At 42.1% G+C, this 115,343-nt stretch carries 93 protein-coding genes, 1 tRNA gene and 4 pseudogenes (2 of these 98 cut by a window edge); 41 read left to right on the forward strand and 57 right to left on the reverse strand.

Features of this window, described 5'->3' with window-relative positions:
* Together oxyR and AC4MCD_RS10500 are read left to right on the forward strand one after the other, a co-directional pair.
* Nucleotides 1-537, forward strand: partial view of a LysR family transcriptional regulator OxyR gene (gene oxyR / locus AC4MCD_RS10495; RefSeq protein WP_005234587.1) — the 3' portion only. The gene continues 372 nt to the left of window position 1, outside the view; only the last 537 of its 909 coding nucleotides appear in the window; the start codon falls outside the window, past its left edge; it ends in the stop codon at nucleotides 535-537.
* 232 nt (nucleotides 538-769) lie between these two features.
* The gene (locus AC4MCD_RS10500; protein WP_491876047.1) at nucleotides 770-1,366 is read left to right on the forward strand and encodes a helix-turn-helix transcriptional regulator; all 597 of its coding nucleotides are present in this window, start codon (nucleotides 770-772) and stop codon (nucleotides 1,364-1,366) included.
* A 48-nt stretch (nucleotides 1,367-1,414) separates the two neighbouring features.
* Here AC4MCD_RS10500 and ppk1 read toward each other — a convergent pair whose 3' ends face one another.
* On the reverse strand, nucleotides 1,415-3,496 hold the full coding sequence (gene ppk1, locus AC4MCD_RS10505; protein ID WP_491876048.1) for a polyphosphate kinase 1: 2,082 nt from the start codon (nucleotides 3,494-3,496) through the stop codon (nucleotides 1,415-1,417).
* Between the two features lie 111 nt (nucleotides 3,497-3,607).
* Complete coding sequence (gene mtgA, locus AC4MCD_RS10510; RefSeq protein ID WP_491876049.1) at nucleotides 3,608-4,282, reverse strand: monofunctional biosynthetic peptidoglycan transglycosylase; 675 nt, start codon at nucleotides 4,280-4,282, stop codon at nucleotides 3,608-3,610.
* Nucleotides 4,283-4,358: 76 nt separating this feature from the next.
* On the opposite strand from mtgA, the gene AC4MCD_RS10515 reads away from it, so the two are divergent.
* On the forward strand, nucleotides 4,359-5,189 hold the full coding sequence (locus tag AC4MCD_RS10515; RefSeq protein ID WP_491876050.1) for a rhomboid family intramembrane serine protease: 831 nt from the start codon (nucleotides 4,359-4,361) through the stop codon (nucleotides 5,187-5,189).
* 3 nt (nucleotides 5,190-5,192) lie between these two features.
* Here the strand turns inward: AC4MCD_RS10515 and AC4MCD_RS10520 are convergent, their stop codons facing one another.
* Nucleotides 5,193-7,688: an ABC transporter permease gene (locus tag AC4MCD_RS10520; protein ID WP_491876051.1), complete on the reverse strand. Its 2,496-nt coding sequence runs from the start codon at nucleotides 7,686-7,688 to the stop codon at nucleotides 5,193-5,195.
* A gap of 1 nt (nucleotide 7,689) precedes the next feature.
* Nucleotides 7,690-8,415: an ABC transporter ATP-binding protein gene (locus tag AC4MCD_RS10525; RefSeq protein ID WP_419374358.1), complete on the reverse strand. Its 726-nt coding sequence runs from the start codon at nucleotides 8,413-8,415 to the stop codon at nucleotides 7,690-7,692.
* An 11-nt stretch (nucleotides 8,416-8,426) separates the two neighbouring features.
* On the opposite strand from AC4MCD_RS10525, the gene AC4MCD_RS10530 reads away from it, so the two are divergent.
* Complete coding sequence (locus AC4MCD_RS10530) at nucleotides 8,427-9,056, forward strand: arylesterase (RefSeq protein WP_302699890.1); 630 nt, start codon at nucleotides 8,427-8,429, stop codon at nucleotides 9,054-9,056.
* 34 nt (nucleotides 9,057-9,090) lie between these two features.
* Here the strand turns inward: AC4MCD_RS10530 and AC4MCD_RS10535 are convergent, their stop codons facing one another.
* Nucleotides 9,091-9,705, reverse strand: a complete 615-nt coding sequence (locus tag AC4MCD_RS10535) for a carbonic anhydrase (protein WP_004783034.1) — start codon at nucleotides 9,703-9,705, stop codon at nucleotides 9,091-9,093.
* 307 nt (nucleotides 9,706-10,012) lie between these two features.
* Here AC4MCD_RS10535 and AC4MCD_RS10540 point away from each other — a divergent pair, with 307 nt between their 5' ends.
* The gene (locus AC4MCD_RS10540) at nucleotides 10,013-11,050 is read left to right on the forward strand and encodes an alpha/beta fold hydrolase (protein ID WP_419374356.1); all 1,038 of its coding nucleotides are present in this window, start codon (nucleotides 10,013-10,015) and stop codon (nucleotides 11,048-11,050) included.
* 14 nt (nucleotides 11,051-11,064) lie between these two features.
* Nucleotides 11,065-12,072 (forward strand): hypothetical protein, encoded by a 1,008-nt coding sequence (locus AC4MCD_RS10545; RefSeq protein WP_491876052.1) that lies wholly within the window; start codon nucleotides 11,065-11,067, stop codon nucleotides 12,070-12,072.
* Nucleotides 12,073-12,110: 38 nt separating this feature from the next.
* On the opposite strand, the gene AC4MCD_RS10550 is transcribed toward AC4MCD_RS10545, so the two are convergent.
* A complete protein-coding gene (locus tag AC4MCD_RS10550) occupies nucleotides 12,111-14,297 on the reverse strand; it encodes a TonB-dependent receptor domain-containing protein (protein WP_491876053.1) in 2,187 nt (728 codons plus the stop codon).
* A gap of 176 nt (nucleotides 14,298-14,473) precedes the next feature.
* A complete protein-coding gene (gene nfuA / locus AC4MCD_RS10555; protein WP_004783039.1) occupies nucleotides 14,474-15,112 on the reverse strand; it encodes a Fe-S biogenesis protein NfuA in 639 nt (212 codons plus the stop codon).
* A gap of 158 nt (nucleotides 15,113-15,270) precedes the next feature.
* Here nfuA and AC4MCD_RS10560 point away from each other — a divergent pair, with 158 nt between their 5' ends.
* From AC4MCD_RS10560 to AC4MCD_RS10570, 3 genes are all read left to right on the forward strand, one after another.
* Complete coding sequence (locus tag AC4MCD_RS10560) at nucleotides 15,271-15,888, forward strand: rhomboid family intramembrane serine protease (RefSeq protein ID WP_491876054.1); 618 nt, start codon at nucleotides 15,271-15,273, stop codon at nucleotides 15,886-15,888.
* 114 nt (nucleotides 15,889-16,002) lie between these two features.
* Nucleotides 16,003-16,947: an ABC transporter substrate-binding protein gene (locus AC4MCD_RS10565; RefSeq protein WP_491876055.1), complete on the forward strand. Its 945-nt coding sequence runs from the start codon at nucleotides 16,003-16,005 to the stop codon at nucleotides 16,945-16,947.
* A 167-nt stretch (nucleotides 16,948-17,114) separates the two neighbouring features.
* Entirely contained in the window at nucleotides 17,115-18,656 is a 1,542-nt protein-coding gene (locus tag AC4MCD_RS10570) for a hypothetical protein (RefSeq protein WP_491876056.1), read from the forward strand.
* A 419-nt stretch (nucleotides 18,657-19,075) separates the two neighbouring features.
* On the opposite strand, the gene AC4MCD_RS10575 is transcribed toward AC4MCD_RS10570, so the two are convergent.
* The gene (locus tag AC4MCD_RS10575) at nucleotides 19,076-20,695 is read right to left on the reverse strand and encodes an inorganic phosphate transporter (RefSeq protein WP_491876057.1); all 1,620 of its coding nucleotides are present in this window, start codon (nucleotides 20,693-20,695) and stop codon (nucleotides 19,076-19,078) included.
* A 516-nt stretch (nucleotides 20,696-21,211) separates the two neighbouring features.
* On the opposite strand from AC4MCD_RS10575, the gene metH reads away from it, so the two are divergent.
* Nucleotides 21,212-24,898 (forward strand): methionine synthase, encoded by a 3,687-nt coding sequence (gene metH, locus AC4MCD_RS10580; protein WP_491876058.1) that lies wholly within the window; start codon nucleotides 21,212-21,214, stop codon nucleotides 24,896-24,898.
* A gap of 254 nt (nucleotides 24,899-25,152) precedes the next feature.
* Nucleotides 25,153-25,983 (forward strand): TIGR02391 family protein, encoded by an 831-nt coding sequence (locus AC4MCD_RS10585; protein WP_419363214.1) that lies wholly within the window; start codon nucleotides 25,153-25,155, stop codon nucleotides 25,981-25,983.
* 93 nt (nucleotides 25,984-26,076) lie between these two features.
* Here AC4MCD_RS10585 and AC4MCD_RS10590 read toward each other — a convergent pair whose 3' ends face one another.
* On the reverse strand, nucleotides 26,077-26,451 hold the full coding sequence (locus AC4MCD_RS10590) for an endonuclease domain-containing protein (RefSeq protein ID WP_419363212.1): 375 nt from the start codon (nucleotides 26,449-26,451) through the stop codon (nucleotides 26,077-26,079).
* 258 nt (nucleotides 26,452-26,709) lie between these two features.
* Between AC4MCD_RS10590 and dhaK the strand changes: the two genes are divergently transcribed.
* Nucleotides 26,710-28,440, forward strand: a complete 1,731-nt coding sequence (gene dhaK, locus AC4MCD_RS10595) for a dihydroxyacetone kinase subunit DhaK (RefSeq protein ID WP_491876059.1) — start codon at nucleotides 26,710-26,712, stop codon at nucleotides 28,438-28,440.
* A gap of 77 nt (nucleotides 28,441-28,517) precedes the next feature.
* Here dhaK and AC4MCD_RS10600 read toward each other — a convergent pair.
* From AC4MCD_RS10600 to AC4MCD_RS10615, 4 genes and pseudogenes are all read right to left on the reverse strand, one after another.
* A pseudogene (locus AC4MCD_RS10600) lies at nucleotides 28,518-28,921 on the reverse strand (endonuclease domain-containing protein).
* A gap of 151 nt (nucleotides 28,922-29,072) precedes the next feature.
* Nucleotides 29,073-30,347 carry a glutaminase gene (locus AC4MCD_RS10605; protein ID WP_491876060.1) on the reverse strand — a complete coding sequence of 425 codons (1,275 nt, stop codon included), beginning with the start codon at nucleotides 30,345-30,347 and terminating at the stop codon, nucleotides 29,073-29,075.
* A 266-nt stretch (nucleotides 30,348-30,613) separates the two neighbouring features.
* Nucleotides 30,614-31,420, reverse strand: coding sequence for an SDR family oxidoreductase (locus AC4MCD_RS10610; protein ID WP_125279215.1), 807 nt, complete (start codon nucleotides 31,418-31,420; stop codon nucleotides 30,614-30,616).
* Nucleotides 31,420-32,115 (reverse strand): hypothetical protein, encoded by a 696-nt coding sequence (locus tag AC4MCD_RS10615; protein ID WP_491876061.1) that lies wholly within the window; start codon nucleotides 32,113-32,115, stop codon nucleotides 31,420-31,422. The genes AC4MCD_RS10610 and AC4MCD_RS10615 overlap by 1 nt, the downstream gene beginning before the upstream one ends.
* A gap of 174 nt (nucleotides 32,116-32,289) precedes the next feature.
* Between AC4MCD_RS10615 and AC4MCD_RS10620 the strand changes: the two genes are divergently transcribed.
* The 4 genes from AC4MCD_RS10620 to AC4MCD_RS10635 are packed head-to-tail and all read left to right on the forward strand — an operon-like array spanning nucleotide 32,290 to nucleotide 37,170.
* The gene (locus AC4MCD_RS10620) at nucleotides 32,290-35,184 is read left to right on the forward strand and encodes a valine--tRNA ligase (RefSeq protein WP_491876062.1); all 2,895 of its coding nucleotides are present in this window, start codon (nucleotides 32,290-32,292) and stop codon (nucleotides 35,182-35,184) included.
* 60 nt (nucleotides 35,185-35,244) lie between these two features.
* Nucleotides 35,245-35,856 carry a GTPase domain-containing protein gene (locus AC4MCD_RS10625; RefSeq protein WP_303113352.1) on the forward strand — a complete coding sequence of 204 codons (612 nt, stop codon included), beginning with the start codon at nucleotides 35,245-35,247 and terminating at the stop codon, nucleotides 35,854-35,856.
* Nucleotides 35,853-36,332: a hypothetical protein gene (locus AC4MCD_RS10630; RefSeq protein WP_491876063.1), complete on the forward strand. Its 480-nt coding sequence runs from the start codon at nucleotides 35,853-35,855 to the stop codon at nucleotides 36,330-36,332. The genes AC4MCD_RS10625 and AC4MCD_RS10630 overlap by 4 nt, the downstream gene beginning before the upstream one ends.
* Nucleotides 36,333-36,336: 4 nt before the next feature.
* Nucleotides 36,337-37,170 carry a hypothetical protein gene (locus AC4MCD_RS10635; RefSeq protein WP_491876064.1) on the forward strand — a complete coding sequence of 278 codons (834 nt, stop codon included), beginning with the start codon at nucleotides 36,337-36,339 and terminating at the stop codon, nucleotides 37,168-37,170.
* A gap of 124 nt (nucleotides 37,171-37,294) precedes the next feature.
* On the opposite strand, the pseudogene AC4MCD_RS10640 reads toward AC4MCD_RS10635, so the two are convergent.
* From AC4MCD_RS10640 to AC4MCD_RS10650, 3 genes and pseudogenes are all read right to left on the reverse strand, one after another.
* Nucleotides 37,295-37,660, reverse strand: a pseudogene (locus AC4MCD_RS10640) (endonuclease domain-containing protein); the annotation flags it as partial.
* A 127-nt stretch (nucleotides 37,661-37,787) separates the two neighbouring features.
* Nucleotides 37,788-38,831, reverse strand: a complete 1,044-nt coding sequence (locus AC4MCD_RS10645) for a molecular chaperone DnaJ (RefSeq protein ID WP_491876859.1) — start codon at nucleotides 38,829-38,831, stop codon at nucleotides 37,788-37,790.
* A gap of 143 nt (nucleotides 38,832-38,974) precedes the next feature.
* Nucleotides 38,975-39,661, reverse strand: a complete 687-nt coding sequence (locus AC4MCD_RS10650; protein WP_491876860.1) for a carbonic anhydrase — start codon at nucleotides 39,659-39,661, stop codon at nucleotides 38,975-38,977.
* Between the two features lie 479 nt (nucleotides 39,662-40,140).
* Between AC4MCD_RS10650 and AC4MCD_RS10655 the strand changes: the two genes are divergently transcribed.
* Complete coding sequence (locus AC4MCD_RS10655) at nucleotides 40,141-40,818, forward strand: DUF421 domain-containing protein (RefSeq protein ID WP_491876065.1); 678 nt, start codon at nucleotides 40,141-40,143, stop codon at nucleotides 40,816-40,818.
* Here AC4MCD_RS10655 and AC4MCD_RS10660 read toward each other — a convergent pair.
* From AC4MCD_RS10660 to AC4MCD_RS10670, 3 genes are all read right to left on the reverse strand, one after another.
* Nucleotides 40,815-41,516, reverse strand: a complete 702-nt coding sequence (locus tag AC4MCD_RS10660) for an HAD family hydrolase (RefSeq protein WP_491876066.1) — start codon at nucleotides 41,514-41,516, stop codon at nucleotides 40,815-40,817. The genes AC4MCD_RS10655 and AC4MCD_RS10660 overlap by 4 nt on opposite strands.
* Before the next feature lie 137 nt (nucleotides 41,517-41,653).
* Nucleotides 41,654-42,820 carry a porin gene (locus tag AC4MCD_RS10665; protein WP_491876067.1) on the reverse strand — a complete coding sequence of 389 codons (1,167 nt, stop codon included), beginning with the start codon at nucleotides 42,818-42,820 and terminating at the stop codon, nucleotides 41,654-41,656.
* A 136-nt stretch (nucleotides 42,821-42,956) separates the two neighbouring features.
* On the reverse strand, nucleotides 42,957-44,198 hold the full coding sequence (locus AC4MCD_RS10670; protein WP_491876068.1) for an MFS transporter: 1,242 nt from the start codon (nucleotides 44,196-44,198) through the stop codon (nucleotides 42,957-42,959).
* Between the two features lie 133 nt (nucleotides 44,199-44,331).
* Here AC4MCD_RS10670 and AC4MCD_RS10675 point away from each other — a divergent pair, with 133 nt between their 5' ends.
* The 5 genes from AC4MCD_RS10675 (at nucleotide 44,332) to putP (ending at nucleotide 49,107) form a co-directional block, all read left to right on the forward strand.
* Nucleotides 44,332-44,961 (forward strand): 1-acyl-sn-glycerol-3-phosphate acyltransferase, encoded by a 630-nt coding sequence (locus AC4MCD_RS10675; RefSeq protein WP_180131566.1) that lies wholly within the window; start codon nucleotides 44,332-44,334, stop codon nucleotides 44,959-44,961.
* Between the two features lie 64 nt (nucleotides 44,962-45,025).
* Nucleotides 45,026-45,943: a patatin-like phospholipase family protein gene (locus AC4MCD_RS10680; RefSeq protein ID WP_491876069.1), complete on the forward strand. Its 918-nt coding sequence runs from the start codon at nucleotides 45,026-45,028 to the stop codon at nucleotides 45,941-45,943.
* A gap of 101 nt (nucleotides 45,944-46,044) precedes the next feature.
* Complete coding sequence (locus AC4MCD_RS10685) at nucleotides 46,045-46,527, forward strand: NfeD family protein (protein ID WP_004783073.1); 483 nt, start codon at nucleotides 46,045-46,047, stop codon at nucleotides 46,525-46,527.
* A 3-nt stretch (nucleotides 46,528-46,530) separates the two neighbouring features.
* Nucleotides 46,531-47,382, forward strand: coding sequence for an SPFH domain-containing protein (locus AC4MCD_RS10690; protein WP_005234507.1), 852 nt, complete (start codon nucleotides 46,531-46,533; stop codon nucleotides 47,380-47,382).
* 213 nt (nucleotides 47,383-47,595) lie between these two features.
* Nucleotides 47,596-49,107: a sodium/proline symporter PutP gene (gene putP / locus AC4MCD_RS10695; protein WP_180033981.1), complete on the forward strand. Its 1,512-nt coding sequence runs from the start codon at nucleotides 47,596-47,598 to the stop codon at nucleotides 49,105-49,107.
* Nucleotides 49,108-49,190: 83 nt separating this feature from the next.
* On the opposite strand, the gene AC4MCD_RS10700 is transcribed toward putP, so the two are convergent.
* Both AC4MCD_RS10700 and prpF read right to left on the reverse strand, forming a co-directional pair.
* Nucleotides 49,191-50,099: a polyprenyl synthetase family protein gene (locus AC4MCD_RS10700; RefSeq protein ID WP_491876070.1), complete on the reverse strand. Its 909-nt coding sequence runs from the start codon at nucleotides 50,097-50,099 to the stop codon at nucleotides 49,191-49,193.
* Nucleotides 50,100-50,323: 224 nt separating this feature from the next.
* Nucleotides 50,324-51,514 carry a 2-methylaconitate cis-trans isomerase PrpF gene (gene prpF, locus AC4MCD_RS10705; protein ID WP_491876071.1) on the reverse strand — a complete coding sequence of 397 codons (1,191 nt, stop codon included), beginning with the start codon at nucleotides 51,512-51,514 and terminating at the stop codon, nucleotides 50,324-50,326.
* 332 nt (nucleotides 51,515-51,846) lie between these two features.
* Here prpF and AC4MCD_RS10710 point away from each other — a divergent pair, with 332 nt between their 5' ends.
* The 4 genes from AC4MCD_RS10710 to AC4MCD_RS10725 all read left to right on the forward strand — a co-directional run bounded on the left by AC4MCD_RS10710 (nucleotide 51,847) and on the right by AC4MCD_RS10725 (nucleotide 56,494).
* Entirely contained in the window at nucleotides 51,847-53,199 is a 1,353-nt protein-coding gene (locus AC4MCD_RS10710; RefSeq protein WP_004783078.1) for an amino acid permease, read from the forward strand.
* A 91-nt stretch (nucleotides 53,200-53,290) separates the two neighbouring features.
* Nucleotides 53,291-53,366, forward strand: a tRNA-Arg gene (locus tag AC4MCD_RS10715).
* Nucleotides 53,367-53,703: 337 nt separating this feature from the next.
* Nucleotides 53,704-54,972: an OmpP1/FadL family transporter gene (locus AC4MCD_RS10720; protein WP_286410774.1), complete on the forward strand. Its 1,269-nt coding sequence runs from the start codon at nucleotides 53,704-53,706 to the stop codon at nucleotides 54,970-54,972.
* 322 nt (nucleotides 54,973-55,294) lie between these two features.
* Complete coding sequence (locus AC4MCD_RS10725) at nucleotides 55,295-56,494, forward strand: OmpP1/FadL family transporter (protein WP_491876072.1); 1,200 nt, start codon at nucleotides 55,295-55,297, stop codon at nucleotides 56,492-56,494.
* A 69-nt stretch (nucleotides 56,495-56,563) separates the two neighbouring features.
* Here the strand turns inward: AC4MCD_RS10725 and thrH are convergent, their stop codons facing one another.
* Nucleotides 56,564-57,181 carry a bifunctional phosphoserine phosphatase/homoserine phosphotransferase ThrH gene (gene thrH, locus AC4MCD_RS10730; protein ID WP_125279669.1) on the reverse strand — a complete coding sequence of 206 codons (618 nt, stop codon included), beginning with the start codon at nucleotides 57,179-57,181 and terminating at the stop codon, nucleotides 56,564-56,566.
* 208 nt (nucleotides 57,182-57,389) lie between these two features.
* On the opposite strand from thrH, the gene AC4MCD_RS10735 reads away from it, so the two are divergent.
* Both AC4MCD_RS10735 and AC4MCD_RS10740 read left to right on the forward strand, forming a co-directional pair.
* Complete coding sequence (locus tag AC4MCD_RS10735) at nucleotides 57,390-58,124, forward strand: phosphoadenylyl-sulfate reductase (protein WP_491876073.1); 735 nt, start codon at nucleotides 57,390-57,392, stop codon at nucleotides 58,122-58,124.
* Nucleotides 58,125-58,296: 172 nt separating this feature from the next.
* Complete coding sequence (locus tag AC4MCD_RS10740; protein WP_491876074.1) at nucleotides 58,297-59,679, forward strand: WS/DGAT/MGAT family O-acyltransferase; 1,383 nt, start codon at nucleotides 58,297-58,299, stop codon at nucleotides 59,677-59,679.
* Nucleotides 59,680-59,836: 157 nt separating this feature from the next.
* Here the strand turns inward: AC4MCD_RS10740 and AC4MCD_RS10745 are convergent, their stop codons facing one another.
* From AC4MCD_RS10745 to AC4MCD_RS10770, 6 genes are all read right to left on the reverse strand, one after another.
* Complete coding sequence (locus AC4MCD_RS10745) at nucleotides 59,837-60,010, reverse strand: PA1571 family protein (RefSeq protein WP_004783090.1); 174 nt, start codon at nucleotides 60,008-60,010, stop codon at nucleotides 59,837-59,839.
* Between the two features lie 132 nt (nucleotides 60,011-60,142).
* Nucleotides 60,143-61,597: a ribonuclease G gene (gene rng / locus AC4MCD_RS10750; RefSeq protein ID WP_005234484.1), complete on the reverse strand. Its 1,455-nt coding sequence runs from the start codon at nucleotides 61,595-61,597 to the stop codon at nucleotides 60,143-60,145.
* A gap of 39 nt (nucleotides 61,598-61,636) precedes the next feature.
* Complete coding sequence (locus AC4MCD_RS10755) at nucleotides 61,637-62,203, reverse strand: Maf family nucleotide pyrophosphatase (protein WP_491876075.1); 567 nt, start codon at nucleotides 62,201-62,203, stop codon at nucleotides 61,637-61,639.
* A complete protein-coding gene (gene mreD / locus AC4MCD_RS10760; protein ID WP_491876076.1) occupies nucleotides 62,191-62,682 on the reverse strand; it encodes a rod shape-determining protein MreD in 492 nt (163 codons plus the stop codon). Before mreD ends, AC4MCD_RS10755 begins: the two co-directional genes overlap by 13 nt.
* On the reverse strand, nucleotides 62,669-63,526 hold the full coding sequence (gene mreC, locus AC4MCD_RS10765; protein ID WP_004783097.1) for a rod shape-determining protein MreC: 858 nt from the start codon (nucleotides 63,524-63,526) through the stop codon (nucleotides 62,669-62,671). Before mreC ends, mreD begins: the two co-directional genes overlap by 14 nt.
* Before the next feature lie 16 nt (nucleotides 63,527-63,542).
* Nucleotides 63,543-64,589: a rod shape-determining protein gene (locus tag AC4MCD_RS10770; protein ID WP_005234480.1), complete on the reverse strand. Its 1,047-nt coding sequence runs from the start codon at nucleotides 64,587-64,589 to the stop codon at nucleotides 63,543-63,545.
* A 132-nt stretch (nucleotides 64,590-64,721) separates the two neighbouring features.
* On the opposite strand from AC4MCD_RS10770, the gene gatC reads away from it, so the two are divergent.
* The 6 genes from gatC to yddG all read left to right on the forward strand — a co-directional run bounded on the left by gatC (nucleotide 64,722) and on the right by yddG (nucleotide 71,164).
* Entirely contained in the window at nucleotides 64,722-65,036 is a 315-nt protein-coding gene (gatC, locus tag AC4MCD_RS10775) for an Asp-tRNA(Asn)/Glu-tRNA(Gln) amidotransferase subunit GatC (protein WP_005234479.1), read from the forward strand.
* Nucleotides 65,037-65,088: 52 nt separating this feature from the next.
* Nucleotides 65,089-66,567, forward strand: a complete 1,479-nt coding sequence (gene gatA / locus AC4MCD_RS10780; protein ID WP_180053691.1) for an Asp-tRNA(Asn)/Glu-tRNA(Gln) amidotransferase subunit GatA — start codon at nucleotides 65,089-65,091, stop codon at nucleotides 66,565-66,567.
* Nucleotides 66,567-68,042: an Asp-tRNA(Asn)/Glu-tRNA(Gln) amidotransferase subunit GatB gene (gene gatB, locus AC4MCD_RS10785; protein WP_034703392.1), complete on the forward strand. Its 1,476-nt coding sequence runs from the start codon at nucleotides 66,567-66,569 to the stop codon at nucleotides 68,040-68,042. Before gatA ends, gatB begins: the two co-directional genes overlap by 1 nt.
* A 96-nt stretch (nucleotides 68,043-68,138) precedes the next feature.
* Nucleotides 68,139-68,978, forward strand: coding sequence for a DUF6236 family protein (locus AC4MCD_RS10790; RefSeq protein WP_491876077.1), 840 nt, complete (start codon nucleotides 68,139-68,141; stop codon nucleotides 68,976-68,978).
* A 14-nt stretch (nucleotides 68,979-68,992) separates the two neighbouring features.
* Nucleotides 68,993-69,598, forward strand: a complete 606-nt coding sequence (locus AC4MCD_RS10795) for a hypothetical protein (RefSeq protein ID WP_491876078.1) — start codon at nucleotides 68,993-68,995, stop codon at nucleotides 69,596-69,598.
* Nucleotides 69,599-70,228: 630 nt separating this feature from the next.
* The gene (gene yddG, locus AC4MCD_RS10800; RefSeq protein ID WP_491876079.1) at nucleotides 70,229-71,164 is read left to right on the forward strand and encodes an aromatic amino acid DMT transporter YddG; all 936 of its coding nucleotides are present in this window, start codon (nucleotides 70,229-70,231) and stop codon (nucleotides 71,162-71,164) included.
* Nucleotides 71,165-71,206: 42 nt separating this feature from the next.
* On the opposite strand, the gene AC4MCD_RS10805 is transcribed toward yddG, so the two are convergent.
* From AC4MCD_RS10805 to sbmA, 5 genes are all read right to left on the reverse strand, one after another.
* A complete protein-coding gene (locus tag AC4MCD_RS10805; RefSeq protein ID WP_180002467.1) occupies nucleotides 71,207-71,701 on the reverse strand; it encodes a hypothetical protein in 495 nt (164 codons plus the stop codon).
* Nucleotides 71,702-71,857: 156 nt separating this feature from the next.
* A complete protein-coding gene (locus tag AC4MCD_RS10810; protein ID WP_491876080.1) occupies nucleotides 71,858-73,906 on the reverse strand; it encodes a M13 family metallopeptidase in 2,049 nt (682 codons plus the stop codon).
* Between the two features lie 195 nt (nucleotides 73,907-74,101).
* Nucleotides 74,102-76,141 carry a M13 family metallopeptidase gene (locus AC4MCD_RS10815; RefSeq protein WP_419363164.1) on the reverse strand — a complete coding sequence of 680 codons (2,040 nt, stop codon included), beginning with the start codon at nucleotides 76,139-76,141 and terminating at the stop codon, nucleotides 74,102-74,104.
* A 412-nt stretch (nucleotides 76,142-76,553) separates the two neighbouring features.
* Complete coding sequence (locus tag AC4MCD_RS10820) at nucleotides 76,554-77,537, reverse strand: hypothetical protein (protein ID WP_419363162.1); 984 nt, start codon at nucleotides 77,535-77,537, stop codon at nucleotides 76,554-76,556.
* A 457-nt stretch (nucleotides 77,538-77,994) separates the two neighbouring features.
* On the reverse strand, nucleotides 77,995-79,188 hold the full coding sequence (gene sbmA / locus AC4MCD_RS10825) for a peptide antibiotic transporter SbmA (protein ID WP_419363160.1): 1,194 nt from the start codon (nucleotides 79,186-79,188) through the stop codon (nucleotides 77,995-77,997).
* A gap of 513 nt (nucleotides 79,189-79,701) precedes the next feature.
* Between sbmA and AC4MCD_RS10830 the strand changes: the two genes are divergently transcribed.
* From AC4MCD_RS10830 to AC4MCD_RS10840, 3 genes are all read left to right on the forward strand, one after another.
* Nucleotides 79,702-79,896: a hypothetical protein gene (locus AC4MCD_RS10830; protein WP_004783113.1), complete on the forward strand. Its 195-nt coding sequence runs from the start codon at nucleotides 79,702-79,704 to the stop codon at nucleotides 79,894-79,896.
* Between the two features lie 567 nt (nucleotides 79,897-80,463).
* On the forward strand, nucleotides 80,464-81,309 hold the full coding sequence (gene otsB, locus AC4MCD_RS10835; protein ID WP_491876081.1) for a trehalose-phosphatase: 846 nt from the start codon (nucleotides 80,464-80,466) through the stop codon (nucleotides 81,307-81,309).
* On the forward strand, nucleotides 81,302-82,735 hold the full coding sequence (locus tag AC4MCD_RS10840) for an alpha,alpha-trehalose-phosphate synthase (UDP-forming) (protein ID WP_491876082.1): 1,434 nt from the start codon (nucleotides 81,302-81,304) through the stop codon (nucleotides 82,733-82,735). The genes otsB and AC4MCD_RS10840 overlap by 8 nt, the downstream gene beginning before the upstream one ends.
* 30 nt (nucleotides 82,736-82,765) lie before the next feature.
* On the opposite strand, the gene AC4MCD_RS10845 is transcribed toward AC4MCD_RS10840, so the two are convergent.
* The 7 genes and pseudogenes from AC4MCD_RS10845 to katE form a co-directional block, all read right to left on the reverse strand.
* Entirely contained in the window at nucleotides 82,766-84,013 is a 1,248-nt protein-coding gene (locus tag AC4MCD_RS10845) for an MFS transporter (RefSeq protein ID WP_491876083.1), read from the reverse strand.
* A gap of 204 nt (nucleotides 84,014-84,217) precedes the next feature.
* A complete protein-coding gene (locus AC4MCD_RS10850; RefSeq protein WP_491876084.1) occupies nucleotides 84,218-84,931 on the reverse strand; it encodes a glycosyltransferase family 2 protein in 714 nt (237 codons plus the stop codon).
* Complete coding sequence (locus AC4MCD_RS10855) at nucleotides 84,928-85,542, reverse strand: class I SAM-dependent DNA methyltransferase (protein ID WP_491876085.1); 615 nt, start codon at nucleotides 85,540-85,542, stop codon at nucleotides 84,928-84,930. Before AC4MCD_RS10855 ends, AC4MCD_RS10850 begins: the two co-directional genes overlap by 4 nt.
* Complete coding sequence (locus AC4MCD_RS10860) at nucleotides 85,532-86,317, reverse strand: PIG-L deacetylase family protein (protein ID WP_491876086.1); 786 nt, start codon at nucleotides 86,315-86,317, stop codon at nucleotides 85,532-85,534. The genes AC4MCD_RS10855 and AC4MCD_RS10860 overlap by 11 nt, the downstream gene beginning before the upstream one ends.
* A complete protein-coding gene (locus AC4MCD_RS10865; protein ID WP_419363145.1) occupies nucleotides 86,305-87,288 on the reverse strand; it encodes an acyl-CoA dehydrogenase in 984 nt (327 codons plus the stop codon). The genes AC4MCD_RS10860 and AC4MCD_RS10865 overlap by 13 nt, the downstream gene beginning before the upstream one ends.
* Nucleotides 87,289-87,339: 51 nt before the next feature.
* On the reverse strand, nucleotides 87,340-87,549 hold the full coding sequence (locus AC4MCD_RS10870; RefSeq protein WP_419363143.1) for a hypothetical protein: 210 nt from the start codon (nucleotides 87,547-87,549) through the stop codon (nucleotides 87,340-87,342).
* Between the two features lie 57 nt (nucleotides 87,550-87,606).
* A pseudogene (gene katE / locus AC4MCD_RS10875) lies at nucleotides 87,607-89,729 on the reverse strand (catalase HPII).
* A gap of 667 nt (nucleotides 89,730-90,396) precedes the next feature.
* Between katE and AC4MCD_RS10880 the strand changes: the two are divergent.
* The 3 genes from AC4MCD_RS10880 (at nucleotide 90,397) to AC4MCD_RS10890 (ending at nucleotide 95,691) form a co-directional block, all read left to right on the forward strand.
* Entirely contained in the window at nucleotides 90,397-90,894 is a 498-nt protein-coding gene (locus AC4MCD_RS10880) for a Dps family protein (RefSeq protein WP_486688939.1), read from the forward strand.
* Nucleotides 90,895-91,401: 507 nt separating this feature from the next.
* Entirely contained in the window at nucleotides 91,402-92,988 is a 1,587-nt protein-coding gene (locus AC4MCD_RS10885; protein ID WP_491876087.1) for a sensor domain-containing diguanylate cyclase, read from the forward strand.
* 150 nt (nucleotides 92,989-93,138) lie between these two features.
* The gene (locus tag AC4MCD_RS10890) at nucleotides 93,139-95,691 is read left to right on the forward strand and encodes a bifunctional diguanylate cyclase/phosphodiesterase (RefSeq protein ID WP_491876088.1); all 2,553 of its coding nucleotides are present in this window, start codon (nucleotides 93,139-93,141) and stop codon (nucleotides 95,689-95,691) included.
* Here AC4MCD_RS10890 and AC4MCD_RS10895 read toward each other — a convergent pair.
* From AC4MCD_RS10895 to AC4MCD_RS10975, 17 genes and pseudogenes are all read right to left on the reverse strand, one after another.
* Nucleotides 95,681-96,322, reverse strand: coding sequence for an ATP-binding cassette domain-containing protein (locus AC4MCD_RS10895; RefSeq protein ID WP_491876089.1), 642 nt, complete (start codon nucleotides 96,320-96,322; stop codon nucleotides 95,681-95,683). The two genes, AC4MCD_RS10890 and AC4MCD_RS10895, sit on opposite strands and share 11 nt — an antisense overlap.
* Nucleotide 96,323: 1 nt before the next feature.
* Complete coding sequence (gene modB / locus AC4MCD_RS10900; protein WP_491876090.1) at nucleotides 96,324-97,007, reverse strand: molybdate ABC transporter permease subunit; 684 nt, start codon at nucleotides 97,005-97,007, stop codon at nucleotides 96,324-96,326.
* Between the two features lie 26 nt (nucleotides 97,008-97,033).
* Nucleotides 97,034-97,795: a molybdate ABC transporter substrate-binding protein gene (gene modA / locus AC4MCD_RS10905; protein WP_419374317.1), complete on the reverse strand. Its 762-nt coding sequence runs from the start codon at nucleotides 97,793-97,795 to the stop codon at nucleotides 97,034-97,036.
* A 15-nt stretch (nucleotides 97,796-97,810) separates the two neighbouring features.
* The gene (locus AC4MCD_RS10910) at nucleotides 97,811-99,040 is read right to left on the reverse strand and encodes a molybdopterin molybdotransferase MoeA (protein ID WP_491876091.1); all 1,230 of its coding nucleotides are present in this window, start codon (nucleotides 99,038-99,040) and stop codon (nucleotides 97,811-97,813) included.
* Nucleotides 99,040-99,963: a bifunctional molybdenum cofactor biosynthesis protein MoaC/MoaB gene (moaCB, locus tag AC4MCD_RS10915; protein WP_491876092.1), complete on the reverse strand. Its 924-nt coding sequence runs from the start codon at nucleotides 99,961-99,963 to the stop codon at nucleotides 99,040-99,042. The genes AC4MCD_RS10910 and moaCB overlap by 1 nt, the downstream gene beginning before the upstream one ends.
* Before the next feature lie 49 nt (nucleotides 99,964-100,012).
* Nucleotides 100,013-100,561: a molybdenum cofactor biosynthesis protein MoaE gene (locus tag AC4MCD_RS10920; RefSeq protein ID WP_491876093.1), complete on the reverse strand. Its 549-nt coding sequence runs from the start codon at nucleotides 100,559-100,561 to the stop codon at nucleotides 100,013-100,015.
* 1 nt (nucleotide 100,562) lies between these two features.
* The gene (locus AC4MCD_RS10925) at nucleotides 100,563-100,814 is read right to left on the reverse strand and encodes a MoaD/ThiS family protein (RefSeq protein WP_034170381.1); all 252 of its coding nucleotides are present in this window, start codon (nucleotides 100,812-100,814) and stop codon (nucleotides 100,563-100,565) included.
* A gap of 1 nt (nucleotide 100,815) precedes the next feature.
* A complete protein-coding gene (moaA, locus tag AC4MCD_RS10930; protein ID WP_491876094.1) occupies nucleotides 100,816-101,868 on the reverse strand; it encodes a GTP 3',8-cyclase MoaA in 1,053 nt (350 codons plus the stop codon).
* 135 nt (nucleotides 101,869-102,003) lie between these two features.
* Nucleotides 102,004-102,642 (reverse strand): molybdenum cofactor guanylyltransferase, encoded by a 639-nt coding sequence (gene mobA, locus AC4MCD_RS10935; RefSeq protein ID WP_180131675.1) that lies wholly within the window; start codon nucleotides 102,640-102,642, stop codon nucleotides 102,004-102,006.
* Nucleotides 102,639-105,419 (reverse strand): molybdopterin-dependent oxidoreductase, encoded by a 2,781-nt coding sequence (locus AC4MCD_RS10940; RefSeq protein WP_491876095.1) that lies wholly within the window; start codon nucleotides 105,417-105,419, stop codon nucleotides 102,639-102,641. The genes mobA and AC4MCD_RS10940 overlap by 4 nt, the downstream gene beginning before the upstream one ends.
* Nucleotides 105,420-105,604: 185 nt before the next feature.
* Nucleotides 105,605-107,215: a nitrite reductase small subunit NirD gene (gene nirD / locus AC4MCD_RS10945; protein WP_491876096.1), complete on the reverse strand. Its 1,611-nt coding sequence runs from the start codon at nucleotides 107,213-107,215 to the stop codon at nucleotides 105,605-105,607.
* 24 nt (nucleotides 107,216-107,239) lie between these two features.
* Nucleotides 107,240-109,786 (reverse strand): nitrite reductase large subunit NirB, encoded by a 2,547-nt coding sequence (nirB, locus tag AC4MCD_RS10950; protein ID WP_491876097.1) that lies wholly within the window; start codon nucleotides 109,784-109,786, stop codon nucleotides 107,240-107,242.
* A gap of 40 nt (nucleotides 109,787-109,826) precedes the next feature.
* A complete protein-coding gene (locus AC4MCD_RS10955) occupies nucleotides 109,827-111,167 on the reverse strand; it encodes an MFS transporter (protein WP_491876098.1) in 1,341 nt (446 codons plus the stop codon).
* 531 nt (nucleotides 111,168-111,698) lie between these two features.
* Nucleotides 111,699-112,400, reverse strand: a complete 702-nt coding sequence (locus tag AC4MCD_RS10960) for a VIT1/CCC1 transporter family protein (RefSeq protein WP_491876099.1) — start codon at nucleotides 112,398-112,400, stop codon at nucleotides 111,699-111,701.
* 331 nt (nucleotides 112,401-112,731) lie between these two features.
* Nucleotides 112,732-113,214, reverse strand: coding sequence for a VOC family protein (locus tag AC4MCD_RS10965; RefSeq protein ID WP_491876100.1), 483 nt, complete (start codon nucleotides 113,212-113,214; stop codon nucleotides 112,732-112,734).
* 205 nt (nucleotides 113,215-113,419) lie between these two features.
* Nucleotides 113,420-114,337, reverse strand: coding sequence for a LysR family transcriptional regulator (locus AC4MCD_RS10970; protein ID WP_491876101.1), 918 nt, complete (start codon nucleotides 114,335-114,337; stop codon nucleotides 113,420-113,422).
* Between the two features lie 273 nt (nucleotides 114,338-114,610).
* A pseudogene (locus AC4MCD_RS10975) lies at nucleotides 114,611-114,889 on the reverse strand (serine hydrolase); the annotation flags it as partial.
* A gap of 441 nt (nucleotides 114,890-115,330) precedes the next feature.
* Between AC4MCD_RS10975 and AC4MCD_RS10980 the strand changes: the two are divergent.
* Nucleotides 115,331-115,343 carry the 5' portion of a helix-turn-helix transcriptional regulator gene (locus AC4MCD_RS10980; RefSeq protein ID WP_436906324.1) on the forward strand. The gene runs 1,145 nt beyond the window's last position, so only the first 13 of its 1,158 coding nucleotides appear in the window; it begins with the start codon at nucleotides 115,331-115,333; its stop codon lies beyond the right edge, outside the window.

The following is a 115,343-nucleotide window of genomic DNA, read 5'->3' on the forward strand; positions in this document are numbered from 1 at the left end:
CAGCTACATTTACATGAAGCTCAAAGTGAGAAAATTGTAGAGAAACTGGAACATGGTAATCTGGATATGGTGGTGCTAGCGCTGCCTTTCGATACCCGTAGCCTGAAAGTTGCTGAAATTGCTAAAGAGAATCTGTATCTGGTACATCACAAATCTGACCAGAATGCGGCTCAAGCCAAATCTCTGGAAGATCTGGACCTGTCTCGCCTGATGCTTCTGGAAGAAGGCCACTGCTTGCGTGATCATGCATTGAGTGCCTGTCCGATTGGTGAGCGCAAAAATGATCATCGCCTGAAAGCAAGTTCATTACCAACGTTAATTGAAATGGTTTCTGCTGATCTTGGTTTTACCCTGTTGCCAGAAATTGCACTACATACCAATATGATCAAAGCCAATCCGGATCTGCGCATTAATCCAATCAATGCTGCACCAAGCCGTACTCTGGCGCTGGTCACTCGTAAGAGCACACCGCTACAAAGCGAATTCGATGTGTTATTACAAATTTTGCAAAAAATTACTGCCCACGATGCAGCTTAATTAAGCCCTAAGAAAAAAGGAGCACTTAGATTGCTCCTTTTTTATTGCCTGTGTCTTCTGATAAAGTAAATTTTTATAAATTCAGTCAATTAAAATGATCCAAAAACCAGTTTTTCAAACTTTAACTATTTATAATATATAAAAGTTAAATCCATATTTCTGGGGATTGGCATTGAAACCAATTTAAGCCAAAATACATCTGTATATTAATTACTCTCAGGATAAGATTTCTTTGGCCCCATTTTTGCCCGCACCCGTATTATTGGTGCAACCTTATCCACCACCGCTCTCTTCCAATCTTGATCTTGCATTGCTACAGCTCGGTTATCAACCAGATATGCTGTCCTATACCGATCATCTGTCTGCTCAATCCCATATTGAACAGTATCTTCCCAATCTCGTGTTATATGAGATTCATGAGAAAGCACAACTTAAGAATCTTAATGTAATTCAAGCACGAATCCAGATTCCTCATCTGATTGCAGTTTTAGCTGACGATTCACCTGAAATGATCGATTTATTCTTGTCATCTGGCGTGGATCGATATCTGATTGCTTCGCATCCTGTTTCAAAAATAGTAGCAGGCTTGAAAATTATCCTACGTGGTGGTGCCGATTTACATCCTGAATTAGCCCGTTATTTAGTGAGGCAGGAAACAAAGATACATCTTTTAAATCAGACTGAAGTACAGATTTTAAAGTATTTTAGTCAAGACCTGACTTTGGCCGAAATTCAAAATAGATTAAGTCTGCACGATTACCAGATTTATGCTGCTATTCGCAAAATCTATCAAAAACTCGCGAATCCATTTATCCATTCTCAAAATTAACAAAATATAAAAAAGGCTGAATTATCAGCCTTTTTAGTTTGCATAGAGTTATTTAAAGGTTTCCAGCAAGGTACGCTGTGCATTATGCGGTTGTTCACCTTCTGCAACTTGGGCACGCACCCAGGTTCCATCTCCTTGTAACAACCAGGCCTGCTGATTGTCTTTCAGGTAATTTAATAAACCTTGCTGGTAAATGCGTTTCTTCAATGCTTCATCTTCAATCGGGAAACAGGCTTCTACACGATTAAACAGGTTGCGATCCATCCAGTCTGCGCTTGAGCAATAAATGCGGGAATTGCCATTATTGCTAAAATAAAATACGCGCGTATGTTCCAGGAAACGGCCGACGATTGAACGTACCCGGATATTCTCTGAAAGTCCCGGCAAGCCTGGACGCAGACAGCAAATCGAGCGGATAATCAGATCAATCTGCACACCTGCTTGAGAAGCTTCATAAAGTTTATTGATCAGTTGCAGCTCAGTTAAAGCATTCACCTTCACGATGATCTGGGCTTTCTTGCCCGCTTTGGCATTGGCAATTTCATTATCAATATAGTTAATCAGCTGGGCATGCAAGGTAAATGGTGCATGGAGCAGCTTTTTCAGCTTGGCCATTTTCCCCATTCCGGTCAATTCCTGGAAGATACGATGCACATCTTCACATAGATCCTTGTCTGTGGTTAACAAGCCATAGTCGGTATAAATCCGTGCATTGCCCGCATGATAATTCCCGGTTCCTAAATGCACATAACGCACCAGCTTGTTATTTTCTCGGCGTACCACCAGAATCATTTTGGCATGGGTTTTATAGCCGACAATGCCATAGACCACAACAGCACCCGCTTCTTGCAGCACATTAGCGACTGCAATATTGGATTCTTCATCAAAACGAGCACGTAATTCGATGACTGCAGTCACTTCTTTACCGTTACGGGCCGCCTCTGCCAGCACCTGCACGATCTCGGAATCTGGACCACTACGGTACAAAGTTTGCTTGATTGCCAGTACCTGAGGGTCGCGTGCCGCTTCACGTAACAGCGTAATCACGGGTGCAAAAGATTCAAATGGATGATGTAGCAAAATATCCTGCTTCTGCATGGCACTGAAAACATTTTCAGATTTCTTCAGTACTTTAGGCAGAATCGGTGTATGTGAATCATAACGTAGATGTGGACGCTTAAAGTTGGACAGTAACCGCGCCAGATTAACCGGTCCTGCCACTTTATAGAGCTGTTCTTCATCCAGATCAAATTCTTCCAGCAAATATTCATAAATATGCTGCGGACAATTTTCGGTGACTTCCAGACGGACTGCACGACCAAAACGGCGTGAACTCAGTTCACCTTTTAAGGCTTTGGCCAAGTCTTCAACATCTTCATTTAAGGCCAGATCAGCATTCCGGGTGACACGGAATTGGTAACATCCGGTCGCAGTCATGCCCGGGAACAGGTCAGACACATGTTCATGGATAATCGCGGATAACATCACATGATGTTCTTTACCATCAGTGAGTTCATCCGGTAAACGTACCACACGCGGCAATGAACGTGGCGCAGGAACAACCGCAAGATCGATCTGACGGCCAAAGGCATCTTTCCCTTCGAGCGTCACAATAAAATTCAGGGATTTATTCACCAGACGTGGGAATGGATGGGCCGGATCAAGGCTAATAGGCGTAAGCACTGGAGCAACCTGTTCCTGAAAATATTTTTTCACCCAAGCCGATTGTGCCGGTGTTAGCTCTCCACGACGCAGAAAACAAATATCTTCCTCACGCAGTTTCGGCAAAATCTCTTCATTTAAAATACGGTACTGACGTTCAATGGCGGCATGCGCAGTTTCGGCAATCTGTTCTAATACTTGTTTTGGCGTCAAACCATCCGGACTGCGGCTTTCATTGCCCAAATCCAGTTGTTCCATGACGCCAGCCACACGAATTTCAAAAAACTCATCCAGATTACGTGAAAAGATCAGTAGAAAATTCATGCGTTCCAGCAAAGGATGCAATGGATCGACCGCCTGTTCCAGCACACGCAAATGGAAATCTAGAATAGACAGTTCACGATTAATGTAACGATCATTATAAGTATATTCGGTTGGTGCCGAAGTCGAACTGGCTGCCGTATTCATATCAAACCTACGCTATTTTCAAGTCTTGCTTATTGCTTTTAGTATGCTTCAAATTAATGACATTTTCATAAAAAAAGCCCAAATATTTGGGCTTTATCTTGATATTTTTATTTAAGGGATTTCAGCATAGCGCATATAACGTTGAATCATACGTTTACGTGCTTTTAGTGCGGATGCATTACGATGATCTTCAAAATATTTTGGATTGGTGAGAATCGCTGCCAGGAAGATGACCTGATCACGGGTCAGGCTCTCTGCGGTCTTACCGAAATAATGTTTGGCTGCTGCTTCTGCTCCATAGATATTGTCTCCAAACTCAATCGAGTTAAGATACACTTCCAGAATACGCTCTTTAGACCACATGCGCTCCATCATCCAAGTCGCGACAGCTTCCTGACCTTTACGCAGGAATGAACGCTTGTTAACGAGGAACAGGTTTTTAGCCAGCTGCTGGGAAATGGTTGACCCCCCTGCCACGACACGACCTTCATTCTTGTTACGGCTGAGTGCAGTCTGAATACCATCCCAGTCAAAGCCATGATGGTGCATGAATTTTCCATCTTCTGCCGTAACAACTGCCCGTTTCAGATTGGTACTGATTTCATCATAAGGACGCCACTGATGTTGAATGGGCTTGGAGGGTTCAGTCCAGTAGTCAATTCGCATCATCATGGTGGTATTCACCGGATTGGTTCGCCACCAGGCTAAACTTGCAAAAATCCACAGTTGAACAAGTAGAATCACACTGACAATCACGAGAAGGGCGCGGGTCAGAAAGGCTTTCATGTCAGTGCGTTACTCCTGAAAATTCAATTTTTCGTGTTAAGCTTATTCGAAATATACAATCACAGCAAAAAATAGCATGCCTGAATATTCTCCCCCAACAACACATCGCAAACTTGAAATGCAGCTCTGGTGGATGACCGCACTCCTGATCTGTATCAATGTCGGCCTGTTTGGCTGGCAAGTGCTGAATGGAATGGACATCACACAGCCAAGTTCTCCAGATGCAATTCGCTGGGGAGCAGATTATGCACCTTTAACGTATTTAGCGGAACCCATACGCCTGTTTAGTAGCATGTTTTTTCATTTTGGCTTAATTCACCTGATGTTGAATATGTGGGCACTGTATATTTTTGGTAGTGTCGCTGAACAAATTTTTGGCCGGGTCTATTTTACAGGTCTTTATATTTGTGCCGGTCTGATGGGTAGTTTACTCAGTGGATATATGAGTATCCAGGACAGTTATGCCTTAATCGAAGGCGGTGTAGCCAATCCTGGCTTATTACCAGGTGTTAGTGCAGGTGCTTCGGGTGCAGTCATGGGTCTTGGTGCCTCTCTGACTGTTCTATCTTTACTGCCAATGTTGCCCCGTCAGCCTTTTATTCTGGATAAAAAGACACTGGTAATGATCATGGGTCTTAACCTGGCGATGGGCTTTATGATCAGCGGAATTAACAATGCCGCACATATTGGCGGCATGATCATGGGGGCCGGACTAACAGCGCTCTGGTATCTCGGTCAGAAAATGCAGCGTAGCCATTTGGTCAGCCTGGTTGCCTTGCTGCTCGGCATCGCTGCCTGTGTCGTGCTGTATCAACATAACCTGGCCCTGCTTGAACCGATCCGCCCACTCTGGCAAGAAATTTTACAGATGCTACAACAGCAGTTGGCGGATCAACCTGCAAGATAAATCTTATTGATTCATCTGACGCAGGCTTTGCAAGGGTGGAATCTCGGAAAGATAACTCAGACGATAGCGCCCAATCAAGGTACATAACACAGTCATAAACACAGGCAGGATAATCCAGATTTCCCAATGGGGCTGAATGATCAGATCCATCTTATAGCTGGCAATGGCGCTGATCACTTCTGCAAACAGACATGAAACAATACCTGCGAATAGTCCGATAAAACCGATTTCCAGACTCATCATGGTTTTCAGCTTCTGTTTGGAACTGCCAAAAGACCGAAGCAAAGCCACTTCACGTTTACGTTCATCCATGAGCAAGTTTAAGCAAGCCATCAGTACCAGAAAACCGGATACGCTGACCAGCACAGCCAGAATGGTAATGATCTGCACCAGTACATTCACAATTCGTTTGATTTCTTCCAGGATCAGGCTGACATCAATGAATACCGTATTGGAAAAACGCTGAACCAGATTCACCAGTTTATCTTTATCTGTTTCCGGTACATAGAAGCTGCCCAGATAGCTGCCAGCATTGGCATCCATAGTATTCGGTGCAAAGATAAAGAAGAAGTTTGGACTAAAACTTTCCCACTCTACCGTTCTGAGATTCACCACTTTGGCTTCGAGTATGCCTTCAGGCAAGCTAAAGCTCAGCTTGTCCCCCAGTTTGATCCCGAGTTCCTGTGCAGTATTGGCTTCGACCGAAACTTCACCCGGCTGTTTCAATCCTGCCTCCCCCTGAACAATCACATTATCCTGAGGATAACGGTCCGACTGAGTCAGATTCAGTTCACGTCTTAAGGTATTACTCTGCTTGACCAGTTCAGCAGCAAAAGGATGATCATTTTTCGCCACCAGACGCCCGCGAATATTGGGATACAAGGGTGTACTTTTCCAGCCATTCTGTTCTAACTGACTTTTTAAGTCAGGCATGTCAAAAGGCGGTAGACCATAGACAAACTGGTTGGGTGTCCCTTCCGGTAACTGTTGCTGCCAGCGATCGAGCAGATCGGTACGTAGCACAGCCAGCACACTGATCAAGCTGAGTCCAAGGGCTAAAGCAGTAATTTGTAAAGCGGTCTGATACGGTGTCCGCACATAGGCAGATAGATTGAATTTCAGATTACGCAGCAGTTTTAAAATACTCCAGACCGTAAAATACAGAACAGCACAAAGCAGAATAATGGCCCCAATCACCCAAGCTGTCAGCACGATATTTTCCGTTAAAATCATACTGAAAAGAATCAGACTTAAGGTTCCGGTCAGTAACATCCACAACATCGAATGGACGGATTTTTCCTGCTGACGAATGACCCGAATCGGAGGAGTATTTAAGAGTTGAAACAGACTCGGCATGACAAAGCCCAGTAACACCACTGCACTGGTCAGCATGGCAATTGGCAAGGGCCCCAGCAGCATCGCCGTAGCAGAAAACTCAAGCTGCAAGTTTGGAATCAGCTGTAGCATGAGTTGCAGCAAGCCATAACCCAATGCAACACCTATCACACTACCAATCAGCATGGCGATTAAAAGCACCAAACCCAGCAAAGCCAGATAAGCGGCCAGAATCTGATTTTTAGTCGCGCCAATACAGCGCATCAGGGCAATATGATCTTGGTTCTGCTGTACATAGCGTTGTGCGGTTAAAGCAATGGCAATCCCGCATAACAAAATGGTGAGAATATTGGCCAGTTGCAGAAAAGTATCCAGATTGGCAATTGGTTTCATTAAACGGGTATTGCCTTCGCTGGCATTACGCAAGCGTAGACTGCCCTGCTGTTCCAGTTCTTGTCCCTCAACCTCAGCATCTGCTTCATCTGAAGTCCCATTTTCAGATTTTATCTTCTGCTTGAACCAAGCTTCATATTGCCGGGTATCGGCTGGATTACCCGCTATTAATAAACGGTAATCAATCCGGCTACCGACCTGAATCGCATTGGTGCGTGCCACTTCTGACTGAGCAATAATCACAGTCGGTGAAAAGCCAGAAAAACCGAGTTCCTGATTCGAATCTTGCTCGATTTTTGCAGCAACCTTAAATTTGGCATCGGCAATATTCAGTTCATCACCCAGTTTGACCTTGAGTAGATCCATGGCCCGTGAACTCAGCCAGATTTCCCCCGCTTGGATTTTGTCTGCTGCAGGTTGAACCCGTAGCTCTCCTCGTAAAGGAAAGGATTGATCAATGGCCTTAACATTCACCATGACAAACTGATCATTGGTATAAGCCATCGTACTGAAAAATGTGACTTCAGATTGCTGTAAATCGAGCTGCCTGGCCTGATCACGCCATCCCTGAGCTAGCGGCTCATTATCAGAAAGTACCAAATCTCCAGCCAGCATTTCGGCTGCCTGTAAAGCAACGGCGTTCTGAATCTGTTCATTACTAAACTTCAGCGCCGTAGTGGCACTAATGGCTAAGGTCAGCGCGATGATTAGCAGATAAATCCCTGTCGTATTAAAACTTTGTCTGAGTAAAGGACGAAACAGATGCTGCATATCAGCCTCCACTCGCATGTTCAATCAGCTGACCATTGACCAGTTCAAAATGACGCTGGCATTGTCGGGCCAGATCAGGATCATGAGTAACCAGAACCAGCGTGGTGCCTAATTCACGATTTAACTGAAAGAGCAACTGTTCGATTTCTTGAGCAGTTTCCCCATCCAGATTACCTGTCGGTTCATCAGCAAAAATGATTTTAGGTTCACTGACCAGTGCACGGGCAATGGCGACACGTTGCTGCTCCCCACCCGAGAGCACTTTCGGTGTTTGCTGAGCCTGACGGTCTAATCCGACTTTTTGTAGCAATGCCAGCGCCTTTTGTTCGGCATGGCTATACTTAAAATCTGGCTGTAAACGTAAAGGCAGCATGACATTTTCAAGCGCAGTAAGATGAGGCAAAAGCTGGAAAGACTGAAATACAAAGCCAATATTTTTTAGCCGGACTAAAGCACGCTGTTCTTCATTCAAGCTCGATACCAGCTCCCCACAAACGGTTAACTGCCCGGAACTGGCCTGATCCAAAGTGGCCAAAATGCCCAGTAAAGTCGACTTTCCTGAACCGGAACGTCCGGTAATGGCGACCTGTTCTCCAGTCAAAATTTCCAGCGAAAGATCTTCAAAAATAGTCAGTTGTTTTTGTGAAAGTTGTATCTTTTGTGTCAATTTCTGGGCAGAAATAATCGCTTGTGGCATGATGGTCGAATCGTTGCTGCTTTGAATCATACGTGTCCTATATGAAAGATCTAAATCAGAAAAATCGTGTATTGCCTTGCCTGGTATTCTTTGGACTGTGCCTGATTCCTTTTAGTCTGTCGGCAAAGACCATTATGATTGTGGGTGACAGTATAAGTGCTGGTTATGGCATGCAACCACAGCAAGGTTGGGTACATTTATTACAAAAGCGTTTGGACCAACACTATCCGAAACAGCATAAAGTGGTCAATGCAAGTGTGAGCGGTGAAACCACCAGTGGTGCCTTGGCAAGGCTGCCGAAACTGCTACAGACGCACCGTCCAGATATTGTGGTGATTGAGCTTGGTGGGAATGATGGCCTGCGTGGACAGCCACCCCAAATGATTCAAAAAAATTTAGCTGCTCTGGTACAACAAAGCCAGAAAGCCAAAGCGAATGTGGTTGTTTTTGGAATGAAAATGCCGCCAAATTATGGCCAGGCATATAGTAAGGCTTTTGAAAATAACTATAAGGTGGTCAGTCAACAGTATAAGGTCAAACTACTACCCTTCTTTATGCAAGGTGTCGCTGGCAATAAAAGTCTGATGCAACAGGATCAGATCCACCCTAATGCCAAAGCCCAGACTATTTTATTAAATAATGCTTATCCTTATATTAAAGGCGCCCTCTAAGGCACCTTTAACTAAATCAAATCTTAAAATTTTCTTAGAAGTCAAAGAAAGTTACTTCACCGGTTTCAAGTGAATATTCTGCACCAATCACCTGTAGCTTACCTTTAGCAATCAGGCTTTCCAGAACTGCAGAACCATGACGTAACTGGTTTACTGAAGCAAATACATTGGAACGGACTGCATGTTTAGACAGTTTATTCAGGTCATCTTTCAGTTCAGTCTGCATTAGAATTTCAACTGATGGACGTACACGGTTCACAATGGACATCAGATTTGCAGATGGCGGTGTTGCCGGATTGGTTAATGCTTCAATTGTTGAATGAATAGCGCCACAATGCGTATGCCCCAAGACAATTACAATCGGACAGCCAAAACTTTCTGCTGCGAATTCGACACTGCCGACTTGAGACGGTGCAACAATATTACCTGCTACCCGAATGACAAACAGATCACCTAACCCTTGGTCAAAAACCATTTCTGCGGGTACACGTGAATCTGAACATCCTAAAACAATAGCAAATGGTTCCTGACTTTCTGCCATTTCAGCACGTTGCTGATGCGATAATAATTTTAAATGCTGCGTTTCACCATTGACAAAGCGCTGGTTACCCTTTTTAAGACGATCTATAGCTTCCTGAGCTGTGAGCATTCTTTTTTACCATCGATGTTTTTAGTGGGAATATCTTACTGCTAGATTTTTTGAATGTCACTTGCAAAAAAATTAGCTGTAAAATTTTTAGCGCTTTGATGATTTCTTGTTCTGGGAAATTTTCTGTGAAGTTCATCACATTTTTAGAGCAGTTTTTCTGCTTCAGCTAATAATTAACAGATGTACAATATTAAGGAATGCTTTAAAATAAGTGAAAGATTACGATTTGATTCATCTATAAATTGCAAATCGATAACACGGAAGTATTTTGAGCGTTTTTGCTCAGTTTTTTCAGGGGACAGTGCTAATGAAGAAAATAATAAAATTGCGCTCAAAAATTATCTATTCCACTTTAGTCGCTCTGGGTCTTAGCCTATCTAGCCTGAGCCATAGCCAATATCTGTTTACGCCGCCGAAAGCCAAGTCTGCCGAAGTTTTACAGCTTTATCTGAGCCAGCAACGCATTCAGGCGGGTCTACAATCTAAAACCTTAAAAGTTGGTGAGGTGACCTGGAGTTATAGTGAAGGCGGGGCAAAAAACAAACCCTCGATTATCCTGATTCATGGTCTGGCAGGCACACGCGACAACTGGAACCGCGTCGCCCAGTTTTTGACCCCGTATTATCATGTCATCATTCCAGATTTGCCGAGCAATGGCGATACCCGGATTCCAGCAGATTTTGACTTGTCTGTACCCAATGTCACTTCGCAATTACGTACCTTTGTCGAAACTCTGAAGATTGAAAAAAATCTGCATGTCGCTGGCCATTCTCTAGGCGGTTCAATTGCGACAGTTTATGCATCCCAATACCCTTTTGATACCCAAAGCCTGTTTTTGGTGAATAGTGCCGGCATCTATAAAATGGGCAATACGCCTTATACCAAAGACCCGCATGCACTCAAAGACCTGATTGTCAGTAAACCGGGCGATCTGGAAGATGTCTCCAAACAGCTGATGCAGAATCCACCAGCGTTGCCTTACCAGTTAAGACATGCACAAGAAAAATTGCTGATTGCCCGTTCTGAGCAAACCAGCAAATCGATTGATCAGGTGGTGATGCTTAACCGGCTGTATACTCCTGATACATTTGCCCGTCTGACTCGTACAGTGGAAGCACCTACCTTGATTCTATGGGGAAAACAGGATCGAATTATTAATGTCGAAGTGGTGAAAGAGCTCTATTCACTGCTGAAACGTGCCGAAACTCCGGTAATTTTAAATAATGTCGGTCATATGCCGATTCTGGAAGCAGAAAAACAGGTTGCCCAACATTATTTACCTTTCCTGGCCAAGACACAGACCCTAAAAAATCCACTAGCTGATAAACTCATTCCTTTCAATTAAGTTTCAGAGAAGTTATGCAGAAACACCCGATGATTGAGCAGTTGATTGATGCTCAACTTGATTTTCTTGATCAGGTATTTTCTCAATCTGAAACCATTCAAAGCGAGTTTCATGAGTTTTATCTCTGGTTGCGCAAGCAGACGCTTAAAGATTTGTGGAGCTGTGAACTGATCAATCAGCTACTACAAAAGCAGATTCTGGATACTGCTGCCAGTTCTTTTCTGATTGAGCAGATTGCCGAACATATCCGGTTCGCATTGGTTCATCCAGCCAATGATACAACCAAAATTGCAGATGTCATTCCGGTACTGACCATTGATAAAATTGCACAATATGTGGCCAGCAAAAGTGGTCACCGTCAGCGCCTGATCAAAGCGGTGGTGAATAACCCTGCTTTTTCAGCGATGATTACGCAACTGATCCAGCATTCGATTCAGGATTATCTGGATAATTCTGTGATTGCCAAGAGTGTACCGGGCGTTTCCCGTTTTATGAAAATGGGAAAATCTGTTCTGGAAAATGTTACGGATACCAGTCTGGACAATACAGTTGCCCGTTATCTGCAAAAAAATATTTTAAAACTCAGCCAGATGAGTGAGCATGTGCTGAACCAGCACTTTGATGATGACAAGCTGTACCATTTTCAGGCCAATCTCTGGCATAAGATCAAAGACATGCCACTGTCCGTGCTTAAAAACTATATTGAAACCCAGGATCTGAACCAGACGGTGAGTTTAGGGCACGAGATCTGGGATCATATGCGCCAGACGGAATATATGCAGCAGCAACTGCATGACGGGATTTATACCTGGTATGTACGCAATCAGGAACATACTTTTGATCAATTATTACGAGATCTGAATATTGATGAATCGCTGATCCAGACTGAACTGAATGAATTGCTGACACCGATTATTCAGCAGATGATTCATCAGGGCTATTTGCGTGAACGTGCCCGTGCCTATCTGGAAAAATTCTATTATGCTGAAAATACCTTAAAAATTTTAAAGATTGAAGACTAAAAAAAGCCGCTTCAAAGCGGCTTTTTTTACTTATAAAATTAGAATCGTGTCGTTAAACCAACGAAATAAGTACGACCTTGAATTGAATAATAATCTTCAGAACTATCGGTAGTTTCCATGGATTCATCAAATAAATTTGATATACCAGCACGCACAGTGACATTATCATTCAAAGTGTAGTTCGCATTCACACCATATAAGGTATAGGCTTTTGCCCACGCATTTGCATCTGTTGTTTCTGTTGTATATTGCTTACCAATATATTGCAGGTTCATTTGCAAAGCGAGTGCATCAGAAGCTTGTAAATCTAGTGCTGAATGAACTGACAGCTCAGGTGTACTGATTAATGCCGCACCAGTATCTAGATTTTTAGATTCAAAGAAATAAGTTGCATTTGTTGACCAGCGTGCATAATCAGTCAGATTAACTGCAAAGGTGCCTTCTAGGCCACGAATACGAGCTTTTTCAGCATTATCAGGTGCGATATACCATACGCCTTTCGGATAACGCGGGTCATTAATTTGTTCAGCAGGAATATGCTTAACAGGCATGTTCACCAGTTTGTTATCAAAATCGGTATGGAAATAAGTTAAACCACCTGAATATTTTTCGTCATCATATTGGAAGCCTAATTCATAGTTTGTTGATTCTTCTGCTTCCAGATTAGGATTACCAGTATTATAGCAGTTTACAAACGGATTAGTATTTGCATCATAGCTACTTTGGAAACCGGTAGGATTAGTTACAGGATCATATGTTCCAAATTGAGAAGTACAACCTTTACCACGTGAACCTGTACTGAAACCTGGCGCAGTTTGAACAAGATCAGGAGCACGGAAAGCCGTAGAAACGCCGCCTTTGAATGTTAATGCGTCATTGAAATGATATACACCGTATACACGTGGGCTGAAGTTCGCATCATAGCGTTCATCTTTATCCAGACGACCACCAATTGTCACATCGAAATTAGGTGTAATACTTAAAATATCTTCAAAGAATAGCGCCCAAACATCAGCCGCTACTGTTGAATCACCTGTGTAATCATTACCATCAATCGAAGGTGCACCATTTGAATCAATACCTAAAGTACGATCATTAGTTAATTCTTCAGAACGGAATTGACCACCTACAGTTAATTTATGCGGCACAACAAAATCAAACGGTAAATTCACTTTAGCATCAACAACGGTTAATTCTGTCTTTTGAACAGTTGGGCTAAATACCCCATCAACTTCTGTTGTAGTACTGCGATCATATTTATTTTGATAAACACTTAGATTTGAACTTCCCCAAGAATATATTCCATCCCAAGCCAGACCAAGACGTTGAGATTCTGTTTCATTTTTATCACCAGCTGAACCTAACCAGAATTCCCCATCAGAAACATTTGGTGCATAGGTCGGATTCGTATTGGTTTGACTACCATAACTACCAAAAAGCTCAAACTGATGATTATCTGTTGGGCGGTAAACAAGACTTCCTTCAACCGTATCATTACGCATACCAGTTGTTGAACTTTCAAGATCTTTAACATTCTGGTCAGCTTCACGTTCAGTACGACCTGCTGTAATACGAGCACTCACTGTATCTGTGATTGCACCACTCGCAGTTGCTGATATTTGAAGAGTATCGCCTTCTGTACTATCTGCAGGTTTTTCTAAATTGATAGTCGCTGAGCCACCCCATTCTTGAGCTGTCTTTTTGGTAATAATATTAATTACACCGCCCATCGCATCTGAACCATATAAAGACGACATTGGGCCTTTTACAACTTCAATTCGCTCAATATTCTCTGGATTAATCCAGTTTAAATCCTGGCGTTGTAAGTCTGTACGATACGCTGTACGTGATGAATTACCAATACGGCGTCCATCAACCAAAATCAAAGAGTATTCAGAAGGTAAACCACGAAGTTTAATTTTCGCACCTTCACCATTTAGACCCATACCACCTGATACACCAGGTACTTTTGCCAGAAGCTCAGAAATACTTTTTACTGGTTGCTTGGCAATTTCTTCTGCGGTGATGACTGTAATAGAAGCAGGAGCATCTTTTACATTTACTTCAGAACCACTTGCCGTTACAACAATAGTCTGCAGTTTTGTAGCTTCAGACTGCGCGACTGGTTGTTGCTCTTCAACTGATTTATTTTGTGCTTGTACTGAAGCAGCCAATGTTGAAAGTACAGCAAAAGCTATAGTCGATTTTATGAATGGCTTAGTCATGCTTTATACGCCCCAAAGTCATTTTGATGAAGAAATCATGTTGAAATTGTCACGCATTGTATCAAATGTAACTATAAATACAATTAGTATTGATAATTATTATCATTATTAAATTTGAATAAAAAAATACCCCGATCATTCGAGGTATTTCTTACAAGCTAAATTTTATTAGAGACTTATTTGAAATAAGCACCTTCAGCTTGGGTATGGTCAGTCTGGTCAACGACACGTGCCAACTCAGGAATGTGCTGTTTCAAGGTCGTTTCAACGCCTTGTTTTAAAGTCACATCAATTGCTGAACAACCCTGGCAACCACCACCAAATTTAAGAACCGCAGTTAAGCCATGCTCAGGATCTTCAACCACTTCGACCAGTGCACAGTTACCACCATGACCTGCAAGACCCGGGTTAATTTCTGACTGAAGCACATAGGTAATACGTTCTTCTACAGAGGCATCAGGACCGACACGTGGCACTTTAGAGTTTGGTGCACGGAAAGTCAGCTGACCACCAAAACGGTCTTTATTGTAGTCAATAACTGCATCTAGCAAGTATGGAATTGACGGAGAGTCAATATAGGCCGGAAAATCTGGATATTCCTGCTTATAGTCTGTAGGTACAACCTCATCAGGTGCACTATAAGCCATGCAACATTCAGCGCGCGGTGTACCCGGATTTTCTACAAACACACGTACGCCAATACCTGGTGTATTCTGTTTGTCCAATAGATCCTTTAAATACTCTTGTGCTGTCGGTGTAATCAAAAGATTTGGAATTTCTTCTGCAACCGGAGTGTTGCTGTTCTCAGTCGACATAACAATAATTTCCTCAAGCTGAAGCTGCTATTTTAACTGAAGATGCGGGGTAATTATAAAAATTCAACCAAAATTGTCGGATTTATTATAAAAGTCGCACTTTAGATTTGTTTTAATGGCATGATCATTGTCAAATAGATAGAACCAGAATTACTTATATGCTTGATTTACCTTTTAATCATACTGTCACTATTATTCTGATCACCTGTATTGTTTCTTTTATTGCCTTTTCCAAAGAACAGGTGATGAACCGCCTGATCTTCTGGCCGCCTGCCATTCAACGTGGTCAATATGACCGCTTTATTGCGCATGGTTTTATTCATGCCGATGGTACCCATCTACTGTTCAATATGATCACGCTGTTTTTCTTTGGCAGCATTATTGAGAGCTTTTACCGCCAGTACCTGTACGATCTGGGCTTTGTATTGTTTTATCTGGGTGGTCTGATTGCTGCGATTCTGCCAAGTTATCTGCAAAATAAAAATAATCCACGCTGGGCCAGCTTAGGTGCTTCCGGTGCAGTATCCGCGGTTCTGTTCGCTTACATTCTGTTTGAACCATGGAAACTGATTTTCGTGTTCTTTATTCCCGTACCTGCGATTATTTTTGCTGTTTTATATGTGGCCTATAGTATCTGGTCTGGCAAGCGCGGCAACAGCAATATCAATCACAGTGCCCATCTTTGGGGTGCAGCGTATGGTGTGGTGATGACGATTATTCTAGAACCACGACTTATTCCGCATTTCCTGAATAAACTAACCCAAATCCCTTTCTAAAGTTTTGAGTGATTAAGGGATAGCAATTATCCCTTTTTTTAATAATTCACATATGAAAATGATTTTCATTTCCAAAAATTATGCTAATCTTGTCGCGAATTTAGAGGAATAAACATGAAATTTAAGACTTTAGCACTTGCCACAATATTAGGACTGACAACTTCCTTTACAGTTTCTGCACAGGTCACTTTCGACTATAAAAACCAAAATATTCAACTTAAAAAAGCGCCAAAAAAGATCGCAGTGTATGACCTGTCTGCATTGGATACCTTGAATGCATTGGGACTCGAAGCACAACTGGTACCTTCTGCAAGTTTCGCAGGTGTTTTAAGCAAGTATCAGCAGGACAAATTTACCAAAGCTGGATCCTTGTTCGAACCAGATCTCAATGTATTAAAAGCTGCGAAACCTGATCTGATTATTGTCGGTGGTCGATCGGCTTCCAAAGCAGAGGCTGTTAAAGGTATTGCTCCGACTTTAGATCTTTCTCCAGATACTAGCCAATATATTGCCAATCTGACGGAACGTGCCCATGTCTTGGCTCGTGCATTTGGTAAAGAGAAAATTGCTACTGAAAAGCTCGGTAAAATCGCAACGCTGCAGCAACAACTGAAAAAGCAGACTGAAGGCAAAACTGCACTGATGCTGTTTGCAGTCGGTGAAAATTTTATGCCACATGCAGAAAATGACCGTTTTGGCTTTGTTTATGAATTAGCAGGTTTTAAACCGGTATTGGATCCATCTGAACAGTCTGATGCACCCCGTCCAGAAGTCGGCTCTCCAGAAGCATTGAAAGCAGCTGAGAAAAATGTTCAGCGTATTACAGCAGCCGTTGAGAAGAATCCAGATTACATCATCGTACTGGATCGTGGTGCGGTGAATACCCAGAAATACACCGCTCAGGATAATATTCAAAAACACCCTGCCCTAAAAAATGCCAAAGCCTTGGCAGAGAAAAAAGTGATCTATGTGAATGCTGATGCCTGGTACATCACTGGTGCGGGTTTGGACAATACCGCTTTCATGCTGGAAGAACTGATCAAAAGCACAGCGAATTAATTTTTAACCCGTTAATAAAAATGAAGCTTCAAGCTTCCTTTTTATTTGAAACATCTCGTAATAAATTAAGACCCAAGACTGGAATTTAATGCCAACCCAGGAAGCAACTTAGCAGCGATAATGTATACATCTGTATATTAATTGCTGTAAGTTGCGAGATATTTTGCATGTCCACTTCCCTAGACGGTCTTCAATTTCCCATTTCTGCTTCACAACAAAAACCAAGCACATCGAAAATCGGCCGTAACATTATTTCTGAAGCCTTAGGCGCAGTCGATCCTGTACATGCTACTGCAGCACAACAGGAAAAGAACTGGCGTAAGCAATATCCAGTACACTTTAAACATCTGGTTGAAGATGGATTACGCTCCGCAGGTGCAGCACTAAGTATTGCCAAGCAAGGTCTAGAAACTGCACATGCCAGTTTTGAGTTTTATCGTGATGGTCAGAAGCATCTACTGAAAGATGTGATGTCCTTGCCTGCGCAGAACCTGAATACCTTCCAGCTGAAAGGCCAGTCTGAAAAAGCCCCAGAATGGTATGTGCCTTATCATGGCAAAAAACTGCAAGGACAAGAACTACTAGATCAGATTCAATCTTGGGAAGATCGTGGTATCGTCGAACCGAGTCATGTCAATGCCTTGCGTGAATGTATTGCCCATCCGGAATGGTTTGACCTATCCGATCGTACCACTGTTCTATTTGGAGCCGCTTCTGAAGCAGGTCCACTGACTTGGTTGTCGAAATGGAAAGCCAATATCGTCGCGATCGATCTGCCAAATACGCGTGTCTGGGGCAAAATTCTAGATACAGTGAGTCAAGGCAACGCCAATTTATATGCACCATCAGCTGAAGCGCTTCCTGCTGATACGTCCCTAGAAGTTTTAAAAGAAAAACTGGGGGCTAACCTGCTCACCCAGATTCCTGAAATTGTCCAATGGCTGATTCAGTTCAAGCAGGATCTGGATCTCGCGGCGATTGCTTATCTGGATGGTGAAAAGCACGTACGTGTTTCCATGGCGATGGATGCCATTATGAAATATGTCAGTGAGCAGAAAGCCAATACTAGCCTGATGTATATGTGCACGCCAACGGATGTGTACGCAGTTCCTGAAGAAGTGGTTCAGGCTTCACAAAGCAAATACCAACAGCTGTCAAAACTGGAAAGTACGTTAACCAAAGGCATTTCACTGATTTCACGCAAGCATTTTTTCCAGAAGAATGAGCAGGATCTGTTTAAGGTTGGCGACAAGTCCTATGGTGTTTGCGACTGTCTGGTCGTTGAGCAAGGTCCAAACTATGCACTGGCTAAACGCATCCAGCAATGGCGTGCAACATTGGCTCGTGCCAACGGGCAGCAAGTGAGCATCAATATCGCTCCTTCAACAACGACTTATTCAGTGACCAAAAATCCACTGCTGAAAGCTGCCTTTAATGGTGCCAGCCTGTTTGATGTGGAAGCGTTTTCCCCTGAAACCACCAATGCGATTATGGCTGCGCTCTGGATTCACGACCTGCGTAATCCAGAATCTGTGGCCAATCCTGATGTACAACTTAATCATCCACTTGAGTTAATGATGTCTGGCGCGAATCATGGCGGTTTATGGCGTGTGGCTTATCTGGCACGTACTGCTCTGCCTTTTGCTGCGTTATATGGTTTTGCAATGGATAAACTGCCGAAAGGATTGTTGGGTAAGTTGAAGAAGTAATTTTTTCTGAAATAAAGATGAAATCAATTTTATTGGTCAGGCGACATGGATGTCGCCGTTAGGCTGTGATATAGGGACATATCATCAGCCTAACAAAAGATTTTTGTTACCTTGCGAAGTGCACTTCTCATCTTTCAAAAGTAAGACTAAGAAATACTCATTTTTTACATTTAGTTGAAATTAGCTATTAATCCTTCTATTGAAAATACTTTTAGCCTTCTGATTACCCTCCCCCCCTTGCGCAGCAATGCTACTCATCCCATAGGGAGAGGGAGCATCATCCCTTATATTTCTAAAAGCCATGAGATAATAAAAAGTCTCTTATTTTCAGAAAGAAAATCGCTATTTCTTAAGGCTAAAACTTTTCTAGCACCCATAAAAAAACGCTGCATCAGCAGCGTTTTTTACATCGAATCTTCTTAGAAAACTTTCAGAAGAATCCAGTACAAACCACCAGATAAACAGATCGTTGCAGGTAGTGTAAACACCCAAGCCGATAGGATCGATTTCACCATCTTAAAGTTTAGGCCAGACTTGTTCGCCACCATGGTACCTGCAACTGCAGAGTTTAGAACGTGAGTCGTAGAGACTGGCATACCGAAACCATCCGCAGCGGCAATGGTCGACATCGCTACCAATTCAGCAGACATGCCCTGACCATAAGTCATATGTTCTTTACCGATCCGCTCACCCACAGTCACGACAATTCGTTTCCAGCCGACCATCGTTCCCAGACCAAGTGCCAAAGCTGTTGCCACTTTTACCCAGGTCGGAATGTATTGCAGGAATGAATCCAGATTGTCGCGATACTCATCAACGGTTTGTTCCTGAACCTCGCTCATTGCCGGTAAAGCTTGTGCTTTATCCAGACGTTTAAACGCTGTGGTGCTCAGGTACATGTCATTACGGAATTCTGAAACTTGTGCTTCTGGAACATCCTTGATGTTGCTGTAGCTACCAACTTTATCACCCAAATGATCGGTCAGACTTGCCAGTGCAGGAATAACCTCAGCATTCAATTCTTTGGTTTGAATGTATGTGGTAATGATGGCACGTGCTTTTTCGTCCGGAATATCTTCATGCTGCGGATAAATCGCATCAGCCGTTTGCGCAGACAACTGGCCAAAAGACTGGATATGAGCTGCATCCAGATTTTTGTTTAATGAATATGCCAAAGGTACACAGCCGATCAGGATCAGCATGATCAGGCCCATACCTTTTTGACCATCGTTTGAACCATGCGCGAAGCTTACACCAGTACAGGTAAAGATCAGAATGGCACGAATCAGCGGTGGTGGTGGCTTGTTGCCTTCAGGTGACTTAAACAGTTCAAGCTGCTTTCTGAAGATCTTTTTCACCAGCAGAAATAGTACCCCAGCAAAAGCAAAACCGATCAGAGGTGAAAACAGCAATGCTTTACCAACTTTCAGCACCTGTTCCATATCCACACCAGAAGCACCACCACCAGAATTCAGCAGGTAGTTCATGATACCTACCCCCAGAATCGAACCGATCAGGGTATGTGAACTTGAAGCGGGAATACCAAGGAACCAGGTACCCAGATTCCAGAGAATCGCAGCGATCAGCATGGCAAAGACCATAGCGAAACCGGCACCTGTGCCGACATTCATAATCAGCTCGACAGGCAATAATGCAATGATTCCGTATGCAACAGCACCACTGGCCACCATTACCCCGAGGAAATTACAAAAACCTGCCCACATGACTGCAACCGGTGCAGACAATGCATTGGTATAAATCACGGTCGCAACCGCATTGGCCGTGTCGTGGAAACCGTTGACGAATTCAAAGCCCAGCGCAATGAATAACGCCGTGCCTAAAAGAATCATTGAATACAGACCGATCGGTGGGACATGAGCTAAATCTGAAGTCAATTGGAAGCCGATATAGATCAGCGTGGAGATAATTAGAGTCAGAAACACCGGCATAAAAAATTTCGGTGTTGGCACATGAACATTGGCCGGCTTATCAGAAGGCGACTGTTGTGCTGAACCTAAGGGAGTTTGATTAGAATTCATGCAAGCAGGAATAGAGGATTCAAGAATCCCCATATTGTTCAGTTAAATTGTGACAATTATATGACAAAGTGCTGTCATATAAACCAGTTTTTTAGACTTTCTCGTTGCCGTTTATCCTGTAACCACATGCTCTAAATTTTAAAAATATACAAATATAATCAATTATTTATTAAAAATAAAACGCTTGAATCGCCCGGCTTTATTCATGTTTTGCAATATATCTGGTCATTCCTACCCGGCTGTCATATTTCCGAGCCTGTCATATTTGATTAAAGATTAGCTTTGTTATATGACACTCTGATGAAAGCTGCTTACATTTTATTTTCCAGTCGCACGCTTTTATCAAGAACTTTAATTTCCAGATTTCCATCTGTTTTCAGCTTTCTATACCGGCTTGAGTTTCTTTATCAAATTTTCATATCAAGCATATCCAGCATTCTGTATAAGCGTTACAGAAAACTGCGCACTAATCTGTTAAGATTATTGCCGTTTTTGATGCTTACTGAGAAAGTTTGAATGTCCACACTTGCCACCCTAAAAGAACTTCTTGCCAAGAGAATTTTAATTATCGATGGTGCGATGGGTACCATGATCCAACGCCATAAATTGGAAGAAGCCGATTATCGTGGTGAGCGTTTTGCTGATTGGGCATACGACCTTAAAGGCAATAACGACTTACTTGTGCTGACTCAGCCACAGATTATTCAAGGCATTCACGAAGCTTATCTTGAAGCTGGTGCCGATATTATTGAAACCAATACCTTTAACGGCACCCGTGTTTCAATGTCTGATTATCACATGGAAGATCTGGTTCCGGAAATCAACCGTGAAGCAGCACGTCTGGCTAAAGAAGCCTGTGCAAAATATTCAACGCCTGAAAAACCACGTTTTGTGGCAGGTGTAATTGGTCCGACATCACGTACTACGTCGATTTCACCAAATGTAAATGACCCTGCCTTCCGTAATATCACTTTTGACGAATTGAAAGTGAATTACATCGAATCAACCAAGGCCTTGATTGAAGGCGGTGTCGATATCATCCTGATCGAAACCGTATTCGATACTTTAAACGCCAAAGCTGCGATCTTTGCAGTGAAGGAAGTATTTAAAGAACTAGGCACTGAATTGCCAATTATGATTTCTGGTACGATTACCGATGCGTCTGGTCGTACCCTGACTGGTCAAACTGCAGAAGCGTTCTGGAACTCAATGCGTCATGCAGAACCAATTTCGATTGGTTTTAACTGTGCCCTAGGTGCAGATGCCATGCGCCCACACGTAAAAACTGTATCTGACGTGGCTGATACTTTTGTGTCCGCCCATCCTAACGCAGGCTTACCAAATGCCTTCGGTGGTTATGATGAAACTCCGGAAGAGACCGCAGCATTCATTAAAGAATTTGCAGAAAGTGGTCTGATCAATATTACTGGTGGTTGTTGTGGTACGACGCCTGATCACATCCGTGCCATTGCTCAAGCAGTTGAAGGTATTGCCCCACGTCAAGTGCCAGAAATTGAGCCTGCATGTCGTTTAAGTGGTTTGGAACCATTTAACATTACCAAAGATTCATTGTTCGTGAACGTCGGTGAACGTACTAACGTTACCGGTTCGAAAAAATTCCTGCGTCTGATCAAAGAAGAAAACTTCGCCGAAGCGCTAGATGTTGCCCGTCAACAGGTTGAAGCCGGTGCACAGATCATCGACATTAACATGGATGAAGGCATGCTTGATTCGGAAGGCGCGATGGTGCACTTCCTGAATCTGGTGGCATCTGAACCTGATATTTCACGCGTGCCAATCATGATTGACTCATCAAAATGGGAAATCATTGAAGCTGGTCTGAAATGCGTCCAAGGTAAAGCGGTTGTTAACTCGATTTCCCTCAAAGAAGGTTATGACGAGTTTGTAGAACGTGCCCGCCTCTGCCGTCAGTACGGTGCAGCGGTGATTGTGATGGCATTCGATGAGAATGGTCAGGCCGATACTGCTGAACGTAAAAAACAAATTTGTAAGCGTTCTTATGACGTGTTGGTGAATGAAGTAGGCTTCCCGTCTGAAGACATCATCTTTGACCCGAACGTGTTCGCGGTAGCAACCGGTATCGAAGAACACAACAACTATGCTGTAGATTTCATTGAAGCTACTGGCTGGATTAAACAGAACCTGCCAAATGCGATGATCTCTGGTGGTATCTCGAACGTATCCTTCTCATTCCGTGGCAATGAACCGGTGCGTGAAGCGATCCATGCGGTATTCCTGTACTACGGTATCCAGCAAGGTTTAACCATGGGTATCGTGAATGCCGGTCAATTGGCGATTTATGATGACATCGACAAAGAGCTGAAAGATGCGGTTGAAGATGTGATTCTGAACCGTAACCAGGGTGAAAGTGGCAACGAAGCAACTGAAAAATTGCTTGAAATTGCTGAGAAATATCGTGGTCAAGGCGGCGCGCAAAAAGCTGAAGAAAACCTGGAATGGCGTAATGACCCGGTTGAAAAGCGTCTTGAATATGCGCTGGTTAAAGGTATCACCACTTATATCGATCAGGATACTGAAGAAGCTCGCCTGAAAGCCGTTCGTCCACTCGACGTAATCGAAGGTCCATTGATGGCCGGTATGAATGTGGTCGGTGACTTGTTCGGTGCCGGTAAAATGTTCCTGCCACAGGTGGTGAAATCTGCACGTGTGATGAAACAGGCCGTGGCCTGGTTGAACCCGTACATTGAAGCGGAAAAAACCCAAGGTGAAGCCAAAGGTAAAATCCTGATGGCCACCGTAAAAGGCGACGTACATGACATCGGTAAGAATATCGTTGGTGTGGTACTGGGCTGTAACGGTTATGACGTGGTCGATCTTGGTGTCATGGTGCCATGTGAAAAGATTCTGCAAACTGCGATTGATGAGAAAGTTGACATCATCGGTTTGTCTGGTCTGATCACCCCTTCTCTGGATGAAATGGTATTCGTTGCCAAAGAAATGCAGCGTAAAGGCTTTAACATTCCATTGATGATTGGTGGTGCGACGACTTCTAAGGCACATACGGCTGTGAAGATTGCCCCTCAATACCAGAATGATGGCGTGTACTACACAGCTGATGCCTCTCGTGCTGTAGGTGTAGCGACTCAATTGCTTTCTGCCGAGATGAAGCCAAAACTGGCAGCAGACTATGCAGCGGATTATGAAAAAATCCGTACCCGTCTTGCCAACAAACAGCCGAAAGCAGCGAAACTGTCTTATGCTGAATCGGTTGAAAATGGTTTCAAAATCGACTTCGACAAGAATGCGCCATTTAAACCAAACTTCATCGGTTCACAGACTTTCACCAACTATCCTTTAGAAACCTTAGTGGAATACTTTGACTGGACACCGTTCTTTATCTCTTGGAGCCTTGCGGGTAAATTCCCGAAAATCCTTGAAGATGAAGTCGTTGGTGAAGCAGCACGTGATCTGTATGCACAAGCACAAGCAATGTTGAAAGACATTATCGACAATAAACGTTTCGATGCACGTGCAACGTTCAGCATCTACCCTGCAAATCGTACCGGTTCAGATACGGTTGCTGTGACGGATGAAGCTGGTAACGTAACGCATACCTTCGAGCACCTACGTCAGCAGTCTGACAAAGTCACTGGTAAAGCGAACTACTCATTGGCTGATTTTATTGCGCCTAAAGATGTAGCTCAGGATTATCTGGGTGGCTTTACTGTTTCGATCTTCGGTGCGGAAGAGTTATCTCAGGAATATAAAGCCAAAGGTGATGACTATAATGCGATTATGGTTCAAGCCTTGGGTGACCGTTTTGCGGAAGCCTTTGCAGAGCATCTGCACCAGCGGATCCGTAAAGAGTTCTGGGGCTATCAGACTGACGAAACTCTGGACAATGATGAATTGATCAAAGAAAAGTATGTCGGCATCCGTCCTGCGCCGGGCTACCCTGCTTGTCCTGAACATTCTGAAAAAGCGCCATTGTTTGACTGGTTAGGTACGACTGAGAAGATGGGTACTTACCTGACTTCTAGCTTTGCAATGTGGCCACCTTCATCAGTGAGCGGTTTCTACTATGCAAACCCTGAAACTGAATACTTTAACGTGGGCAAAATTTCTGCCGATCAGCTGGAAGATTATGCGAAGCGTAAAGGCTGGACACTGGATGAAGCGAAACGCTGGTTAGCGCCAAATCTGGATGATTCAGTGGTTTAATCCCCCCTCGATCCCCCTTTGATAAAGGGAGAAGAATCCATTCTTATCGAATATAAAAAATCCCCTCGAGTGAGGGGATTTTTTTGTTTTTAATCTCCCCTAACCCCTCTTTTTCAAAGAGGGGGATTTCACGTATCAAATTTATTACATGACAGCTCCTCCCTTTTTTAAAGGGAGGTTGGGAGGGATTAAATTGCTATAAATAAAATGAATATTTAGAATGCTTAAATCCATGAAAAATTTAAGATTGACAAATGGCAATAATAAAAAGTTTAGATCTTGGAAGCTTAGAAAGCATCTGTAAAACTTTAGGTGAAACTAATAATGGGCTTTCAGGAACAGAAATTACCAAGTATCTGGCTGAATGTAATATCAAAGATCTTCAATTAAATTCAACAAAATGGAAACGCTTATATGATGCTCTATACTCAAAACAAACTGAAGATCGCTGCTCCAATAATGTCTTAGCTTTTATTAAGTATGTTATGCGTCCTTCACGGCATATCCATAGAAAAGAATGGTTTGAAAATATACGAACTGAATTGAATTATATTTTGTCATTTGAAGGTTTTGAACTCACTGAAAGTGGCGAACTCAAGCAAGCAGACAAAGTTCAAACTTTTGATGAAGCTGAAGCACGAGCACAAAATTTAAGAAAAACTTTATTAGATAGAAAAATACATCCTGATGTCTTAGCCTTCTGTAGAGCAGAACTACTCGTAGATAATTATTTTCATGCGGTTTTTGAAGCTACTAAAAGTATTGCTGAAAAAATTAGAATTAAAACAAATTTAACTACTGATGGTGCAGAACTTGTTGATCAAGCCTTTTCTTATAAAGGTAAAATCCCTTATTTAGCATTAAATAAACTTACCACTGAAAGTGAGGAGAGCGAGCAGAAGGGTTTCATGAATTTACTTAAAGGTGTCTTTGGAACTTTTCGAAATACGACTGCTCATGCTCCCAAAATCACATGGAATATTGATGAACAAGATGCCTTAGATATTCTATCAACAGTATCATTAATTCATAGAAAATTAGATAAAGCCGCTGAAGCAAGAAAGATATATGAAAGTAGTTTTTAATCCCTCCTAACCTCCCTTTGAAAAAGGGAGGAACTACGTGATTCCATAACCGCCATCAAATTCGCGTGAAGTCCCCCTTTATAAAAGGGGGATTTAGGGAGATTCTTTAGGAAGTTCATTCAAACAATATTTATAAATTACATTTGCCACATCATCAATCTGCCCCATCACCTGCCTATTATCAAATCTCAATACTTTTAAACCTAGCTGAGCCAAGGCTTTATCACGAACCCGATCTGCCTCTAAACCACCATCTGTAAAATGCTGACTACCATCACATTCAATGACCAAATTCGCTGCTGGGCAATAAAAGTCCACTATGTAATTTAAAATTGGTTTCTGTCTATAAAACTGCAAACCTAAAATTTGCTTATTCCGAAGTCGTGACCATAATAATTTTTCAGCATCGGTCAGGTTGTTACGTAAGTCACGCGAGGCTTGTTTTAAGTTTTTATTGTAAGGTTTCATTTTTATTCTCTTTTTTTAGAATCTCCCTTAACCCCTCTGTTCCAAAGAGGGGGACGCCATGTAAATAAATTACGTGACAGCTCCTCCCTTTTTCAAAGGGAGGTTGGGAGGGATTTAATTTATCAAATATACGCCCCTTTTCTAACCCATCATTCCAAAATTGTTCGTTATTACATTTTTAAGTCTGCAAAAATCATCACTTTCATGAATAATAGACCAATAAATTTATCTCCCAAATCAATGACTATTGGTGTTCCAATGAAGAAACTCATGAACGGTGCTGAAAACATCGTTGTCGAAATGTGCAAAGGCTTTGTCCTGGCACATCCAGAACTGGCATTTAATGAATCTTATAAAATCATTTCCCGAAAGGAAAAACACCAAAATGTCGCGCTGATCAGTGGTGGGGGTAGCGGTCATGAACCTGCTCATGCCGGTTTTGTCGGTCAAGGCATGCTGGACGCTGCCGTATGTGGTGACGTGTTTGCCTCACCTTCACAGATTCAGGTTTATAAAGCCTTGCAGCAAGTGGCGACTGACAAAGGCGTGTTGATGATCATCAAAAACTATTCTGGCGATATGATGAATTTTCAAAATGCCGCTGTATTAGCAACTGAAGATGGCATCAAGGTTGATTACGTAAAAGTCGCAGATGACATCGCAGTAAAAGACAGCCTATATACAGTTGGTCGTCGCGGTGTTGCTGGTACAATCTTCGTGCATAAGATTGCCGGTGCTGCTGCCTCTAAAGGTTATGAGCTGGCACGTGTTAAAGAACTGGCACAAAAAGCGGCAGACAATGTAATGAGCCTTGGTTTTGCCTTTACCTCTTGTACCGTTCCAGCCAAAGGCACACCAACGTTCATTTTAGCTGAAGATGAAATGGAATACGGCGTCGGTATCCACGGTGAACCGGGGATCCGTCGTGAAAAGATTCTGCCTTCTAAAGAACTAGCTCAGCGCATTGTCGATGACCTGTTCCTGGATCGTCCAAACCTGACTGAAGTTGCAGTTCTAGTAAATGGCTTTGGTACAACACCACTGCAAGAATTGTATGTGTTCAATAATGATGTATGTGAACATCTGGCAAGTAAAGGCATCAAAATTTACCGTACCTTTGTCGGCAACTACATGACCAGTATCGACATGGCAGGTGCATCAGTTTCGCTACTAGCTGTGGATGATGAACTGAAAACTTATCTGGATGCAGAAGCCAATACCCCCGCATTTAAAATGGATGGTTCACCTGCACTGCCATTTGAGTTTGCTGCCAAAGACCAAGCTGCTGTACGCACAGTAAATACAGATGTTGAAACACATCCTGAACATGCTGTGATTGCCAATGAACAATTCACCATTGAAAACATGCGCTATGTGGTGGATGTGATGAGTGCCTGTATCATTAAAAATGAAGTGCCTTTCTGTGAGCTGGATGCCCATGCAGGCGATGGCGACTTCGGTATGAGTGTTGCCAAAGGCTTTAAACAACTCAAACGCCAGTGGCATGAACTGGTTCAGGCTGAACAGATGGATGATTTCCTGCTGAACTGCTCCATGATCATCATGGAACATTGTGGTGGCGCTTCAGGTCCAATCTGGGGATCTGCTTTCCGTGCAGCCAGTAAATCCATTAAAGGCAAAACCACATTAACTGTGGCAGATTTTGCTGACATGCTGCAAGCAGCAGTCAAAGGCATTCAGATTACAGGCGAACGTTCATTTGGTCGTGGTGCAGTCGTTGGTGACAAAACCCTGATTGATGCTCTGGTTCCATGTGCAGATTCTTGGTCTGCCAATACTGACAAGACTTTTAAAGAAAACTTTGTTCTAGGTGCTCAAGCGGCAGTTCAAGGTGCAGAATCCACCAAAGACATCGTGGCGCGTATGGGTCGTGCCGGTACGGTCGGTGATCGAAGTCTGGGATATCCAGATGCCGGTGCATATGGTTTAGGTGTGATCTTTAGCGATATTGCTGAGCATATTAAATAATTAAAAATCCCTCCCTTGCGAAGCGGTGCTTCTCACCCTTTTATAAAGGGAGGGACTACACGGATTTTATGCTGTCATTAAATTTGAGAGTAGTCTCCCCCTTTTCTAAAGGGGGATTCTCTTAAGGAATCATTCAAACAATACTGATAAATCATTTCCACCATACCATCAATCTTCCCTATCACCTCTCTATTATCAAATCTTAATACTTCAGTCCCAAGTGAGCCAAAGCTTCATCTCTTATTCGATCTGCGTCCAAACCCTTTTCAGTAAAATGTTGATCACCATTGCACTCAATCATCAGATTCACTGCTGGGCAATAAAAATCTACGATGTAATTCAAAATCGGTTTCTGTCGGTAGAATTGCAAACCTAATGATTGTTTTCCACGTAATCTAGACCAGAGCAGTTTTTCAGCTTCAGTCATGTTGTTCCGTAGATTGCGTGATACTTGTTTTAAGTTTTTATTGTAGGGTTTCATTATTATTCTTATTAAATTAGTTTAATCCCTCCTAACCTCCCTTTAAGAAAGGGAGGAACTACGCGAATTTTATGCTGTCATTAAATTCGAGGGAAGTCCCCCTTTGTAAAAGGTGAGAGGCATTACTTCGCAAGAGGGGGATTCCATTCCTTTATTTAAATCTCTCCAAAAACTTCTCCAACTCCTCCGTCACCACGACTCTTTTTCTACCCTTTAATTGATCTTTATCCAGCAAACCTTCTGAGTCTATAATCAATACTTTATGCCCATCCTGTTTTAAGCGATCCACGCCTTCAAACAGCATTCGGGCACCGACATCATGCATCAGAGTGAGATTGGTTAAATCGAGGATAATGGTACTTTTACCTTCCGGTTCATCCTGCAAGATTCGTAGCAGCATTTCAGACTCAGTAAATTGCAGCACTCCACGCAGTTCATAAACCACGACGTTATTCTTTTTACCCACCGTATAACGGCTTTGCAGAATGGTCTGTGCTGACGGCGTACCTTCCATAAGGTGCAGCCCCATATCGTGCGACAGATTTTCAAAGATTCTGACCCCACGTACACTATTACCATGCTCATCGATTTTCGGTGAAAAGACCGCAATCCCCACTTGCCCTGGCAGTACTCCAATAATGCCACCTGCCACACCACTCTTGGCCGGAATACCGACTGTGGTCAGCCAGTCACCTGCAGCATCGTACATACCGCAGGTTAGCATCACACTGAGTAATTGCCGGACTAAAGCCCGATCCAGCAGCCGTTTTCCTGTCTTGGGATGCACACCACCATTGGCCAAGATACTGGTGATCACTGCCAGATCTTTGACTGTGACCTTAATTGCGCACTGCTTGATATAGCCATGCACGATTTCTTTGGGATCTTCATCCAGCACACCGACAGTACGTAACATGTAGCCAATCGACATATTCCGAAAAGCCGTTTTAATCTCGGAGTTATACACCTGCTCATCAAAGGACAATTCACGTCCAGCCAGTCCACTTAAAAAACGGCGTAACTGTTCAGCACGTGATACTGTTTTCTTGGCAGGAATCAGAGAATGCGTGGTAATCGCACCAGAATTAATCATCGGGTTTTTTGGAATATTGCGTTCTTTTTCCAACGAAATCTGGTTAAAGGCCTCTCCCGAAGGTTCTACACCCACTTTTTCCAGTACCTGTTTTAGCCCTAGTTCCTTGATTGCTAGCGCATAGGCAAAAGGCTTGGAAAGAGACTGCATGGTAAATTCAACGTCATCATCCCCGGCAGAATAGATGGTTCCATCTACTGTCGATAGTGCAAGTCCGAGCTTGTCAGGATTAACCGACGCGAGTTCAGGAATATAATCCGCCAGCGCGCCTTTTTTATTATCATGGCAAGCAGAAAGCACATGATTCAAATAATCCGGTACCGGCGTTTTCATGGCAAATGCTCCCATCTCAATCTTTTATATCATTTTTATTAAAACTGAATACTGAAGACGGTTTTGCTACTTTTATGCAGTTTTATGTTGTGAAAATGGGAGATGGGCAAAAGAGATAGGAGAAATAAATGAATTCCTTGGGCAAGATCAGAAAGCTTAAAATAGATAAATCATAAAGATGAGCACATTATTTTCAGATTACAGGTCTATTTCTATGGAGCAATAAACCTGTAACCGATAACAACCAGCTTGATGTTCCAGGCAGATTATTTCACTTTCGTTTTGCGAATCATCTTATACAACACTTTTGGCGATAGACGTGAAACTAAAACACCTAGTTTTTCTTTAGAGCCACCCACCACGATATATTCTTCGCCACGTTTCAATGCTTCTACAGTCTGACGGGCAAAATCAGCCGGTTCCAGGCCATTTTCAATCGCTTCATCCTGCTTGGCCTGAGGTTTGCCTTCCCCATTTAAGGCATTAAAAGACACATTGGTTTTAATAAAGCCCGGGAAAATCACGGATACCTGAATACCCTGATCTGCCATTTCAGCACGTAAGCTGTTCGCCCACATATGAATCGCGCCTTTGGCTGCTGAATAAGACGCCCGATATTGAGTTCCAAGTAGACCGGCTACACTGGAAATAAAGGCAATCCGGCCAGATTTCTGTTTTAAAAACGTCGGTAAAACCGTTTTGGTCAAAAACACCTGAGAGAAATAATCGACTTCCATAATGGCGCGTTCAGTCTGCATGGTGGTTTCCTGAATCAGGGCACGCTGACTGAGTCCAGCATTATTGATCAGCCAGTCAATGCGGCCTTTCTCACTTAGCACCTGTTCATAAGCCGTGCGTACCTGACTTTCATCAGTAATATCGGCCACGACTGAGATGTGTTGATCAGGATTCACCAGTCCTGAACGGACTTTTTCCAGTTCTTCCAAACGTCGTGCGGTCAATACTATCTGTGCACCTTGGGCAGCACATTCTTCAGCCAGTGCCTTACCAATTCCTGAAGATGCTCCAGTAATCCAGACTACTTTTCCCTGTAAATTTTCTAGTTTTGCCATTAAATCCTGTCACCCTCTTTATATGAATGTGTTCCTGGCGGTATTTCATCTTCCAGAAATGCCAGCAACTGCTCAAAATAATAACTCATGGTATCCGCATCATAGAGGCTACCGAGTTTATCAAAACGTTTATAACCCAGTTGTGTGGTCAGGTGAATCACACCATTCAATGTTTTATCCACCACCACATTAAATTTCAGCATCTTTTTTGGTTCACGCACCAGATGCGTCACACCCTGATCCACCACCTGAATAAAAGCTTTCAATGCCGGTGAGACATACTGGTTATTGCCACTTTTCATCTGCTCCACGCAGCCCAGCAGTTCCGTGATCAGCATGCGTTCTACCGGATAGCGAACAAAGTATCCATCTTCATTTTCATGGGTCATCTTGTACAGATAGTTCACCATAGGAATCAGCCGATCATTACCAAAGAAAGAAACCGACCACGGCATATATTTGCGAGTCGTTTCTAAAATCTGTTGAATGACTTTTTCAGATTCCTGATCTGGGGAGCTAGAGAGCTGCACCACACGACCAAAAATCTGGTCAATAATTTCACAGGCAATATCGGCCAGATTTTCACCGAGCAGTTTGGCCAGACTTTCCTGCTCGCCAGCATTAAATCGGGAATGCAGGTCTTTAAAGCGTTGATGGGTATCGGGGTGAATCTTGAGAGAAATGCTATAGCTCATCTAGTTATCCTTTTTTTAATCGTCTGCGATGAGTCGCGTTTTATCAATCTATCATACGTTGAGTTCAGGCAACTGCCAATTGGCGAAAGTTTGCTTTTGGTTAAGCTGCCGCATGCCTTGATTTTTTTGCTACAATAGATGCAATTTTTTATCCACTTTTGATCTGTTTAGACTATGACTGATTCAGCGCAAAATATTGCTACGACCTACGATCCGACCGAGATCGAGAAAAAATGGTACCAAACCTGGGAAGAGCGCGGTTACTTCAAGCCGTCTCAAAAAGGTGAATCATTCTGTATCATGATTCCGCCGCCAAACGTCACTGGTAGCTTGCACATGGGTCATGGTTTTAATAATGCCATCATGGATGCGTTGACCCGTTATAACCGTATGTCAGGCAGAAATACCTTATGGCAGCCAGGTACTGACCATGCGGGGATCGCAACCCAGATGGTTGTTGAGCGTCAGTTAGGTGCTCAAGGCGTAAGCCGTCATGATCTGGGCCGTGAAAAGTTCATCGAAAAAGTCTGGGAATGGAAAGAGCAATCTGGCGGTAATATTACCCGTCAAATCCGTCGTTTGGGTTCTTCTGTAGACTGGTCACGTGAACGCTTCACCATGGATGAAGGTTTATCCAACGCCGTTAAAGAAGTATTCGTGAAACTGCATGAAGAAGGCCTGATTTACCGCGGCAAACGTCTGGTGAACTGGGATCCTAAACTGCAAACCGCCCTGTCTGACCTTGAAGTAGAATCTGATAAAGAAGAACAAAGCTCACTGTGGCACTTCAAATATTTCTTTGAAGATAAATCACTGCGCACTCAAGATGGTAAAGACCATATTGTCGTTGCAACCACTCGTCCAGAAACATTACTCGGTGATACTGCGGTTGCGGTCAACCCTGAAGATGAACGTTATGCGCATCTTGTCGGCAAAAATATTGTATTGCCAATTACTGGCCGTACCGTTGCCATCGTTGCTGATGAATATGTTGAAAAAGAATTCGGTACAGGCTGTGTGAAAATTACGCCTGCGCACGACTTTAATGACTATGAAGTGGGTAAACGCTGTGGTCTGGCACTGATCAACATTTTCAACAAAAATGCTGAAGTTCTGGCTGAGTTTGAATACATCGCGAAAGCCGGCGAACAGATTTCTAAAACCATCCCAGCACCAGCAGACTACATTGGCTTAGAACGTTTTGAAGCACGTAAAAAACTGGTTGCTCAAGCCGAAGCTGAAGGCTGGTTAGATCAAATCCAACCATACACCCTGAAACCACCTCGCGGTGACCGTTCAGGCGTGATCGTTGAGCCATTACTGACTGACCAGTGGTATGTAAAAATCGCGCCACTGGCGAAACCAGCGATTGAAGCGGTTCAAGACGGTCGCATCAAGTTCGTTCCTGAACAGTACAGCAATATGTACATGGCTTGGATGAACAATATCCAGGACTGGTGTATCTCACGTCAATTGTGGTGGGGTCACCGTATTCCAGCCTGGTACGATGCAGAAGGCAATGTCTATGTAGGCCGTAACGAAGAAGAAGTTCGTGCGAAACACAATATCGCTGCTGACGTTGAACTGAACCAGGACGAAGACGTACTGGATACCTGGTTCTCTTCTGGTCTGTGGACATTCTCAACTTTAGGTTGGACTGGTGACGAAGCGAAAGACAAAGAAAACTATTTCTTAAATACTTTCCACCCAACTGACGTACTGGTGACTGGTTTCGACATCATCTTCTTCTGGGTTGCCCGTATGATCATGATGACCATGCACTTCATGAAGAATGAAGATGGCACACCACAAGTACCGTTCAAGACTGTATATGTACACGGTCTGGTACGTGATGGCGAAGGTCAGAAGATGTCTAAATCTAAGGGTAACGTGCTTGACCCACTTGACCTGATTGACGGTGTTGATCTCGAGACTCTGGTTCAGAAACGTACTTACGGTCTGATGAACCCTAAACAGGCTGCGAAGATTGAAAAATCGACCCGTAAAGAATTCCCAGAAGGTATTCAGGCTTACGGTACTGACGCGGTTCGTTTCACCTTCTGTGCACTAGCTAACACTGGTCGTGACATCAAGTTCGACATGAAACGTGTGGAAGGTTACCGTAACTTTGCTAACAAAATCTGGAACGCAACTCGTTTCGTATTGATGAACATTGAAGGTCAAACCATCGGCCAAGAAGTTCGTCAAGACCTTTGGGAACTGCCAGAACAATGGATCGTAAGCCGTCTGCAAAAAGCAGAACAAGCGGTTCAGCAAGCCTTCTCAACTTACCGTCTGGACTTGGCTGCTCAAGCGATCTACGAGTTCATCTGGAATGAATACTGTGACTGGTATGTCGAGCTGACAAAACCAGTTCTGAACGATGTGAACGTTTCTGAAGAGCGTAAAGCTGAAGTTCGTCGTGTACTGTTGGCTGTAATGGAAGCATCTTTACGTCTGGCTCACCCAATCATGCCGTACCTGACCGAAGAAATTTGGCAAACCCTTGCACCTAAACTGGGGATCACTGGTGAAACCATCATGCTGGCTCAGTACCCTGTTGCTAATGAAGCGCTGATTAATGAACAGGCTGAAGCGGATATGCAATGGCTACAAGGTCTGATCGGTGCGGTACGTAACATCCGTGGTGAAATGGGCTTAGGTAATGCGCGTCTGTTACCAGTTCTGCTGCAAAATACGACTGACGCTGAAAAAGCACAAATCACGCGTATTGAAGCACTGTTCAAAGCATTGGCGAAAGTTGAAAGCATCACCTTCCTGGCTGATAGCGAGCAACCTCCGCTATCTTCATCTTCTGTTGTTGGTCACGTCTCTGTATTCGTTCCAATGAAAGGTTTGATTGATCCTAAAGCAGAATTAGGTCGTCTACAAAAAGACTTGGACAAAGTTCAGAAACAGCATGACCAAATCGCGAATAAACTTGCCAATGAAGGTTTTGTGGCGAAAGCACCTGCTGCTGTGGTTGAAGGCGAGAAAGTAAAACTTGCTGAGTTTGCGGATCAGTTAGCGAAGATTAAAGCGAATATGGAGCAAATTGCAGCGCTTTAATTTATTGCTAAGACGTTAAAAACTAATATAAAATCCCTTCATTATTGAGGGGATTTTTTTATGGATTTTATTGATAAAATAAAAATTAAACTGCTAGGTCTAAATCCTGCCATTCTTGGACTTAGAGGCTCTGGAAAAAGTACACTATTAAACTATATGCAAACAGGAGAGATTTTAAAACACTATGCCCCCACGAATAGTGAAATGCTGACTAGAAAAACTATAATCTTTAATACTAAATCACCTATAAAACTCAGAAAGAACGTGAAGGATTTAGGAGGTTCAGAGGATTTTTATGATAGATGGAGAGAACAGATTCAAAAAGCTCAATTAATAATCTACATGATCGATTCTGAACAATGGCTAAGTCCATCTCAGGATGAAATAGCAAACAAAATTGAAAAAGATCTACAAGTAATTTCTCAAAGCCTAGACACTAAGAAGGGTGTATTTTCTACTATCCTTTTAATAAATAAATTCGATCTAATTAAAGACAAATTCGACTTTACTGACTATCAGCTTAAAGAAAAATTACAACAGATCAACTTTATACAGGGATGTAAATTAACACTTACTAAACCATCGCACCCATGTAAAGTGTTAATAAGTAATTTGGACACTTCTGAAAATGCTAATCAACTTGTGAATGAGATTGCCGAGGTAATTACATGAATCTTTTTTATTGGAAGCAGTCTCTAGACAATGCTTCACAAGATACCATTTTAATCTATGACCATAAGCAAAAATGCTTCAACAATCCCGATACTGACATACAGAGAAAGGCTATTGTTCACAAAATGACTGAAGACTTCTATACTGTAAAAGAGAATACTCAATATATTCTTAAAAAAAACAGTAAAAATAATAATATCATAGTTCAATTTTTACTTAATGAGTTTGATAGTTTCCAAAGACCTGTTACTTCCATTGTTTTGATAGAGGAATATGAGCATAAAATTTTTGAGTATCAATATAAGGAATTTCTAATTAGTGATGAATTTTTATCCAAAACATCACTACATAAATCTCAAATTAATGATTTTATTAGAAATCTAACAACTATTGAAAAAATAAAACTGAAAAAAAAATTTTTTATTTGCGTTTTTAGCATCTTAGTAATATTAGTATTATTTTATTTGGTAGCTTAATAATATGGCAAAATTTAAATTTCCAAGTCAAAAAGATGAGAAACAAACTATTATTTGCTTAAATCCATCTGACTTATACTCAGCTACCCAAAGAAAAATTTTTTCTGAAATTTTACAGGCAGAAGATACATATATTATTTCGCCTGATAAAAATGAATTAGAAATGATGTTCAATCATGAAATTGGAAATTTTCTAACACAATACAAGCCTAATAATGGAGATATATACATTGTAGAGGGTCAAAATTATGTAAATATAAATACTTTAAATTATTATCAATCTGATTTAGAACTTATAAGGCATCTGACAGATTTTTGTCAAATATTGGGGGCTACTTACTTAAATTATAAATCTACCTCATACCTAGATTTTTCAAAAACTTTAGGATTAGATATAAATACTACTGGGCTAATAAAAAAATTGATTGATCCATCCTTGAATATCGACCTATCAAGAGAGAATGCAATCAAGCAAAATTTTGAGAAGACCAATTCATGGCAAGGTCATGAAAAAGAAAAAATCAATTTCCAAAAAGCATCTATGCTTATTAACACACTTCCATTCAAAGATCAGAGCTTATTTAAACACATATTAAATCAAAGAATCCAAGACAATTCTATTGAATCTATGAAAGAGAAAATCGTAATAAAAAGAAATCATAAAAATAATTTCAAAATTCTAGCTGAATTAGCCATTAAAATACCTATCAATAATACTAATACTGATACTGATACTGATACTGATACTGATACTAATATTTTAAAACTAAAAAACTCTATTATAGCCAATTTAACAAATATTTTTGAGCATACTATTGAACTAGAAATTAGGTTTTAGATTTTTCGTCACATTATAATAAAGTATAAATATTAGAGGTTTTATTATAAAAATTACAGTTTAAATATGCTATGTAATGGATTCCCCCTCTCCTTCCAGGAGATGAGCAGCACTGCTGCGCAAGAGGAGAGGTTCTTTTTAATTCAAAACATAATTTCCTCAAATCCCCCAACACCACATCCGTCCGACCCAACACATCATTATTCCAATAACGCACAACAGTTAAACCCAAAGCCTCTAAAAACTTGGTTCGTGCAGCATCATATTCAATAGCATCATCTATTCCATGCTGTCCACCATCTACCTCAATCACCAAGCCAATTTCATGACAGTAAAAATCTAGAATATAAGGTTTGATCACATGCTGACGACGAAATTTAAGATTCATAAATCGCTTGGCGCGTAGAAGTTGCCACATTAAATGTTCTGCATCGGTGGCAGTGTGACGCATGGATTTAGCGAATTCTAATAATTGAGAATCTATTTTCATTTTATTTCTTCTTAATATAATTCTTATCATATGATACACAATGGAATTCCCTCTCCTGAGCAAGTTTTAAAGCACTGCTTTAAAACGAAGCGCAAGTGAGGGTTAGGGAGAGGTAGTTCTAATTAAGTTAAAGCATCCCATGCCTTAAAAACATCTCTAATCCACTTACCTTTTTGATATACATCAGGCGTTCTTTTTCGACTTTAATCTGCTGCTTGATAGTAGAAGTATCTTCATCAATCTGCTTATACAGATCAGCAATTTGAACCTTACCCTTTGCCTTTTTGACTGCAATTCTGGTTTTCGATGACCAGACCAATCTATGAATTAAGGTATCAATCTGTTCTTGTAACTTCTGGCTCTGCGCATCCAAAGCCAGTTGATACAACTTCACTTGCTCTGCACTTAAACTCTTTTGCGAAGGATCTCGATCTTGCTCAATCTGAAGCTGCATTTTCAGTAAGGCAAACAAATCCTGTTCTGCATAAGCCTCATTGGCACGTTGCAACAATTCAGTCTTTTTAATCTTCTTTACGTCATTTGCTTCACGATCCGGATGAATCGCTGCAGCAATCTTTAAATATACCGATTTCACTGATTGCTCTGCCATTGCGGCTGCCTGTTCCTGCTTTTCCTGCCGGCGTTTTAGTTTGGCCTGCTCGCGGACTTGCTGAAAATGATCAGAAGCCCATTCTTCAAATCCCTCAGCATCTGCCGGATCTGGGACATTTTCATTCTTAAAAAACCTTTCAAGTTCATTGGTCTTTTTTTGGCTTTTCCTGAATTGGGCATGTTCGGCACGCTGCTGATAATAGGTGAAGATTTCATTTACCTTATTGGCTTCTTGCGCTGACATCGCCTGAGAATCTTGCAGATAATCTGCCAGGTATTGAATCTTCTCATCCAGTACTACCAACTCGACCTTGGTAAAATCTGTTTCCTGCAAGTGCTTCCAGAGCTGTTCGAGCTGCTCAAACAGCACACCATGTAATTCATGATAGACCGGCATGAAAGTTTTATGCGTATATTGCTGTAGGTCTTCTTCAGCCTGTTGCCATTGTTTTAACTCCAGCTTCTGCTGTTCGATTTTATCAATCAGACGATCCAGCTTCTTCTGCTGTGGCGAAAGCGCTGTGAATGGCTGGATCATGGTTTTTAAGTCAAAGAGCATGGCAGCAGAAAGACCCAAGGAAATCTTATCTATATTAATTCTTTCAGCTTTCGCTACAAAGTTCTTTTCACCTTAGGCTATTGAAATTTGTATCAGAATTAAAAAAAGCAGAACTATGTCTGCTTTTTCCATGCAGATCTTTGTTATTCCAGTACCACACGGCCATTTAAGGATTGCACCGGGCGGTTATTTGGATGTCCCATTAGCTTGGAAAATTCTGAAATCTGTTGCTTTGAGGCCTGCTGGATTTCTTTCAGAATTAACCAGCGCACACCTTCAGAACATGGTGGTGTCGTCAGCGAACCACTAAAGCGGTAATAATCCAGATTCTTAGGCAACATCTCATTTACAGGTTGCGGGTTCTTCAAGACGACTTTTTCACCTTGCTTTTTCGGCAAGCGATTCCACATACGTTTTAGCATCGGATTTTCTGTACCCTGCTCAAACATCATCGCCACTACAGCAAGTTCACCTTGAGCATTGGCATGGACAAAATGAATCTCTAGAGGATAGCTCTTGCCTTTAATCAGGTTTTCACTTGGGCTATGCAGATGAAACTGTTTCAGCACAAAAGTTTCACCATCCAGCTGCAATTCTCCGCCTTGAGCAAAGTCTACCTGAACGGTATGACCTTTATTTTCAATCGCGTGAATCATGGTGTTATAGCTAAACTTGAGCGGTTCCAGTTCGGCTTTGACTGTTCGTTCAATATTGATCGGTGACTGGTTCAGCCCACTACAGGCTGAATATTTCTGGTTTAGAGTCGACCATTGTTCAGGCTGCGTATAGTTCCAGTCTGCATCTGCAAATACTGCTGTACTTAAGCCCATAACCGTTAAAAGCGTGAATATCTTTTTCACAACACATCCTTTCTTGGAAGTCAAAATCAATATTTTTAATTTAAAAAACAGATTTTTAGCTTGATCTAATCGCTATATTTTTCAGGGCACAACATACAGAAATTTATAAGTTCCAAGTTATTTGATTACAAATCATTAAATAGTTCTTATTATTCCTAGGAAATTGCTCAGATTTTATCTTGATATATTTCAGCAGGATATTATTTGTACTGCTTAAAAGTTACACAGAGTAAAATGTGAACTGGTTCAAATTTAGTCTATTGAATAATCAATCAATATTTACATGAAATATCTATCTTATTTTCTCAAAATCGCTATATCCTTTACTCAATAGCGATCACATTCAAAAAATATAATTTATTTTTATTCAAAAACTTACACAATTACAGCAGCAGGTTAACAGCCGAGATTGCTAGACTCGGAACAAAGAGTGATCTGGAATAATAACAATGGACTGGGCCACCATATTTATAAATGATACGACCTGGGAATTTGCCACAGAGATTTTGCTGCGCTGTGTAGTCATGTACGCGATGATTATCCTGTTTCTACGGCTGACAGGTAAGCGCGGAGTACGACAACTTTCGATCTTTGAAGTCACTATCATTCTTGCTTTGGGTTCTATTGCCGGCGATCCGATGTTTACAGAAGATCTTCCCCTGATTCAGGCGGCGCTGATCATGTCGGTGATCATTTTCCTGTATCGTCTGACTACTTGGCTCATGATGAAATTTCAATGGTTTGAAGACCTGCTCGAAGGCAAACCGATTCATATTGTGGAAGATGGTTTACTGGTCATTGATGAAATTAAAAAAGGCAAAATGTCTCATGATGAATTCTTTGCTGAGATGCGTCAGCAAGGCATTGAACATTTGGGTCAGGTACGCTTGGGTTTACTGGAAACTGACGGTAAGTTCAGCATTTTGTATTTCCATCCAGATGATGTTCGGCATGGGCTCCCGCTTTTTCCTAAATCCTGTTGTATTGTCAAAGAAGTCAGACCAGAAGAGCTTTATGCCTGTATTTATTGCGGTCAAGTCCAGCATTTAAAAGAAGCAAAACAAACTTGTCCACGCTGCCATTCTCACCAATGGGCAAAAGCCATGAATAGCCACCGGATTACTTAGAGCTGCTTAAGTCGTTGCAAATGGTCAAAGATTTCTGGCAGTTGCTGAATTTTGTATTGAATATGCCCGGCATCCGGATGGAAACCTTGCATCCATAAAGCATGCATACCCGCGGCTGTTGCGCCTTGAACATCATTAACAGGATGATCACCAATATAAAGACACTGCTTTGGTTGTACACCTAAACGCTCTGCGGTAATCTGGAAAATTTCCGGCTGCGGTTTATTAAAGCCGACCAATCCTGAACTGACAATCTCATCAAAATAATCTGCAATACCTAAACCGCGAAGGGTATTTAATCGGGTCTCATGTCCTCCATTGGATACAATGGCCAAGCGATAACCTTCAGTTTTAAGCCGTTTTAATACTTGTCCTGCTTGCGGCATCTCTACGGCAAAACGGCCAAACTGGTTGAACCAGAACTGCGCTAGCTCATCTAGATCTGGTGGAGTTAACCAGGATAATTCCTGCAACAATGCATATGCGGCTGAAGCGCCAATACTGCCATGAGTCAGCAATTCCTTTTGGGGATAACCGCCATTATCAATGCGTCGCACAATCTCGATAATTTTCTCAAGTTCAACCTGTGCAAATGTTGAAGCATAATATTCTGCCAGATAACGGCTATAGGCCTGTGTCGTCAGGTCACGGTGCGTCAAAGTATTGTCGAGATCGAATAGAACAGCTTGAATGGTCATAATTAAAAAAGGAATAGAAGGTTTTCTGTCATGGTAACAGTTGGGAACTTTCAGGGTTAGACCTAAAATTGCTAAGTTTTGTTGTTTCAGGCATAAAAAAAGCGATGCCGAAGCACCGCTTTTATTTTGTTCTAAAATTAGAACTTGTATTCGAAGCCTGTACCAACAAGTAACTGCTTGTCTTCGTCAGAACCTTGTTCAATAGTTAAGTAACCTGCTGTACCGTACACTTTCACTTGTTTAGAGAATGCATAATCTACGCCAGCAAGAATCTGCTTAGCCTCAAAGTCCGGAGTAGCATCATTAAATGCAACGCTATTTTGGCTATACTGCCCCTTTACGGTCCAGTTTTTTGCATTTGGAAGATTATATTCTGCACCAATTAACCATGCTTGTGCATCGTCAATATTTTCAACTGTTTCTACTTGAGCTGCAGCACTCGCATTTGCGTTAGCAATTTCAGATACTTGGTATAGTGCACGTAAAGACAAACCATTATCTAAATTGATACGGCCAATCGCACGAACTGTATCTGTTTCTGCAAGAATATTACGTGCTTCCTCGACAGCCTGTCCATCATTGACTGTATCATTTGCATCATAATCTGAATTCAGGAAACCTCGGCTTAATAAACGAGATGGAATTGCTTTGTCATAACCCAGACCTGCGACAAAAGTTTTGTCTGAGTAAACGACTGAAGAAGACCAAGAATCACCTAAACCACGACCAGCAACAGTAGAGCCGCCCTTAGTTGCTTTAATAGTGTCGTTACCTTCACCAGTTGCAAGCTGAAGTTTTGCCTCAACCTTACCTTCACCCACATTGAATGCAGGAGTTTCATAAACCAATACGTTATCGATACGGTTTTCACCCGCCATGATGCCGTGTACGTCAGCATTGTTTGCTACATAGTTGTTGAAAGTATCTACTACAGCTGAAAGCTGTTTTACAGGCGTATCAATCTTACCGACTTTTAACGCACCTAATTTCTCATCTTTTAAACCAATGAGAATATTACGCGGTACGAATACGTCATTGCTGCTATTTGAACCTTCATCACTATAAAATGTGAATTCAGCTTGGTACAACGCACTTAAACGGTCGGTTAATTTTTCGTCCCCTTTTAAACCCAAGAATGAGTTATTAGAGTTCAGGTCAGTAATATGACGATCTTCTACGCCATTTTTATTATCTGCTTGTACATGATCTAGAGAAAGATCGATTTCACCATAGAAAGTTGGTGCTGCAAATGTAGTTCCCGCTAAAAGGCTGAGTGCGATTGCTGTTGCTAACTTAGTTTTCATTAAAAAATCCTTTAACTTATTTTGTTACAAATAATACACACGGCGCCTATATTACAAAATTATTAAAAAAATATTTATATATTCTTTTTAATACTTTAGGTGGGGAGTCAATTAACCTATTTATTCATAAGAGATTTTAAATATTTTTTGCTACTTTCATCCATCGGAAAATAGGAATCAGGCAAAAAATCGCGATGATTACGATCAAATTTAGATAGTTTTGGTAACCCAAAGCGTCCCCTAGTAGCCCGCTCAGGCTATAAAGCCCCCCGCTTATAGTAGCCATCAAGGCGACCTGAAAGGTGAAATCGGTCCCTGCCAGATGCTTGCGACTGTATTGCATCACCAAGGTCAGCATAACGACTAAGAGCATGGCCGATATCATATCCTCGGCAGCATTAATAAGATAAATGATCCAGTTTGCTACTTTGTTTTGGGCTTCATACTGTGCGGCCAGCCAGGCATAAGCGATTAGACTAAATATTTTCAGAATAGAGAAAATCATTAAACTCCAGCTGCGCGACCAGTATTTCAAACACCAGCCTGCTAGCCCTGCGCCAATTAACGCTGCAAAAGCACCGAGCATGGTGACATAAATACCAATCTGACTAAAACTCAGTCCCAAATCGACCATCAAAGGCTTTAATAAGGGCCCAGACAGACCATCCGCCACTTTAAGGGTCAGTAAAACCAGCAGCCATGTCGCCAAGGTAGAATCAGCTAAGAAATATTGAAAATAAGCTTTGATTCTAGTCCGAGCAGGTAATTTTTCAGATGATGAAGAAATCATCTTTTGATGATCTGGTTCTTTAAACCATAACACCGGTAAAGTATTCAGAAAGACCAGAGCTGCCAGTAGCAAAAAGGTCATCTGCCATTGCAAAAAGTCGAGTAACCACAGGATTGCCCCGCCTCCAACAATAAAGCCCAAGCGTGAGCCAATCACCTGAAAGGTATTACCCCATTGTTGCTGTTCATTTTTCAGAATATTGACTGCCAGTCCATCCGTAGCAATATCCTGAGTAGCACCGATCCCATTCATCACTAACAACGTGATAAAAAAGATCACCAGATACAGGGGCTGGTTTAAGGCTTGGATCGGCAAGAAGGACAGCCCAATCAGTACAGCGACAGAAAGCCATTGCAAAGGAATAATCCAGCTTCGATAATGACCTCTAGCTTTTGATCCATGTCGATCAACTAAAGGTGCCCAGAAGATTTTTATCGACCATGGCAGCATGAGTAGGCCAAAGCCACCAATATGTGCCAGAGATACGCCTTCAGCCCGCAGAATGACCGGCAAGGCATGGGTCATAAACCCGACCGGAAGCCCCTGTGCCCAATATAGGGAAAACAATAAAATATAAGTATTCCGCATATTCAGCGCAGGTCCTTAAGGTAAAAATGCTAAAAGCATCCATCATCGCTATACATTTTGCCAATGATCCGGATTTTACAACAGTCTAATATGATAAAAAATAAAGAAAAATAAGTTTCAGGATGAGACATCGATGAGTACAACACGTTTCCCCAAACTTCCTCCCCTAGTTCCTTCTCGCGGAGGTAAATTGAGCCAAACCCTGTTTAAACAGCTATTTCTGGCTCAGGGCTGGCAGCTCAAAGGCGAGTTCCCTAACCTGCCTAAAGCAGTAGCGATTATTTCTCCGCATACCTCGAATATCGATGCCTGGCTAGGTTTTAATGCCCTACTTGGTTTGGGTATTCAGATTACGATTTTTGGTAAAGACAGCCTGTTTCGTACTCCACTTAAACCCATTCTGGAATGGATCGGTGTAGTTCCTGTAGTACGCGATACACCGCAAGGTCACACCCGACAAATTGTTGACGTGATTAATAAGACAGACCGGATCTGGGTAGGTATGGCACCGGAAGGTTCTCGCAAGGCGCCAGAAAAAATCCGCAGTGGTTTTTATCATATTGCCAAGGCAGCCAATTTGCCGATTGTGATGTTTTCCTTTGACTATGACATCAAGACCATTCATATCCTCGGTGTATATCACCTGACAGGTGATTATGAATATGATCTGGAACAGATCTATAAGCATTATGAAGGTAAATTTTCGGCCAAAAATCCGGATTGGGTCGCCAAGCCGTTACAAAAGCTTTTGAAAAAAGACTAGGCAAAACTGGCTTTTTTTGATGTGATAGCCTGAATTTTGTTGATTTAATCGCCAGTTTTTTATAATGAAATTAGCTCGTTATGCTCTGATTGGCTGCTTAGGTTTAAGCCTTGCAGCATGTGATAAAGCTACTAAAACACCGACTACACCTACTCCTCTCCAGGCTCGTGAACCTGTGGTGGCTATTGCGCTCGGTGGTGGTGGTGCCAAAGGCTTTGCCCATATCGGGGTACTCAAAGTTCTCGAATCGCATGGCATCAAACCGAAGATTGTTACTGGAACCAGTGCCGGAAGCTTCGTGGGTAGCCTGTATGCCAGCGGCAAATCTCCTTATCAGTTGCAGCAAATTGCCCTGAACTTTAAGGAATCTGATATTCGTGATTTAACCTTGAACCGTCAAGGGATTATTGCCGGACAAAAACTTCAGGATTTCGTCAATAAAAATGTAGCAAATAAACCGATTGAACAGTTCCCGATTCGCTTCGCGGCAGTGGCAACCCGCCTGGACAATGGCCGTAAAGCTGACTTTATCAAAGGCAATGCCGGACAAGCCGTGCGTGCCTCTTGCAGTATTCCGAATGTCTTTGTACCCGCTGTAATTGGCGGTACAAAATATGTCGATGGCGGTCTGGTTAGTCCAATTCCAGTAAAAACGGCCAAAGATATGGGAGCTGATATTGTTATTGCCGTAGATATATCTGCACGTCCGGGCAGCAATAAAGCGCTCAACATGTGGGGCGTATTGGACCAGACGATTAATATCATGGGTCAGCAAAGCATCAATGAAGAACTCAGTCAGGCCAATATTGTAATCCAGCCTAAAGTAGGCCATATCGGTACGCTAGATTTAAAAGCCAGCAATGAGACCATTCTTGAAGGTGAAAAAGCTGCGCAACTGAAAATCCGCTCAATTGAAAAAGCCATCAGTGATTTTAGGCAGTCTCCGGCTGCATTCAAGCCTGCACGACCGGCAAAATTTTAATCAGAAATTTTTTATATTCATCTGCTGCAGCATCTGCTACATTGGAAGTAAATCATATAAAGATGATGATTAATTAAATACTTAGCAATATAGGTCACGATATGGAATTAGTTCTTGAACCTTGGCACTGGTTTGTATTGGGAATACTTCTTATTCTGTCAGAATTACTCCTGCCCGCTTTTGCTGCCCTCTGGTTCGGGATTGGTGCCATTATGGTCGGCATTCTGTACTGGATGTTCCCGATGATGGGACTGACCACCCAGATCCTGACCTGGATCATCCTGTCTGTTCTTTGTACCTTGCTCTGGTTCAAGTTTATCAAGCCGCTTTCTATCGACAAGACCAAAGCCGGCTTGTCGCGTGAGGCCACTATTGGCCAAATTGGCATGGTGATTCAGACCGATCTTGAACAGGATCAGATTCGGGTTCGTTTTCCGCTACCGGTTCTAGGCTCGGATGAATGGGATTGCCGTGCTCTGGATAAAGTCCAAGTCGGAGATCGTGTCCGTGTTGTCGATATTCTGGGAAATGACCTGGTTGTACAGCCCCACAGCACTCAATATCAAAACGAAAAAGGTGAATAAATTATGTCTGCTGGCACTATCATTGTTATTGCGTTCTTGGCCTTTGTTGCGATTACCATTTTTAAAGGTGTACGAATTGTTCCACAAGGCTATAAGTGGATCGTGCAACGTCTGGGTAAATACCACACCACACTCAATCCTGGCCTGAATTTTGTCATTCCTTATGTAGATGAAGTGGCTTATAAAGTCACCACTAAAGATATCGTCCTGGATATTCCTTCGCAGGAAGTAATTACCCGTGATAACGCCGTCTTGCTGATGAATGCGGTAGCTTATATCAACCTGACAACTCCTGAAAAAGCGGTGTACGGGATTGAGAACTACTCATGGGCAATTCAGAACCTGGTACAAACTTCGCTACGTTCAATCGTGGGTGAAATGGATCTGGATGATGCCTTATCTTCGCGTGATCATATCAAGGCACGTTTAAAGTCCAGCATTTCTGATGATATTTCAGACTGGGGAATCACCTTAAAGACGGTTGAAATCCAGGATATCAAACCTTCTGTAACCATGCAGACGGCGATGGAAGAACAGGCAGCGGCAGAGCGTCAACGTCGTGCAACCGTCACTAAAGCGGATGGTGAAAAACAGGCCGCTATTCTGGAAGCTGATGGTCGTCTGGAAGCGTCACGTCGTGATGCAGAAGCACAAGTCGTACTGGCAGAATCTTCACAGCGTGCGATTGATATGGTGAGTCAGGCAATTGGCGATAAGGAAATTCCTGTGGCTTATCTGTTGGGTGAACAATATGTCAAAGCCATGCAGGATATGGCCAAGTCTCCAAATGCCAAGACTGTGGTCTTGCCTGCCGATGTGCTGAATACCATCCGCGGTGTGATGGGACGTCACTAAATTTCAGAGATACTTCACAATAGGCAGCCAATTGGTTGCCTATTTTCTTTCAAAATAAGAAAATCTCAGCAAAGATTGTGAATTTATGGTTAAATTTCGCGTTTATTTTTGAAATCCTCTGGATTCGATGTTGCCTGGCTTTCGGGTTAAAGTCTTTCGCATCTGTCATAATCCTTGTTTCGATCTACTGTCCAACTTAAAAATGGATACCGTATGAGCTCCCTAAATCCAACCTTAATTACCTTTCTTTTTTATATTGTCGGCATGGTCATGATTGGCCTGATGGCATACCGTGCGACAAACAACTTTTCTGATTACATCTTAGGGGGCCGACGTTTAGGTAGTTTCGTAACTGCACTTTCTGCAGGGGCTTCCGACATGAGTGGTTGGCTGCTGATGGGCTTGCCGGGTGCAATTTATCTTTCAGGCCTGTCTGAAATGTGGATTGCGATTGGTCTGATTATCGGTGCCTGGCTGAACTGGCTGCTGGTTGCGGGCCGTTTACGGGTCCATACCGAAGTCCAGCACAATGCCCTGACCCTACCGGACTATTTCTCGAACCGCTTTAACGATCAGAAAAAAGTGCTGCGTGTGGTTTCTGCATTTGTCATTCTGATTTTCTTTGCGATTTACTGTGCGTCGGGCATGGTGGCAGGTGCGCGTCTATTCGAAAGCATGTTCGACATGTCTTATAGTACGGCACTCTGGATCAGTGCGATTGCAACCATCAGTTACGTGTTTATTGGTGGCTTTCTGGCAGTCAGCTGGACGGATACCATTCAGGCCACCCTGATGATCTTCGCCCTACTCCTTACGCCAATCGTAACCATTCTGACTTTTTCAGATATGTCCCAAGTTACGCTCGCTTTGGAAGCGGCACGTCCACAGGCCATGAACTTGGTCGGTGATCTGAGTACCATCGCAATCCTGTCCCTAATGGCATGGGGTTTGGGTTATTTTGGTCAGCCGCATATTTTAGTGCGTTTCATGGCAGCCGATTCAGTGAAGTCGATTCCGAATGCACGCCGTATCGGGATGACCTGGATGACACTTTGTTTGGGTGGTGCAGTGGCCGCAGGTTTCTTTGGTATTGCCTATTTTCAGCAACATCCGGAACTCGCTGCTGTGGTGAATGCCAATCCTGAAACCGTGTTTATGGAACTGACTAAAATCCTGTTCAATCCATGGATTGCCGGTGTGGTTCTGGCGGCAATTTTGGCCGCGGTGATGAGTACGCTTAGCTGTCAGTTACTGGTGTGTTCAAGTACCTTGACTGAAGATTTTTATAAATCCTTCCTGCGTAAAAATGCCTCACAAAAAGAGCTGGTTTGGGTCGGTCGTTTGATGGTACTTCTCATTGCTTTACTGGCGATCTGGATGGCTGGTAATCCTGAATCTAAAGTACTGGGGCTGGTGGCGTATGCCTGGGCTGGTTTTGGCGCTGCTTTTGGTCCACTGATTATTCTGTCTCTGTTCTGGAAACGTATGACCTTGAATGGCGCTTTGGCAGGCATGATCGTTGGTGCATGTATGGTGATTCTGTGGAAGAATACTATTGGCGGAACAGGTCTTGGCTTTATTCCAGCCGGCATCTATGAAATTATTCCAGGCTTTATCTGTTCATGGATTGCGATTGTGGTTGTGAGTCTATTAGGCAAAGCGCCAACAGCTGAAATTACGACACGCTTTGAACAGGCAGAACGTCTGTATAACGAAAGCAAATAATTCAATTAAAACAAAAAGAGGACTTTAAGTCCTCTTTTTTATGCTCGTTTTAAGCTAATTTCAGGAAGATTAGTTTATTCAAATCAGCTTTTACGTGTTAGCAGAAACTGGGTAATCTGCATCAGTTCATCAGCTTGACCTTCAAAATGATTCAGTGCAGTCATCGCCTGATCATGTAACTGCTGTGCATAGGCCTGGGCTTTCTCTAAACCCATTAATGCCGGATAAGTTGACTTCTCCACCTGTTCGTCTTTGCCCGCGGTTTTACCCAGCACTTCAGTATCAGAAATAATATCCAGAATATCGTCCTGTACCTGGAAAGCCAGGCCAATGGCTTGACCGAATTCACGCAGTTTTGGAATGGCCAGATCAGTCCCTTCAAAAATGGTTACCGCTGCCATCATAATCGCTGCACTGATCAAGGCACCGGTTTTATTTCGGTGAATCGTCTCCAGTGCTTCCTGATCAATTTTTTTCCCTTCGGCCTGTAAATCCAGTACCTGACCATTGACCATTTTCGAGGAAGCAGTCGCCAGAATCTGCATCTGCTTCAAGACAATCGCTGGCTCTACTGCAGGCCCCTGATCAAACAGACGACTTCCCAGAATTTCAAATGCCATAGATTGCAAAATATCACCCGCCAAAAGAGCCGTATCTTCACCAAAAGCAGCATGACAGGTTGGCTGACCACGACGTAACAAGTCATTGTCCATACATGGCAGGTCATCATGGGCTAGCGAATAGCAATGAATAAACTCGATCGCAACTGCGGCACGGCGTACCGCAGCATTATTCTGATTTGGTTTTAATGCGGCAGTGGCATAACAGAGTGCTGGACGTATCCGCTTTCCTCCTAGCATTACGGCATGATGTACTGCCGACTTTAACGGTTCCGGAATGGAAAAGGCTTCCAAAGCAGTCAGTAAATCGTGTTGAATCCGTTGTTGTGCTTGAGTTAGTGCATGGGTTGATACGTCAGTGATAGATGACACATTCGCCTCGAATACGTAGCCAGAATAATAAAATGACAGTTTATAAGTGCCTGTCTGTTATCAGGCATTGTACCTAGAATTGCTTTGAATTTTCAGTCTTAAATCCAAATGTTGTTTCATAATTCTGTATTGAGACTGAAAATTTGAGGTAGAAAATCTGCATCAATAAAAAACCACCAGAGAACTGATGGTTTTACTTAGGCTAATTTTCTCAAGTAATAATTTTAAGAGAAAACATCTTCAGGAACACGTACCCAACCTTCCATTAGCACACGAGCACTACGACTCATAATGGCTTTTTTCACTTTCCATTCCCCATTTTCCTGCACTGCTTGCGCACCCACTCTTAAGGTACCGGAAGGATGACCAAAGCGAACTGATTCACGCTCCCCGCCACCTGCAACACGATTGACCAAGGTTCCCGGAATCGCTGCCGCTGTCCCAATCGCTACAGCCGCTGTCCCCATCATGGCATGATGCAACTTACCCATCGATAAGGCACGGACCAGAATATCGCTATCTGCTTCAGTGACTTCCTTACCACTAGAGGATGTATAAGTCTTTGGCTGAGCCACAAAGGCGATCTTTGGCGTATGCTGACGTGTAACAGCTTCACTAATGTCCTGAATCAGACCCATCTGTTGAGCAGCATAGGCTCGGATAGTTTCAAACTTCACCAAGGCAGCTGCATCATTATTGATATGGTCCTGTAACTCGGTACCGTTATAGCCTAGATCTTCTGCCTTTAAGAAAACTGTCGGGATCCCGGCATTAATCATCGTCACTTCAAAGCTGCCAATATTCGGTACTTCCAGCGTATCGGTTAAATTTCCGGTCGGAAACATTGAACCGCCCTCGGCATCATCATCGGCAGGATCCAGAAATTCAATCTGTACTTCGGCTGCTGGGAAAGTTACGCCATCCAGCTCAAAATCGCCTAGTTCCTGAACCTGACCATTCTGCATCGGTACATGGGCAATAATGGTTTTCTGAATATTCGCCTGCCAGATTCGCACCGTACACAACCCATTTTCAGGAATACGTGCAGGATTGACCAGACCATTGGAAATCGCAAATGCCCCAACTGCAGCAGTCAGATTGCCACAATTACCACTCCAGTCTACAAAAGGTCGATCAATAGATACCTGTCCAAACAGATAATCCACATCATGATTTTCCTGCTGGCTTTTAGACAAAATCACGGTTTTGCTGGTACTTGAACTGGCACCGCCCATACCATCAATCTGTTTGCCATATGGATCCGGGCTGCCGATCACTCTTAATAATAGCTGATCCCGAATTCGACCTGCCTGCTGTGCAGCAACAGGTAAATCGTCCAGTTTAAAGAACACCCCTTTACTGGTGCCTCCGCGCATGTAAGTGGCTGGGATTTTGATTTGGGCAGCGAAACTCATGAATACTTTCTTCCTCTGGCTTGTCTTTATTCTGATCAAAATTATTGAATATTTGTGAGACGAGTATAATCGGTTTAAAGCCAAGTAGCTGCCTTGCCCGACCTAAGTATAAAAAAACAGCATTTGTGTCGAGTTAAAAAAACAGCAAACTCATCAGTTACATTTTCAATAAAATTAATATATTGATTCACATATCTTTTATTCTATTTATTTTTATAATTTTTTTTTATAAATACGATAATAATATTTCATCCAGACGGGCGCTCTAGGCTTCTTATCTTTGTTCCATTACAATCTTTATACCTATTTCTTACATTGTCGGGCTGAACACTTTGAATAACGAGTCTTCACAACTTCAGCGTGGCTTAAAGAACCGTCATATTCAGTTGATCGCCATGGGCGGTGCAATTGGCACAGGCTTATTCTTAGGTTCCGCACAGGTGATCCAATCTGCGGGTCCTTCTATTATTCTTGGCTATGCCATTGGTGGCTTAATTGCATTCTTAATCATGCGTCAATTGGGTGAGATGATTGTTCATGAACCTGTAGCAGGTTCATTCAGCCATTTTGCTTATAAATATTGGGGTAAATTCCCTGGTTTCCTTGCGGGTTGGAACTACTGGATCTTATATATCCTGGTAGCCATGACCGAGCTCACCGCCGTTGCAAAATATATTAATTACTGGTGGCCTCATATTCCTGCCTGGACCTCAGTCCTGTTTTTCTTCATCGTAATTACGCTGGTCAATCTCGGCAATGTGAAATTTTACGGTGAATCAGAATTCTGGCTATCCATTGTAAAAGTGACTGCAGTCATTTCCATGATTGTCTTTGGTCTCTATCTGATCCTGACCGCTGATGCATCTTCAGGGGCTTCTTTCAGTAACCTTTGGACAGCGGGCGGCTTCTTCCCGAATGGTTTCGAAGGTCTATTCTATATGCTGGCCTTCCTGATGTTTGCCTTCGGTGGGATTGAACTGATCGGGATGGCAGCAGCAGAAGCTGAAAATCCAGAAAAAACCATTCCAAAAGCGATTAATCAGGTCGTATTCCGTATTCTAGTGTTCTATGTAGGTGCATTGACGATTCTGTTGTCTTTGGTACCTTGGAACCAGTTAGAGCTTGGCGGTCTGGATAAAAGCCCGTTTGTAATGATCTTTAGCCAATTGGGGATTGACTGGGCAGCACATCTGCTGAACTTCATCATCCTGACAGCTGCACTTTCTGTTTATAACAGTGGTATGTATGCCAATAGCCGTATGCTCTATGGTCTGGCACAGCAAGGTAATGCCCCTAAAATCTTTAAGACTGTGAACAAACAAGGCGTTCCAATTCCTGCAGTTCTGTTCTCTGCCCTGCTGATTTTCGGCTGTGTACTTCTAAACTACTTTGTTCCTGAAGATGCCTTAAGTCACCTGATTTATGTAGTGGTAGGTGCACTGGTACTGAACTGGGCCATGATTAGCTTGACCCACTTCAAGTTTATGCAAAGCATGAAGCAGTTAGGACAAAAGACCAGTTTCCCTGCATTGTGGTCACCTGCAAGTAATATTCTGGTTTTAGCTTTCATTGCAACCATTCTTTACATCATGTGGACACAAGGCTTTAAAGAATCAGTACTGATGCTTCCGATCTGGGTAGTGATCATGTTTATTCTGTTTAAGGCACTGCGCCCTAAGAATTAATCAAAAAATCTTTTAATCGATGATTTTTAAAGTTATTGCTTCGGCAATAACTTTTTTTTTGCGTTTTTTACAGTACAATAGCCTTCTTTTCGCGCCCTTAGCTTAACTGGATAGAGCAGTTGCCTCCTAAGCGACCGACGTGGGTTCGAGTCCCGCAGGGCGCACCATCCTTTCAAAATGTGATCTATACTTCAAAAAATTAGCGTTAATCTTCATATTTTTAGAATATTTTTTATACAAAAAATCATTTTTTCTCCATTATTTTATTTCTTTTACTTTCAAATACTTATTTTAAAATACAGCTATTTTTTGGTGTAAAAACTCTATTTTGATGCTTTTTTAGACTAATTAGTTTTTTCTAGAGCATTTACTCTTATTTTAATTGTGCTATTTTTGTCACATGGAGTAACAAATGATTGCGGATAAATACCCGAAATCTCCAAGAATTTAATAAGTGCAAACAACAACGCTAGATATAAATTTGTACCTCAAGGAAAGACGTAAATGAAATTAAAAACATTAACTACTGCAATGATTCTTGCAACTGTGCCTATGACAGGTGCATTTGCTGCGGCAATGGACCGTTCAGGCCAATCTATTGCAGCCTTCCTGCAACCGGGTAATTACTTTGAAGCAGGTATCTCTGTATTAGATCCTTCTGTATCAGGTACTACAGCTAATACCCCACTAACATTAGGCCCTGGTGCAAATCAGGCTACAGGTGACATGGCTAGTGATTATTACTTCCCATCAGCTGCATTAAAATTCCAAGTTACTGATAATTTTTCTTTTGGTCTTCTGTATGATCGCCCTTTTGGTGCTGAGGCAGAGTATTCAGCACCTAATGCTGGTCTCACAGCATTTTCTTATTTAGGTGAAGGTACTTCAGCAGAAGTTAAAACAGAGAACTTAACCTTCTTATTGGGTTTCCAACCAAATGAAAACTGGAATTTTTATGCTGGCCCAGTTTATCAAGAAGCTCAAGGTGAAGTACATTTAAGAGGAACAGCTTATAGTGCTTTAGGTGGTGTCCCCCTCGCCACGTTCCCAGGCATGGTTTATGATGCCAACATGAAAAAAGACTCTGAAATTGGTTGGATTGCAGGTTTAGCTTATCAAATTCCAGAAATTGCTCTTAAAGCATCTTTAACTTATCGTTCGGAAATTGAGCATCAATTAACTTCTACAGAAACTCTAGGTGGAAATCCAGTTGGTGCTGTAACAGGTATGTTAGGTGGCACCCCTACTACTGGTAAAACTGATGTAACTACTCCCCAGTCTGTTAACCTTGATCTTCAGTCAGGTATCATGGCTGATACAGTCGCATTCTTAAATGTCCGTTGGGTAGACTGGTCTGACTTTGCAATTCGTCCTCATGATTTTGGACAACTTCTTGATACCTTAGGAGCTTCTGGTATTCCTGGTACTTCTCCAGCTCTTATTGGTGGTAATTTAGTTGAATATAATGAAGAACAATGGTCAGCTACCGCAGGGGTAGGTCGTAAGTTTAACGAAAAATGGGCTGGTAACGTTTCTGTAGGTTGGGACTCAGGCGCGGGTAATCCTGTAACTACGCTTGGCCCAACTGAAGGTTACTGGAACGTTGGCCTAGGTCTTCAATTCTCTCCAGCTCCAAATTACTTTATTGCTGGCGGTGTGAAATACTTCTGGTTGGGTGATGCAACAGCTTTAACAGTAGCTAATCCAAATGTTGGTGAATTTGAAGATAACCACGCTATTGGTTATGGTCTAAAAATGGGTTATCGCTTCTAAGTTATAACTTCATATAAAAAACCACCTTCGGGTGGTTTTTTATTGTCTCATTCTATTTTTATACACTTGCATATTATTCGATTATTTTACCATCAATTAAAATTGATAATTTTTTAGTTCTTTTACACTATTTTAAATATTTTAAAATCCATATTTTTCAAAAACTTAAATTCAAAAATATAGTATAAATACTCTAAGCAAGCCCTTTCCTTAACCGCTTTAGTTCATTTCTTCGGCAAAGCTGAGCATTTACTCTTTTTAAAATTGTGTTACTTTTCCACAACTTTTATTAATATTTATGCAACATTGTCAAGGATGAGCCATGAAGCTTAAGCCAATTTCTATCGCTATTCTTCTTTCTAGCCTGCCGACTTCTCTCGTATTCGCCGCTGGTTTAGATCGTTCAGGTCAGTCTATTCAGGCTTTTTTACAACCTGGAAACTATGCAGAAGCAGGAATTTCTGTTCTTGATCCAACTGTGAAAGGGAAATCTAAAGTATCTGATTTTGAAGGTGAAAAAATTAGCGACATGGGGGAAGACTACTATTTCCCCTCTGCTGCAATTAAAGTTCAAGCAACAGACAAAATTTCTTTAGGCTTGATCTATGATCAACCTTTTGGTGCTGATGCAGCCTACGGTACTGAAACCCAAAGTTTTTCTGAAACTCATCCTTTAAACAAGATCACAGAAGGCACTTCCGTAGAAGTAGATACGCACAATGTAACTGCTTTAATTGGTTACCAGCCAACAGAAAACTGGAATATTTATGCAGGCCCAGTATGGCAAACTGTGGAAGCGAATATCAAATTGCGCGGTGCAGCGTATAAAAATACAGGTTACAACATTAAAGTAGACACTGAAGAGGCTTATGGTTGGCTCGCTGGTTTTGCCTATCAAATTCCAGAAATTGCGTTAAAAGCATCGATTACCTATCGTTCTGAAATTTCACATGATGCTAAATCTACTGAAACATCTAACTTGGCGCTTGCAGCAATGCAAATGCCTGATGAAGATCCACTTAAAGCAATATATGCAACTAAAGGCTTTAGACAAAGCACGGTTAATGCTACAACCCCTCAATCTGTAAATTTAGACTTACAAACAGGTATCGCAGCCAATACCGTTGCATTTGCCAATGTCCGTTGGGTTCACTGGGATCAATTTACAGTCAGCCCAGAGATGTTAGGTGAACTAGGACAAGACTTAATCAGTTATAGCGATGATCAATGGTCAGCAACTGTAGGCATTGGTCGTAAACTTAATGCAAAATGGTCTGGCTCAGCTTCTGTGGGTTATGATTCTGGTGCCGGAAACCCTGTCACGACTCTTGGCCCAACTGAAGGCTACTGGAATATTGGTTTAGGTGCACAATTTAGCCCTGCGGAAAACTACTTCATTCAAGGTGGGGTGAAATATTTCTGGTTAGGCGATGCAACAGCACGTACAGGAATAACCGATGTTGCTGATTTTAAAGACAACCATGCACTCGGTTATGGCATGAAAATCGGTTACCGTTTCTAAGCAATAAAGAGTTTTACTCTAATAAAAAAAGGCACCCTTTGGTGCCTTTTTTTATTTCAAACTTAAAAATTAAGCTGGAATATTACGTACTGATGCATTACGGATTGCTTCTTTCAATGCATCATAACCATGAATTGGCGGGAATTGCGGGAATTCTGCAATCACATTCTCTGGCGCATCGAACAGGAAGCCATGATCTGCTTCACCCAGCATTGTGGTATCGTTATATGAATCACCGGCTGCAATCACACGGAAATTCAGACCATGTAATGCTTTTACTGCCTGACGTTTCTGATCTGGCTGGCGAAGTTTATAAGCAGTGATCATGCCCTCTTCATCAGTTTCCAGCTTATGACAGAAAATCGTTGGCCAGCCTAGTTGCTTCATTAGAGGATGAGCAAATTCATAGAAAGTATCAGATAGAATAATCAGCTGAAAATGAGTACTTACCCATTCTACAAATTCTTTGGCGCCTTCAAATGGTCCCATATCCGCAATCACGGCCTGGATATCATTTAGACCCAAACCATGCTGTTTTAAAATATTCAAACGCTGGGTCATCAACACATCATAGTCAGGAATATCACGTGTCGTTGCTTCGAGCTCTTTAATACCTGTTTTTTTAGCAAAATTGATCCAGATTTCTGGAACCAAAACGCCTTCTAGATCTAGACATACGACTTCCATGAAGCATCCCCTCAGTTGTATTGAAAAAATTTTGCCCTATCATAGCTGAAGAAAAAGATTTTGCACTGTTCTTTTTTAAATCTGTTTTTTTCATAAGTATTTATTTTTTAGTGATAAGTAGCTTTGGGCATTTCTATTAAAATAGAATAAATCTGAAATAAATTCATATAGGCCACGTCATTTCCAAGCCTATGCCGCCAGGACTCATATGACCAAAATCCCCACTATTGCTATGGTAGATGCGCTCGCATCTGAATATGCAGATAAATCACCAAGTGAAATTTTAGCGCTTGCTCTCGACCAGGAAGGCGAAGTTGCCATTTCATTTTCTGGTGCAGAAGATGTTGTACTGATTGATATGGCATCTAATTTAGGTAAACCTTTCCGGGTATTTAGCCTGGATACAGGGCGTCTGCATGCTGAGACTTATCAATTTATTGAAAAAGTTCGCCAGCACTATAATATTGATATCGAAATCTGCTTCCCGGAAACAGAGGCTATTCAACAACTGACGACTGAAAAAGGCCTGTTCAGTTTCTACCGTGACGGCCATCAGGAATGTTGCGGAATCCGCAAGGTGCAACCTTTACGCAAAAAACTGGCAACTTTAGATGGCTGGATTACCGGTCAGCGTAAAGACCAAAGCCCGGGAACACGTAATGACATTCCGGTGGTTCAATCTGATGAAGGTTTTTCTGGCCCAGGTAAACAGCTAATTAAATATAATCCTCTTGCCAACTGGTCTAGCGCTGATGTGTGGAATTATATCCGCATGATGGAAATTCCATACAATCCACTGCATGAAAAAGGTTTTATTTCCATTGGCTGTGAACCTTGTACCCGTCCTGTGCTGCCAAATCAGCATGAACGTGAAGGTCGCTGGTGGTGGGAAGAAGCCACCCATAAAGAATGTGGCTTACATGCCGGCAACTTGAAAAAATAGTCTTAAAAAACCATCCGTTCGTCGGGTGGTTTTTTTGTGAACCAATCGGCTACAGAAAAATCAGTACCTTTATGCGACAAAATCGCTATACTTTGTAATGTGATACCAATAATTCTAACAAGGTTGCTTATACATGAGCAGCTGAAGAAAATGCAGTGAGGCAATCTACGCTATGCGTCCATTACATCCGATTGACTTTATTTTTTTGTCTTTAGAGAAACGGCAGCAGCCTATGCATGTAGGCGGGTTATTTTTGTTTCAAATTCCTGACAATGCACCAGCCTCTTTTATCCAGGATCTGGTGACTGATATTCGTAATTCCAAATCCTCACCAATTCCTCCATTTAATAACTATTTAAACGGTTTATTTTGGGATGAAGATGAAGAGTTTGATTTAGATCATCATTTTCGTCATATTGCCTTACCTAAACCTGGGCGTATCCGCGAGCTGCTGACTTATATTTCCCAAGAACACAGTGCACTAATTGACCGCGCTAAACCACTATGGACCTGTTATATTATTGAAGGCATTGAAGGCAATCGTTTTGCCATGTACTTCAAGATTCACCATGCGATGGTAGATGGTATTGCAGGCATGCGTCTGGTAGAAAAATCACTTTCTCATGATCCACATGCGAAAAGTATTGTGCCACCTTGGTGTGTAGAAGGCCCACGAGCAAAACGTCTGAAAGCGCCGAAAGTCAGCCGCATGAAGAATGTGCTACAGGCGATTAAAGGACAGCTGGAATGTACGCCACGAGTGGCTTATGAATTATCGCAAACCGTATTGAAAGATATGGGGCGTAATCCGGATTATGTGTCCAGCTTTCAGGCGCCAAGTTCAATTCTAAATCAGCGTGTCAGTGCCTCACGTCGTTTCGCAGCTCAATCTTTTGAGTTTTCGCGTCTGCGTCATATTTCTAAAGCTTTAGGTGTAACGATCAACGATATTGTACTGGCAATCTGTTCAGGTGCCTTACGCGAATATTTACTCACACAAAATGCCTTGCCGAAAAAACCATTGATTGCGATGGTGCCAGCTTCTGTACGTAGCGATGACTCCGATGTTTCTAACCGTATTACCATGATTCTGGCGAATCTGGGCACGCATAAGGATGATCCTTTGGAGCGTCTTAAAACGGTACGTCGCAGTGTACTCAGTGCCAAAGAGCGCTTTAAACGCATGAATGCTAATCAGATTCTGAACTATAGTGCCTTTGTCTATGGTCTTGCAGGCTTCAATATTGCATCTGGCTTAATGCCAAAACGTCAGGCATTTAACGTGATCATTTCCAATGTTCCTGGTCCTCAGGAACCTCTGTACTGGAATGGCGCACGTTTGGAAGCTTTATATCCGGCTTCAATTGTACTGGATGGACAAGCTCTGAATATCACGATGACCAGTTATATGGACAAGCTTGAAGTAGGTCTTACCGCTTGCCGTAATGCGCTACCCAAAATGCAGAACTTGCTGACTCATCTTGAAGAAGAAATTCAGCGCTTCGAACGGATTGTGGATGGTGAACCCGTCCCAAAGTTGAAAGCGGTCAGTTAGCCGCGGACGAATAAAATCTGGCAATGGACTGCTAAAAACTGTGTGAGCACTTTTGCCAATTATTTAGTAAAAAATAAAGGGGCATTTTAGGCCCCTTGATTATATTTTTTTTACAGTTTGAATGAAATTCATACAACCGCAATCTATTTTGATTTAATTAACTTTTAATAGTACGACATTGTTTCAATAACTGATGGCAAACAGAGCGAATCATAGAAGCTGTAATCTGAACTTCATTCCCGCGTTCATCCACAATATATCCTGCATGCACAGCCTTTGGTTCTAATACGTGTTTCAAGCTTTTATTGATTACAACTTTACTCATACTCATCATAGACTCCTTTTGCTAAGCCTAGAACTGGGAGAAAGGCTTTGGCTAATTTGATGTTTCTAGTATTGTAAATATCAGTAGAGTTGTAAAATTTCAGATGTAACAAGTGTTTAACGATATTCTGTTACAATTTCAGCTGAGAATGATATCGTATTGCTCTTGCGTGTATAAATTTTCGACCTGGAATTTAATTACACGATTAATAAAGTGTTCCAGATCCGCCACAGCCGGGGCTTCTGCAGTCAACAGCCGATCAATCACTGCCGGATGGGCAACCACAGTAAAGCCACTTTGTGATTCATAAGCGCGAGCATAGCGCAAGATTTCCCGAAAGATTTCGTAACACACTGATTCTGCTGTTTTCACATATCCACGTCCCTGACAGGTCGGACAGGACTCGCATAGCAAGTGTTCCAAAGACTCACGGGTACGCTTACGCGTCATCTCTACAAGCCCCAGTTCAGACACCTGGGTGATCTTGGTTTTGGCATGATCACGTTCCAACATTTTCACAAACTGGTTCATCACTTCTTCACGGTGCTGGGCTTCCTGCATGTCAATGAAGTCGATGATGATAATACCGCCCAGATTACGCAGACGCAGCTGACGTGCAATCACCTGTGTGGCTTCCATATTGGTTTTAAACACCGTATCTTCCAGCGAGCGACCGCCCACATAAGAACCGGTATTAACATCAATGGTGGTCATGGCTTCAGTCTGGTCAATCATCAGATAACCGCCAGACTTTAGTGCGACACGGGTTTGTAAAGCCTTTTGCAGATCTTCTTCGACATTGTACAAATCGAAAATTGGTCGCTCGCCCGGATAATGCAGTAAACGGTCTTTCATATTCGGCACGAACTCATCCACAAACTCTTTCAACTTGCCGTGAATTTCGCGTGAATCGATATAGATCTTTTCGGTTTCTTCATTAGCCAGGTCACGAATGACACGCTGTGGCAAAGGCAGCTCTTCAAAGATCAGTGAAGGCACTGCAATAACTTTTTGTTTGCGCTGGATGTATTCCCACAGTTTGGCTAAGTAAGCCATATCTTGGGCAATCGCCTCTTCTTCAATGCCATCGGCAGCAGTACGGACAATCACGGAACCTGGCAGCTTGTGTTCTGCCTGAATACGCTCAATGATCGAGCGTAAACGATTGCGTTCATCTTCGGATTCTATGCGCTGCGATACGCCAATATGATTGCCATATGGCATCAGAACTAAATAACGTGAAGGAATAGAAAGATCAGTAGACAGACGTGCGCCCTTGGTGCCGAGCATATCTTTCATCACCTGAACGGTAAGAATCAGACCCGGCTGCAACAGCTCGAATACATTCGGTGTTGGCTGGTTACGTGGCCAGACCATGTCATTGATATGCAAAAATGCCGTTCTGGACAGGCCGATATCGACAAAAGCGGCCTGCATGCCCGGCAAGACCCGGACCACTTTACCTTTATAGATATTCCCGACCAATCCGCGCTTGGCCGTACGCTCGACAAACAGTTCATTCACCGTGCCGTTTTCAATCAACGCCACCCGACACTCCATCGGTGTGACGTTAATCAACAACTCGTCAGACATAACAACACTCAAAACATTATAAGAATTCTTTTTCAGCAGTTAATTTAGTGCCTTAACCGTCTGCAATAACTGTACTGTTTCATATAGTGGCAACCCCACTACATTAGAATAACTACCTTCTATTCTTGGAATATAACGCGCTGCAATTCCCTGTATTGCATAGGCGCCTGCTTTCCCAAGCGGCTCACCTGTTGCCCAGTAACTTTCCATATCATGGCTATTTAGTGGCTGAAATTCAACCTGTGTACGGACTACTATACTGTATTTTTCTTCTTTTGTGCGGACGCACACCCCAGTATACACATCATGCCATCTTCCTGAAATTTTTTCCCACATTTCAAAGGCATGCTGTTTGGATTCAGGTTTCCCCAAAATCTCATTATTAACCCCTAAACTGGTATCCGCAGCAATAATAATGGCATCCGGATACAGCCTGGCCACCGCTTCCGCTTTGACTTGCGCCAGACGTTCGACATAGGCTGCAATGGACTCATTTTCCAGTACAGATTCGTCTACATCTGGGCTACAGATCTCAAAGCTCAGCCCGAGTTGCTGCAAAAGTTCACGGCGTCGAGGTGAGCTGGAAGCGAGGATTAAATGCGCCATTTTCTCAAAAAGTAATAAAGCACTGGCCATATGATGACACTAGTCAGCATGGGAATCCAATGTCGTGCAAATGAGAATTGTACGCCGGTCGAAATCTGGGCAAAGAAGATAATTATCAAATGTGCCAGAATCGCAATTGCCGTAATGACCCATAAATTACCAAAGGTCAGAATACGGCGCTCGCGGGTCAGGAAACGTGCTACAAAAGCAATGATGATAAAGCTGAGTGCATTGAGACCTAAGGGCGCATCGAGCAGTAAATCAATGAAGATCCCGGTGGCAAATGCAAACCAGATTCCGCACCAGGTCGGCTGACACAATACCCAGAACAGCATGACCATTAACATAAATAATGGACGCCATCCCGAAGTTTCGTAAGACAGTGGATAGACTGAGAGAACAGAAGCCACGATCACCGAAATGACAATGGCAAATAAAGGATCACGATGTGTTTTAGGTCGCATCTTAGCGATTGACATGCGGTTGCTCCATCGCTAATGAGTCAGAGAACAGCACGACGACATGATGACCACCCGCTAGTTGCGCGGCTGGAGTGACATCAATCTGAGCAAATTCCCCTGAATTATGCCGTTTCACGTTGGATACTGTTCCCACCAGATAACCCGCTGGAAAATGCTGTCCCAGACCTGAACTGTAAACTTTTTCACCAACTTTGATATTGGCGCTGGTCGGTACATATTCCATTTTTAGGCGTCCCAGATCCCCGGTTCCTGACACAATGGCACGCATACCGGTATGTTCCAGACGTACCGACAAGGAGTGTTCTTTATCAGAGAGTAGCATGACCCGGCTACTATGCGGATAGACATCAATAATCTGTCCCATAATCCCCATGTCATCCAGTACGGTCTGACCGACTTTCAGCTTGTTATTGGAACCACGGTTGATCACGATGATATGGCGCAACGGATCAGCATCGGTACCAATGACCTCAGCAATTTCCATACGTCCATCAAGAATCAGAGGGGTATCTAAAAGACCACGCAAACGGGTATTTTCTGCAGAAAGCTCTGCAATTTTTTGTAGGCGAACTTGCGCCTGCAACAGCTCAGCCCGCATCGCGGTGTTCTCACGACGCAGTTGTGCTTCAGATTTGGTTTGTTGATTCAGCCATTCTCGCGACAGTACCGGATAGCTGGCCACGGCATAAATGGGATTATAGGCCGCGTACAAGACATCCCTTGCAGGTTGAACAACATGTGGCATGCGCCAGTCAAAGAACAGCACCACCAGACATGTTATCAGTGCAATGATAAAAGAGCGAAAAGATGGCGGTTGTCGAGAAAACAGATGTGCTTGCACCCGCCGAATCCTTGTCTTAGCCTACAAATAACATGTCATGATTTGGATTGTCGAAGAATTCGAGTACCTTACCGCCACCACGAGTCACACAAGACAGTGGATCTTCAGCAACCACCACAGGCAGACCTGTTTCTTTGGCAAGCAGCTTGTCCAGGTTACGCAGCAATGCACCACCACCGGTCAACACGATCCCGCGTTCAGCGATGTCAGAAGACAGTTCAGGAGGTGTTTGTTCCAGTGCAGATTTCACCGCAGACACGATGTTTTGTAGTGGATCAGAAATCGCCTGAGTGACTTCATCCGAGTTCACCACAATCGCACGAGGCACACCTTCAGCCAGGTTACGGCCACGGACTTCAATTTCCAGCGGTTTTGCACCTTCATCTGGAAGTGCCATACCGACTTCTTTTTTGATCACTTCAGCTGTGGTTTCACCGATCACACAACCATGTGCCTTACGCACGTAGTTGATGATCTGTTCGTCAAATACATCACCACCGATACGCAGCGAGTCTGCATATACGCAGCCCTGTAATGAAATTACTGCAATCTCAGTTGTACCGCCGCCCACATCAACAACCATCGAACCGCACGCCTGCTCAACCGGCATGCCTGCACCAATTGCAGCAGCCATCGGTTCTTCAATCAGACGTACTTCACGTGCACCCGCATTATAAACTGCTTCACGGATCGCACGGCGTTCAACCAGTGTCGATTTACATGGCACGCAAACCACCACGCGTGGCGCTGGCGGGAATAAACGTTTTTCGTGTACCTTACCAATGAACTGATTTAACATGGTTTCGGTCACTTCAAAATCCGCAATCACACCGTCTTTCATCGGACGGATTGCAGAAATATTTGCTGGGGTACGACCAAGCATTTGTTTCGCGTCAAGACCTACGGCAGCAACAATTTTATGTGAACCACTGTGACGGATGGCTACAACCGTCGGTTCATTTAATATAATGCCTCGTCCTGGCGCATAAATAAGTGTATTTGCAGTACCTAAATCAATAGCGAGATCTGGCGAAAACAAGCCTATTAGTCGTTTTAGAATCACGGGGACGTTCTCAGTTAAACTTTATATGGACGCAAGGTGGCCACTTTAACTAAATGTGATGATTTGGACAAGTCAATCGCTTATCATAACGCATGATAATTTGAATTTTTTTAATACTGATTAGGTAATATTATGTCTACATCGGATGCACAGTCTTCTGCAGATTTAAATGCAGAAACAGTTTCAGCTATTGCCAACCTCGCAAGGTTATCTCTTAATGATACGCAATCTGCTGAATATGCTCAAAGTTTAAATAAAATTTTAGGCATGATGGAAACCCTGAAAGGCATCGATACTGACGGTGTTGAACCACTGAAAAGCCCTTTCGACCACCCACAGCCTTTACGTGAAGATGTCGTGTCGGAAAGCAATCATCGTGAGGAATACCAAGCAGTTGCACCTGCTGTACAGGACGGTTTGTATCTCGTCCCACGCGTGATTGAGTAATTACTACCCAGTTCATTCTTTTTATTAAATTAAACGTAAAGAATTATTTCTCATGACAGATTTACACCGCTTATCCATTCGTGAACTGACTGAAGGTTTGGCAAATGCTCAATTTTCATCCCGCGAATTGACTCAACACTATTTAAAACGTATCGAAAAAATTGATGCACAGGTCAAGGCTTATGTGACCGTGACTGCTGAACAGGCATTGGCTCAAGCTGATGCTGCTGATGCTGCAATCAAAGCCGGCAATGCGACTGCCCTGACTGGCGTGCCCATTGCACATAAAGATATTTTCTGTACCCAAGGCATTAAAACCACTGCCGGTTCTAAAATGCTGGACAATTTTATCTCTCCTTACGACGCGACCGTTGTAGCGAAAGGTAAAGCTGCGGGCTTAGTCACACTTGGTAAAGTGAACATGGACGAGTTCGCCATGGGTTCAACTTCCGAGTCTTCTTATTTTGGCGCGACCAAAAACCCTTGGGCACTTGATCACGTTCCAGGCGGTTCTTCAGGCGGTTCTGCTGCGGTTGTTGCTGCGGATTTAGCTCCATTTGCAACCGGTACCGATACCGGTGGTTCAATCCGTCAGCCAGCATCTTTTTGTGGTCTGACTGGTCTGAAACCGACTTATGGCCGTGTATCACGTTTCGGTATGATCGCTTACGCATCATCTCTAGACCAAGGCGGCCCAATGGCACGTTCAGCTGAAGACTGTGCTTATCTGATGAATGTGATGGCCGGTCACGATGCTAAAGATTCAACATCAATGGACAAAGATGTTGATGACTACGTTGCCAACCTGAACGGTACTTCTGTGAAAGGTCTGCGCATTGGTATTCCAAAACAGTACTTCAATGTTGAAGGTCTGGATGCAGACGTGAAAGCACGCGTTGAAGAATCACTGAAAAAACTGGAAGAAATGGGTGCAATTCTGGTTGAGATTGATCTCAACATGACTGAAGCTTATGTTCCAACTTACTATCTGATCGCACCTGCGGAAGCATCTTCTAACCTGTCTCGTTATGATGGTGTGCGTTATGGCTACCGTTGTGAAGAGCCAAAAGATCTTCTCGATCTTTACAAACGTTCTCGTTCAGAAGGTTTTGGTGCTGAAGTTCAGCGTCGTATCCTGATTGGTACTTATGCCCTGTCTGCTGGTTATTACGATGCTTATTATGTGAAAGCACAAAAAGTACGTCGTTTAATCCAGCAAGATTTTTTAAAAGCATTTGAATCTGTAGATGTCATCGCTGCACCTTCTGCACCGACTACTGCATACCGTATCGGTGCAAACCTGTCTCCGGTTGAAATGTACTTAGGTGACATCTACACCATCGCGGTCAACCTTGCAGGTCTTCCTGCGATTAACGCGCCTGTTGGTTTTGATAAAGACAACTTGCCAGTTGGCTTACAGTTGATTGGTAACTACTGGTCAGAATCTCAATTGTTGTCTGTGGTACACCAGTATCAACAAGCAACGGATTGGCATACAAAACGCGCTGCAATTGCTGAGGAGAATGCATAATGGCTAAAAACGCTGCTAAACCAAAATCTAACCTGATTGATGGTTGGGAAGTCGTTATTGGTATCGAGATTCACACTCAGCTTGCGACGAAATCAAAAATTTTCTCTGGCTCATCAACTGAATTTGGTAATGATCCAAACACTCAGGCAAGCCTTGTTGATTTGGCAATGCCGGGCGTGTTGCCAGTATTGAATAAAGAAGTGGTTGATCTTGCGATTCGCTTTGGTCTGGGGATCGATGCTTATATCGACCAGGCTTCTGTATTTGCACGTAAAAACTACTTCTACCCGGATTCTCCAAAAGGCTACCAGATCAGCCAGATGGATAACCCGATTGTAGGCTTAGGTCATATCGACATCCAGCTTGAAGATGGCACAGTTAAACGCATTGGCGTGACTCGTGCCCACCTTGAGGAAGATGCGGGTAAATCGATCCATGACCAGTTCGAAGGCATGTCAGGCATCGACTTGAACCGTGCCGGTACGCCGCTTCTAGAAATCGTATCTGAACCGGATATGCGTTCGGTTGAAGAAGCTGTTGCTTATATTAAAGCGATTCACACGTTAGTACGCTGGTTAGGCATTTCTGACGGTAACATGGCAGAAGGTTCGTTCCGTGCGGACTGTAACGTGTCTTTACGTCGTCCAGGTCAACCGTTCGGTACACGTTGTGAATTGAAAAACCTGAACTCATTCCGTTTCATTGAACAGGCGATCAATGTTGAAATTGAACGTCAAATGGAAATTCTGGAATGGGACGGCACTATTGATCAGGAAACCCGTCTGTTCGACCCTGTGAAGATGGAAACCCGTTCAATGCGTTCTAAAGAAGAAGCGAACGATTACCGCTACTTCCCTGATCCAGACTTGTTACCTGTGGTGATTCCAGATGCGCAAATCGAAGCGATTAAAGCGCAAATGCCTGAGCTGCCTGCGGCACGTCGTGCGCGTTTCGTGGCTGACTTCGGTGTGACTGAGTATGATGCTCACGTACTGACCCTGACTCGTGAAATGTCAGAATTTTACGAAGAAGTCGTTAAGGCTGCTGGTGGTGCTGCACAAGGTAAGATTGCTGCGAACTGGGTAATGGGTGAATTCTCAGGCGCTTTAAACAAAGCTGGTCTAGACCTTGCTGATTCTCCTGTGTCGAGTGAGAAATTGGGTGGCATGATCGCACGTATTGTCGATAACACCATTAGCGGTAAGATCGCGAAACAGGTGTTCGGCTTTATGTGGGAAGAAGGCAAAACTGCGGACGAAATTATTGCTGAGAAAGGCTTGAAACAGGAAACTGATACAGGCGCAATTGAAGCAATTATTAAGGAAGTGCTGGCTGCCAACGAGAAGATGGTTGAAGAGTATAAATCTGGTAAAGAGAAAGCTTTCAACGGTCTGGTGGGTCAAGTGATGAAAGCGTCACGTGGTAAGGCTAACCCTGCTCAAGTGAATGAATTGATGAAGAAATTGATTGGTTAAGACTGATTAGTTTTGAATAAGAAAACCCGCGAAAGCGGGTTTTCTTTTTATTTATCACTTATAATTAAGGTAATAATTTTTTCGAGAACTAAAATAATGCAAAGAGGTATTATTATTCCTCCAGCCTTAATGAAATGTGATGTAGAAAAAAATAGTGTCTTTATTGAAAGGTCATATAACACTCAAGAATTACAATACTTTTCTTTGTATTGGGACAAAATAGCGATACCTGAACAACGAGCTATAAAATTAGGACTTCCTTTCGAACAGGATTATATTGAAGCAGGGATTTTAGAGCTTGTTAAGTCCCCATTTAACTCAGGCGAAATGGCAAATATACTTCAAAAATCTCATACATATGTGGCTAATATAAAACTTCAAGATCCTGAAAATGATTGGACTCTCGTAAATATGCTCGACTCCAAAGACAATGATCCAATTCAATATAGTAATAAAGATGTTTTAAAAGTTGAGCTAAGAAAATTATTACCTGTTCCGCGAAAAGATATAGCTATTCACGATTTATTAGATTTCAAAACACAAAGAAATGCTGAATTGATAGCATTACATAATTCTTTAGATGAGATATATGAAAAAATATTAAATAGCGAAGATAAAGACTTAAGAAGGAAAAAAGAATTTTATGATCTAAAAGTAGCAATTCATAACTTAGACAGAACTCTCACTGAACGTTTTCGCTTTACCTCTCGAGTCGATCATTCAGTAAGTTTAGAATTTAATGAAAGTGTATTAGCTGAAATGATAAAAACTGGGATTATTGATATTGCTTCAACTACATTTCCTGTTTTAACTATTGCTAATACATTAAGATCAATGCTCAAGTTTAAATTTTCAAAAGAATGGACTTTAAAATCTGCTGAAGGCAATTTAAAACTCGATTACTTAGTTAGAGCTAAGCAAAATAATATTATTTGAGTTGGGTAATTTTTATGGCCATCAAAAAAGTAACCTCAATCGCCAAACTCGAAGACTTAGGACGCATTCAGCTGTCTAAATCCTTTTTCATGCGTGATTTCCTTTATAGCGAAATCGCCAATTGGTACGGTGTACCCAACTTCCCAGATCATCCTGACATCGCCATTCGTACAGGAACAGAACTCTGCCAACAACTGCTCGAGCCACTACAACAAAAGTTTGGACGTATTGCCATTCGTTCAGCTTATCGCTCACCAAGCGTGAATCAACTCGGCAATGAAAAAGGACATAACTGCGCAACTAATGAGAAAAACTTTGCCAGTCATATTTGGGACTATCCGGATGAAAAAGGCTATGGTGCAACGGCGTGTATAGTCATTCCTTCATTTCTAAAACTGTATGAAAAAGACCAATCCAACTGGCAACAGCTTGCATACTGGATTCATAACAATCTGAACTATAGTCATCTACAATTTTTCCCAAAACTTTGCGCTTTTAATATCGGCTGGCACGAGCAGCCTACGCGGGAAATTTATAGTTATATTCAGCCAAAAGGTAATTTGCTGCGGGGTGAAGCTGTAAATCCGGAGTTTGAGAAGTTTTATCCTGATTTTTTGTAATTCTCCCTCACCCCAACCCTCTCCCTAAGGGAGAGGGAGTATCAAATAATTTCATGACTGCATTAATTTAATAGTGAATAATCCCCTCTCCTTTTAGGAGAGGGTTAGGGAGAGGTGAATTTAAAGAATCCCTCTAAATCTCCCTTTTAAAAGGGAGACTTTGTCACCTCATCATTTTGATACGTGTAGTTCCCTCTCCTGAGGAACTTTTAAAGCATTACTTTAAAACGAAGCGTAAGAAAGGATGAGGACTAGGGAAAAGATTTAAAACATGCTATAAAATCAAAAACAAACCGAAGAAAAATAAAAACATGTCAAATTACATTATCTTATTCAGCATTATCCTGATCATTCTTATATTCATCATTGGCGCATATCAGTCAAGACAATGCAAACCCATCAAACCACGGAGGCACACAGCCAGAGAAAGCAAACTTGCCAACCTTGCCGATGGTATCGAGCTAATTTTCACGCCCATTTTCTGGATCATTAAACTCATGATCGGGATATTCAAATCATAAAGCCGTTGTTAACGATTTTTTTGAATTTGCTCATAAAATCGTGTCTGTCCCATATTGAAAATCACTCAACAGGAATACAATCTGCACATTCTCCCATCCCGCCCTTACCATGTCGAAAAACCTCGCTACGCTGATTGGCTTAAGTGCCATTTTACAGTGGTCATCTATCGTGGGATTGCTCAAAAAGATCAGTTTTAGTATTGGACCTGACCTGGCTGTACTTATGATGTATAGCTTAAGCACCCTGCTCTTACTGGCTGTTTTTGGCGTTCCCAAACTCAAAACCATACCCAAATTTTATCTGCTGAGTGCAGCTGCATTATTTCTGGTATATGAAATCTGCTTTGCCTATGCCGTAGCACTCGCACAAACTGCACAGCAAGCCATTGAAATTAGTTTGGTGAATTATTTGTGGCCGAGTATGACCATCGCCCTGCTCATTCTATTTCATGAACTAAAATTTCATAACTTAGTGGTGGTGGGGCTCAGTATTAGTCTGGCAGGTATTTTTTATATCCAGACGGGCAACGGCGATATTCATTTAGCAACCGTCATTCATAACATGCAAGCCAATCCAACCAGTTACATATTGGCATTTATTGGAGCGAGTTTATGGTCGCTGTATTGTGTATTTACCAAAAAATATAGCCAAGGACATAACCCGATCGTGTTCTTTTTCGCGATGGTAAGTGTGGTTCTCTGGAGCAAGACGCTGCTGTTAGATCACGAACAACTGCCACAACTTCTTAATATTGACTTGAATATTATGCTGTATATGTTGCTGGTTTCGGTCGTAACTGGCTTGGGTTATGCAGCCTGGAATATCGGGATTAACCAGGGCAATATCGCGATGCTGGTTGCTTTATCATATTTTAGCCCGATCTTTTCGTCTGTCATTTCGATGTGGGTACTGAATACCAGTCTATCCCACACCTTTTGGATCGGTACGATGATGGTTACCTTAGGTTCATTTATTTGCTGGCTGTCGACCAACTGGGATGAAATTCGGGACCGACTGTTTCCAGGCAAGCTCTATAAAACTTAAACCACATTTTTGCGGTTTAAGTTTGGCTGCATCTGCAATCCATTAACGGGTGATGCCTAGTTTATTCCACACGTCAGGGGTCAAAAATGTCGTGACCAGTTTGCTCATATCGATATATTTGAGTACACCATTCAGCTGACTTTTGATTTCCGGATTTTTCAGTATTTCCTCACCTGTGACCTGCCCAAGCTCCTGGAAACTTTCACCCACTGCTTGTACTCCTTCAGCCTGAATCACCGCTTTGGTTTGGGTTGGACATTGCTCAACCAGAATCCGCTGTAAAACTGTCGCTAAATTTCTGTCGAGTGTTTCCTTTTGAGTTGCAGTTACATTGCTAAAAGCTTTCAGATCGGGATGATTACCCAATGCCACAAAGGTCCATTGCAAGACTGTGGTTTTATCAGTGGCTGTCGTCGATTTCATCAAACAGTCACTAAGCTGATCAACCGTTGGACCGGCTGTCACAATCTGAGTTGTACCCAGCAATGCTGTGGTCATGAAGACTGCCCGAAGACCCGATAAAGCTTTGAACCCCATATTCCTTTCCTTTTTCACCCGTTCAAACTGCTTGAACAATGCAGTTTCTTTGTAGCATGTAAAAGATTAGAAAACCTGTAGAACTCTGTAACCTGATAGATAAAAAAAAGTCCCGACATCAGTCAGGACTTTTGGAACCGAATGAGGAAATCAGACTTACCAGATTTTTACCCGTTTATCTTCTTCCAGATACATTGGATCTTCTTGCTTGACGCTAAAGGCTTCATAGAAAGGTTTCTGGTTAAGTAAGGTCGCACGGCCACGAATGGCTGCTGGTGAATGCGGATCTGTTTTTAACAGCTGTAATGTCAGTTCCGGACGAACTTTGGCACGCCATGCTTGTGTCCAGCCAATATAGAAACGCTGATCTCCAGTATATCCATCAATCACCGGAGCAGACTTGCCATTCAGTGACAGTTTATAAGCTTCATAAGCAATTGCCAGACCTGAGTTATCGGCAATATTTTCACCTAAGGTCAGTTCACCATTGACGTGATAGCCCGGTATCGCTTCATAGGCATTGTATTGCTCAACCAGAGCTTTGGTTTTTTCCTTGAACTTTTTATCGTCTTCTTCAGTCCACCAGTTTTTCATATTGCCATCTGCATCAAAACGGCTGCCCTGATCATCAAAGCCATGACTGATTTCATGCCCAATTACTGCCCCGATCGCCCCATAGTTCACGGCATCATCGGCATTCATATCGAAGAATGGCGGCTGTAAAATCGCAGCAGGGAAAACAATTTCGTTGCCCATCGGATTGTAGTAAGCATTTACCGTTTGCGGCAGCATATGCCATTCTTCACGATCAACCGGTTTACCCAGTTTATCCAGCGCGATGTCATAATTGAAACTGTTGGTACGACGCAGATTACCAATCAGGTCGCCATCTTTAATTTCCAGCTTGCTGTAGTCACGCCATTTATTCGGATAGCCGATTTTTACTCTAAAGCTTTTCAGCTTACGATGTGCCTGTGCTTTGGTTTGTGCGCCCATCCAGTCCAATTTTTCCAGATTCTGTTCAAATGCCAGCAACAGGTTTTCAACCAGTTTTTCCATACGCTGTTTCTGTTCAGGCTGAAAATGTTTTGCGACATAGACTTGTGCCAGACTTTCACCGAGTACAGCATTGGTCATATCAACCCCACGTTTCCAGCGTGCCCGTTGCTCGGTCACACCGCGTAAGGTTTTGCTGTACATTTCAAAGTTTGCATCAGCAAATTCCTGGCTTAAGTAAGGCGAAGCACCATCAATCAGATGGAATTTGAAATAGGTTTGCCATACCTCCAGTGGTGTGCTGCTTAAAATCTTGTTTAAATCTTCAAAATAACTTTTTTGCGCCACAATCACGGTTTTGGTTTTTTTGTCTAAACCCGTCGCTTTAAAATAGGTTTTCCAGTCAAATTCTGGCACCAGGCTTTTGACGTCTTTTAATGTATAGACGTTATACATTTTTTCGAGATTACGGTTCTGCACGTTATCCCACTGAATTTTGGCAATTTCAGTTTCTAAGTTCAGGATAGATTGTGCATGTGCAGCCGCTTCTGCTTCCGTTTCACCCGATAGCGTCAACAGCTTAGCAATATGTTTAACATAAGTTTCACGGGCACTTTTCAGTTTTTCATCATCTTTTAAATAGTAGTCACGATCCGGTAAACCTAAACCACTTTGACCCAAAAATACCGCCATTTGATCAGACTTTTTCAAGTCAGGAATCACGCCAAATTCAAAAGGTGTAGTGACACGGTTTTTTGCATAGTCTGCAAGCAACAAAGTAAAATCTTTCTTGCTTTTTATGGCCTCAATTTTGGCCAGATCTGCTTTGAGCGGCTGGATACCTTTTGCATTTAAAGTTTCCGTGTCCATAAAGCTGGCATATAAGCTCCCCACTTTCTGCTCATTGCTGCCATATTCCGATTTGGTTTTCGCCAGCTCTTCTACAATATCATGTAATTGCTGGGTCGAATTTTCACGCAAAATCGTGAATGCACCCCAGTTTGGCATATCAGCCGGGATTTCCTCATGCTCTAACCAGTGCCCATTTACATGCTGATAGAAGTCCTGTTGTGGTGCGATTTTTTTATCAAAATGTTGAAGATGAATCCCCGAGCCAAGTGCTGCAATAGCGGTTTGATCTGAAGCATAATTTGCAGAGGAAATGGCTAATAAAGCACTTACCAATGCGGTTTTTAGAAAAATTTTCAAAGCTTGCTATCCTCGCGCTTCACTGCGCAGTTGAATTTATCAATGCGTGTTGACCTAATAATCAAACACTTAAATCTTTATAAGCAGCATATATGCCAATTTTTAAACTGGTCTTGGCTCTGCATGTTAGTCGTTTAGATAAAAAAATAGGCCTGTCTCTTTTCAGATGAACAGACCTAGTTTTTTTAAATCCTGTTACCAGATGGAGATTCGTTTTTCAGGTGATAAATACATCTTGTCCCCTTCTTTAATCTCAAAAGCTTCATAAAAACTTTGTTGATTGCGGACAGCACCATTGCCACGCACATGACCTGGTGCATGGCTGGCAAGGTTTAGACTATTTAACAGATATTCAGGATTACTTTTGCTACGCCAGACTTGTGCCCAACCCATATAAAAACGCTGATCTCCACTAAAGCCATCAATAACAGGTGCTGTCTGACCCTTGAGCGATAAGCGGTAAGCCATATGAGCGATCCCTAAGCCCAGGTTGTCAGAGATATTTTCACTTTTATTTAATTCTGCATTCACCTTATGCCCTGGCAGAGCTTCGTATTGTTTATATTGCTCGACTAAGGCTTTGGTACGTTCATTGAACTTTTTACGATCGTGCTCGTTCCAGGTTTCTTCACCCTTGCCTTTGGCATCGAAGCGGCTTCCTTTATCGTCAAAACCATGACTAATTTCATGTGCGATAACAGCCCCGATGGCACCATAATTCACTGCAGGATCATGACTATCATCATAATAAAATGGTGCCTGCCAGATGGCCGCAGGTAATACGATTTCATTCAGCTTGACATTATAGTAAGCATTGGCTGTTTGTGGCGACATGTGCCAGGCTTCTGGATCGATCGGTTCTCCCACCTTATCCAGTTCACGCTGGTAATTGAACAGCCGGGTCCGCTGGATATTCCCAATCAGATCATCCTTACGAATCTCTAGGGCTGAATAATCCCGCCATGTTTTCGGATAGCCGATTTTGATATTGATGCTATCCAGTTTATGCCGCACTTGTTTTTTAGTATCCGAACCCATCCAGTCTGCCTGATCCAGTTTCAGATGAAAGGCTTTACGGACATTTTCCACCATTTCCAGCATGGCCGGGCGCTGGCTTTCATTAAAGTGCTTTTCTACATAGAGCTTGCCAAGCACATTACCTAAAATACCGTTAGTTAGTTCCAGAGCAGACTCTTTCCGTGGAGAACGTGCTTGTACACCCTCTAGCGTTTTGTCATAAAATTCAAAATGATGATTTTGAAAAACTTCTGTTAAAAATGGCGAATAACTATTGATCAGGTTGAATTTCAAATAGGTTTGCCAGGTTTCAATTGGAACGACCTTCCATAACTGATCCAGCTGACGCAAATAATTAATCTGCGAGATCGCAACCTCTTTTCTTGCACCTTTTAAGCCCAGTTCTGAGAAATAATTCATCCAGTCAAAAGAAGGCATATAGTTAATAATATTTTTAGTTTCAACGAGATAGGTTCTCACCTCATCATTGCGCAGCTCCACAGCGGACCAGCTAATTTTTGCCAGTGCCTTTTCCAAAGCCAGGATAGTACGAGCATCTTCAATCGGCTTAGGCTGACCGGCAAAATTCAGGGTATTGGCGATATAAAGCAGATAAGTATTGCGAATTTCCTGTTGTCGAGGCTGCTCACTCAGGTAAAAATCACGGTCAGGCATCCCCAAGCCACCTTGCCCTACATACATCATCGCCTTGGAAGAAGCTTTACGGTCCTGATAAAAACGGGTAGAGAATGGCAAATTCAGATTGATTTTTTCCGCATAGGCAAAAAATTCTGCCAGATCTTTTTTGGTCTTGATTCTTTCAATCCGCTGCAGGTCTTGTTGCAATGCCTCAAGTCCGAGCTGTTCAAGCCGATTAGTATCCATATAACTGGCATAGAGATCTGCGACCTTTTGTTCATTGCTACCTTGCGGATGCTGTTTTTTGGCCAGCTCATTAAAAATGTCAAATAACTGCTGGGTTGATTTCATACTCACTTCAGCAAATGCACCCGACAATGCCTGATCTTCTGGAATCTTTGCGGTTTTTAGCCAGTTTCCATTCACGAATTGATAAAAATCCTGCTTTGGATCAACCGTCCGATCAATCGCATTCAGATCAATTGCCGATTTTAATGAAGTTGTACTCACTGCATGGCTCACAGGCGAATGTAGAAATGCACCCACAAGAATCAAATGACTTAAAATATGTTTTCTCAAGCGATAAATCTCATTATTGTGTATGTTAAAAATCAATTAGTTTTTCTTGCTCTGTCCATAAGCACAAAACTGATAATTTTTAAGCAAAAGATGTACCAATAATTTTTAAAATATGCCGTTGAATGGGCTTGTATTTAACAAGAGAGATAGAGGAGAAAATCTGAGATGGAGGTGGGAGATTTACTCTGAAATAAGGTTCGATTTGCAATCTAATAGTAATTAATTTTTATTCCTATCAATAGGATAACTATTTATCTTCTATCATTGATCTTCAAAAGAAAAATATTATTTTTAAATTCTCCTATACTTAAGAAATACTATTTTCAATATCACTAATACTTAAAGTAGATGACTTTTCATGTGCATCTACTTTGCCAAATAAATGATCAAACTGAATGTGAAAATAATAGACTTATTTTAACTGTCTCAACTGATTCTTTGCCCCAGTATGGTTATAGTTGGTGGCCAGATTCTGCAGTACTCGTTTGGCCTGAACCTTGGAATTTGGAATACGGTTGGCATAGGCTGGAATACTGTTTAAACAGCGTGCCACTAACATGCCGGATTCGGTATAGACACGTGTTCCTTCTGTACCCTGTAATTTGCCATAGTTATAGGCACGCTGGGCATTATTACAGGCATTGTTCAGGTTCTTACCGCTATTGATATCACGGCGTGCAGCTACATACAATTTCATCTGTTGCTGTTGTGGCGTTTCGATACTAGTTGTACGAGCGGCAGGAACAGCAACCACTGCCGGTTCAACAGCAGGTATTTTTAGCTCTTTCTTATCAGCTTCTTTTTTATCTAATTCCTTTTTCTCATCTTTGACTGAGGTTTTGGCTGCATTCTTTTCAGCAATTTTATTAGACTTAGTTGTAACCTTATGGCCCTGATAGAAATGACGCGCTTCAGCTGAGCTTTGAAGTTTGCTCAAGATCCGGACTACACGGGTAGTATTATTCTTATCTGGCTGACGTTCAGAAATCGGCTCAATAGAAACAATCCAATTTTGCCCTTGGGGCATCGTACATTGATAGGCACCAATACCCTGAGTGACATAACGGTTTTTGTTTAAACGGTTCTTCTGGGCAGAATCTTTTACTGAAGCCAATTGGCTCTTATACAGTAGAGAAAACTTGCCGCCCCGTTCATGACAGTACTGGCTTAAAGTGGTTCGTGGATAGAGGGATTGTGGCTCTAAATGCTGCTTGGATTTTTCCCATGAATAAACATATTCTTTTGCCGAACCGTCAGCCTGATTCAGGTTTCTTTTAACGATCAGTTCTTGAGGACTTGCATAAGGATGCTGCATATCTGATTTCATTTGCTGAATACTGTTACAGCCAGCCAGACTTGCTACACATATTGTTGGAATTATTAATTTTAGCTTCACTGCTTATCTCCCCCAGGCCTCTATAACATATAGCAAATGTGCTAAAACAACAATCTCAACAGATTGATAAATATAAAAATATAGCGAGACCTATCACTAAAAATAGGAAATAGAATGCCTAATCCATCTAGCTTATAGCCGGATAAATTGATCGAATTAACATTCTCCAAGCCAGTAAATACGCTGGATTATTCGCCAATTAGAAGATAGAGCAGTAGAAAAAAAGATATAAAAAAACCGAAGAAACAGATCAGTTCTCCGGTTACTCATTCAACAAAAATAAGAGATATTATTATCATGGATGATAACGGCAATTATGCTCTCTATCGCTGTCTGAATGAGATTATAATTTGAATAATTTCCTTTACGTACACTAATTATTTTTATACGCCATATTATTGGAAATTAAACACCACCCTGGCTGACTTTTAAAATTGTCGATGAATATAAGAAAAAATTAATCGAGATGGGATTCAAATGCTTTCAAACGTTTATAGATGGAGAGCAATTCAATAATCGTAGGCCAAGATAAAATCAAATACTGGAAAGATTCACGAACCTTACCGAAAACATTCAGGATCTGCATCATCAAACCGAGTGTAATCGCACCCGCGGCAATACTTGGAAACAAAATAAATAATCCGTAAATATTATCCAATTGCAAATACCAGATGCGGACCATATTGAAATAGGCATAGTGGAAATACAGCCGGAAATAATTCTTACGTACCCGGCTAAACAGTTCTTGCAAGGTAAGCGGGTGAGCACGATCGGCATAATCTTCACCATAAACCAGCTCTTTACGATAAGCCGCTTCTACTTTCTGATTATTGAATTCCAGTCCAGGGAGTTTCATCCCGACAATCATTAAAATCACGGTACCCAGAACTGCCCATCCGATCGACGCCCACATTAATGCATGCGGTATTTCACCGACAATCGGCAGTACTTTTACATGACTAGATAACTCATACAGAATTGGCAGGAATGCCATTAATAGCATCAGAGATTCGATGAGCGAGACACTGAGCTGTTCCGTAGTTTTGGCAAAGCGCATAGTATCTTCCTGAATACGCTGTGAAGCCCCTTCAATATGACGTAACTTTTCCCAATGCGCCGTATAGTAATTATTCATCGCCGTACGCCAGCGGAATACATAATGACTGACAAAGAACAGGTTAAATACCGCCAGCGTGACATAGACCATGGCAATATAAATAAAGGTCAATGCACCTTGATATAATAGGCTGACATCTCCGCCCCCTTGGGTGAGCATATTCTGGATCTGATCATAGAACGGGCTATACCATTCATTTAATACGACATTAACCTGCACCCCAAACCAGATATTGAACAGGATAAAAGCCGAGCCCCACACAGACCAGCGCTGCCAAGGATGTTTCGTTTTAAAGTACCAGAAGGTCGCGAATATCGCGGTACTCACAAAAAACCAGAGATAGAACCAGAGAAATTTTGGCGCCCAGAAGCGGCTGATTCCTATCGGCATTTTAAGATCATGATAACCTTCAGTCATACCCAAATAGACACCCCAGCCTGATCCACCACTATGCCAAAGGCCAAGATTGATCAGAAACCACAGTACCAGACTACTAAAGAACCACACTGGTTGTGGAAAAAATGACTTAAACATTGGGGCTTAATTCTCCTTATAGATGTACGGGTCATCCAAATGACGCACAGTTTATTCTTATTTTCAGACTTTCAACGAACTGCAGCATAAATTTGCAATTCAATGTAAAAAATTACATACAAACACAAAATCGCTAAAGCCGAATTAATATCAGATTATATGATTCTTGCTTTAATACTAGCGCATAACGTACGCAATATAATGGAGGAGATCATGACTGGCCTGTCAAAAAGTGACAAGTAGATTTTGCGTTAGATTGACTATTTGGTACCGTTTGTCTTTTTCTCTTCTTTTCGTCGGTAAATAGACTGAAAATATTCAAGTTTAAGAAACACAAATCGTTTGAAAATTAAATCTTAATCTTTAGCCCTTTAATTTACTGACTTAAGCGCTTTTTAAGAAAAATTGACCGACTTGTTGACTTATGTCTCGGTTTTTCAAAAATTAGTTAAATTTGCAAAAATCATGTTAAGATTAAAAAACAGCGAAGTATCAATATTTGGGAATAAAAATATGGAAAGTTCTGTGATTGAATTACTTAAGCCAGTGACCTTGGAAAAGGAAAACTGTCACCCGATTATTTTTGAAGCTGGTACTGTTTTAAAAGTTGTGATGCAAACGCCTACTAGTCTTTTGGTCAGTAATGATGATGACTTTAACTTTACTATTCCATTGAAAGATGAGAACGATGTCTGGAGAGAGCTATAAGCGATCTGCTCTCCTCTTTATGGGGTTATGTCTACCTAGTCTCTTCAATGATATAACCCTAACTCTTCTTTGTAGCACCAAGATTTTATAATTTATCCTTCCTTTCAAAATTGGCTCTAATAAAAAATTAATAGGCTGCGCTATATTCCTATTTTATATTAAATGTGTTTTTTAATATTTCTAATTTAATGCCTATTATTTAATAGAAAGCTGATAAATTATTTTTTAAAAATATAAATCAAAACCATTTTTTACATTAAATAATCAAAATAATCTTATTTATAGCACTCAAAATTACTCAATCACTTAATATGCACAACCTTAAATATCATTATTAATATATTAAAAATCACTGAAAAATTATTTTACAAATATACAAAGAATATCAACCTTTCCTGCTGAATATTTCCAAATTTTACAAAGTAACTTTACATGTCAAAAGTGTTTCTTTTCTGCGCCTAAAGCCATTTTGAAAAATAGAATATGTTATAAAACTAATTAGAATAAAAATCACAAAGTTTAACTCTAAATTTTAATCTATTTTATATCATGCACTTAGGTGGATTTATGTCAGGCATACATAGGAAAAAAGATTTAGAAGATTCATCTAGCTCATCTTTTTATATATCGCCAAAGATGATTTTAAATGATTGCAACCTGAATATAGACTCAGATCAGGTTGTTTTATTTCTTGATATTGACGGAACAATCTCTGAATTTCACCCAGATCCAGATAAAAGTATAATTCAACCTGAAATTATAAATATATTGAAAAATTTACAACAATATATTCAGCTGATATTAGTTACTGGTCGTTCTATTTTACAAGCTCAAAAACTTATTCATCCTCTGCAATGGAATATCGCTGGATCACATGGTCTGGAATTAATCTATCAAGCTGATTTAAAGACATTAATCTCTTTAAATAAGCCGCAGCTACAAGCACTAAAACAATATATTCAGGAACAGGCAGCTCAAATCCCTGATCTGCGTATTGAGGTCAAAGATTATTCTGTTGCGCTACATTTTCGTGAACATCCTCAACTAGAAGATCATGTGCATGCTTTTGCGCTGGAATGTCTCAACCATTTTTCCGACTTTGAGTTAAAAGCTGGCAAGTATGTTTTTGAGCTGGTGCCCAAAGGCGCTAATAAAGGTTCAGCGATTCAACAGATTATTCAGCAATACCATCTCACTGATCATTATCCCATGTTTATTGGCGATGACCTCACCGATGAAGCCGGATTCAAGGTCATTAATGCCCTGCACGGCTGCTCAATCAAAGTAGGTTCTGGCCAGACCCTGGCACGGTACAGACTGGAAAACGTCTCTCAAGTTCAGACCTTCCTGAAAGAATTTTTAAATGTAATTGAAGTACAAGAACAAAAACGATTGGAGAAATCACATGTCTAAACTCATTGTGTTATCAAACCGTGTGAATCTACCTAACCCAGAAAGTACGAAGGCTGGTGGATTGGCTGTTGCATTGCAGGATGCATTGCAAGATATAGGCGGTATCTGGGTTGGATGGAATGGCTCCAGAGTTGACCAGAACAAGGAACAGAAATTTCAGATTCTGAAACATCAGAATGTGGAATATCATACCAGTGCACTAAGCGAAGCCCAGTACCAAGGTTATTATTGTGGTTTTTCTAATAATGCTCTATGGCCATTAATGCATGACCAGCATCAACGTGTTGAATATCAGCCGCAGGATTTTAAAACCTATAAAGATGTCAATTTGCGTTTTGCCAAACACCTGAAACAGGTGGCTTCACCGCATGACATCATCTGGATTCATGATTATCATTTTCTGAGTGTTGCGCATTACTGCCGTAAACTAGGCATGCGTAACCGGATTGGGTTCTTCTTGCATATTCCTTTCCCGGAACTGAAACTTTGGCAAACGCTACCTCCTTATCAGGAACTGGCTCGACATCTGGCAGATTTTGATGTCATCGGTCTGCAAACTCCACGCTATCAGGCCAATTGTATTGATTTCCTGGAACAGGTATTAAATATCCAGCATCGCAATGATGAAATCCTGAGTTATCAGTCTAAACGGATTTATGTGAAGGCTTATCCAATCGGTGTACACCCGGCGCAGATTCAGAAGCAGGCTGCTGAGAGTCAAGTCACTGACCTGCCCTTTGATCTGGATAAAGCACATGCTCATAAGACCATCATTTCGGTTGACCGGATTGATTACAGTAAAGGGCTACTGGAGAAAATTCATGCATTCCAAGAGTTGCTGGATGAACAACCTGAATTTAAAAATCAGTTCCAGCAATTGCAGATTGCCTGCCCATGCCGACTGGATGTTAACAGCTATAAAAAACTCTATGAACAGTTCCAGGCTGCAGTGCAGAATTTAAACCATCAGCATGGCAATGCAAACTGGCTGCCTTTTGACTGTAGCTATGACACTTTGGGCCATGAAGCCCTGATGCAGCTCTACCGTAAGGCGGATATTTGCTGGGTGAATTCAATCCGTGACGGGATGAATCTGGTCGCCAAAGAATATATTGCTGCGCAAGATCCATTAGATCCAGGCGTATTGATTCTGTCTAAATATGCCGGGGCTGCCGAGCAAATGAAGGAAGCCTTACTGGTCGATCCTTATGATCAGGACAGTATGGCCAAAGCCTTGAAAAGAGCCTTGCGTATGCCTAAGTCGGAACGTTTGGAACGTTACCGCTATTTACAGCAAGGCTTGAAGAATTTCAATATCATTCGCTGGCGTGATCAGTTCCTGTCTGATCTGAAAAAATCACAAAGCTTACGAATTTATCGACCAGTGGCCAAAGGCATCTCAACCCAGTTCAATATGCATGCCTAAGATCTAGAAACCTATAAAAAAACACCAGCTTTATGCTGGTGTTTTGTGGTCTAGGCCGGCAATAAGACCTTCTACTTTTTCTGATTCTTTGTGACCGGCAGTCAGATGGTTCAAGATTACAATGCTCATCAAAGCAACTGCGATGACCGTAAATACTAAACGCAAGCCAATAATTTCACTACCGAAACCTACTAGCGCTGGTCCGATCAATGAGCCAGTGTAAGCAAATACCGATACATAAGATAATGCTACATGTGAAGCCATAGATTTTTGACGGCCTGCACGAGAGAACATTAATGGAACGATGTTGGCACTACCTAGACCCAAGATCGCATAACCGGTTAAAACGACTTGCCATACTGGTGCAAAGATCACCATGAATAAGCCTGCTGCAGCCAGTAATGCACTTAATAAGATAGTGGTTTTTTCACCCAAGCTTTGAATGATCAGATGACCGCTAAAACGTCCAAGTACCATTAAGCCAGCAAAGAAACTATAAGCCAAACCGGTATGCGCTGCAGGTACGTTAAACTGAGTTGCCAGATAAATACCGCTCCAGTCCATCGCTGCACCTTCAGACAGGAAGGATACAAAGCAGATCAGGCCAATACCTAAAATTGCAAATGTGGGTAGCGATTTTTTCGCAGGTTTTGCTGTAGTTGTATTAGTTTCTTCTGTAGTTGATGACTGACCACCCAAGCAAAATGGAATTGCCAGCATCGCAATCGCAAGCAACATTACACTTACAACCAGTGCGCCAGTTAAAGGTGCCAGACCAAATCCCATTAACGTGGTCATGCCCAATACACCAACCAGACCACCCAAGCTACATACGCCATGGAAACCCGACATCAAGCTTTTATCCATGAGTTTTTCAATCTGGGCAGCCTGAATATTTACAGTCACACCCAAAGCACCAGCACTGGCACCAAAGAAAAACAGGGTAATTGCCATCATCAAGCTGGTAGGACTAATCGCTAGCGCTGGCAAGATGAACAGAAATGCAGCCAAAATAACAGCCAGCACTGTACGGCAGCCAAACTTACTTGCCATACGACCTGCCAATGGCATTGCCAGCATTGAGCCAACTCCGGCACATAGCAAAAGCAAACCAAAGTCAGCATGATTCAGCAATAAGCGCTGCTGCGCATAAGGAATTAATGGCGCCCAGGCAGCTGTACTAAAACCTAGACTAAAAAAACACAGTGCAGTGGCGATTTTCTGCCAGAGATACGGTGATGGAGACTGAAGACGAGAAATTAACTGTGAATTTAACATTGTCATTCCAAAAGAAAGAGCTCAGGCATCCATTACCGATCATCCATAGAAAAACCCCGCGGACTTATAGCTGAAAAATATAAGTAGCAGGGCTTAATTTGTGTGAATTATAAACAGAATTTTTCTAAATGAAATAGCTTTTAGAGATGAATTTTTAAATTTTTTACAAGTAATTGATTGTATAAAATTTATAATTTTATAGTTTTATTTGTATACGCTAATCGGTTTTTTCATTGCTTCCTGTAACTCAAGATTTTGTAAAAAATAGGCGAAACCTTCAGCAACTTTTGACTGTAGACGGCTACTGGTTGTTACCCTTAATTGATTGGACCAGGTAATGTTGACTCCTGCCTGTTGTAAACGGCGAACAAAGTCGACGCCTTCATGACAATCTAACTGGTTAAATCCATCAAAATCATTATATATACTTGTTTTAAAACATAAATTTGCACCATGAATATGCCAATGATCCATTTTGTCCTGATAGTGGCCTAAATATTTTAACCGGGCTTCTAGGCTTAAATGTTTCCATTCATCGACATCAACGACTCCACAAATTGCTTCAGTGGGTTGATGCTGCCACATGGCTTTGAACCAGCCCTCCTGAACACATGAATCCGCATCGGTACAGCAAATCCAGTCGCATCCTTGTTCAATTACTTTTTGTACTCCCAAATGACGGGTCTTACCCACTGAACGAAAGTCACAACTGATGACTTCTACCCCCAGTTGCATCGCTTTGATCGCAGTTTGATCAGTACAACTGTCTAAGACAACTAAAATCTTAATCTCAGGAATATTTCCTGATGAACCAAGGTATTGATAAAATTCAAATTGTGCTTTTTTTAAGGCCAGCAAGCAGCGTTCTATATAGGCTTCTTCATTACAGGCAGGAATGACCACGCCAATTTTATTCATTTAAGGCCCTCTTGCTCTGCCACAGACTGTGGACTGTTCATCCAAACATCAATCAGAAAATCAGGTTCCTGGAGTTGTGAACATTTTCTATAAGGTAAGTGTGCATTTAGATGGCCATGAATATCATCACCAGTAAAGCTAAAACCTGAAATCGGTGCCCGCCAGTGACAAGCCAGAATACAGCCTTCTGCATCAAGGGCGTGCTGCAGCCAGTGGGTCAATTTCTCTAAAGCAGCCCGATCCAAATAATATAAAACTTCACTCAGCACAATCAGTTGAAACTTACGCTCTGGCAAGCCTTCCGGAACAACGCCTTGAACAAAACTGACATGAGAATAATCTTGCAGGCGTTGTTGTGCCAGCCGGATCGCTGTCGTATTGGCATCCAGACAGATGTGTTCTCCGGTATGTGGAGCTAGTTCCTGACTTAGCATGCCATTACTGCAACCAATTTCTATGGCAGATTCAAAATGCAGTTTGGGCAAGAGCGCTTTACAAATTTGACGTTTACGCTGTTCATACCAGCGCTGTTCATAGTGCCATGGATCTCCTTGGTTCAGGGCATACAGAGCATCAAAATAGGCATGATCATAGGTTGATTTACTGTTCATACAGATAAACCTCCCATGGCTGTAAAACACGCTCCAATGCATGCTCAGGAACAATCGGTGCCTGTTCTGTCGTCGGATCATTCTCAATCTGACTCTTGAAACATCGTGCAGCTCGGGCTTTACATTTTAATTCTTCATCTGTCAGCCTGAGTTTGTGCGCAACCGTCCACGGAATTCGGGTATCTCCTGGTGTGGCCCAGTGCCACGCCCAGATTAAGACCTGAATATACGGTAACTGTAGCTCTGCCGCGAGTTGCTGGACGACCTGTCCGGTAATTTCATGGTCTGGATGTCCATCATGAACAAAAGTCGTGACCAATACATCATTAGGCTGCAAATACGAATACAATTGCTGTTTGAGTAAATCCCGCTGCTCAGCCACTTTTCCATCCTGAATATCCAAAGCAATCCGAAGAACCGGATGTTCTAGGGACAATTCTTCCAGAGCCTGACGCGTTTCTGCTGGACGAATCTGGTTCAATTCTTCTGGCGTATACAGGCTCGAACCGGGATGGCTGGCCGTACCATTAGTCACTGCAAACAGTACGATTTTATAGCCGAGTTTATCCAGACGTTGCATCAATCCGCCACATCCCAGAATTTCATCATCCGGATGCGGTGCCACAATACAGACTCTAGCATCTGCAGAAATTACACTGGAAATATCAAATTCTGGCATCTGTTGCAGTATTTCACAGTTACGCCATTCATCCACCCGTGTCCCTTCCCCATGGATCACACGGTCTTCAACAATGTCATGTTTTAAAGTGCCCATAGTTCTTCCTCCTGTGCGCTTAGTTCTCCAATACGCTCAAGATCAAAAGCAGCATGGCTTTGACGGATAAATACCGGCAGATCTGCTGCGAGCTGGGCAAAATAAGAATTGGTACAATAAGGCGATGCGCCAAGCGCTTTTCCAACCTGGTTGAGCACATTTAATGCAGTAGCTTCAACCTGCGCACGCAAAGCCTGAATCTGAAGTTGATGAGGAAATTTAGGTTGCTGGTCAATCAATTCTGCAACCCGATAGAACAAAGCCTGAGTAGCTAAAAGATCACGGCTGATTTCACCCAGATACATGGCTTTATACATATGTGGTTTTCTTAACTGTTCCTGCTGCAGATATTCAGCAAGAGCTACTGTCGCACCATACCAGCAAGCAGCAACGCCTGCTGCTCCATGCCAGAATCCTACCCGATCCAGATAAGCATGTGGATCAGCGACTTTTTTGACAGGGACCTGATTAAATTCCAGTTGTGCTGTTGACGTATACTGCATCCCTACAGCTTGCCAGACAGTATGATCATGCTGAATACCGGTCAGCTGCATATCTACAATCAATAACTGAGAGCGATTTTGTTCATCCCGATACGTCAGTAAGCCTGACTCTACCCAGCTAGAAGCGGAACACCAGGTCTTGATGCCAGTCAGCTTGCCTTCATCCAGCTGCAATGGCTGAGGCCCACCTTCTGCTGCCCAGACTGCCCAGAGCTGATGAGGATTTGCCGGAATATTTAATTCATGCAGAATTGCGAGTGCATCCAGATGCGACTCAAATATTTTGCCCAGACTTAAATTGGTTGCCGAGATCTGGCTTAAAATTTGCCAGCGTTTTAAAGTTTCCCCTGATGCAGGAAAAGGAACCTGATCCGAAAGTTGCACCAGTTCCTTCAAAGTCGTTTGAATATTTTCTTTAGGTTCTAATGATGAATTTTTAAATCTTTCTAATATTGAACTGAGGTCCATAAAAGTGCTTCCTCAAAAATATCGATATTGTGGTCATTTGATGAAAGCCAGTTAAGGAAAAAGTCTTTTCATCTGTTTTAAACGGGTCATTAGTCCTAATACCTTACGGCGTGCCATAATTTCTTCTTCACTAAAAGGTAATTGTTCTCTGAGTTGACTCATCGATAAATGGTTATGTTCGATCAGATAGATATCCTGCTCCCTGCTCCATTGCGCATTTTGCATCTGTGCCAGTAATTTTTTAGGATCTGGTCTCGCCATAAACTTTTTATCCCTTGAAATAGAGAATAGAAGCCGAAGCTTCTATTCTCATGGTATTTATGCAGGAATAGTTTCTGAGATCAATTCACGCGCCCAAACCCGGTGATTCATGATCAAGGTCTTGAAGCTATCTTGCACAGTATCGAATTGAGAATTTGCTAAAGTACCTTCATCACTGATCAGTTTTAGATCTTCAATCAGCTGACTTTTATCTCCCAGGAAGACAATCGGTTTCAGATGCTTATAAGCCTCAAGCAGATAGTGAGTCGCGATACCATCTTTCAGCACCATGTCATAGTTATCGCCATCGACAATAACTACGGCATCATAGGCAATCGAAGGTTCAGCCTTCTGCATGCCATCAGATGGGATTACTGTACCTTGCTGGCTCAGGACTGGCCCTGGACGAGGTGTTAACACATCAGCCACAGCGCTTTCTGACTCAGCCCAAGCCTGCACAGCTTTGATACTGGCTTCATTGGCTTTGTCATGTGCCAGAATCGCGATTTTACGTGCCTTAATATCGGCAGGTTTAAACGCTTCAAAAGACAGACGCTTAGAAATCAGAACATCAGGCAGTTTGGCAGCTTTTTTCTCAGCTGGGATTTCAATACCCAATTGATCCGCGACCTGTTGAGCCAGCGTCAAGTCAATATTGCACAGCACTTCGAGAACTTCACGTTCACGGATATTTTGGCGTTGTACTTTACTCAGTTCGAAGACATAGGCATCAATAATATGCTTCTGCTCATGCGGTGCCTGGCTTTGATAGAATAAACGGGCATGAGTGAAGTGATCATTAAAAGACTCACTACGCTGGCGGATTTTATGACCGTCAATACGCTCCTGATAGCTTTCGAAACCACCTGCCTGAGTCGCACCTGGCGCTTCAGCCGGCCAGTTGTCATCAATCGAGTTTGGTTCGTAGTTGGCCTGTCCGGTGTGAATAAGACGTTGATGCAGACCATCACGCTGGTTGTTATGGAATGGGCAAACCGGCTTATTGATTGGAATCTGATGGAAGTTTGGACCACCCAAGCGGCTTAGCTGAGTATCGGTATAAGAGAACAGTCGTGCCTGTAGTAACGGGTCATTGGTAAAGTCAATGCCTGGTACGACATGACCTGGACAGAAAGCAACCTGCTCAGTTTCACCGAAGAAATAATCAACATTACGGTTCAACACCATACGGCCAATTGGAGTCACTGGAACCAGTTCTTCCGGAATGATTTTGGTTGCATCCAGCAAGTCAAAATCAAATTTCATCTCATCTTCTTCAGGAACGATCTGTACGCCCAGCTCCCATTCCGGGTAATTACCTGAAGCAATTGCTTCATATAGGTCACGACGATGGAAATCCGGATCCTTACCTGCCAGTTTTTGCGCTTCATCCCATACCAGCTGTGTCAGACCTTGTTTAGGCGTCCAGTGGAACTTCACAAAGACAGCTTTATTCTCGGCATTGATCAAACGGAAGGTATGTACGCCAAAACCTTGAATCGAGCGTAAATTACGTGGAATAGCACGATCTGACATTGCCCACATCACCGCATGTGCAGATTCAGGCACAAGAGAAACAAAGTCCCAGAAAGTATCATGTGCTGATGCGCCTGATGGAATTTCGGTTTGTGGTTCAGGCTTTAACGCATGGACAAAATCAGGGAACTTGATGCCATCCTGAATAAAGAATACTGGCGCATCGTTGGCCACCAGGTCAAAGTTACCTTCATCCGTATAAAACTTAGTCGCAAAACCACGAATATCACGTACCGTATCTGCTGAACCGCGAGGACCTTGTACTGTAGAGAATCGAACAAAGACTGGAGTCTGGGCACCGGTATTGGTTAGAAACCCGGCTTTAGTCCATTTTTCATTGCCTGGATAAGCTTCAAAAAAACCATGTGCTCCAACACCGCGTGCATGCACAATTCGCTCTGGAATACGCTCATGGTCAAAATGGGTAATCTTTTCACGAAGAATAAAATCCTCCATTAAAGTTGCCCCACGAACGCCCGCTTTTAGACTGTTCTGGTTATCCGAAATCTTGACACCTTGGTTGGTAGTCAATGTCTGTTCGGTTGAGTCGCTACGGTATACATCAAGCTGCTCACTTTTTTATTGGTATTTTGCTTATCTAAACCATTTTTACCTGTGGCTGGACTGTTCGCCTTAATTTTCATGACATTTTCCTTGCTGATCTTGAGTTTAGTGAAGTCTTTTTTTGCCTATCTCAAATTCGCTTGAGTTTTATCCAACATCTTGCCGTTTTTACAGAAAAATAAAGTTCCACTTTTATCTGCATGCGGTGAGCTGTTGCTGAGTATGAAAATCTTTTTATTGATTTCGTCTGTATCCCTAACATAACGAGATTTGACGAATACATTGCTGAGTCTTTGTAGTGGCTTGTTTAATAAAGGCACAGTTCTGTTATTTTTCTTAACCACACAGTTTTTTTTTGCCGAGTAACGATCACAAAGTTTGAAAAAAATTAAAGCTGATAGTTTTTACTAAAAGATAAAATCATGAAATAAAAGCTTAATCATCTAAAAATGAAAATAAGTTTTAAAAAACCAATCTAGATAGTTGAGTTCTTATAGGGCAAAAATTAGTCTCTTTTTACAGTTACAATCCTGTCACCAGGCTATACAGAACGCCTAAACTTATATCTTTGCCCGTCCTATAAACTATATAACTCAGAAGTACTTAAATTATTTCTACATCTAAATAGTGGCAAAAAGCTATTTCATACAAAAGGTCATGCTGCCAAGATTTTCTATCTTCTCAGCCATGACTAGCAAACTTCTATTTTAAAAGATATCTCTCTATAAAATTGTTAAGGAGTAAAACATGGGCTCTTCAGAAAAAAATGCTAAAGCTATGAAAATTGATATTGGTATTTCTTACGAAGACCGTGCCAAAATCGTCGAAGGTCTATCTAAATTATTGGCAGACAGCTATACCCTCTATTTAATGACCCACAACTTTCACTGGAATGTCACCGGACCACAGTTCAATAGTCTGCACAGCATGTTTATGACCCAATATACCGAACAGTGGAATGCTCTTGATCTGATTGCAGAACGTATCCGGGCCTTAGGCTTTGCCGCACCCGGCACTTACCAGCAATTTGTTAAGCTGACTGCTATTAAAGAAGTGGAAGGTGTACCAGATACCCAAGAAATGTTGCGTTTATTGGTGAATGCTCATGAAACAGTAGCGCGTACTGCACGCAACCTTTTTGAAGTTGTTGATGAAGTCAATGATCAGCCGACTGCAGATTTAATCACGCAACGTCTTGATGTGCATGAAAAAACAGCCTGGATGTTAAGAAGTACTTTAGAGTAATTAATTTTTCTCATTGAGAAAACAACTGTAAAATCAGAAAATTAGCTTTTTCTAAAATAAATAAGTGCTCAAATTTAAGTCATATCCTTTTGAGCACTTATTTATTCCACCTTTCACTCTATGATTAAAGCTTTGAAGAATAAATATTTATCATTTTAAAAATCATTCTTGAATAAATAAATCTTTATTTACTCTCTATTTAATTATATTAGCTTAGATAGATAATTTGGCTTTTAAATAAAAATTTCTTATATTATAAAAATATAATTTTTACTGAATCAATATTTCATTATTTTTTTTGATCTCAGTCTCTTATCCATATCTTTTAAATATATTGAACAAATGGACCAAACCATTTCTGCTTACAAAATAAGCAATAGATTAAGCTTCAAAAATGCTTACAAACTGAATCTTATTCATCTAAAATAGAGAACCACATCACACAATATAATTATTGAAATATATTGTATACATTTTGTATTTCTAAAAGATTCAGGGGATTAAGTTATGAGTGTTCAAAAGTTGCTCATTTCACTCAAACTTAATTTACGTAAATTGATTTTAATCCTTTTACTTGTAAGCCTGGTGATTCTTTTTTCAATTACATTGATTGTGAGCAATGTAATTCACCGACAACAACTGATTAATAATTCTCTTGCAACTAATTATGAGTATGCAGCTAAAGTTGCTTCTATTTCTGATTTATATTTTAAAAATATATTTAATGACCTAAGCCTCAGTACCAATATTATTAAGAATGACTTTCATAATGAGCAATTATTAAAATCTGAATTAAGCAGATTAATGCAACAGTCTAATTCTTTTAGCAGTGTTTTGATCAGCGATGCAGATGGCCATGTCATCGAGTATGCGCCTGAAACCTTGAAATTAGATAAAGTTGCGATTATCCGGTCTTTGGGCTTTAGCAAATCACTCGAATCAAAGAAGCCTTATATTTCCTCACCCTATTATTCATTAAAAGGTAATCTGGTCGTCCTGGTTAGTTTTCCCATCTTTGATCAGAATAATAAATACCAAGGCTTTATTGCAGGGTTTATCTATTTACATGAAGAATCCTTATTAAAGACACTTTTAAGCGAAAATTATGGTTATAAAAATAGCTACTTATATGTTTTTGATAAAGAACATAAAATTATTTATCATCCAGAAAGAGAGAGAATTGGAAAAACATTCCAACACAATACCGGTTTAGCTTATATGGAGTCTCATAGCTCAGGAAAAATAAAATTAAACAACGATATGGGAGTTAGCGAACTAGCAAGTTTTGCAAAAATTCCTACGACTAACTGGACCGTGGTGTTTCAGCAGCCTACAGAAGATTTATTCGCCCAAGCCCGTCTTCTTGCCTACAAAGTGATTGGCACAATTTTTGTTATCTATATTATTATCTTTTTAATCATCTGGCGTATTTCAAAATTTATTACCTCTCCATTAAATGATCTTGCCAAAATGGCAAGTCATTTGAATGATCCAGGTATCACTGAAAAGATTAATCATATTAAGCCTTGGTATTTTGAAGTTTTTAAATTCAAGAAGTCCCTATTATCTAGTGTAAACGTTTTTAATCAGGAGATTAAAGAACTTAAACAGGATACTTTAACCGATCCTTTAACCGGCTTTTATAATCGTCGTGGCTTTGAACTATTTTTAAATGATTTAATTAGCAATAAAACTTATTTTTCTGTGGTGGTTTTGGATATTGACTATTTCAAGAAAATCAATGATCGTCATGGGCATGATATGGGTGATGTGGTATTAACCAAAGTTGCCGGATTTATTCGGGAAAGTTTTCGCGAACAGGATATTTGCTGTCGCGTTGGTGGTGAAGAATTTATTATTCTTGCGCCAGTCAAAGAGATTTCACAAGCCTCTAAAATTGCTGAAAGATTAAGACATAAACTGGCATCGACTTATTTACTTGAAGTTGGTGTAGTGACTGCCTCACTCGGTATTGCACACTGGCCTTTAACTTCTTCCGATATTAAAGAAGTTTTAAAACAAGCAGATACGAATTTATATCAAGCTAAACATTTAGGGAGAAATCGTGTGGTGACAGGTGAAAAAAGTGCCTAGTAATAATATTTTTATACAGTTATTAAGTAGATAATTTAAATATATTATTTTGTTATTGTGTTATGGGGTTTAGATCTTTTATTCAAAAAAACAGTATAATTTCTCTAATACTTCTAGGTTTATATAGAGGTTTATACTTAAGGATACAATATGACTTCTTTTTATAATGGAGGCACCAGCCAAGAGATTTTTAATCTGATTGGTCAAGCTGCTGCCTTAGAGGATATCATAGATGCGATTACCGCATGGTTAGGGGACAAAATCCCGGATGCACTGGTATCTGTCATGTTGTATTCGGAACAGGAACAAACGCTTAATTTAATAAAAGAACCAGCCTATTTTTCCAGAGAATATGTAGAAGCTTTAAAAGATCTAAAAATCGGCCCGAATGTTGGCGCTTGTGGTGCAGCTGCATATCATCGTCGTTTAGTGGTCTGTGAGGATTTACTCAATGATCCGAACTGGGTCGCATATAAAGATCTGGTTAAACAAAATGGTTTAAGAGCCTGCTGGTCGGTACCAATTGCCAACGGGAGTGGCAAACTTTTTGGCTCTTTTGGTACTTATTATCGTTCGATCAAGTCTCCTACTCCCAATGAAATTGACCTGCTGCAATATGCAGCTTCGCTGATTGCCTTAACTTTTGAGCTGTATGAAGAACGCAAAAAAAGAAATCAGCTCAAAGATAAATATCAGTCATTTTTCTCTTTTCATCCCGATGCAATTTTTGAGCACAATCTGGATGGCAATATTGTAGATGCCAATCTGGCCACCAAATTTTTTAATGAGGTTGGTGTTAAATCGCATATCGGAACTAAAATTGACCATTTTATTGAACCAGAGCATCGCCCTCTTGCCTTAGAAGCCTTTGAGCAGGCCAAGCATGGTTTGACTGGACACCTTGAAGTTCAGGCACATAACTCGGCAGGACAGAAATACTGGCTCGATTTAACTTTTTTGCCAATTAAAGTGAATGGTGAAATTGTCGGTATTTTTAGCGTGGCACGCGATATTACTGAACGCTATCAAAACAATGAAATGCTGAGATTAATGAAACGTAGTGTCGATGCAAATCCGCATGGCATTATTTTAACCTCGGCAGAAAATGACCAGCCTATTGAATATGTTAATCCGGCCTTTGAGCAGATTACCGGTTATAGCCTGGAAGAACTCAAAGGGAAAAATTGCCGCATCTTGCAGGGACCCGATACTTCAGCGGAAAGCGTCCAGCAAATCAGCGAAGCCATTCAGAATAAATCTGAAATCAAGATTGTCCTGAAAAATTATCGTAAGGATGGACACTGGTTCTGGAACAAGCTGAATCTCGGCCCGGTCTTTGATGAAAATCATAAATGCACTCATTTTATTGCCATTCAACAGGATGTGAGTCAGCATGTTGCCCAGCAAGAACTAATCGCTTATCAGGAATCACATGACCATTTAACCGGCTTTATTAATAATAAGCTGTTTGAAGAAGTGATACAGGAAAAACTGCATTTAGCTCAGACAGGTTCTGCAAATCTGGTGCTTTTATATCTGGATCTGGATGATTTTGAACCTTTGAATCAAAGCCTCGGTCATGATATTGGCGATAAAATTTTAAAACTGGTGGGCAATCGTCTGAGTCAAAATCTGCAGCCTGAAGATGTGATTTCCAGATTTTCAGGGGATGAGTTTGCAATTTTATTAACTCAAATGACTGATCTCAAGCAAGTTGCTATACGTGCCGAAGAAATCATCGCTGGATTATCTCAGCCTTTTCACGTAGATGGTTATGACATTCATCTGAGTGCCAGTATTGGTGTCGCTGATGCTGACCCGGATATTAAGTGTGTTAAGCAGTTTATCAATGCTGCTAAAGATGCCATGCGTGACGCCAATGCCGAAGGGGGTAATACCTGGCACTGGTATAATTTCACGAAAGAGCCTTTACCGAAGGTAGATTATGTACAGCTTCGTCATGAACTGATGGTCGCTCTGCATGAACAGCAGTTTAAACTGTTTTATCAGCCGATTCTGGACAGTGAAACAGGCAAGGTCAAATGTCTGGAAGCTTTGATTCGCTGGCAACATCCAGAAAAAGGCTTTATCTCTCCTGCCGATTTTATTCCTTTTGCAGAAAGGACCGGTCAAATCGTCTCGATTGGCGAATGGGTGCTCAGACAGGCTTGTGAGGAAGTGAAAGCCTGGAATATGCAACATGAGACTCAAATTTCGGTTGCCGTCAATCTGTCTCCCTTACAGTTTAAAAGAAGTGGATTCCTGAGCGATCTGCAGCAACTCTTGGCGGAAATTGACTTCCCGCATGAGTTACTAAAACTCGAAGTGACTGAAAGCATGCTGATTGCCAGCGGTGATAAGTCGATTGATATCTTAAAAAATGTCCGGGTTTTGGGCATTAAAGTGTCGGTGGATGACTTTGGCACTGGTTATTCGAGTTTAAGTTATTTACGTAGTCTTCCGATCGATGAGATCAAATTGGATCGCAGCTTTGTCCAGCATTTACCCGGCAATCCACGAGATGAGGCCATTATTGAAGCCATGATTACCTTGGCGCATAAGCTGGATCTGGAAGTTGTTGCGGAAGGAATTGAAAATCCTGAACAGGCTGAGTGCTTAAAGTCACATCATTGTGATTATCTGCAAGGTTTTTACTATGCAAAACCTGCCCGACTCAATCAATTGGAGTTAATCAGTTCCTGATTAATATGCCCTGTTTGAGCAGTACAGTTTCAGCTTCTAAGTAAGCTAACTCTTCTAAATGATGGGTCACATAAATCATAGGTAGATTTAGCTCGTCTTTGATCCGTTTTAGGAAGGGTAAAATCTGTTGTTTTAACTGTTGATCCAGGCCTGTTAAAGGTTCATCTAGTAGCAACAGATTTGGTGAAGACAATAATGCTCGACCAATAGAGACACGCTGCGCTTCCCCACCTGAGAGTTGGTGTGCTTTGCGATAAATTAGAGGCTTTAATTCCAATAATTCTACGATGTCTTCAAACTGGAATTTTCGATCTGCTCTAGATACCAGTTTTTCTGCATAACATAGATTCTGCTGCACGTTCATATGTGGAAACAGCAAAGCATTCTGGAAAACTAATGCAATCTTGCGCTGATGCATTGGAATATTAATTTTCTTTTCTGTATTGATTAAATCCTGCTGATTAAACTGAATATATCCTTGGTCAGGTTTCAATAACCCGACAATATTTTTAAGCAAAGTACTTTTTCCGCTTCCAGATGCACCGACGATCCCCAATAGTTGCTGCGACATTTCCAGTTTAATATTCAACCCGAAATCGGCTTGTTGATAATGAAAATTACATTTCAACATTTCAGCCTCCCAATTTCCGTTGATAGTTTTGCAAAATAAAATAATTGGCAATTAAAGCAATAAATGCCAAGAAAATAGATAAAGCCACCAGATGCATCGCCATTTCCTCACCATTCGGTTGTTGCAGTAAGGAATAAATTGCGATGGGAATAGTGCGGGTTTCATCCGGAATATTGCCCACAAAAGTAATGGTGGCGCCAAACTCACCCAGACTTCGGCTAAAACATAAGATGCTGCCAATCAGCATACCGGGAATTGACAGAGGTAAATTGATACTCCAAAACACTTTCCACGGTGCTGCGCCCAATGAACCTGCAATGTGTTCGAGTTGTTGATTCATGAGCTGAAATGATAAACGGATCGGTTGCACCATCAATGGGAATGCGACAATCATCGAGGCTAGTACTGCTCCTTTCCAGTTAAATGCCAGTTGCAGCCCGAGTGTATTGAGATATTGGCCAATCATGCCTTGATTGCCAAACAGCACCAGAAGCAGATAACCCAAGACCACAGGTGGCAGCACCATCGGCAATTGCAAACATGCTTCAACCACAAACTTAAGCCGAAATTCATATCTGGCCAAAACCCAAGCCAATGCTACTGCAAAAGGTAAGCAAAATAAGGTCGCAAAGCTGGCCACCTTGGCAGACAGGTAGAGCGCACTGAGTTCTTCTGGACTTAACATCTTGCAGTTATTTCTCCAGCCATTGTCTAGGGGTTCAGCCTAAATCCATATTTTTGAAAGATGGCTTTGGCCTGCGCACTTTCTCCTATAAATTGCTCAAATTGAACTGCTTCTTTATTCTGTGCGCCTTGCCGTGTCAAAGCTAAAGGATAGACAATCGGACTATGTGAATTTGCTGGGAAAGTACCGATGATTTTCACTTTTCGACTGATCAAGGCATCAGTTTTATAGACAATCCCCACTTCACATTCACCGCGTTCGACGAAAGCCAAAGCCGAGCGTACATCATCCGTTCCAACAATTCGTCCTTTCAAGCCATTTAACCAGTTCAGTTTGGTCAGACTTTGCTTGGCATATTTCCCGGCAGGCACTGACTCCATTTGCCCGGTACATACATAACCTTTAAAAGATTGGGCAAAATTAATATTAGATTGGGGTTTAAAATGAATAGTCAGATGTTTGGGACTAATGGCCACCAACTGATTTAACAGGATGGGATGAACTGAACTGGAATTTATCAGTTTCTTTTGTACCAGATAATTCATCCAATCCTGATCAGCTGAAAAGTATAGATCACTACTGGCTCCTGCTTCGATCTGTTTGGCTAAAGCAGAAGATGCACCAAATACGGAAATAATCTTAGTTTGCGGATGTTGAGCTTGGTAAATTCTGGAAATTTCGGTCACAGCATTATTTAGACTCGCTGCGGCGTAAACCTTCACTGTTCCTGCATGGACTGAGGACAACATCGTGGCAATGCACATGGTTAAAAACAGAGATTTTTTCATGTGCATCTACCCTCATCAGTGAATAAATAAGCCTTGAACAATATCCCCTTCTTTCAGGCTTTTCCCTGCCGGAATTCGAACCAGACAATTGGCCTGCATGAGATTGCTCAGCATATGTGATTGCTGTTTGGACAGACTTTTAACTTGTAAAACCGATTGCTCAAAACTGGCGGACATTCTTAAAAAACGTTCTCTAGCATCCATTTTCAGATCATGGGTGAGTACAGCATTAAACCAGTTCGGCTGAGATTTGTGTCCTTGTAAGGCATTTAATAAAGTTGCAGTGTAGATCTGCATGCCGACATACACTGCTGCGGGATTGCCCGGCAAACCCAGCAGATAACAATGTGAACTATCATTGCGCTGTAACTGGGCAAAGAGCATCGGCTTGCCCGGCTTCTGTTTTACTTTCCAGAATATCTGGTCGAAACCTAAATTTAGTGCTACAGGTCGAATGAAATCATAATCTCCGACAGATACACCGCCTGTGGTTAAAATCAGGTCATGGCTTACAGATAATTCTTGAATAAGATTCCGTACTGCCGCCTCAGTATCTGCAACATGAAAAATTTCAACCTGCTGCCCGACTTGCTGAAACCAGGCTTCAATCAAGGGACCGTTGGCATCAAAGATTTTACCCGCTACAAAGTCTTCTATACTTTCAGCAACTTCATCACCTGTAATAACTACAGCCACTTTAGGATATTGAAAAACCTCAACAGTATTGATTCCCGCCATGCTTAAAGAAGCAATTGCACCGATTGACAGCTGCTGACCTTTATTGGCCAATAATTGCCCGACTGAAATTTCTTCGCCCACATCGCGAATATCGGCATGAACTTTAAGTTGTTCCGTAATTTTGATTCTGGATGAATCAATCACTTGAACAATTTCCTGACGTGCGACCGTAGTAGCCCCAAGCGGAATTTTAGCACCGGTAAAAATCCGCACCGCTTGTCCGGCTTGGAGTTCTATCTCATCCTGTTGCCCTGCCCGAATTTCACCAATCAGTTGGAATTCGCGTTCTGGTTGAATTGCAGATTGGGTACACAGTGCATAACCATCTACGGCACTTTGTGAAAATAACGGTAGATTAATCCCAGAATAAATATCTTCTGCCAGATAACGATTTAAGGCCTGATTCAACTTCAGTCGTTCAGTTGCTAACACTTGAGTATGCTGCAAAATTAATTCCAAAGCCTGATCTACTGTAATCAGACCATGTTCTGCTCCGCATCCAGACATTATTGATAACCGCCTTGATGTGGAATATTTTTTTGCACATCAAATAAATGTACCAACGCTGGTAGTACAGCAATTAAAGATTCTTTGGCGCCCTGTCGGCTGCCCGGTAAAGTCATTACCAAACTGTTATCAATATAGCCAGCAACGCCACGACTTAAAGCAGCATACGGCGTGCGTTTCTGCCCGAAACTGCGTGAAGCTTCCATGAGTCCAGGAATTTCCCGTTTCAGTAAAGGCTGTAAAGTTTCAACCGTTAGATCTTTAGGACCTAGGCCTGTTCCACCCACAGTTAAAATCAATGGATAATCATTTTTCTGTTGATGAACCAATGCCAATAACTGTTCAGGCTCATCTGGAATTACCTGATAGGCAATATTTTCAAAATTGGCTTTTTGTAATATTTCCAGGACATTTTGCCCTGCTGTATCCGGTTTTTTACCGGCCGCGACTGTATCTGAAAGCACAATGATGGATGCTGGCAATGCTTCTTTTAAGACACGGGTAAAATGCGATTTACCGCCTTTTTTCTTTTGCAATTTACATTGATCCAGACATAAGTCTTCCGGTTCACAATGCGGTTTGAGCATGTCGTATAAAGTCAATCCAGCCAGACTAACGGCAGTCAAGGCTTCCATTTCCACACCGGTTGGACCAATAGTTTCTACTGTGGCAATAATTTCGACATGTGCATCAAACAGTTCATATTCTACATCTGCACGATAAATTGGTAAGGGATGACAAAGTGGAATCAGTTCATCAGTACGTTTAGCCCCTAAAATCCCGGCAATGCGAGCTGTCTTTAGTGCATCACCCTTTTCCGTGTTGCCATTTCGTAATAACTCAATGCAATGTGGCGGTGCATGCAGAATCCCTGTAGCTACTGCAGTCCGATAACTTTCTGCTTTCATCCCGACATTTTTCATTGCATGTTCCTATAGTTCATTTCTTCTTAAAACGTGTGTCTGTTCTGACTTATATCGGCCATTGATAGATGAATGGCGTATTCTCTTTGGCATGATGACAATGTTGATGCGTCTCATCTGAATGTTTTGGATGATGATGCATGTGAGCAGTTTCTACATCTTTACGGATACAACACCCCTCAACATATTGATTACTGCCATCCATATAAAACTCTTCTTTCCAGACTGGCACCTCATGTTTGACCCGCTCCACTGCTTCCTCACAAGCAGCAAAAGCTTCACGTCGATGTGCAGCATAAGCAATTGCAATAATGGCTTTTTCGCCAATATCTAGTGCCCCAATTCGATGAATTACCCGCACATAGGACACGCCGTATTTGGCCTGGATTTCCTGTTCAATCTGGCGAATCATTTTTTCTGCAACAGGTGCATAGGCCGTATATTTCAGTGCCTTGACTGCTTTACCTTCATGGTGATTACGTACCGTTCCGATAAATACGCCGACTCCACCACATTCAGGAAAAGACTGGATCGGATCAAAACTTTCCAGATCTAAAGCAGTATTCTGAATCCTAGAAAATTGCTTGAATTCGCTCATTTCAACCTCCTGCGACAGGTGACAACAGCACCAAAGTACTGTCAGCATGAAGAGGTGTCTGACGTGAAATGATATCTTCACCGATGGCACAGGCACAGCGTTCAATCATGCCAAATGCATCTGGATAATCTTGTCCCACCTGATTCAAAACTTCAGATACGGTACTTTGAGATTTGCAGATAATTTCGAGATCTTGCGGTAACTGTCGCTCTACCGCACCGAAGGCTTCAATTCTGATTCTGATCTGTGACATCTTAGCCTCCTATCATGTGCATACTAATTTTGCGGCTGTTTTGATTCATACTTTGATTTTTCAAGCGCTGCTCTATGGCATGAAAGCCCTGTTCTTTGTTCCAGATATATCGGGATAAAGCACCATACAAATTCAACTCACTTAGAGCGATAGATGAATTTAGTGATTTGATTTCCTTTTTAAGATTCAAGCCTTGAGGTGCAAACAGGCAGTTATAAAATTCACCTTGTGCAGTCAATCGCAAGCGGTCGCAGCTACCACAAAATGAATTGGTAATAGTTGAGATAATTCCAATCGGATGGCCATCAATCAGATACTGGCGTGCGGGTTCCGAAGCTGATTGGGCAGAATTATTAGTTTTTTGAGTGAGCGTAAATTCAGTCGCCAAAGTTTCTAAAATGTATTGTTCACTGACTACATGCTCAGTAGACCAATTGTGATCACCATCAAGTGGCATAAATTCGATAAAGCGCAGGACAATGTTTTGCTGAACTGACCAGCGCGCCAATGGCAGGATCTGATCGTCATTTATACCTTGCATCAATACGGTATTGATCTTAATCGGTAATTCAGCAACTTGTGCTGCCTGTATCCCTTCCAGCACAGGTGCTAAATCTTTTTGAGTGAGCTGCTTAAACTGATCAGCATCCAGACTGTCCAAACTAATATTCAGGTCATCTAGTCCCGCCTGCTTTAAGGCTTGTGCATATCGTTTTAAGTAATGCGCATTGGTGGTTATGGAAATGCGTTGTAGTCCCAGCTTTTTCAGCGCTTGCAGTTGTTCAACAAAATGCACCACGCCCTGACGCATTAAAGGCTCACCACCGGTAATACGGATATACTGGATGCCATGACGCACCATAAAATCGCAAAATTGATACAGCTCTTCAAAACTGAGCAGATCGTGTTTTTTCATCCATTCCGGATGTTCAGGCATACAATAAACACATTTAAAATTGCAGCGATCAGTCACTGAAATCCTTAGCTTGCGCTTGCCACGACCGAACTGATCGACAAACAAGGCATCATTTTTAAGCTGTGTCATCATATTCATGTTGAACATCCATCTTCAGGCATTGGGTGGGTTGTTGCACACATGCAGTGCGCGAAACTCAAATCGCCCAATCTTGTAATAATTAGATTTGCAATAAGTGTTCCAACTTTGTGCCAAAAGTGAAATATTCAGTTTTTAGTGCAGAAATTTGAGCTGTTGATACTGTTGCAGTTCATCCAGCGAGTTAATACTGTGAAAAAATAGCGCACGATTTTTAAAACGTGCCACTTGTGCGTGCAAATCAGCAAAACAGTGTTTAAGGCTGCGCTGTTCCTGTTCAAGATGTAATTTCAGGGTTGCCAGACTGCTGCGTTTAACCAGACAAAATGGATAAAGTGGCTTGCCGTTAATTTCCACATAAGCCACTTCAGCCAGACTGTTTTTGGCTAGAGCCTGATGCAACTTGAGCAATACTCTGGAAGGAATATAAGTTAGGTCACAAGGGACAAACAGCACATAATCCGACTGCACATGCGACCAGGCACTTTTCATGCCCATTAACGGCCCCTGAAATCCCGGCTCATCATCTTGATAATAATGAACACTGGGAATAAGTTTCTGATAAATGGAATAGTCGCGATGGCTGTTAATCCAGACCTGTGCAACATTCGATTTCAGCTGTTGGTGAATTTTGATCAGCTGAATCTGGTCATCGAATTTCTGCAACAGTTTATTGATGCCATTCATGCGTCTTGCCTGTCCACCCGCCAGAATCACCAGATCGGTACGCGGATAGGCTGTTTTATTATTTTCTCTATCGGCTCCTTTTTTCATTCTACCGTCTCCAATTGACATGTTTTAATCAGGCCACGGATTTCAGGTAAACACGAACCACAATTCCCTCCGGCTTTTAAACATGCGGTCACCTGTTTTTCATCCGTAATATTTTTAGTTTTAATGGTTTCAATGATGCGGTTTTTACCGACTTTAAAACAGCTACACACCAGTGGACCTTCATTATTTGCCATCGACATCGGCTGTCCGGCAAGTAGAGCCTTACGGTGCATAGCGCTTAAACGTTCACGTTTAAACAGACTTGCTACCCAGTCGCGGTCCGGCAATAAAGCCTTCGGTGCAATATATAGGCTGGCAATCACATGACCATCCTGAAGTATCACGCTATGACTGATGTGGGCGGTCTGATCTTCGAGATTCAGCCATTCAAAACTTTCATCCTGAAATGGCAATAATTCTTTTAAATGCTCAGTGGTGTAGCTAAATTTTTTCCGGTCCGCCAGTTCATAACGTATTGCATTGCTGGTAGTGATTTTAGTCCACCACACGGTAGCTTCAATCGACGGCTGTACGATTTTTTCAAAACCTTGACGCACATAAAATACGCCTTGCCACTGGCTATAAAATGGATGGATGATAACCGGAGTATGCTTGAATTCTGGCTCACCCGAAATAGCATCCACTACCGGATTCACCACCTTGCCAATCCGGGCATCGGATGCGACCTGATCATTCCAGTGAATCGGGGCAAAGACCTGTCCACGGCGGATATTGTCACTAATAGTCGCACGCAAGACACAATTGCCCCACTGCGATTTCACCTCAACCAATTCACCATCCTGAATCCCGTATTTTAGTGCATCATTCGGGTGAATTTCACAGTAAGGTTCAGCACTATGGGTGCTCAAATTCGCCGATAAACCGGTACGGCTCATGGTATGCCATTGGTCACGAATCCGGCCGGTATTGAGAATTAAAGGATATTCACTCGAAACAGGATTCACCGGATCAATCGCCGTGGTGGCAATAAACTTGGCTTTGCCATCCGCATGACTGAATTGGCCTTGAGCAAATAACCGGGCGACAGATTTCGCATCTTGCTGCTTATCCCAAACCGGCCATTGTATTGGATCCAGTTCGTCATATTCTTCTGCAGTTAAATTGCTTAAGCCTTGCAGGTTGAAATAACGGAAATATGAGGTGTCTGTACATTTATGCAGTTCGGCATTCTGATAGGCAGAAAGCCCTGCATGCTCCTTAAAGATTTCATAACCATTCTGGAAATCGAAACCGCTAAAACTCATGTGTTTTGCCACTTGAGCAATTGCCCACCAGTCTGCTTTAGCTTCACCCGGTGCATCTAAAAACGCATGCTGACGGGAGATACGGCGTTCCGAATTGGTCACGATGCCATCTTTTTCACCCCAACCTAAAGCGGGTAACAAGACATCAGCATATTGTGTGGTATCCGTGTCCTGACAGATATCAGACACTACAACGAATTCACACTTGTCCAGGGCGCGTTTGACCTGATCTGCATCTGGCAAGCTGACCACCGGATTGGTGGCCATAATCCAGATTGCCTTGATCTTGCCGCTTTCAACCGCCTGGAAAAGATCCACGGCTTTTAAACCAACCTGCGTTGCAATGGTTGGGCTTTGCCAGAAACTTTGTACCAGCTGCTGATGTCCCGGATTTTCTAAATCCAGATGTGCAGCCAGCATATTCGCCAGCCCACCCACTTCACGACCACCCATCGCATTTGGTTGACCGGTCATGGAAAATGGCGCTGCACCGAGTTTGCCGATTTTACCCGTGAGCAAATGACAGTTAATAATACTGTTGGCTTTATCGACGCCACGTGATGACTGGTTTACGCCCATGGAGAACAACGTTATTACTTTGTCTGTCTGGGCAAACTTTTCAAAGAATTGAGTGAGTTTAACTTCTGAAATACCGGTACGTGCAGCCACATCCTCAATCGAAGCTTCAGTAGAACTGCTCGCTAAAGCCTGTTCCAGCCCCTGGGTATGTGCCGCAACAAATGCTTGATCAACGTAACCATGCTGATGCAAGTACTGTAATAAACCATTAAATAGCGCCACATCCTGACCCGGCAGAATTGGCAAATGCAAATCTGCTGCTTCACAGGTGCTGGTAAAGCGTGGATCAACCACGATCACAAACAGGTCGCGCTGTTCTTTGGCTTTCATAATGCGTTGGTACAATACTGGATGGCACCAAGCGGTATTGGAACCGACCAGTACCACCATGTCAGTATGTTCGAAATCTTCGTAACTGGCTGGAACCAAATCTTCGCCAAAGGCACGTTTATGTGCCGCAACCGCAGAGGACATGCAAAGACGTGAATTAGTATCGATGTTTGCCGTACCGAGATAGCCTTTGACGAATTTGTTCACTACATAATAGTCTTCGGTTAGCAACTGACCTGAGACATAGAACGCGATACTGTCTCGGCCATATTGATCGATGCATTGCTGGAATTTATTGGCAATAGTCGAAACTGCAGTATCCCAGTTAGTGACTTCACGCTGATCTTTACGACCTAGCATTGGATACAATAAGCGGGTTTCCAGTCCTAAAGTATCTGCCAGATTACTGCCTTTGATGCATAACTTGCCGAAATTGGAAGGATGATTCGCATCACCTTCAACAGTCACTTTCGGACCTGATGTGGTCGGCGTTACATGTGCAGTCACACCACAACCCACGCCACAATATGGACAGGTGGTTTGAGTCGTCATTGTTTTTAATTCTGTGGAGCTATGCAGTTCCACCACTGGGATACTATTCATTGCTGCTGTGCTCCTAAATTATCTAAATTCACTTATCTCGCCAAATCTATAATGTCTAGCTTTTACAGGTTTGATTTAAATTTTTTCTTGGTCTCAAAACCTTTAATCCTCCCCAACCCTCCTTTGTTAAAGGAGGGAGGTTCCCCTCTTTTTAAAGAGGGGTTAGGGGAGATTTATGTGATGGATTACCCTGCTTTCTTTAATGCAAAATCCCGACCAAAAAGCAGCTTGTTACGAATCGTTGCAATTGGGGTTTGATCTGCAATCAGCTCGGCATACCATGCACCATCCTCAGTATCACCAAACAGCACCGCACCAATGACTTTATCCTTTTGAATAATAATGCGTTTATAGATCTGACGTTTCTCGTCATTCAGTACGATATCTTCAAAATCATCTTTTGGTTTGAAGTTACCTGCAGAGAACACATCACAACCACTCACTTTCAGCTGAGTCGGAACCGTTGGCGATTTAAAGGTCAGGCTGCCATGCTCGGCCAGATGTGATGCACAAATGAACGCCTGGCCCCAAAGTGGTTCAACCAGACCAAAGGTTTGACCACGGTGCTCGATACATTCACCCACCGCATAAATACTAGGATCAAAAGTCTGCATGGTGTCATTTACCAGCACACCACGGTTGCAACGCAGACCGGCACTTTGCGCCAATGCGATATTTGGACGAATACCCACTGCGAAGACCACCAAATCAGCAGCCAGCACGGTGCCATCTTTTAGTTTCACTTGGGTCACATGACCTTCTTCACCAATTAAGCATTCGGTATTGGCTTCAGTCAGGATGGTGATACCTTTCTGCTCAATCGCTGTTTTCAGCATCTGACTGGCTTTGCTGTCCAGCTGACGATCCATGATACGATCCATCAGATGCAATACGGTGACATTCATGCCTTGCTGTTTCAGGCCATAAGCCGCCTCTAGACCCAGCAGACCGCCACCAATCACCACCGCATTTTGCTTGGTTTTGCAGTAGTCCAGCATGTTGTTCACGTCATAAATGTCGCGGAAGCTGAGTACGCCTTTTAAGTCGCTACCTGGAATTGGCGGAACGAATGGCTTGGAACCCGTTGCCAGAATCAGACGGTCATAACTGATCACTTCGCCTTTTTCGGTATAAACCTGCTTACGCGGACGGTCGATGCGAACCGCTGGATCACCTGCAATCAGACGGATACCTCTGTCGGCATACCAAGCATGTGGATGCAGCATAATATCATCAACGGTTTTTTCGCCAGAAAGCACGGGCGACAGCATGATGCGGTTGTAGTTGCCCCACGGCTCTTCACCAATCACGGTAATTTCATAACGGTCTGGTACCATATCCAACAGGTCTTCCAGACAACGCATGCCTGCCAGACCATTACCAACCAGTACCAGTTTCATTTTTTCCGGTGAAACACCGTTGTTGGTGATATAGGTTTTTTGTGGCACTGGGCTAATGAATACCTTGCCATTTTCAATTTTGTTTGGAAATACCAGTAGTTTCTGGTCTTTATCTTCAAGGCAGCGGCCAGTCGCCAGACTGAAATGCTGCTTGTAAATTGGTGAAGCGACAACGCGCTCACCTTGCAGGTCACCAATGATACCGCGTGACATCACAAATGCTTTACTAAATGGATCCTGATTACTGAGTGCATAAACACGTTTTTCTGAACCCACACGGAAGATCGCAATTTGCTGATCTTCCACCAAGGCTGCAACACCAGTATTTGGGGTAATGTCATCCAGTGCACATACTTCAACCCAATTCAGTTCATTCATATCTTTAAACATTGTCATATTCTTGCTCCTTTATTCTTTGAATCAGGCTTCAACTACCGGAATACGGCTGGCATTGCGTTCAGCTTCAGTTTTTGGACGGATCTGACCACGCACTTCAGTAAATTGAACGTGCGGATCGTTTTGCTGTTCAGCCTTGGCATTAATAAAGGTTTTGAAACGTTTACGGACTTCTGGATTTTCAACTGCAGTACGCCATTCATCCTGATAAGTACCCACCACATGCTCCATACGACGCTCTAATTCTGCTGCAAGACCCAGTGAGTCATTGACGATGACATCTTTCAGATAATCCAGGCCGCCTTCGAGGTTGTCGCGCCATACTGAAGTACGTTGCAAACGATCAGCCGTCTGGATATAGAACATGAAGAAACGGTCGATATAGCGGACTAAAGTTTGTGTATCCAGATCTGATGCCAGTAGTTCAGCATGACGCGGTTTCATACCGCCGTTACCACAGACATAGAGGTTCCAGCCTTTTTCAGTGGCAATCACACCGACGTCTTTGCTTTGTGCTTCGGCACATTCACGAGTACAGCCAGATACCGCCATTTTTAGTTTGTGTGGAGAACGCAGGCCTTTGTAGCGGTTTTCCAGATAGATCGCCAAGCCCACAGAATCATCTACACCATAACGACACCAGGTGCCACCAACACAAGATTTAACAGTACGCAGCGATTTACCGTAAGCATGCCCCGATTCAAAACCGGCATTGATCAGTTTTTCCCAGATTTCTGGTAATTGATGGAGTTGCGCACCAAACATATCGACACGCTGGCCCCCAGTCAGTTTGGTATACAGACCATATTCTTTAGCAATTTGACCAATGACGATCAGACCATCTGGTGTGACTTCACCGCCTGCCATACGAGGAACGACAGAGTAAGTACCATCTTTTTGAATGTTACCGAGGTAGTAATCGTTACTGTCTTGCAGGCCGGCATGGCTTGGTTTCAGGACAAAGTCGTTCCAGCAAGATGCCAGAATGTTTGCCACTGTTGGCTTACAGATATCGCAGCCCAGACCATGACCATGTTGCTGGATCAAGTCATCAAAGGTCTTGATTTCATTGACACGAACCAGGTGATACAGCTCTTGGCGTGAATAAGCAAAGTGTTCGCAGAGATGATTGTTTACGGTAACGCCTTGACGTTGTAACTCAGATTTCAGAACTTGTGTCACCAGCGGTGCACAGCCACCACAAGCCGTTGCGGCTTTGGTGCATTTTTTCAGTGCACCGAGTGAAGTAGAACCATCGGCAATCGCGGAACAGATATCCGCTTTAGAAACGTTGTTACATGAACAGATGGTTGCGCTATCTGGAAGTAGATCTACCCCGCTGCCACCCGTTTTCGCTGTTGCCTGATCAAATCCTGGCATGATCAGACTTTCTGGATTTTCTGGAATTTCCAGACCATTTAGCATCATTTGCAGCAGGTCGTTATATTCTTTGGCACAACCCACCAGCACTGCACCCAAAAGTTTGGTCTTTTCAGCATTGACCACGATTTTCTTATAGACTTGAGCCGCTTCATCGGCGTAGAAGTAGCTCAGTGAACCTGGTGTCATGGCATGTGCATCGCCCACCGAAGCAACATCTACACCCATCAGTTTCAGCTTGGTGCTCATGTCTGCGCCAGCAAATGCTGCACATTCTTCTTGCAGCACATGCTTTGCAGCGATACGTGCCATGTCATAGCCTGGAGCCACCAGACCAAAAATCTTGTTATTCCAAAGTGCACATTCACCAATCGCGTAAATATCTGGATGAGAAGTTTGACAGTAATCATTGATCACGATTCCGCCACGTTCACCAATGGCCAGTCCGCTTTGTCGAGCCAGTTCATCACGTGGACGAATACCGGCAGAGAACAGGATGATGTCAGTTTCCAGCTCGGCACCATCACCAAACTTCATCACATGTTTAGCATTTACGCCGTCTTCAATAAACGAGGTTGCTTTTTGGGTATGGACTTTAACACCCAGATCTTCGATTTTGGTGCGTAATACTTTACCGCCAAGATCATCAACCTGAACTGCCATCAGGCGTGGTGCGAATTCAACCACATGTGTTTCCAGATTCAAGTCACGCAGCGCTTTAGCTGCTTCCAGACCCAACAAACCACCACCAATCACGACACCGTTTTTGGCATTCAGACTCGCTGCACGGATTGCATCCAGATCTTCAATGGTACGGTAAACAAAGCAGTTTTCACGGTCGTTGCCTGGAATTGGTGGAACAAAAGCATAGGAGCCGGTAGCTAAAACCAGTTTGTCATAAGCAATCACATCGCCATGATTAGTGGTGACTGTTTTATTAACAGTATCGATTGCAGTCGCTTTGGTACTCAAACGCAGATCAATTCCATATGCATCTGCAAAGTCGTTACGGCAAAGGGTTAAATCCTTGGCTGATTTTCCAGTGAAATATTCAGTTAAATGCACACGGTCATAAGCCAGACGCGGCTCTTCTGCCAGAATCGTGATTTCAACGTCATCACCCGCATGCTCAAGCACAGATTCAATAAATTTGTGTCCTACCATGCCATGGCCAATCATTACCAGTTTCATATTCCTTCTCCTAAATTTTCTAAATCTTGTATCTTGTGTTTTAAGCCAGGTTGTTTCGTTCAAGGACAGCTTCTTCATACAGCTTTTGCTCTTTGGCCTTATGCTCAACCGAGAAGCGAATCATCAGAACAAAACTTGCTGCAATCACGACCAGGCCGCCAAGTGCCATCAGACAGGTTTGAATATCCAGCATGCCTTTGAGTAAGAATCCTGCTGCGACCGCACCCACGTTACCGCCTGCACCGATAATGCCGGCCACACCGCCTAAAGCATCACGGTCAATAAATGGCACCAGCGCATATGTTGCACCACATGCCATGTGGGTAAATAATGCGAAGACAGTCATTGTGATGATGGCCAGCATGGCACTGTTCATTTGCGAGAATAAAATCAGGAATAAACCTTCCATCAAGATCATGGCAAACAGTACTTTGGTACGTCCGTCCAGGCCTTTTTTGATGGCAACTTTGTCTGAAACGATGCCACCCAGTGCACGGGCAAATAGTGCTAGCAGACCGAAGATCCCGGCCGTCATGCCTGCTTCTTTTAAACCAAAGCTAAAGTTTTCTACGTAGTACATGGCTACGATGTTATGAATGAAGATTTCGATACCGAAACAGGCCGCATAAGCGCCAAATAGAATCCAGACACGGTAGTTACGTGCAGCATGCATCAGAATTGCCATGCCACCTTTTTTCTCGCTACCAACCTGAATTCCTGCTGCACGCAGTTCTTTAAAGTTGCCTTGTGGACAGTCCTCAGTGAATTTCCAGTACAATGCACCGACGATCAGCATCATTAGGCCTGGAACGATCAGGGCAATTCTCCAGCCCATCGCCTGTTCAATACCGAACATCACCAGCGCAGCCAGAAGTAATGGCATCAAGGCTTGAGTTGCACCGCCACCGGCATTGCCCCAACCTGCTGATGCCGCATTGGCTGTACCGACCACATTCGGCGCAAACATGATACTGGTGTGGTATTGGGTAATGACGAAACTGGCACCAATGGCACCAATCAGTAAGCGGAAAAACAGGAAGGATTCATAGCTATTCGCAGAGGCCACACCAAAGACCGGAATACTGCCGAGTACGAGTAATGCAGTATAGGTTTTCCGTGGACCATATTTGTCACATAGCGGACCAACAATCAGTCGAACCAGAATGGTGATCGCGACTGCTGCAATATTGATATTGGCGATTTGATCTTTGGTTAAGCTGAATTCACCCGCGATCACAGGCATCAGCGGTGCACAGGCGAACCAGGCAAAGAAGCAGACAAAAAACGCGAGCCAACTCATATGGAAGGCTCTCATTGCTGCGCTGCTGAAATTCAAAAGACTTATTTTTGTTGCTTTCTTTTCATATAAATTTGAAGACATCACCATCTCCTTCCAGAACTGAACGTATAGGCTTATCTGCTATGCGAATCGCTGCACACCAGATGCGATCAGAACGGACGTCATTGGCCGTCTTACAAATTTCTTTAGAGTCGTCTTTGACTCAAATTCTATTAAGCACAAAGCGTGCCAATAAAATAATTCTATAAATAAGTATTTGTATTTATATTGTTTATCTAAAAATACTTTTATATTTTTTCTAAATTATAGTGACTTCGAACCAAGCTCTCTCTTATTTTTCTCAGCATATTTATATCTGGATTTTAAAATTGCCACTTCACTGCACTATTTGGCACAGCTTTAGTGCAAGGAAGAACATAATCAAACTAGATATTTTTTAATTTAAGAAAAACTTGTAGTTAAATCTTAAACTTTTTAAATGAGTTAGCTAATTAAGAAACCTAATATGTCTAATACAATTAAATTTGGAAATTTTAATTTCAGATTGTCTACTTTAATTAAATTTTGGATATGTATAGATCAATAGAAATTTATTCCATATTTTTTAAATAATTACGTAGTAGTAACATTAAATAGAGAGCCAATCCAGAAACTGAATAGCATGGCAACGATGCCCCAAATCATGACACGCAGTGCGCCTTTCCACATGCCACCACCACCCGCATAACTGGCTAATGCTCCCATAATTCCCAGACTAAGTACTCCCACCAGCATCACGCCCTGATCTAGCAGGTGTGAAGGCAAAACTAAAATGGATACCAATGGAAATAAAGAACCCACCGTAAATGCTGATGCTGAAGAAAATGCCGCCGTAAAGGGCCGGGCAGCCGTCTGTTCCAGAATCCCAATTTCATCACGCGCATGCGCATCTAAGGCATTATGTGCAGTAAGCTGTTTTGCTACTTCTTCGGCCAGATCAGCTTCTAAACCTCGCTTGATATAAATATTTTTTAGCTCTTTTAATTCATGTACGGGATGCAGATTTAATTCCCGCTCTTCCATGGCGAGATCATTTTTTTCAATATCCTGTTGCGACTTGACCGAGATATATTCCCCAGCTGCCATCGAAGCTGCACCAGAAATCAGGCCAGCAACACAAGCAATCAAAAGTGTTTGTGACGAAGCACCACTGGCTGCCATCCCGACAACCAGACTGGTCACGGAAATAATTCCATCATTGGCACCAAGCACGGCGGCACGTAACCAGCCAGAACGTTGTATGTAGTGTTTTTCATGATGATGGGAATGAGGCATGTTTTTCTCGTTCTTCTAGCGGATGAAATAAGATTTTAAATTTTAGTCACTTACTATTTTATCATCTTACTTTAAGCTAAATATTTCAAATATGAATCTTCACTTTCAGAGATATTTTCGAGTTTTATTTACTTATTTTTAAAAAATAAAAATTACTTATTGATGATGTTTAAATGGGGGTTTAGCCAGCGGCCGCCATAAGCAACTCACTGGCTATACCTTAAAGGATGAACTTCTGATTATTATCAATGACCTCTCACTTTATATAAGTAATAAAGCCAAACGCTTAAACTAAATACATGGCATTAATCACTGATATCGAGACCATGCCTTAGCCTCGGATGGCAGCTTCAATTGCAGCGACATCAATTTTCTTCATGGTCATCATGGCATCAAAAGCTCTTTTAGCAACACCACGGTCTGAACTGTATGATGCTTCAAGCAAAGCTTTAGGGATGATTTGCCAAGATACTCCCCATTTATCCTTACACCATCCGCATTCACTTTCCTGACCGCCATTATTGACGATCGCATTCCAATAGCGGTCAGTTTCTTCCTGATCCTCTGTGGCAACTTGAAATGAGAAAGATTCATTATGTTGAAATACAGGCCCTCCATTTAAACCAATACATGGAATACCCAGTACGGTAAAATCTACTGTAATGACATCACCTGCTTTACCAGAGGGATAATCTCCAGGTGCAAGAACGATGGCACCTATAGATGAATTTGGAAAAGTTTCTGCATAAAATCGTACAGCTTCTTCAGCATCATGATCGTACCAAAGACAGATGGTATTCTTTGCGATATTCATGATCTCACTTTTTCTTTCAGAATAGGTTTTAGACTACTTAAGAACTCTTAAATATCTCATCTATTAGTTGAGTCCTACTCTTCCCATCTTTCACCTAAAACGAGAATAAGCCTGTTTTAGAATTGTATATTTATTAATCTAATTGACTGAAAGCGTCATCAAAAAGAATAGTTTTAAAGAGTCAAGAGGAAACCTTTATCACCACTTAATCATAATATGTGATTCTCTTTTTTGAGAATCGGTCAAGCTGCTTTAAAAATCCTTCGAAATAATCTTTCTGCTTTTCTTCAGTTCGATAACCTGCATATAAAGTCCGGCGCAGTCCATTCGGTGCTACACACTCTAAACGGCGTGAAGTTACCCAGCCCTTTTGTTCATATTCATTCACTACCCAATCTGGCAAGGCTGCAATTCCCCGACCACTGGCAACCAGCTGAATCAACATTTGAGTTAAGTCGGTGGTTCGAATCTGTTTCGGTAAAATATTCGCTGGAATAAACAGATGTGACATGATGTCCAGACGGTGCTTATCCACTGGATAAGTAATCAGTGTTTCTTCTGCCAATTCCTGGATGCTAATGTTTTGAGCACGCACTAAAGGATGGGTATTAGAAAGAACCAGACGCGATTCATATTCAAAAATCGGGAAATACTCTATGCCCTTTAGTTCAATCGGATCGGCGGTAATAAGTAGATCGAATTCCCCAGTTTGTAACAGTTCATGCGGATTGGCCTCAAAGCCAGAAGCGAAATCCAAATCTACATCTGGATATTGAATACGATATTGATTCAGTAAAGGCATCAACCAGTCGAAACAGCTATGGCATTCGGAAGAAAAAATGATCCGTCCAGTCTGCCCATGCACAATACGAGTAATATCACTCTGCGCAACATGGACTTGAGGCAAAATATCATCTGCCAGCTTCAGCAAGCGCTGCCCGACATTGGAAAAACTCACCGGGCGACTACGGCGATTAACGACTTCGACTCCGAACCATTGATCCAATTCACGAAGCTGATGGGACAAAGCTGAAGGCGTGAGACAAAGATCTCCTGCTGCTGCAACCAGTGAACCATGTTCCCGTAACGCGACTAAGGTTTTTAAATGACGAAGTTCTAACATGAATGACCTGAAACTATCTAATCTGATCCAATCTTAATTAAATAAGCTTACCCTATTTTGAACTTTAATATTATTAAATTTCATTTTAAAATTTATAGGATGAATTTTTCTCAACCAGTAAAATCTACCACTCTTATCGATACAAAATAAAAAACCTCCGAAATTAGGAGGCTTTTACTTCAGTTAGAGTTTAAGAATCAACCTCTTTTCAAAAGAAGGAAATACCCTAGCTAAAAATCATGAGACATTTCCTTTTATTCAGGCTTAATAAACTTAACTGTTTTTTATGGCCTGAAAGACTTGATAGGCCGCCTTGATTCGCTCTGCATTGGGAATTTTTTTATTCATCAGCATGACCAGTCCAGAATTTTCTTCCGGAATAAATAGTACATAGGTGCCAAAGCCATTGGTTGAACCGGTTTTATGAAAAACTTGTGATTTTGCCTGAACAGTATTTTTGTCTACCCGATTGGGTTGCATCACGACTTTTTCAGAATTACTTTCCAGCAAAATATCGAGCGTCGTCGGATATGAAAAAGCCTTTACAGATAGGTTTGTGCAACAAAGCCGTTCAGGACTAAAACGTTTAGCCATTTCTTGAATCTCCAAAGATTAAAGTTACGTTATCTTTAGAGGGACGTGCTGTCCATTATTTTGTCTAGGATCACCCTAAGGCGACTATCGTGACTGTAACAAGAAGGAGAGTATTTTTCATTTTTCTGAACTCATGAATATATTTCTTAATTTAAAAGATAAAAATTTAGAAATCAAAAAAGTAGTGGAACTTTGTAAATGATAGTATTGTGGCTATGCAATGTGCTCAAAGAAAGCCATTAGAGATTTAATCTAATTTAATATTTAAAAAAGAGAACTATTAAGTAGATGCGATAAAACCTCGAAAGAAGAATACAGGCAGAAATAAGACGCTATACAAGAAGTGCATCTTTTGCCTAAATCGCTCAATCTTTATTATCAGTGGGTAAGGAGGGGATGATGTTAAGTGATA

The organism is Acinetobacter sp. CAU_H_78 (genome assembly GCF_058599365.1).

Excerpts from the sequence above, each read along its gene's own strand:
- gatB (WP_034703392.1), top strand. The coding sequence starts at position 66,567 with ATGGCTAAAAACGCTGCTAAACCAAAATCTAACCTGATTGATGGTTGG.
- AC4MCD_RS10540 (WP_419374356.1), top strand. The coding sequence starts at position 10,013 with ATGAAGAAAATAATAAAATTGCGCTCAAAAATTATCTATTCCACTTTA.
- rng (WP_005234484.1), bottom strand. The coding sequence starts at position 61,597 with ATGTCTGACGAGTTGTTGATTAACGTCACACCGATGGAGTGTCGGGTG.
- prpF (WP_491876071.1), bottom strand. The coding sequence starts at position 51,514 with ATGAGTTTCGCTGCCCAAATCAAAATCCCAGCCACTTACATGCGCGGA.
- AC4MCD_RS10635 (WP_491876064.1), top strand. The coding sequence starts at position 36,337 with ATGGCAAAATTTAAATTTCCAAGTCAAAAAGATGAGAAACAAACTATT.
- AC4MCD_RS10965 (WP_491876100.1), bottom strand. The coding sequence starts at position 113,214 with ATGAATATCGCAAAGAATACCATCTGTCTTTGGTACGATCATGATGCT.
- AC4MCD_RS10560 (WP_491876054.1), top strand. The coding sequence starts at position 15,271 with ATGCTTGATTTACCTTTTAATCATACTGTCACTATTATTCTGATCACC.
- AC4MCD_RS10755 (WP_491876075.1), bottom strand. The coding sequence starts at position 62,203 with ATGGCGCATTTAATCCTCGCTTCCAGCTCACCTCGACGCCGTGAACTT.
- otsB (WP_491876081.1), top strand. The coding sequence starts at position 80,464 with ATGTCAGGCATACATAGGAAAAAAGATTTAGAAGATTCATCTAGCTCA.
- mobA (WP_180131675.1), bottom strand. The coding sequence starts at position 102,642 with ATGAAAAAAGGAGCCGATAGAGAAAATAATAAAACAGCCTATCCGCGT.
- AC4MCD_RS10605 (WP_491876060.1), bottom strand. The coding sequence starts at position 30,347 with ATGAAAACGCCGGTACCGGATTATTTGAATCATGTGCTTTCTGCTTGC.
- AC4MCD_RS10590 (WP_419363212.1), bottom strand. The coding sequence starts at position 26,451 with ATGAAACCTTACAATAAAAACTTAAAACAAGCCTCGCGTGACTTACGT.
- AC4MCD_RS10670 (WP_491876068.1), bottom strand. The coding sequence starts at position 44,198 with ATGCGGAATACTTATATTTTATTGTTTTCCCTATATTGGGCACAGGGG.
- AC4MCD_RS10855 (WP_491876085.1), bottom strand. The coding sequence starts at position 85,542 with ATGAACAGTAAATCAACCTATGATCATGCCTATTTTGATGCTCTGTAT.
- AC4MCD_RS10805 (WP_180002467.1), bottom strand. The coding sequence starts at position 71,701 with ATGGGGTTCAAAGCTTTATCGGGTCTTCGGGCAGTCTTCATGACCACA.
- AC4MCD_RS10530 (WP_302699890.1), top strand. The coding sequence starts at position 8,427 with ATGAAAGATCTAAATCAGAAAAATCGTGTATTGCCTTGCCTGGTATTC.
- AC4MCD_RS10610 (WP_125279215.1), bottom strand. The coding sequence starts at position 31,420 with ATGGCAAAACTAGAAAATTTACAGGGAAAAGTAGTCTGGATTACTGGA.
- sbmA (WP_419363160.1), bottom strand. The coding sequence starts at position 79,188 with ATGTTTAAGTCATTTTTTCCACAACCAGTGTGGTTCTTTAGTAGTCTG.
- ppk1 (WP_491876048.1), bottom strand. The coding sequence starts at position 3,496 with ATGAATACGGCAGCCAGTTCGACTTCGGCACCAACCGAATATACTTAT.
- metH (WP_491876058.1), top strand. The coding sequence starts at position 21,212 with ATGTCCACACTTGCCACCCTAAAAGAACTTCTTGCCAAGAGAATTTTA.
- moaCB (WP_491876092.1), bottom strand. The coding sequence starts at position 99,963 with ATGAAAAATGTCGGGATGAAAGCAGAAAGTTATCGGACTGCAGTAGCT.
- nirD (WP_491876096.1), bottom strand. The coding sequence starts at position 107,215 with ATGACAATGTTTAAAGATATGAATGAACTGAATTGGGTTGAAGTATGT.
- thrH (WP_125279669.1), bottom strand. The coding sequence starts at position 57,181 with ATGGAAGTCGTATGTCTAGATCTAGAAGGCGTTTTGGTTCCAGAAATC.
- AC4MCD_RS10850 (WP_491876084.1), bottom strand. The coding sequence starts at position 84,931 with ATGAATAAAATTGGCGTGGTCATTCCTGCCTGTAATGAAGAAGCCTAT.
- AC4MCD_RS10830 (WP_004783113.1), top strand. The coding sequence starts at position 79,702 with ATGGAAAGTTCTGTGATTGAATTACTTAAGCCAGTGACCTTGGAAAAG.
- AC4MCD_RS10940 (WP_491876095.1), bottom strand. The coding sequence starts at position 105,419 with ATGAATAGTATCCCAGTGGTGGAACTGCATAGCTCCACAGAATTAAAA.
- AC4MCD_RS10575 (WP_491876057.1), bottom strand. The coding sequence starts at position 20,695 with ATGAATTCTAATCAAACTCCCTTAGGTTCAGCACAACAGTCGCCTTCT.
- AC4MCD_RS10520 (WP_491876051.1), bottom strand. The coding sequence starts at position 7,688 with ATGCAGCATCTGTTTCGTCCTTTACTCAGACAAAGTTTTAATACGACA.
- AC4MCD_RS10615 (WP_491876061.1), bottom strand. The coding sequence starts at position 32,115 with ATGAGCTATAGCATTTCTCTCAAGATTCACCCCGATACCCATCAACGC.
- AC4MCD_RS10660 (WP_491876066.1), bottom strand. The coding sequence starts at position 41,516 with ATGACCATTCAAGCTGTTCTATTCGATCTCGACAATACTTTGACGCAC.
- AC4MCD_RS10735 (WP_491876073.1), top strand. The coding sequence starts at position 57,390 with ATGACCAAAATCCCCACTATTGCTATGGTAGATGCGCTCGCATCTGAA.
- AC4MCD_RS10795 (WP_491876078.1), top strand. The coding sequence starts at position 68,993 with ATGGCCATCAAAAAAGTAACCTCAATCGCCAAACTCGAAGACTTAGGA.
- nirB (WP_491876097.1), bottom strand. The coding sequence starts at position 109,786 with ATGAAACTGGTAATGATTGGCCATGGCATGGTAGGACACAAATTTATT.
- AC4MCD_RS10895 (WP_491876089.1), bottom strand. The coding sequence starts at position 96,322 with ATGTTGAAATGTAATTTTCATTATCAACAAGCCGATTTCGGGTTGAAT.
- AC4MCD_RS10890 (WP_491876088.1), top strand. The coding sequence starts at position 93,139 with ATGACTTCTTTTTATAATGGAGGCACCAGCCAAGAGATTTTTAATCTG.
- dhaK (WP_491876059.1), top strand. The coding sequence starts at position 26,710 with ATGAAGAAACTCATGAACGGTGCTGAAAACATCGTTGTCGAAATGTGC.
- nfuA (WP_004783039.1), bottom strand. The coding sequence starts at position 15,112 with ATGTCGACTGAGAACAGCAACACTCCGGTTGCAGAAGAAATTCCAAAT.
- AC4MCD_RS10865 (WP_419363145.1), bottom strand. The coding sequence starts at position 87,288 with ATGGACCTCAGTTCAATATTAGAAAGATTTAAAAATTCATCATTAGAA.
- AC4MCD_RS10725 (WP_491876072.1), top strand. The coding sequence starts at position 55,295 with ATGAAGCTTAAGCCAATTTCTATCGCTATTCTTCTTTCTAGCCTGCCG.
- AC4MCD_RS10570 (WP_491876056.1), top strand. The coding sequence starts at position 17,115 with ATGTCCACTTCCCTAGACGGTCTTCAATTTCCCATTTCTGCTTCACAA.
- AC4MCD_RS10680 (WP_491876069.1), top strand. The coding sequence starts at position 45,026 with ATGAAATTAGCTCGTTATGCTCTGATTGGCTGCTTAGGTTTAAGCCTT.
- AC4MCD_RS10525 (WP_419374358.1), bottom strand. The coding sequence starts at position 8,415 with ATGATTCAAAGCAGCAACGATTCGACCATCATGCCACAAGCGATTATT.
- AC4MCD_RS10535 (WP_004783034.1), bottom strand. The coding sequence starts at position 9,705 with ATGCTCACAGCTCAGGAAGCTATAGATCGTCTTAAAAAGGGTAACCAG.
- AC4MCD_RS10955 (WP_491876098.1), bottom strand. The coding sequence starts at position 111,167 with ATGTCTTCAAATTTATATGAAAAGAAAGCAACAAAAATAAGTCTTTTG.
- modB (WP_491876090.1), bottom strand. The coding sequence starts at position 97,007 with ATGTTAAGTCCAGAAGAACTCAGTGCGCTCTACCTGTCTGCCAAGGTG.
- AC4MCD_RS10565 (WP_491876055.1), top strand. The coding sequence starts at position 16,003 with ATGAAATTTAAGACTTTAGCACTTGCCACAATATTAGGACTGACAACT.
- AC4MCD_RS10650 (WP_491876860.1), bottom strand. The coding sequence starts at position 39,661 with ATGGGCTTAAGTACAGCAGTATTTGCAGATGCAGACTGGAACTATACG.
- AC4MCD_RS10625 (WP_303113352.1), top strand. The coding sequence starts at position 35,245 with ATGGATTTTATTGATAAAATAAAAATTAAACTGCTAGGTCTAAATCCT.
- AC4MCD_RS10585 (WP_419363214.1), top strand. The coding sequence starts at position 25,153 with ATGGCAATAATAAAAAGTTTAGATCTTGGAAGCTTAGAAAGCATCTGT.
- moaA (WP_491876094.1), bottom strand. The coding sequence starts at position 101,868 with ATGAATATGATGACACAGCTTAAAAATGATGCCTTGTTTGTCGATCAG.
- AC4MCD_RS10645 (WP_491876859.1), bottom strand. The coding sequence starts at position 38,831 with ATGCTCTTTGACTTAAAAACCATGATCCAGCCATTCACAGCGCTTTCG.
- mtgA (WP_491876049.1), bottom strand. The coding sequence starts at position 4,282 with ATGAAAGCCTTTCTGACCCGCGCCCTTCTCGTGATTGTCAGTGTGATT.
- AC4MCD_RS10860 (WP_491876086.1), bottom strand. The coding sequence starts at position 86,317 with ATGGGCACTTTAAAACATGACATTGTTGAAGACCGTGTGATCCATGGG.
- AC4MCD_RS10720 (WP_286410774.1), top strand. The coding sequence starts at position 53,704 with ATGAAATTAAAAACATTAACTACTGCAATGATTCTTGCAACTGTGCCT.
- AC4MCD_RS10970 (WP_491876101.1), bottom strand. The coding sequence starts at position 114,337 with ATGTTAGAACTTCGTCATTTAAAAACCTTAGTCGCGTTACGGGAACAT.
- putP (WP_180033981.1), top strand. The coding sequence starts at position 47,596 with ATGAGCTCCCTAAATCCAACCTTAATTACCTTTCTTTTTTATATTGTC.
- mreD (WP_491876076.1), bottom strand. The coding sequence starts at position 62,682 with ATGTCAATCGCTAAGATGCGACCTAAAACACATCGTGATCCTTTATTT.
- AC4MCD_RS10880 (WP_486688939.1), top strand. The coding sequence starts at position 90,397 with ATGGGCTCTTCAGAAAAAAATGCTAAAGCTATGAAAATTGATATTGGT.
- AC4MCD_RS10665 (WP_491876067.1), bottom strand. The coding sequence starts at position 42,820 with ATGAAAACTAAGTTAGCAACAGCAATCGCACTCAGCCTTTTAGCGGGA.
- yddG (WP_491876079.1), top strand. The coding sequence starts at position 70,229 with ATGTCGAAAAACCTCGCTACGCTGATTGGCTTAAGTGCCATTTTACAG.
- AC4MCD_RS10545 (WP_491876052.1), top strand. The coding sequence starts at position 11,065 with ATGCAGAAACACCCGATGATTGAGCAGTTGATTGATGCTCAACTTGAT.
- AC4MCD_RS10910 (WP_491876091.1), bottom strand. The coding sequence starts at position 99,040 with ATGTCTGGATGCGGAGCAGAACATGGTCTGATTACAGTAGATCAGGCT.
- AC4MCD_RS10630 (WP_491876063.1), top strand. The coding sequence starts at position 35,853 with ATGAATCTTTTTTATTGGAAGCAGTCTCTAGACAATGCTTCACAAGAT.
- AC4MCD_RS10840 (WP_491876082.1), top strand. The coding sequence starts at position 81,302 with ATGTCTAAACTCATTGTGTTATCAAACCGTGTGAATCTACCTAACCCA.
- AC4MCD_RS10745 (WP_004783090.1), bottom strand. The coding sequence starts at position 60,010 with ATGAGTATGAGTAAAGTTGTAATCAATAAAAGCTTGAAACACGTATTA.
- AC4MCD_RS10870 (WP_419363143.1), bottom strand. The coding sequence starts at position 87,549 with ATGGCGAGACCAGATCCTAAAAAATTACTGGCACAGATGCAAAATGCG.
- AC4MCD_RS10515 (WP_491876050.1), top strand. The coding sequence starts at position 4,359 with ATGCCTGAATATTCTCCCCCAACAACACATCGCAAACTTGAAATGCAG.
- AC4MCD_RS10845 (WP_491876083.1), bottom strand. The coding sequence starts at position 84,013 with ATGTTAAATTCACAGTTAATTTCTCGTCTTCAGTCTCCATCACCGTAT.
- AC4MCD_RS10920 (WP_491876093.1), bottom strand. The coding sequence starts at position 100,561 with ATGAGCGAATTCAAGCAATTTTCTAGGATTCAGAATACTGCTTTAGAT.
- AC4MCD_RS10740 (WP_491876074.1), top strand. The coding sequence starts at position 58,297 with ATGCGTCCATTACATCCGATTGACTTTATTTTTTTGTCTTTAGAGAAA.
- AC4MCD_RS10885 (WP_491876087.1), top strand. The coding sequence starts at position 91,402 with ATGAGTGTTCAAAAGTTGCTCATTTCACTCAAACTTAATTTACGTAAA.
- AC4MCD_RS10925 (WP_034170381.1), bottom strand. The coding sequence starts at position 100,814 with ATGTCACAGATCAGAATCAGAATTGAAGCCTTCGGTGCGGTAGAGCGA.
- AC4MCD_RS10960 (WP_491876099.1), bottom strand. The coding sequence starts at position 112,400 with ATGCCTCATTCCCATCATCATGAAAAACACTACATACAACGTTCTGGC.
- AC4MCD_RS10620 (WP_491876062.1), top strand. The coding sequence starts at position 32,290 with ATGACTGATTCAGCGCAAAATATTGCTACGACCTACGATCCGACCGAG.
- AC4MCD_RS10675 (WP_180131566.1), top strand. The coding sequence starts at position 44,332 with ATGAGTACAACACGTTTCCCCAAACTTCCTCCCCTAGTTCCTTCTCGC.
- gatC (WP_005234479.1), top strand. The coding sequence starts at position 64,722 with ATGTCTACATCGGATGCACAGTCTTCTGCAGATTTAAATGCAGAAACA.
- AC4MCD_RS10550 (WP_491876053.1), bottom strand. The coding sequence starts at position 14,297 with ATGACTAAGCCATTCATAAAATCGACTATAGCTTTTGCTGTACTTTCA.
- modA (WP_419374317.1), bottom strand. The coding sequence starts at position 97,795 with ATGAAAAAATCTCTGTTTTTAACCATGTGCATTGCCACGATGTTGTCC.
- AC4MCD_RS10685 (WP_004783073.1), top strand. The coding sequence starts at position 46,045 with ATGGAATTAGTTCTTGAACCTTGGCACTGGTTTGTATTGGGAATACTT.
- AC4MCD_RS10655 (WP_491876065.1), top strand. The coding sequence starts at position 40,141 with ATGGACTGGGCCACCATATTTATAAATGATACGACCTGGGAATTTGCC.
- AC4MCD_RS10690 (WP_005234507.1), top strand. The coding sequence starts at position 46,531 with ATGTCTGCTGGCACTATCATTGTTATTGCGTTCTTGGCCTTTGTTGCG.
- gatA (WP_180053691.1), top strand. The coding sequence starts at position 65,089 with ATGACAGATTTACACCGCTTATCCATTCGTGAACTGACTGAAGGTTTG.
- AC4MCD_RS10790 (WP_491876077.1), top strand. The coding sequence starts at position 68,139 with ATGCAAAGAGGTATTATTATTCCTCCAGCCTTAATGAAATGTGATGTA.